Source organism: Algoriphagus chordae, from assembly GCF_003254055.1.
Taxonomy (GTDB): domain Bacteria; phylum Bacteroidota; class Bacteroidia; order Cytophagales; family Cyclobacteriaceae; genus Algoriphagus; species Algoriphagus chordae.
In genome coordinates this window covers 86,472-201,814 of sequence record NZ_QKZT01000006.1, presented here as the reverse complement: position 1 = coordinate 201,814, position 115,343 = coordinate 86,472, and the positions used below count along the sequence as shown (strand labels likewise).

Annotated in this window: 104 protein-coding genes and 1 tRNA gene (1 of these 105 only partly in view); 39 read left to right on the top strand and 66 right to left on the bottom strand. The window is 41.5% G+C overall.

Translation table 11 applies throughout. The features are described from left to right. The 6 genes from dnaJ to LV85_RS08530 all read right to left on the bottom strand — a co-directional run. On the bottom strand, positions 1–347 hold the 5' end (the start) of the coding sequence (dnaJ, locus tag LV85_RS08555; RefSeq protein ID WP_111318312.1) for a molecular chaperone DnaJ. The gene continues 769 nt to the left of window position 1, outside the view; 347 of the gene's 1,116 nt are visible here — the first part of the coding sequence; the start codon lies at positions 345–347; its stop codon lies beyond the left edge, outside the window. 4 nt (positions 348–351) lie between these two features. Further along, the gene (locus tag LV85_RS08550) at positions 352–924 is read right to left on the bottom strand and encodes a nucleotide exchange factor GrpE (RefSeq protein WP_111318310.1); all 573 of its coding nucleotides are present in this window, start codon (positions 922–924) and stop codon (positions 352–354) included. A 77-nt stretch (positions 925–1,001) separates the two neighbouring features. Next, positions 1,002–1,997: a GTPase ObgE gene (obgE, locus tag LV85_RS08545; RefSeq protein ID WP_111318308.1), complete on the bottom strand. Its 996-nt coding sequence runs from the start codon at positions 1,995–1,997 to the stop codon at positions 1,002–1,004. A 75-nt stretch (positions 1,998–2,072) separates the two neighbouring features. Next, complete coding sequence (locus tag LV85_RS08540; protein ID WP_111318306.1) at positions 2,073–2,645, bottom strand: adenylate kinase; 573 nt, start codon at positions 2,643–2,645, stop codon at positions 2,073–2,075. A 15-nt stretch (positions 2,646–2,660) separates the two neighbouring features. Next, the gene (gene hpt, locus LV85_RS08535; protein ID WP_111318304.1) at positions 2,661–3,197 is read right to left on the bottom strand and encodes a hypoxanthine phosphoribosyltransferase; all 537 of its coding nucleotides are present in this window, start codon (positions 3,195–3,197) and stop codon (positions 2,661–2,663) included. A gap of 9 nt (positions 3,198–3,206) precedes the next feature. Continuing rightward, positions 3,207–4,115, bottom strand: a complete 909-nt coding sequence (locus LV85_RS08530) for a zinc-binding metallopeptidase family protein (RefSeq protein WP_111318302.1) — start codon at positions 4,113–4,115, stop codon at positions 3,207–3,209. Between the two features lie 171 nt (positions 4,116–4,286). On the opposite strand from LV85_RS08530, the gene LV85_RS08525 reads away from it, so the two are divergent. Next, positions 4,287–5,570 (top strand): OmpA family protein, encoded by a 1,284-nt coding sequence (locus tag LV85_RS08525; RefSeq protein WP_111318300.1) that lies wholly within the window; start codon positions 4,287–4,289, stop codon positions 5,568–5,570. A gap of 440 nt (positions 5,571–6,010) precedes the next feature. Here the strand turns inward: LV85_RS08525 and LV85_RS08520 are convergent, their stop codons facing one another. Continuing rightward, positions 6,011–6,592, bottom strand: a complete 582-nt coding sequence (locus tag LV85_RS08520; RefSeq protein ID WP_111318298.1) for a DsrE family protein — start codon at positions 6,590–6,592, stop codon at positions 6,011–6,013. A 219-nt stretch (positions 6,593–6,811) separates the two neighbouring features. On the opposite strand from LV85_RS08520, the gene LV85_RS08515 reads away from it, so the two are divergent. The 6 genes from LV85_RS08515 to LV85_RS08490 all read left to right on the top strand — a co-directional run bounded on the left by LV85_RS08515 (position 6,812) and on the right by LV85_RS08490 (position 17,606). Next, positions 6,812–7,768 carry a calcium/sodium antiporter gene (locus LV85_RS08515; protein ID WP_111318447.1) on the top strand — a complete coding sequence of 319 codons (957 nt, stop codon included), beginning with the start codon at positions 6,812–6,814 and terminating at the stop codon, positions 7,766–7,768. A 23-nt stretch (positions 7,769–7,791) separates the two neighbouring features. Further along, complete coding sequence (locus LV85_RS08510; protein ID WP_111318296.1) at positions 7,792–9,939, top strand: cation:proton antiporter; 2,148 nt, start codon at positions 7,792–7,794, stop codon at positions 9,937–9,939. Between the two features lie 168 nt (positions 9,940–10,107). Beyond that, positions 10,108–12,513, top strand: coding sequence for an outer membrane beta-barrel family protein (locus tag LV85_RS08505; RefSeq protein ID WP_245942220.1), 2,406 nt, complete (start codon positions 10,108–10,110; stop codon positions 12,511–12,513). Positions 12,514–12,616: 103 nt separating this feature from the next. Then, positions 12,617–14,794: a DUF5916 domain-containing protein gene (locus tag LV85_RS08500; protein WP_111318294.1), complete on the top strand. Its 2,178-nt coding sequence runs from the start codon at positions 12,617–12,619 to the stop codon at positions 14,792–14,794. A gap of 109 nt (positions 14,795–14,903) precedes the next feature. Beyond that, on the top strand, positions 14,904–17,138 hold the full coding sequence (locus LV85_RS08495; protein ID WP_111318292.1) for a S9 family peptidase: 2,235 nt from the start codon (positions 14,904–14,906) through the stop codon (positions 17,136–17,138). Positions 17,139–17,201: 63 nt separating this feature from the next. Continuing rightward, positions 17,202–17,606, top strand: coding sequence for a carboxypeptidase-like regulatory domain-containing protein (locus tag LV85_RS08490; protein WP_111318290.1), 405 nt, complete (start codon positions 17,202–17,204; stop codon positions 17,604–17,606). 1 nt (position 17,607) lies between these two features. Here the strand turns inward: LV85_RS08490 and LV85_RS08485 are convergent, their stop codons facing one another. Next, entirely contained in the window at positions 17,608–17,790 is a 183-nt protein-coding gene (locus tag LV85_RS08485) for a CPXCG motif-containing cysteine-rich protein (protein WP_111318288.1), read from the bottom strand. A 262-nt stretch (positions 17,791–18,052) separates the two neighbouring features. Continuing rightward, the gene (gene clpB, locus LV85_RS08480; protein ID WP_111318443.1) at positions 18,053–20,671 is read right to left on the bottom strand and encodes an ATP-dependent chaperone ClpB; all 2,619 of its coding nucleotides are present in this window, start codon (positions 20,669–20,671) and stop codon (positions 18,053–18,055) included. Between the two features lie 258 nt (positions 20,672–20,929). Between clpB and LV85_RS22315 the strand changes: the two genes are divergently transcribed. Both LV85_RS22315 and LV85_RS08475 read left to right on the top strand, forming a co-directional pair. Next, positions 20,930–21,073 (top strand): ORF6N domain-containing protein, encoded by a 144-nt coding sequence (locus LV85_RS22315; RefSeq protein WP_245942218.1) that lies wholly within the window; start codon positions 20,930–20,932, stop codon positions 21,071–21,073. Between the two features lie 19 nt (positions 21,074–21,092). Further along, positions 21,093–21,440, top strand: coding sequence for an ORF6N domain-containing protein (locus LV85_RS08475; RefSeq protein ID WP_245942216.1), 348 nt, complete (start codon positions 21,093–21,095; stop codon positions 21,438–21,440). Positions 21,441–21,492: 52 nt separating this feature from the next. Here LV85_RS08475 and LV85_RS08470 read toward each other — a convergent pair whose 3' ends face one another. Continuing rightward, positions 21,493–22,752, bottom strand: coding sequence for a dipeptidase (locus LV85_RS08470; RefSeq protein ID WP_111318441.1), 1,260 nt, complete (start codon positions 22,750–22,752; stop codon positions 21,493–21,495). Positions 22,753–23,129: 377 nt separating this feature from the next. On the opposite strand from LV85_RS08470, the gene LV85_RS08465 reads away from it, so the two are divergent. The 3 genes from LV85_RS08465 to LV85_RS08455 all read left to right on the top strand — a co-directional run bounded on the left by LV85_RS08465 (position 23,130) and on the right by LV85_RS08455 (position 27,024). Then, complete coding sequence (locus tag LV85_RS08465; RefSeq protein ID WP_111318286.1) at positions 23,130–24,014, top strand: SMP-30/gluconolactonase/LRE family protein; 885 nt, start codon at positions 23,130–23,132, stop codon at positions 24,012–24,014. Positions 24,015–24,338: 324 nt separating this feature from the next. Next, positions 24,339–25,340: an acyl-ACP desaturase gene (locus LV85_RS08460; protein WP_111318284.1), complete on the top strand. Its 1,002-nt coding sequence runs from the start codon at positions 24,339–24,341 to the stop codon at positions 25,338–25,340. Between the two features lie 136 nt (positions 25,341–25,476). Further along, positions 25,477–27,024 carry a carbon-nitrogen hydrolase family protein gene (locus LV85_RS08455; RefSeq protein ID WP_111318282.1) on the top strand — a complete coding sequence of 516 codons (1,548 nt, stop codon included), beginning with the start codon at positions 25,477–25,479 and terminating at the stop codon, positions 27,022–27,024. A 33-nt stretch (positions 27,025–27,057) separates the two neighbouring features. Here LV85_RS08455 and LV85_RS08450 read toward each other — a convergent pair whose 3' ends face one another. The 9 genes from LV85_RS08450 to bshC all read right to left on the bottom strand — a co-directional run bounded on the left by LV85_RS08450 (position 27,058) and on the right by bshC (position 42,889). Further along, positions 27,058–27,831, bottom strand: a complete 774-nt coding sequence (locus LV85_RS08450) for a Rossmann-like and DUF2520 domain-containing protein (RefSeq protein ID WP_111318280.1) — start codon at positions 27,829–27,831, stop codon at positions 27,058–27,060. 82 nt (positions 27,832–27,913) lie between these two features. After that, positions 27,914–29,311, bottom strand: coding sequence for a dihydrolipoyl dehydrogenase (gene lpdA, locus LV85_RS08445; protein WP_111318278.1), 1,398 nt, complete (start codon positions 29,309–29,311; stop codon positions 27,914–27,916). 102 nt (positions 29,312–29,413) lie between these two features. Further along, a complete protein-coding gene (gene odhB / locus LV85_RS08440) occupies positions 29,414–30,955 on the bottom strand; it encodes a 2-oxoglutarate dehydrogenase complex dihydrolipoyllysine-residue succinyltransferase (RefSeq protein ID WP_111318276.1) in 1,542 nt (513 codons plus the stop codon). Positions 30,956–31,043: 88 nt separating this feature from the next. Beyond that, complete coding sequence (locus LV85_RS08435) at positions 31,044–33,836, bottom strand: 2-oxoglutarate dehydrogenase E1 component (RefSeq protein WP_111318274.1); 2,793 nt, start codon at positions 33,834–33,836, stop codon at positions 31,044–31,046. Between the two features lie 138 nt (positions 33,837–33,974). After that, positions 33,975–34,922: a hypothetical protein gene (locus LV85_RS08430; RefSeq protein ID WP_111318272.1), complete on the bottom strand. Its 948-nt coding sequence runs from the start codon at positions 34,920–34,922 to the stop codon at positions 33,975–33,977. 19 nt (positions 34,923–34,941) lie between these two features. Further along, on the bottom strand, positions 34,942–36,594 hold the full coding sequence (locus LV85_RS08425; RefSeq protein WP_111318270.1) for a SusD/RagB family nutrient-binding outer membrane lipoprotein: 1,653 nt from the start codon (positions 36,592–36,594) through the stop codon (positions 34,942–34,944). 18 nt (positions 36,595–36,612) lie between these two features. Further along, positions 36,613–39,852: a SusC/RagA family TonB-linked outer membrane protein gene (locus LV85_RS08420; RefSeq protein WP_111318268.1), complete on the bottom strand. Its 3,240-nt coding sequence runs from the start codon at positions 39,850–39,852 to the stop codon at positions 36,613–36,615. A gap of 909 nt (positions 39,853–40,761) precedes the next feature. After that, a complete protein-coding gene (locus tag LV85_RS08415) occupies positions 40,762–41,334 on the bottom strand; it encodes a 5-formyltetrahydrofolate cyclo-ligase (RefSeq protein WP_111318266.1) in 573 nt (190 codons plus the stop codon). After that, positions 41,324–42,889 (bottom strand): bacillithiol biosynthesis cysteine-adding enzyme BshC, encoded by a 1,566-nt coding sequence (bshC, locus tag LV85_RS08410; protein ID WP_111318264.1) that lies wholly within the window; start codon positions 42,887–42,889, stop codon positions 41,324–41,326. The genes LV85_RS08415 and bshC overlap by 11 nt, the downstream gene beginning before the upstream one ends. A gap of 203 nt (positions 42,890–43,092) precedes the next feature. On the opposite strand from bshC, the gene LV85_RS08405 reads away from it, so the two are divergent. The 5 genes from LV85_RS08405 to LV85_RS08385 all read left to right on the top strand — a co-directional run bounded on the left by LV85_RS08405 (position 43,093) and on the right by LV85_RS08385 (position 46,471). Next, the gene (locus LV85_RS08405) at positions 43,093–44,334 is read left to right on the top strand and encodes a M16 family metallopeptidase (RefSeq protein WP_111318262.1); all 1,242 of its coding nucleotides are present in this window, start codon (positions 43,093–43,095) and stop codon (positions 44,332–44,334) included. Further along, a complete protein-coding gene (ispF, locus tag LV85_RS08400; RefSeq protein ID WP_111318260.1) occupies positions 44,331–44,813 on the top strand; it encodes a 2-C-methyl-D-erythritol 2,4-cyclodiphosphate synthase in 483 nt (160 codons plus the stop codon). Before LV85_RS08405 ends, ispF begins: the two co-directional genes overlap by 4 nt. Next, the gene (gene mnmD / locus LV85_RS08395; protein ID WP_111318258.1) at positions 44,810–45,493 is read left to right on the top strand and encodes a tRNA (5-methylaminomethyl-2-thiouridine)(34)-methyltransferase MnmD; all 684 of its coding nucleotides are present in this window, start codon (positions 44,810–44,812) and stop codon (positions 45,491–45,493) included. Before ispF ends, mnmD begins: the two co-directional genes overlap by 4 nt. Before the next feature lie 97 nt (positions 45,494–45,590). Continuing rightward, positions 45,591–46,001 carry a hypothetical protein gene (locus LV85_RS08390; RefSeq protein ID WP_111318256.1) on the top strand — a complete coding sequence of 137 codons (411 nt, stop codon included), beginning with the start codon at positions 45,591–45,593 and terminating at the stop codon, positions 45,999–46,001. Then, complete coding sequence (locus LV85_RS08385; RefSeq protein WP_111318254.1) at positions 45,998–46,471, top strand: Clp protease ClpB; 474 nt, start codon at positions 45,998–46,000, stop codon at positions 46,469–46,471. Before LV85_RS08390 ends, LV85_RS08385 begins: the two co-directional genes overlap by 4 nt. A gap of 55 nt (positions 46,472–46,526) precedes the next feature. Here LV85_RS08385 and LV85_RS08380 read toward each other — a convergent pair whose 3' ends face one another. The 6 genes from LV85_RS08380 to LV85_RS08355 all read right to left on the bottom strand — a co-directional run bounded on the left by LV85_RS08380 (position 46,527) and on the right by LV85_RS08355 (position 51,139). Then, positions 46,527–47,027 carry a hypothetical protein gene (locus tag LV85_RS08380; RefSeq protein ID WP_111318252.1) on the bottom strand — a complete coding sequence of 167 codons (501 nt, stop codon included), beginning with the start codon at positions 47,025–47,027 and terminating at the stop codon, positions 46,527–46,529. A gap of 74 nt (positions 47,028–47,101) precedes the next feature. Continuing rightward, positions 47,102–47,764, bottom strand: coding sequence for a phosphatidylserine decarboxylase family protein (locus LV85_RS08375; RefSeq protein WP_111318250.1), 663 nt, complete (start codon positions 47,762–47,764; stop codon positions 47,102–47,104). Positions 47,765–47,836: 72 nt separating this feature from the next. Continuing rightward, positions 47,837–49,114, bottom strand: coding sequence for a Glu/Leu/Phe/Val family dehydrogenase (locus tag LV85_RS08370; RefSeq protein ID WP_111318248.1), 1,278 nt, complete (start codon positions 49,112–49,114; stop codon positions 47,837–47,839). 70 nt (positions 49,115–49,184) lie between these two features. Next, positions 49,185–50,024, bottom strand: a complete 840-nt coding sequence (locus LV85_RS08365; protein ID WP_111318246.1) for a phosphatidate cytidylyltransferase — start codon at positions 50,022–50,024, stop codon at positions 49,185–49,187. Continuing rightward, positions 50,008–50,214 (bottom strand): putative signal transducing protein, encoded by a 207-nt coding sequence (locus LV85_RS08360; RefSeq protein ID WP_111318244.1) that lies wholly within the window; start codon positions 50,212–50,214, stop codon positions 50,008–50,010. Before LV85_RS08360 ends, LV85_RS08365 begins: the two co-directional genes overlap by 17 nt. Further along, entirely contained in the window at positions 50,189–51,139 is a 951-nt protein-coding gene (locus LV85_RS08355; RefSeq protein ID WP_111318242.1) for a CPBP family intramembrane glutamic endopeptidase, read from the bottom strand. The genes LV85_RS08360 and LV85_RS08355 overlap by 26 nt, the downstream gene beginning before the upstream one ends. A gap of 37 nt (positions 51,140–51,176) precedes the next feature. Here LV85_RS08355 and dusB point away from each other — a divergent pair, with 37 nt between their 5' ends. Together dusB and LV85_RS08345 are read left to right on the top strand one after the other, a co-directional pair. Next, on the top strand, positions 51,177–52,166 hold the full coding sequence (gene dusB, locus LV85_RS08350; RefSeq protein ID WP_111318240.1) for a tRNA dihydrouridine synthase DusB: 990 nt from the start codon (positions 51,177–51,179) through the stop codon (positions 52,164–52,166). A gap of 87 nt (positions 52,167–52,253) precedes the next feature. Then, positions 52,254–53,165: a DMT family transporter gene (locus tag LV85_RS08345; RefSeq protein WP_111318238.1), complete on the top strand. Its 912-nt coding sequence runs from the start codon at positions 52,254–52,256 to the stop codon at positions 53,163–53,165. On the opposite strand, the gene LV85_RS08340 is transcribed toward LV85_RS08345, so the two are convergent. The 5 genes from LV85_RS08340 to LV85_RS08320 form a co-directional block, all read right to left on the bottom strand. Next, positions 53,162–54,235, bottom strand: a complete 1,074-nt coding sequence (locus tag LV85_RS08340; RefSeq protein WP_111318236.1) for a DUF3810 domain-containing protein — start codon at positions 54,233–54,235, stop codon at positions 53,162–53,164. The two genes, LV85_RS08345 and LV85_RS08340, sit on opposite strands and share 4 nt — an antisense overlap. Positions 54,236–54,245: 10 nt before the next feature. Further along, positions 54,246–54,827, bottom strand: coding sequence for a NifU family protein (locus LV85_RS08335; RefSeq protein ID WP_111318234.1), 582 nt, complete (start codon positions 54,825–54,827; stop codon positions 54,246–54,248). Between the two features lie 122 nt (positions 54,828–54,949). Then, positions 54,950–55,684: a ThuA domain-containing protein gene (locus tag LV85_RS08330; protein WP_111318232.1), complete on the bottom strand. Its 735-nt coding sequence runs from the start codon at positions 55,682–55,684 to the stop codon at positions 54,950–54,952. A gap of 58 nt (positions 55,685–55,742) precedes the next feature. After that, the gene (locus LV85_RS08325) at positions 55,743–56,513 is read right to left on the bottom strand and encodes a M15 family metallopeptidase (RefSeq protein WP_111318230.1); all 771 of its coding nucleotides are present in this window, start codon (positions 56,511–56,513) and stop codon (positions 55,743–55,745) included. Further along, positions 56,510–57,268: an SDR family NAD(P)-dependent oxidoreductase gene (locus tag LV85_RS08320; RefSeq protein ID WP_111318228.1), complete on the bottom strand. Its 759-nt coding sequence runs from the start codon at positions 57,266–57,268 to the stop codon at positions 56,510–56,512. Before LV85_RS08320 ends, LV85_RS08325 begins: the two co-directional genes overlap by 4 nt. 192 nt (positions 57,269–57,460) lie before the next feature. Here LV85_RS08320 and LV85_RS08315 point away from each other — a divergent pair, with 192 nt between their 5' ends. After that, positions 57,461–58,612, top strand: coding sequence for a DUF4221 family protein (locus LV85_RS08315; RefSeq protein WP_111318226.1), 1,152 nt, complete (start codon positions 57,461–57,463; stop codon positions 58,610–58,612). Between the two features lie 113 nt (positions 58,613–58,725). Here LV85_RS08315 and porT read toward each other — a convergent pair whose 3' ends face one another. Then, complete coding sequence (gene porT / locus LV85_RS08310; protein ID WP_111318224.1) at positions 58,726–59,538, bottom strand: type IX secretion/gliding motility protein PorT/SprT; 813 nt, start codon at positions 59,536–59,538, stop codon at positions 58,726–58,728. After that, entirely contained in the window at positions 59,487–60,209 is a 723-nt protein-coding gene (gene ubiE, locus LV85_RS08305) for a bifunctional demethylmenaquinone methyltransferase/2-methoxy-6-polyprenyl-1,4-benzoquinol methylase UbiE (protein ID WP_111318439.1), read from the bottom strand. The genes porT and ubiE overlap by 52 nt, the downstream gene beginning before the upstream one ends. Positions 60,210–60,332: 123 nt before the next feature. On the opposite strand from ubiE, the gene yihA reads away from it, so the two are divergent. The 6 genes from yihA (at position 60,333) to LV85_RS08275 (ending at position 64,350) form a co-directional block, all read left to right on the top strand. Next, positions 60,333–60,935, top strand: coding sequence for a ribosome biogenesis GTP-binding protein YihA/YsxC (gene yihA / locus LV85_RS08300; protein ID WP_111318222.1), 603 nt, complete (start codon positions 60,333–60,335; stop codon positions 60,933–60,935). 49 nt (positions 60,936–60,984) lie between these two features. Then, the gene (locus LV85_RS08295; RefSeq protein ID WP_111318220.1) at positions 60,985–61,458 is read left to right on the top strand and encodes a DUF5606 family protein; all 474 of its coding nucleotides are present in this window, start codon (positions 60,985–60,987) and stop codon (positions 61,456–61,458) included. 136 nt (positions 61,459–61,594) lie between these two features. Next, positions 61,595–61,903: a hypothetical protein gene (locus LV85_RS08290; RefSeq protein WP_111318218.1), complete on the top strand. Its 309-nt coding sequence runs from the start codon at positions 61,595–61,597 to the stop codon at positions 61,901–61,903. Between the two features lie 78 nt (positions 61,904–61,981). Beyond that, complete coding sequence (locus LV85_RS08285; RefSeq protein ID WP_111318216.1) at positions 61,982–62,452, top strand: lipocalin-like domain-containing protein; 471 nt, start codon at positions 61,982–61,984, stop codon at positions 62,450–62,452. 103 nt (positions 62,453–62,555) lie between these two features. Next, a complete protein-coding gene (locus LV85_RS08280; RefSeq protein WP_111318214.1) occupies positions 62,556–63,680 on the top strand; it encodes a sugar phosphate isomerase/epimerase family protein in 1,125 nt (374 codons plus the stop codon). Between the two features lie 16 nt (positions 63,681–63,696). Next, a complete protein-coding gene (locus LV85_RS08275) occupies positions 63,697–64,350 on the top strand; it encodes a hypothetical protein (RefSeq protein ID WP_146260451.1) in 654 nt (217 codons plus the stop codon). Between the two features lie 152 nt (positions 64,351–64,502). Here LV85_RS08275 and rnhA read toward each other — a convergent pair whose 3' ends face one another. From rnhA to aroQ, 6 genes are all read right to left on the bottom strand, one after another. Next, on the bottom strand, positions 64,503–64,958 hold the full coding sequence (gene rnhA, locus LV85_RS08270) for a ribonuclease HI (RefSeq protein ID WP_111318210.1): 456 nt from the start codon (positions 64,956–64,958) through the stop codon (positions 64,503–64,505). Positions 64,959–64,994: 36 nt separating this feature from the next. After that, positions 64,995–65,585: a MarC family protein gene (locus LV85_RS08265; RefSeq protein ID WP_111318208.1), complete on the bottom strand. Its 591-nt coding sequence runs from the start codon at positions 65,583–65,585 to the stop codon at positions 64,995–64,997. 190 nt (positions 65,586–65,775) lie between these two features. Then, complete coding sequence (locus LV85_RS08260) at positions 65,776–66,195, bottom strand: putative toxin-antitoxin system toxin component, PIN family (protein WP_111318206.1); 420 nt, start codon at positions 66,193–66,195, stop codon at positions 65,776–65,778. After that, the gene (gene vap15 / locus LV85_RS08255; RefSeq protein WP_111318204.1) at positions 66,164–66,406 is read right to left on the bottom strand and encodes a type II toxin-antitoxin system VapB15 family antitoxin; all 243 of its coding nucleotides are present in this window, start codon (positions 66,404–66,406) and stop codon (positions 66,164–66,166) included. Before vap15 ends, LV85_RS08260 begins: the two co-directional genes overlap by 32 nt. 300 nt (positions 66,407–66,706) lie before the next feature. Beyond that, positions 66,707–67,762, bottom strand: coding sequence for an aminotransferase class V-fold PLP-dependent enzyme (locus LV85_RS08250; protein ID WP_111318437.1), 1,056 nt, complete (start codon positions 67,760–67,762; stop codon positions 66,707–66,709). Between the two features lie 10 nt (positions 67,763–67,772). Then, entirely contained in the window at positions 67,773–68,186 is a 414-nt protein-coding gene (aroQ, locus tag LV85_RS08245) for a type II 3-dehydroquinate dehydratase (RefSeq protein ID WP_111318202.1), read from the bottom strand. 129 nt (positions 68,187–68,315) lie between these two features. Here aroQ and xerD point away from each other — a divergent pair, with 129 nt between their 5' ends. The 4 genes from xerD to LV85_RS08225 all read left to right on the top strand — a co-directional run bounded on the left by xerD (position 68,316) and on the right by LV85_RS08225 (position 70,959). Continuing rightward, entirely contained in the window at positions 68,316–69,221 is a 906-nt protein-coding gene (xerD, locus tag LV85_RS08240; protein WP_111318200.1) for a site-specific tyrosine recombinase XerD, read from the top strand. A 111-nt stretch (positions 69,222–69,332) separates the two neighbouring features. Next, positions 69,333–69,581, top strand: coding sequence for a hypothetical protein (locus tag LV85_RS08235; RefSeq protein ID WP_111318198.1), 249 nt, complete (start codon positions 69,333–69,335; stop codon positions 69,579–69,581). 147 nt (positions 69,582–69,728) lie between these two features. Continuing rightward, a complete protein-coding gene (locus LV85_RS08230) occupies positions 69,729–70,283 on the top strand; it encodes a hypothetical protein (RefSeq protein WP_111318196.1) in 555 nt (184 codons plus the stop codon). Positions 70,284–70,317: 34 nt separating this feature from the next. Further along, positions 70,318–70,959 carry a hypothetical protein gene (locus LV85_RS08225; RefSeq protein WP_146260450.1) on the top strand — a complete coding sequence of 214 codons (642 nt, stop codon included), beginning with the start codon at positions 70,318–70,320 and terminating at the stop codon, positions 70,957–70,959. Between the two features lie 89 nt (positions 70,960–71,048). Here LV85_RS08225 and LV85_RS08220 read toward each other — a convergent pair whose 3' ends face one another. The 6 genes from LV85_RS08220 to LV85_RS08195 form a co-directional block, all read right to left on the bottom strand. Beyond that, the gene (locus tag LV85_RS08220) at positions 71,049–71,723 is read right to left on the bottom strand and encodes a Tat (twin-arginine translocation) pathway signal sequence containing protein (RefSeq protein ID WP_111318192.1); all 675 of its coding nucleotides are present in this window, start codon (positions 71,721–71,723) and stop codon (positions 71,049–71,051) included. A gap of 145 nt (positions 71,724–71,868) precedes the next feature. Then, entirely contained in the window at positions 71,869–72,951 is a 1,083-nt protein-coding gene (locus LV85_RS08215; protein ID WP_158531158.1) for a nickel-binding protein, read from the bottom strand. A gap of 226 nt (positions 72,952–73,177) precedes the next feature. Then, complete coding sequence (locus LV85_RS08210) at positions 73,178–74,314, bottom strand: DUF4249 domain-containing protein (RefSeq protein WP_111318188.1); 1,137 nt, start codon at positions 74,312–74,314, stop codon at positions 73,178–73,180. Continuing rightward, on the bottom strand, positions 74,307–76,724 hold the full coding sequence (locus LV85_RS08205; RefSeq protein WP_111318186.1) for a TonB-dependent receptor: 2,418 nt from the start codon (positions 76,722–76,724) through the stop codon (positions 74,307–74,309). Before LV85_RS08205 ends, LV85_RS08210 begins: the two co-directional genes overlap by 8 nt. 156 nt (positions 76,725–76,880) lie before the next feature. Next, positions 76,881–78,449, bottom strand: coding sequence for a phage tail sheath family protein (locus LV85_RS08200; protein WP_111318184.1), 1,569 nt, complete (start codon positions 78,447–78,449; stop codon positions 76,881–76,883). Between the two features lie 222 nt (positions 78,450–78,671). Then, positions 78,672–81,017 carry a TonB-dependent receptor gene (locus tag LV85_RS08195; protein WP_111318182.1) on the bottom strand — a complete coding sequence of 782 codons (2,346 nt, stop codon included), beginning with the start codon at positions 81,015–81,017 and terminating at the stop codon, positions 78,672–78,674. Between the two features lie 213 nt (positions 81,018–81,230). Here LV85_RS08195 and LV85_RS08190 point away from each other — a divergent pair, with 213 nt between their 5' ends. Further along, positions 81,231–82,790: an SDR family NAD(P)-dependent oxidoreductase gene (locus tag LV85_RS08190; protein ID WP_111318180.1), complete on the top strand. Its 1,560-nt coding sequence runs from the start codon at positions 81,231–81,233 to the stop codon at positions 82,788–82,790. A 380-nt stretch (positions 82,791–83,170) separates the two neighbouring features. Here LV85_RS08190 and LV85_RS08185 read toward each other — a convergent pair whose 3' ends face one another. Next, positions 83,171–83,992: a purine-nucleoside phosphorylase gene (locus tag LV85_RS08185; protein WP_111318178.1), complete on the bottom strand. Its 822-nt coding sequence runs from the start codon at positions 83,990–83,992 to the stop codon at positions 83,171–83,173. A gap of 94 nt (positions 83,993–84,086) precedes the next feature. Here LV85_RS08185 and LV85_RS08180 point away from each other — a divergent pair, with 94 nt between their 5' ends. After that, complete coding sequence (locus tag LV85_RS08180) at positions 84,087–84,611, top strand: NADPH-dependent FMN reductase (RefSeq protein ID WP_111318176.1); 525 nt, start codon at positions 84,087–84,089, stop codon at positions 84,609–84,611. Positions 84,612–84,614: 3 nt separating this feature from the next. Here the strand turns inward: LV85_RS08180 and ftsZ are convergent, their stop codons facing one another. From ftsZ to LV85_RS08095, 17 genes are all read right to left on the bottom strand, one after another. Then, positions 84,615–86,300, bottom strand: coding sequence for a cell division protein FtsZ (ftsZ, locus tag LV85_RS08175; RefSeq protein WP_111318435.1), 1,686 nt, complete (start codon positions 86,298–86,300; stop codon positions 84,615–84,617). Positions 86,301–86,410: 110 nt separating this feature from the next. Continuing rightward, positions 86,411–87,721 (bottom strand): cell division protein FtsA, encoded by a 1,311-nt coding sequence (gene ftsA, locus LV85_RS08170; protein ID WP_111318433.1) that lies wholly within the window; start codon positions 87,719–87,721, stop codon positions 86,411–86,413. 10 nt (positions 87,722–87,731) lie between these two features. Beyond that, a complete protein-coding gene (locus LV85_RS08165; protein ID WP_111318174.1) occupies positions 87,732–88,490 on the bottom strand; it encodes a cell division protein FtsQ/DivIB in 759 nt (252 codons plus the stop codon). Then, positions 88,487–89,899 (bottom strand): UDP-N-acetylmuramate--L-alanine ligase, encoded by a 1,413-nt coding sequence (gene murC, locus LV85_RS08160; protein WP_111318172.1) that lies wholly within the window; start codon positions 89,897–89,899, stop codon positions 88,487–88,489. The genes LV85_RS08165 and murC overlap by 4 nt, the downstream gene beginning before the upstream one ends. Next, positions 89,896–90,978 (bottom strand): undecaprenyldiphospho-muramoylpentapeptide beta-N-acetylglucosaminyltransferase, encoded by a 1,083-nt coding sequence (gene murG, locus LV85_RS08155; RefSeq protein WP_111318170.1) that lies wholly within the window; start codon positions 90,976–90,978, stop codon positions 89,896–89,898. Before murG ends, murC begins: the two co-directional genes overlap by 4 nt. A 29-nt stretch (positions 90,979–91,007) precedes the next feature. Beyond that, on the bottom strand, positions 91,008–92,186 hold the full coding sequence (locus tag LV85_RS08150) for an FtsW/RodA/SpoVE family cell cycle protein (RefSeq protein WP_111318168.1): 1,179 nt from the start codon (positions 92,184–92,186) through the stop codon (positions 91,008–91,010). Further along, positions 92,183–93,535, bottom strand: coding sequence for a UDP-N-acetylmuramoyl-L-alanine--D-glutamate ligase (gene murD / locus LV85_RS08145; protein ID WP_111318166.1), 1,353 nt, complete (start codon positions 93,533–93,535; stop codon positions 92,183–92,185). Before murD ends, LV85_RS08150 begins: the two co-directional genes overlap by 4 nt. Before the next feature lie 5 nt (positions 93,536–93,540). Continuing rightward, entirely contained in the window at positions 93,541–94,752 is a 1,212-nt protein-coding gene (gene mraY, locus LV85_RS08140) for a phospho-N-acetylmuramoyl-pentapeptide-transferase (RefSeq protein ID WP_111318164.1), read from the bottom strand. A 1-nt stretch (position 94,753) separates the two neighbouring features. Continuing rightward, complete coding sequence (locus LV85_RS08135; protein ID WP_111318162.1) at positions 94,754–96,217, bottom strand: UDP-N-acetylmuramoyl-L-alanyl-D-glutamate--2,6-diaminopimelate ligase; 1,464 nt, start codon at positions 96,215–96,217, stop codon at positions 94,754–94,756. Next, complete coding sequence (locus LV85_RS08130) at positions 96,218–98,326, bottom strand: penicillin-binding protein (RefSeq protein WP_111318160.1); 2,109 nt, start codon at positions 98,324–98,326, stop codon at positions 96,218–96,220. Next, complete coding sequence (locus LV85_RS08125) at positions 98,323–98,706, bottom strand: FtsL-like putative cell division protein (RefSeq protein ID WP_111318157.1); 384 nt, start codon at positions 98,704–98,706, stop codon at positions 98,323–98,325. Before LV85_RS08125 ends, LV85_RS08130 begins: the two co-directional genes overlap by 4 nt. Further along, on the bottom strand, positions 98,703–99,614 hold the full coding sequence (gene rsmH / locus LV85_RS08120; protein ID WP_111318154.1) for a 16S rRNA (cytosine(1402)-N(4))-methyltransferase RsmH: 912 nt from the start codon (positions 99,612–99,614) through the stop codon (positions 98,703–98,705). The genes LV85_RS08125 and rsmH overlap by 4 nt, the downstream gene beginning before the upstream one ends. Positions 99,615–99,619: 5 nt before the next feature. Then, complete coding sequence (gene mraZ, locus LV85_RS08115; RefSeq protein ID WP_111318151.1) at positions 99,620–100,054, bottom strand: division/cell wall cluster transcriptional repressor MraZ; 435 nt, start codon at positions 100,052–100,054, stop codon at positions 99,620–99,622. 551 nt (positions 100,055–100,605) lie between these two features. Further along, entirely contained in the window at positions 100,606–100,797 is a 192-nt protein-coding gene (locus LV85_RS08110; protein WP_111318148.1) for a CsbD family protein, read from the bottom strand. Between the two features lie 294 nt (positions 100,798–101,091). After that, the gene (locus tag LV85_RS08105; RefSeq protein ID WP_111318145.1) at positions 101,092–102,318 is read right to left on the bottom strand and encodes a TCR/Tet family MFS transporter; all 1,227 of its coding nucleotides are present in this window, start codon (positions 102,316–102,318) and stop codon (positions 101,092–101,094) included. Positions 102,319–102,481: 163 nt separating this feature from the next. Further along, positions 102,482–104,512: a M56 family metallopeptidase gene (locus LV85_RS08100; RefSeq protein WP_111318142.1), complete on the bottom strand. Its 2,031-nt coding sequence runs from the start codon at positions 104,510–104,512 to the stop codon at positions 102,482–102,484. Continuing rightward, entirely contained in the window at positions 104,509–104,883 is a 375-nt protein-coding gene (locus tag LV85_RS08095) for a BlaI/MecI/CopY family transcriptional regulator (protein WP_111318139.1), read from the bottom strand. The genes LV85_RS08100 and LV85_RS08095 overlap by 4 nt, the downstream gene beginning before the upstream one ends. Before the next feature lie 340 nt (positions 104,884–105,223). Between LV85_RS08095 and LV85_RS08090 the strand changes: the two genes are divergently transcribed. From LV85_RS08090 to LV85_RS08080, 3 genes are read left to right on the top strand one after another with little or no spacing between them, the layout of a single operon-like run. Further along, a complete protein-coding gene (locus LV85_RS08090; protein ID WP_111318136.1) occupies positions 105,224–106,336 on the top strand; it encodes an alkene reductase in 1,113 nt (370 codons plus the stop codon). 45 nt (positions 106,337–106,381) lie between these two features. Beyond that, entirely contained in the window at positions 106,382–107,146 is a 765-nt protein-coding gene (locus tag LV85_RS08085; protein ID WP_111318133.1) for an NRDE family protein, read from the top strand. A gap of 6 nt (positions 107,147–107,152) precedes the next feature. Then, the gene (locus LV85_RS08080) at positions 107,153–108,124 is read left to right on the top strand and encodes a YpdA family putative bacillithiol disulfide reductase (protein WP_111318130.1); all 972 of its coding nucleotides are present in this window, start codon (positions 107,153–107,155) and stop codon (positions 108,122–108,124) included. 161 nt (positions 108,125–108,285) lie between these two features. Here LV85_RS08080 and LV85_RS08075 read toward each other — a convergent pair whose 3' ends face one another. The 4 genes from LV85_RS08075 to LV85_RS08060 all read right to left on the bottom strand — a co-directional run bounded on the left by LV85_RS08075 (position 108,286) and on the right by LV85_RS08060 (position 113,248). Further along, positions 108,286–110,217 (bottom strand): OmpA family protein, encoded by a 1,932-nt coding sequence (locus tag LV85_RS08075; protein WP_111318127.1) that lies wholly within the window; start codon positions 110,215–110,217, stop codon positions 108,286–108,288. A gap of 126 nt (positions 110,218–110,343) precedes the next feature. Then, complete coding sequence (locus LV85_RS08070) at positions 110,344–110,832, bottom strand: hypothetical protein (RefSeq protein ID WP_111318124.1); 489 nt, start codon at positions 110,830–110,832, stop codon at positions 110,344–110,346. Positions 110,833–110,911: 79 nt separating this feature from the next. Continuing rightward, on the bottom strand, positions 110,912–111,703 hold the full coding sequence (locus tag LV85_RS08065) for a (Fe-S)-binding protein (protein ID WP_111318121.1): 792 nt from the start codon (positions 111,701–111,703) through the stop codon (positions 110,912–110,914). 207 nt (positions 111,704–111,910) lie between these two features. Beyond that, positions 111,911–113,248, bottom strand: coding sequence for a 4Fe-4S dicluster domain-containing protein (locus tag LV85_RS08060; RefSeq protein ID WP_111318118.1), 1,338 nt, complete (start codon positions 113,246–113,248; stop codon positions 111,911–111,913). A gap of 103 nt (positions 113,249–113,351) precedes the next feature. Between LV85_RS08060 and LV85_RS08055 the strand changes: the two genes are divergently transcribed. The 4 genes from LV85_RS08055 to LV85_RS08040 all read left to right on the top strand — a co-directional run bounded on the left by LV85_RS08055 (position 113,352) and on the right by LV85_RS08040 (position 115,284). Next, positions 113,352–113,424, top strand: a tRNA-Phe gene (locus LV85_RS08055). A gap of 385 nt (positions 113,425–113,809) precedes the next feature. Next, positions 113,810–114,301, top strand: a complete 492-nt coding sequence (locus LV85_RS08050; RefSeq protein WP_111318115.1) for an RNA polymerase sigma factor — start codon at positions 113,810–113,812, stop codon at positions 114,299–114,301. Further along, the gene (locus LV85_RS08045) at positions 114,298–114,726 is read left to right on the top strand and encodes a hypothetical protein (protein ID WP_111318112.1); all 429 of its coding nucleotides are present in this window, start codon (positions 114,298–114,300) and stop codon (positions 114,724–114,726) included. The genes LV85_RS08050 and LV85_RS08045 overlap by 4 nt, the downstream gene beginning before the upstream one ends. A gap of 3 nt (positions 114,727–114,729) precedes the next feature. Then, on the top strand, positions 114,730–115,284 hold the full coding sequence (locus LV85_RS08040) for a DUF4252 domain-containing protein (protein WP_111318109.1): 555 nt from the start codon (positions 114,730–114,732) through the stop codon (positions 115,282–115,284). The last annotated feature ends 59 nt before the right edge of the window (positions 115,285–115,343 follow it).

The window sequence follows — 115,343 nt, the reverse complement described above, 5'->3', positions numbered from 1 at the left end:
CCACCGCCGCCGCCACCGAAGAAAGACCCAAATCCTCCTCCACCACCACCGCCGAAAATATCGCCGAACTGGGAGAAGATGTCATCCATATTCATTCCACCGCCGCCAAATCCTCCAGCACCGCCTACGCCTTGATGACCAAATTGATCGTATCGTTGTTTTTTCTCAGGATTGCTTAGGACTTCATAAGCCTCTGCTGCCTCCTTAAATTTATCTTCAGCTTCAGGATTGTCTGGATTCTTATCTGGGTGATATTTAATCGCAAGTTTCCTGTATGCTTTTTTTATTTCATCCGCTGCAGCAGACTTCGTCACTCCTAATACTTCGTAATAATCTCTTTTCGCCATAATATTATGCTCCTGTCACCACTTTTGCGTAGCGTACTACTTTATCTCCTAACACGTAACCTTTCTCTATCACATCTACTACTTTCCCTTTCAGCTCTGCACTAGGCGCAGGAATCTGCGTGATAGCCTCCTGTGTCTCTGCATCGAAAGGCTTACCAATCAGGTCTTCCATTGGCTTGAGGCCTTTTGAACCTAAAATTTTTACTAGTTTTTGAAAAATAAGATAATTACCCTCTCTCACTTTTGATACTTCTTCTTCATTCTCACTTGCCTTAAATGCTCGCTCGAAATCATCCACCACTGGAATCAAATCACTTAACACATCTTCAGAGGCAGTGGAAATAAGATCCAATCGCTCCTTAGCAGTTCTTTTTCTATAGTTCTCAAAATCTGAGTAAAGACGAAGGTATTTATCTTTCAGGTCAGCTACTTCGTAGGCCAGTTTTTGATCATCTGAACCTACCTGAGGCTCTTCACCTTCGAAATCCATTTCTGGAGAACTGTTCTCCGTCATTTCTTCGTTTAAATTCTCGTCCTTAAGATTCATTTCTTGATCCACTTGTTCTTTATTACTCATAATTGAAATAGACAATAGTTGGAGATATGGGTTTAACAATATTGTTGCCAGTGCTCATTCTCTGACAAACTGACACCTTAACCTTCGTGAATAGCCTGCCAGATTAGATCCTTGAGCCTGTCAAGATTGTACTGAGAGACTGAAGAAATGAAAACGTGAGGAACACCTTCCGGCACTTCTTTCTCCATTTCCTTTACGAGCTCATCGTCTAGCATGTCAGCTTTGGAGATCGCCAAGAGCCTTCGCTTATCTAGAAGCTCTGGATTATACTTCTCCAGCTCACCCAATAAGATTCTGTATTGCTCCGCGATATCAGCAGCATCAGCAGGCACCATAAAAAGTAATATAGAATTACGCTCAATATGCCTAAGGAATCTAATGCCAAGACCTTTTCCTTCCGCAGCTCCTTCAATAATCCCAGGAATATCGGCCATTACGAAGGATTGATCACCTCGATAGCCAACAACTCCCAAATTGGGAACCAAAGTAGTAAATGGATAATCACCTATCTCTGGTCTCGCTGCAGATATAGAGGACAGCAAAGTAGATTTACCAGCATTAGGAAAACCAACTAGGCCAACATCAGCCAAAAGCTTCAATTCTAAGATGATCCATTCCTCTATCCCTTCTTCGCCGGGTTGTGAATAGTGAGGAGCTTGGTTTGTAGCGCTTTTGAAATGATCATTTCCTAAGCCACCTCTACCCCCTCTTGTCAGAATTACTTCTTGCCCATCTTCGGTGATTTCAAATCTTTTCTCTCCGGTCTCTGCATCTTTCGCAATTGTACCCAGAGGAACTTCCAAAATCATATCCTTTCCATCTGCACCAGTTCTTCGCCCTCCTTCTCCACTTTTGCCGGCATCGGCGATCACATGCTTTTTATATTTCAGGTGAAGCAAAGTCCACACTTGGGTAGTACCCCTTACTATAATGTGTCCACCTCTTCCTCCATCTCCACCATCTGGACCTCCTTTAGGAACATGCTTTTCTCTTCGGAAATGTGTCGATCCTGGTCCACCTGCCCCTGATCTAGAGCAGAACTTAACGTAATCTATGAAATTTGAATCAGCCATTTTTTGATAAAGAAAAAAGGCTAAGCTTAAAAGCCTAGCCAAATATGAATTGCAAAATTAGGAAATTAAAGGCAATCAGTAGCTATCTATTACTGAAGTGATATCAGAGAAGATCTGATCGATCTCACCTACACCATTGATTTTCTGAAGTTTGCCTTGGGAAGCATAGTAGTCAGCCACAGGGAGTGTTTCATCCAAGTACACTTTAATACGCGTGCTGATTTTCTCGTCGTCTTGATCATCTACACGGTTAGAGGTTTTGCCTCTTTCCATGATTCTAGCTCTTAGTACTTCCTCTGGGACTTGTAATGCAATCATTCCATTAATTGCAAGAGAATGGTGAGACAGCATTTCGTCTAATGCCTCCGCTTGTGCTGTTGTCCTTGGAAATCCGTCAAAAATAAAGCCTCGAGCATCTTTCGTTTCATTGATTTTATCCTCAACCATGCCGATCACCACTTCATCAGGAACCAAACGCCCCTCATTCATATATTTTTTGGCAAGCTGACCTAGCTCCGTTCCTTCACCGAGATGCTTTCTGAATAAATCCCCCGTTGACAGGTGAGTAAGTCCGTATCTCTGTATGAGTTTTTCACTTTGAGTGCCTTTGCCTGCACCCGGAGGGCCAAATAATACAATATTATACATTCGTAAGTCTATTATTTAAGGAGTACTGAGTTGATAAATACCGGGCAGATTCCTACCCAAACCATCGTAATCAAGGCCGTAACCGACCACAAATTTATTGGGAATTTCAAAACCGACATAATCCAAAGCATAATTAAACTGAAAAGCCTCAGGTTTATGTAGTAAGGTAACAATGGAAAGTTTAGCTGGATTGAAGGCAGAAAGCGTCTTTAACAAATGATTCATGCTGATTCCAGTATCAACTATATCCTCTACAATAAGCACATTTTTACCTTCAATTTTTTCTTCCAAACCCAACACGGAGCGAACTTTACCTGTAGATTCCGTCCCAGCGTAGCTACTGATCTTAATAAATGTGGCCGTAAGTGGTAAGGCTATATGCCTACACAGATCTGCCATAAATACAAAGGAACCATTCAAAATCCCCAATACTACTAGTTCTTGCTCCGCAAAATCCTGCGTGATGGCTTGCCCAAGCTGGGAATTCCGTTGATTAATTTCCTCAGCGGAGAGGTAAATCTCGAATTCTTTGTCTTTTACTGTTACGTTCATTCCAGTTTTTTAAAGTCTATCCATTAAATATGGATAAATATTTAACATGGCTTCCAAATCTACTAATGATACTTTTTCATCTGGCGTATGCACATTATCCTCCGCAGCACCTATAAAACACCAATCGATCGCATAAGGAGAAAACTGAACCTCACGCCCATCACTACCTCCATACTCCTCTACTTCAAGCTGAAAGGGAATTCCACTTTCTTTAGCCAGCTTAATGATTTTATCAATAAACTTTTTCCTTGGAATATATTTGTCACGTATAGATATCACAACTCCATTATGAAACTGAACACCTTCAGTAATCCAGGTTATATCTGCTATTAGTGCTTGTTTAATGGGAGAGGTCTCTTGTATAAATTTCAGCAAAAACGGCATACTTCCGCCACCATGTTCTTCATAGGTAGAAAAAACAACCCAGCCATCACTGATAGTTTCGCAAAGTTTTAGGGCAGAATACAATCCTAATCTATTATCCAAATAGGCTGCTTGAATAAATTCATCATCAATTCTAATGTTTTGAGAGAAAGAAAGTCGAGTACCAGGATCTATACCTCGTGGAAAATCATGAGATATGTCATGTTCAGTGCCAACCAATTTACACTTCACTTCCCCCATCGAGTCAGATCCTTCTAGATTTGTTCCTGGAATAATCTCTGGCCCTCCTACACTAATCAACTGATTACCATACCGTACCATAAATCCAATGGTGTCCATATGTGCAAAAACAGCAGTTCTAGGCTTTCCAAATTTGAGTAAAATACAATCATGGAAATCCTCTCCAGAATAGATTATTGGCAAAACATTCCAATTATTCTTTCGTTGGTCTATATATTGCAAAAGAAAATCGGACGTTATAGATTCATCACCCGAAACGCCACTTTGTTTGAGGATTTCTAATAAAATTTTCATTTTGGCATAAATTATGTTAATATTTCATTACTAAATTTGAAAAAAGTTAGAAATTATTTTTTTACCGGAATAGGGTTTAAAATAATTCAGCTAGATTTGTAGTAAATAAAAAGTTTATAAATTTGTATTCACATCAATCAACACTTAAAATTTGAACAAAAATTTTTTGTTATGAAAAAACTAATACTATCAACAGTAATTGCAGGCGCTTTGGCATTCGGAGCAAACGCACAGGAATTCGACAAGTTCTCCCTAGAATTGGGCGGAGGTTTTAACAAACCTATGGCACCACTTACTCCGGGATATCTTTCTCCATCCTTAAACCTTGGTCACATCGAAGTAGGCGCTAGGTACATGTTCAACGAAAAATTCGGTTTGAAGCTGGATTACGGTTTTGGCTCTATGAAGGAGGCTGGGCACGATGATGCTGCTACAGGTTCTTTTGACACCAAGTACTTTCGCTTGAATCTACAAGGAGTTGCAAACCTTGGTCGAATCATGAACTTCGAATCATTCTCTAGATCATTTGGCCTATTAGGTCATGCTGGTGCTGGTATCGGAGCTGTGAAACCTCAGGAAAATCTTTACGCTGATTACACTGATGACGTTTATAACTTCATCGTTGGTGTCACGCCGCAGTTGAAGCTAGGTAAAAGTATCGCTTTAGTAGGTGATATTAGTACTGTCATCAACGGTCGTCAGTCTGTAACTTGGGATGGTGCTTCTGCTATCGGACCTAATGATCCTGGATTCTTCGGAGCTAACAGTAATTGGTGGACAGGTTCTATTGGACTTCAATTTTACCTAGGTAAGAATGAGGAGCATGCAGATTGGTTCATCGCAGCTGACAAATATGCTACTAAAGAAGAGCTTGCTACTCAGATCAACGGTATCAAAGATATGTTGAAAGATTCTGATGGCGATGGTGTTCCAGATTACTTGGACAAAGAGCCTAACACTCCAGCTGGAGCAAGAGTTGATTCTCATGGTGGAACTATGGATTCTGACGGTGACGGTACTCCTGATCACATGGATAAGTGTCCATTCCTTCCTGGCCCAGCATCTACTAACGGATGTCCAGTTGAAGAAGTAAAAGAGCAACTTGATTTCTTCAAGAAAGCTATCAATGACGGTTATGTTAACGTTTACTATGCATTCGATAGCGCTAAGCCGCTTGGATACTCTACTAGCGCTGCTAGCTATGTATCTAACTTCTTGAAAAAGAATCCAGGAGTAAGTGTTGAAATCAAAGGATATGCTGATGAATTAGGCCCAGAAGATTACAACATGAAACTTTCTGAGAGAAGAGCTAAGTCTGTATATGATCTAATCGTTGCTTCTGGTGTAGATGCTTCTAGATTATCTTACAAAGGATATGGCGAAGACACTAGCGTAGACAAATCGTCTGCTGATGCTAGACAAATGGCAAGAAGAGCTAGCTTCGAAGTGAAGTAATTAGCCTCCAAACTATACTAAAAGAGCTCGATATTCTATCGAGCTCTTTTTATTTCTAGCCTATTCTACTTAATTATCAATTAGAATTGTCATACGATCCTAAACTGTGAGGATCAATGAGAAACAAACACAGAATACAAATCATGCAGCCACTGAAAAAGTGGCTTTTTTTGTGGACTAACTCCACTCAAGATTATTAAAAAAACATCTAGAGCTAACCATAGCTCATAAGGCTGCCGACCCAAACACATGGCAATCTCATTGGAATTCATAAGGAATAAAGCAGCAGAATGAGGTTTTATACTCCACTAGTAAATGCTTATACCCTCTTCAACTGAAAACATACTGGAGCTATGGCTTATTCCTTCTTCTCTAAAATCCGAATGTTTACTCAGACTATGAAGCCAAAGTATTTGTTAGTCATAAAAAATTCGCCAAAATCAATCCTCACTCACATTGAGATAAGAATACCCCATCTGATCAAGGGTAATAAAAGTGGTCTTGGCAGAAATAGCCATTTTGACCATAGGAGTGATATTCCCAGCATTGAGCGTATAAAAACCCATACTTTGGCCACATACATAAAACTTGACACCAACCTCTTCTAATGCTTTTATCGCTACAATATTTGGGTTACTTAAACCATATTTTTGTTGATAGTCTTCGTCAGTAAGGATTGCTTGTACTAATCCACCATGGATTACTGCTGCCAATTGAATTTTTTCAGCCGGCACTCCATTGGCAATATTCAGATTGTAGGTACGGGCAACCTCCAAAATGGCCGGATGAATAGCTGTAGAATCATTAATTTTCCCATAGAGATCTATTGCTACTTTATAATCCAAGGTCGGATCATAGCGCATTACTGGATCTTCAACAGACATTACTCCTATCCAAGGGTGGAAATCTAGCGCGGGATAAGTGATTCGTTCTTTGATATGAGCAGGCATAGAACCTTGAGCATAAATATTAGTCAAAGTCAGCGTGCTCAAAAGCAATAAGGAAAAGCAAAACAGTTTCATAATATTTTGATTTAAAGAGTATTACGAAAAGTATAACTATTTGTAACAAAACCAAAATCAAATAAAATTTGCTCAAAAATATCGACATAATTCGCTTCAGTTTACCCGAAAATAATTCCACCCTTTGCCGATTTTGGGATGCTTTTTAAGAGTATTTTTGATGGAATACTTAAGAAAAGGAATGCCAGTTTCTCTCAATTTCTAAATCTAATTTTTGAAATGATTCTACCAATTATTCTATTGGTTCTAGGGCTACTAATGCTTGTAAAAGGAGCGGATTGGTTAGTTGATGGAGCGTCAGTTTTGGCAAAAAAACATAATATTTCGGACCTGGCTATTGGACTGACAATAGTCGCATTTGGAACATCTGCACCTGAATTAGTTGTTAATTCGGTGGCTTCCATGGGTGGCTACCCGGATATAGTATTTGGCAATGTAATCGGTTCAAATAATTTCAATCTGTACATTATCTTAGGCATTGCAGGACTGATTATGCCACTTTCAGTACAATCAAGCTCGGTTTGGAAAGAAATCCCACTTTCATTCCTAGCCGTCATTATCTTACTATTACTGACAAATAATTTTTTCCTCCAGGAGTCAACCGGACTTTCAGCAATGGACGGAGCCATTCTCCTTATGTTTTTTGGAGCTTTCCTCTTTTATGTATTTACCCAGCTAAAGTCCGAACCTGACAATAATGATATCATCCTAAAAAAATACAGTACCCCAAAGATCTGGGGTTTGATTTTAACTGGTCTGGCAGGGCTTGTTTTTGGAGGTAAACTAGTGGTAGATACTGCGGTGACAATGGCTCAAACTCTTGGAATTAGTGAGAAAATTATAGGCCTTACCATCGTTGCAGCAGGAACTTCTTTACCTGAATTGGCAACTTCTGTGGTAGCTTCCATAAAAAAGAATAATGATATCGCAATTGGGAATATCATTGGCTCTAACATATTCAATATCTTTCTCATTCTAGGCCTTAGCTCTCTAATCAATCCACTTGAATATACAGTCACGTTCAATACTGATCTTTATATACTTGGGGCAGGAACGATTTTCTTATTCATCGCGATGTTTACTGGTGTACGCAAAAAACTAGATCGTTGGGAAGCTGCGCTACTATTAGTGTTCTATTTGGGCTATACCGCATATTTGGTAAGTAAAGAAATGTGATTTCCAGTACAAATTTATAAACTATGCATCTAGATCAACTTTCTGAATTTGTATTGCCGATCGAGAATCCGGTGAGCAAATTCCTGTTGATTTTATTGATCATTTTATTGGCTCCGATTGCGCTTAACAGACTAAAAATCCCCCCACTTCTTGGCTTAATCATCGCTGGTGCCATCGTAGGCCCGACAGGGCTTAACTTAATTGAACGGGATAGTGGGATCATCCTATCTGGAACGGCTGGGATGCTATACATTATGTTTTTGGCAGGTTTAGAGATTGATCTCGTAGATTTTCGGAAAAACAGTAAGAAAAGCATGGTTTTCGGAATGTATACTTTCCTGATCCCTATGATTTTGGGTATGATTGCGGGATTATATCTTCTGAATATGAGCATGCTTACCTCTACTTTGCTTGCTAGCATGTTTGCTTCCCATACCCTGATTGCCTACCCAATGATCTCTAAGTTGGGTATTTCAAAAAATAGAGCCGTCAACATCACCGTGGGCGGCACACTCATTACAGACACACTCGCTTTACTGGTTCTTGCCATAGTCGTGGAAGTTACTAAAGGGGATGTAAATGCCCTTTTTTGGATGAAACTAGTAGTTTCACTTACGGTATTCACTTGCATCGTATTATTTCTTGTACCCCCAATCGCACGCTGGTTTTTGAAGAAATACGATGATAATGTCTCCCAATATGTATTCTGTCTAGTATTGGTATTCCTGGGAGCGGCTATGGCTGAGCTAGCTGGAGTAGAACCTATCATAGGTGCATTCCTAGTAGGATTGGCTGTAAATCCGCTAATATCTCATGCATCTCCCTTGATGAATAGAATTGAGTTTGTTGGTAATGCGATTTTCATACCTTTTTTCCTGATAGGCGTTGGGATGCTGGTTGATTTCACTGCATTTATCAATGGCTGGGAGACAATAATTGTAGCAATTGTCATGACAGTAGTGGCCACTCTCGCCAAGTATCTCGCAGCTTTGGCCACACAGAAAACATATGGTTTCACCAAAGATGAACGAAAAGTAATTTTCGGTTTGAGCAACGCACAGGCTGCGGCAACTTTGGCAGCGGTGACAGTTGGCTACAAAATTATTCTAGGAACTGACGAAAACGGGGACCCAATACGACTCCTATCGGAATACGTACTCAATGGCACTATCATTATGATTTTGGTAACCTGTACTATTGCATCCATTGAAGCTCAAAAGGCTGCCAAACGGATCTTATTGGCAGATTCACCACTTGATAATGATATGATCGAAGAATCGCCGGAGCGCATACTCATACCCGTGAGAAATCAGGAAACATCTGACGAATTGATTCATCTAAGTATTATGCTGAAATCAGCCCAGAAACAGTCAAACCTATACGCCCTTAGTATTATTAATCCAGAAGAGGAAGATAGCAATGCGGAAATGAAAGCTCAAAAAACCCTTAAACAAGCTAGTAAATCCGCCAGTTCAACCGATCACTTCCTGTATGAGCTCCTTCGATATGATACGAATATCGAGCACGGAATTTCAAATGTAATTCACGAAAACAAAATAACAGATCTAGTCCTCGGACTCCACGAAAAATCAGAGTTAGACGACAGTTTTCTAGGAAATCTTACGGAAGGACTTCTTAGCAAGTGCAATACAACAACCTTCATATATAAGCCACATCAACCTTTTGACACGCATAAACGTCACCTAGTCTTCATTCCGCCTCAGGCAGAAAAGGAGCTTGGATTTCCGTTTTGGCTAGTCAAAGTTTGGAATATTGCCCAAAATTCCGGTGTGAAAATGATCTTTTATACCTCCGAAGAAACCAAAGAATACCTCAGTGAAATTCTTCGAAATAATCCGATTCGTGTAGATTTCAGACCATTCCCAGACTGGGATGAGCTTGATAAGCTGAACTTTATACTCAAGCCTGACGACAATCTAATTATAATCCTCAGTAGACGCGGAGAGGCCTCCTATCACCCTCGTTTTGAGCGAGTTCCTCATTTGATAAACATGTGGTTGAAAAATCACAGCTTTATCCTCATCTATCCAAATCAACCAAAATTGATGGGGATGCCGCCAAGGAATATGCTGCATGGATCTTTGATCGGACCAATTGAGCGATTGGATTGGATAGGCAAAACAGTTTCCAAACTTTTGAAAAGAAAATAGCCTTTCCATCTTCTATAAGATTGTTTTCTATTCGTACGCAAAAATCCACCTTTGATCATTTATTAACTGCTTTTTCGGTGAAATCGAAATATCTTTTCATGATTTTAACCCCAAACAAGATTTGCTTCGGGATTAATTTCCCCAAACCTATAACCTAAGCTACCACTGATGCATATTTTCACCCGAAGCTTTTTCAGCAAGCTTGCTTTCCTACTATTTTTCAGCATGCTTTCCTGCTTTCAGCTTTTAGCTCAGCAATCACCAAGAAAAGGATCATTTGTTACTGGCAATGTCCTCGATATTGGCTCTAATTCTCCACTGCCTTTTGCCTCGATCGGAATTTACACCAGTGCTGACAGCCTTATTTCAGGAGGCCTAACAGATGATGAGGGGAAGTTCCAAATTGATGTCCCTATTGGCCAATTTTATGCTTTGGTGGAATTCATGGGCTATGAACCCTTCCAAACTGATCCATTTACAACTTCCAAAGAAGCTCCTTCCTATGATCTAGGTCAAATCAATATGAAAACCTCTGCAAGTGATTTAGACGAGGTAGTCGTACAAGGTGAAAAAACTATCATGGAGCTTTCGTTGGATAAGAGGATTTTCAACGTGGGAAAAGACCTGGCAAATGCAGGTGGAAATGCAAGTGATATCCTAATGAATCTTCCCTCTATAGCAGTGGATACGGAAGGAAATGTTCGATTACGCGGTTCTGCTAATGTCAGAATTCTTATCGATGGCAAGCCTTCAGGCTTGGTGAGTTTCAAAGGAAGTGCAGGTCTCCGGCAATTGCCCGCCAATATGATCGAGCGTGTAGAAGTAATCACCAATCCATCTGCACGCTATGAGGCGGAAGGGATGGCAGGTGTAATCAATATCATCCTGAAAAAGGATAATAATCAAGGCTTTAATGGCTCTTTTGAAGTAGTGGGCGGAGTTCCTACCAACTTAGGATTTACAGCCAATTTGAATTATAGACACAAGAAAATCAATTGGTTTATCAATTACGGGCTAACACATCGTAGATCTCCAAACGTGAATGAACTCTATCAGGAAACTTATGGAGTAGACACCACATTTATCCTAAACCAAAACAATGAAGGGGAAGTAAAAAGCCTAAACAATAACATTCGCGGTGGTTTAGATTACTACTTCAGTGAAAGTAGCATACTTACGCTATCCTATCTCTGGAGAAGAAGTGACGCACACAGAATTACCGATATTCGCTACGAAGATTCTTATAACACCTCAGACAATCTCCAGAGCTATACCTTGAGGAGACAGGATGAAACAGAGGAGGAGCCAAATTCTGAGATTTCGATGAATTACAAGAAAACATTCGAAAGAGAAGGTCATGAGCTGACAGGCACCTTGACTTACCTGAATTACTGGGAAAATTCTGATCAGCTATTTACCCAGTCAAGTTTTACTCCAGAAGGACAACCCATAGAGGGTTCATCTGTAGTTCAAACTTCACTGAATGACGAATATGAAAATCAGTATTTGGCGATGTTGGATTATGTACAGCCTTTTGGAAAGGAAGGGAAATTTGAATCAGGATTCAGAACTAGTTTCCGTGAGATGAAAAATGACTACCTCGTGATGCAGGAAGATGAGAATGGTGACTTTGATCCAATCCCAGGCCTGGACAACATCTTCCTATATGATGAAAATATACTGGCAGTGTATGGAATAATAGGAAATACTTCCAAAAAATGGAGCTATCAGGGCGGTATTCGCGTGGAATACACGGATGTAAAAACCACATTAGTAGAAACCGACGAAGTCAATCCTAGAAAATACACCAACCTATTCCCTAGCGCTCATTTGACTTATAATATCAGCCAAGAAAATGCTTTTCAGTTAAGTTATAGTAGGCGTGTAAGAAGACCTGTTTACAATGATTTGAGCCCATATGTGACTCTTTCAGATTCAAGAAATTTTTTCTCGGGAAATCCGGATTTGAATCCTGTGTATACCAATGCTTTTGAACTAGGGCACATCAAGTATTTTGACAAAGGAACCCTTTTCACTACTATCTATTATAGGAACACAGTTGACAAAATCGAAAGACTTCGCTCAGTAAATGATGAGGGATTTTCTAGAACATTACCCTATAATTTGAACGGTGAAAATTCATTTGGAGTAGAAATCAGCAGTGATTATCAATTGTACGACTGGTGGAAACTAGACTTTAATGTCAACTTCTTTCATGCAGATATCGATGGGACTAACATCCAGAATGGGTACGAAACGAAGACAACTTCTTGGCTTTTCCGTCAGACTTCCAGATTCACAATAGCAGATGGATTTGATATACAAATACGAGCAAACTACGATGCCAAGCAGAAAACGGTTCAAGGATATAGAAAAGGAATTTTCTACATGGATCTTTCAGCCAGCAAAAGTGTATTATACGACAGAGGTACTTTGGTTTTCAATGTTACAGACATTTTCAATTCACGACGCAATAGATTTATCAATGAAGGTGTAAATTTCTTTACCGAAGGAAACTCCCAATACCAAAGGCGACAGTTTATCCTGACTTTGAGCTACAGATTAAAACAATAAAGTTCTACCAGAACTTTTATTAACTAGCTCAAGGGTTTGTCAATTTTTTATTGAACCTTCTAATTGACAAAGCCTTGCAAAAGTATTTACCTGATGTGGCCCCATGCGTAAACTAACTTTATTTTTTATTCTAACTCTAGTCCACCTGACATCAGTCCATGCTCAGAAAATCAACGATTCATATCGCCTAAATATCCAAAAAGCAAGCTCCGAGATTCTGATTGACGGAGCATTGGATGAGCAAGCCTGGCTGGATGCTGAGGTTGCTACAGATTTTTATATGATTACTCCGATGGATACTAGCTATGCGAAGGTGAGAACAGATGTAAGAATGACCTATGATGAAGAGAATCTTTACTTGCTGGTTGAGAATTTTCATGCTGTCGAAGGCCCTTATATGGTGGAATCACTACGACGGGATTTCAACTTTGGAAAAAATGATAACTTCCTACTTTTCATGGATCCTTTCGATGATCAGACGAATGGGTTTTCCTTTGGTGCCAATGCCGCAGGGGCCCAATGGGACGGCATCATGTACAATGGAGGCAGTGTGGATCTTAGCTGGGATAACAAGTGGACTTCCAAAGTCACCAATTACGATGATCGATGGGTTTTTGAAGCTAAAATTCCTTTTAAATCCATCCGATACAAAAAAGGTATTACTGAATGGGGAATCAATTTTTCCAGACTAGACCTGAAAACTACAGAGAAATCTGGCTGGGCACCCGTGCCTCGTCAATTCCCTTCCGCCTCTTTAGCGTATACAGGAATACTCGTGTGGGATCAAGCTCCTCCACAAACTGGGGCCAACATCTCAGTCATCCCCTATGCACTTGGAGGATTTCGACAAAATAGGTTTGAAGGAGAAGAGCCTATGTATCGAAAAGAAATTGGAGGTGACGTTAAAATCGGTTTAACTTCCTCTTTAAACTTGGATTTAACTGTCAATCCAGATTTTTCTCAAGTGGAAGTGGATCGACAAGTGACAAATCTGGATCGCTTTGAATTGTTTTTCCCAGAGCGCAGACAGTTTTTCCTAGAAAACGGAGACCTATTTGCCAGTTTTGGATATGAAAGGATAAGACCATTCTTTTCCAGAAGAATCGGCTTGAATGCGCCGATTCAATTTGGAGCTAGACTAAGTGGAAAAATCAACAAAAACTGGCGTGTCGGTGCGATGAATATGCAAACCGGAAAAGTGGAAGAAGAGGCACTTCCCTCTCAGAACTTCACTGTCTTGGCAGTCCAGAGGAGAGTAGGCTCCAGATCCAATATCGGTGCCATATTCGTCAATAAACAGGCGCTGAATTATAACCCAGATCCAAATTCTGATAAGCCAATCTATTCACAATTCAATAGAAATCTAGGACTGGAATATAACCTCGCCACATCCAACAACCTATGGACGGGGAAGGTGATGGGTTTGAAAAGCTTTGGTCCGGACAATTCCGATCAAGGCTTCGTCCAGGCGGCAAACCTCAAATACACCTCTGGCAATCTCACCTGGGAATGGCAGCATGAATATGTCTCGGAAAGCTATACTGCTGAAGTGGGTTACGTACCTCGAAATGGTTATTTCAAAATAAATCCAACAATAGGATATCGTTGGTTTCCGAAAAGCGAGAAAATCCTCAGCCATGGCCCCGATATAAGCAGCACTTCCTACTGGAACAAATCTGGGGAATACACCGACAACACGAGCTTCATTGCCTATAATGTAAAGTGGCGAAGCCAAAGTACTTTTCTGCTTTGGACAGCCTATGATTATGTCATGCTGCAGCGTCCATTCGACCCTACGAATTACAGCGGAGAAACCTTACCCGCTGGCTCACAACACAAATGGTTTGCTTGGGGCACAGAATACACGTCCAAACCGCAGAGTATTTTAACCTATGCCTTCTCTACGAGAATGGGTGGATACTACGCCGATGGAGATCGATATAATGTGACTGCTGAGCTCGGCTACAGGTTCCAGCCCTATGTGAGTATCACCATGTCTGCCAATTACAATCGAATCATCCTGCCAGAACCTTGGTACACCAATACCTTTTGGCTTATTGGCCCTAGAGTCGATGTCACGATGACAAACACTTTATTTTTCACAGCTTTTGTCCAATACAATGAGCAAATCGAAAACATCAATCTAAATACTCGCTTTCAGTGGAGATTTAAGCCTGCATCTGATTTGTTTTTGGTTTACACAGACAATTACCTCCCCGCCCCTTTTTACACCAAAAACCGCTCACTAGTATTGAAGTTTACCTATTGGTGGAATCTTTAACGAATCAACTAGGCTGATATTAACCTATCTTACTATTCGTTTGATTTCAAAAGATTAATCTGGATATATTCTTTTATTTTAGAAATCAAATTTGCCAACAATCCGAATTATGCGATCTCCTTTTCGATTACTCTTTTCAATATTACTCTTCACCCTTTTCACAGGAACTCTTCTTGCTCAGGACCTTAGGCTTTTAGATTTGGACAGAATCTATAATTCAAGAGAATTTGTCCAAGAAAGGCTCCAACCAATCCAATGGATCGAAAATGGAGCAGCTTATGTCACCGTAGAAAAAGGTAATGAACTGGCGAGATGGGATTCTAAAACCTTAGAGAAAAGTGTTTTTGTACCTGGGTCTGCTTTGCAAAGTGCTGGTAAAGCCATTTCAATTCAATCATTCTCACTGTCGGACGATGGGACAAAGGTTCTAATTTTCACGAACTCCAGTCGAGTCTGGAGGTCAAACACCAAAGGTGATTATTGGGTTTACGACCTTACCTCCAAAGAACTAAGGCAGCTTGGAAGCAAATTCGAAGCTTCTTCACTGATGTTTGCAAAATTCTCCGCGGATAATGAATATGTAGCCTATGTGCAAAAATTCAATTTGTACAAGGAAAATTTCAAAACTGGAGAAATCACGCAGCTCACATCTGACGGTACAGGCGAGATCATCAATGGAACATTTGACTGGGCTTACGAAGAAGAATTTGGAAAGCGCGACGGTTTTTCGTGGAGCCCAGATGCAGCACACATTGCATTTTGGCAGATCGACGCTTCCAAAATCAGGACTTTCTACATGATCAACTATACGGACTCTGTCTATTCCAGACCTATCCCATTACAATACCCAAAAGTAGGTCAGGAACCCGCTGGAGCCAAAATAGGCCTGATCGACTTGGCTACGCAAAAAACTAACTGGATTCCGATTCCGGGAGGAGAAACTGAAAATTACCTTCCAGGAATGCAGTGGATCAATGCAGATTTACTACTTATCCAACAGATGAATCGTAAGCAAAATCTTTTGACCATCTGGACCTACCAGCCTTCATCTGCTGAGCTGAATAAAATCTATACCGAATCAGAGGAAACCTGGGTGGATTTGGCCTATCCAGATCTTTCCAAAAACGGCTGGAGCGACAACAGCTTACCCTTAGTTGATAATGGAACAGCCTTTTTAAGAATGACCGAAAAGAATGCCTGGAGACATATTTATAAAATTGATATCGCCACAGGCAATAAAACCTTGATTACTCCAGGAGAATTTGATGTAGCATCCTTTGGCGGGGTTACAGACAAGGAAGTGTACTTTATCGCCTCTCCTGATAATGCGACTCAGCGGTACCTCTATGCGATCGACTTGGCAGGAAAAGGAGAACTACGCAGAGTAACACCTGAAGCATTTGAAGGTGTTAATACCTACGATATCGCCCCGAATGGCCAGGTTGCAATCCATACTAATCAAAGCACCAAGAATCCTTCTACAGTGCGACTAATCAGTCTCCCAAAACATACAGTTATCAAAAATCTGGTTGAAAACACTTACTATACTCAAAAGCTAGCTTCACTTAATACACCTGAAATAAAATTTACCACTGTAACTACCCCAGAAGGAGTTACGATGGATGCTCGTGTGATTTACCCAATTGATTTTGATGAATCAAAAAAGTATCCAGTGCTTTTCCATGTATATGGAGAACCTTGGAGTACGGTCAGCACCGACACACAAGTTGGGCTTTACAATATCATGCTGGCGCAAAAAGGCTACTTCATCATCGATATGGATAATCGCGGTACCCCAACTTTGAAGGGAAGCGCTTGGAGAAAAAGCATTTACAGAAAAATCGGTGTTATCAATGCGCAGGATCAGGGTTTGGCGGCAAAGGAATTACTGAAACTACCTTATTTGGATGAAGGCAGAGTAGCTGTCTGGGGCTGGAGTGGTGGTGGTTCGATGACACTAAACCTGATGTTCAAATTCCCTGAAGTCTATCAAACTGGAATGTCTGTAGCTGCAGTATCTAATCAGCTAATCTATGACAACATCTATCAGGAACGCTACATGGGTTTGCCGCAGGAAAATATGGAGGACTTTGTAAAAGGATCCCCTATCACATATGCTAAAAACTTAGAAGGAAACCTATTGATCGTGCATGGCACAGGCGATGACAATGTCCACTACCAAGGTGCCGAAATGCTAATGAATGAACTGATCAAGCACAACAAACAATTTCAGATGATGCCCTACCCAAATCGTTCTCATGGAATCTCTGAAGGTGCTGGCACTAGTCTGCATTTATATACTTTGTTGACAAACTACCTAATGACTCATACTCCAGTGAATTAATTATCAATTAATTAGGAATAACAAACTATTTTATTTTTCTTACTATTAAAAATTAGTAGATCTATGAAAAATACATTGATTGATTCGCACAAACGTAATTTGAGGAGGATAAATATTGGGGTGGTATTTGCCTTTTGTTTATTCCTTGGAGGTTTAGCTTTCTCTATCACAAAGCTTACCGCTGCTCCTGAAACAGTACAACTCGTAGGCGAAAAAACTGTCAAGGGTCTCATTCTTTCTCCAGATAAGAAACCCATTCCAGGCGCTGTCATCCTCGTCAAAGAGACAACCACTGGAACCGTTACTGATATAGAAGGTAATTTTTGGTTGGATTTGGAAAATTTTAATCAAGAGACTATAACCTTAAAAATCTCTATGATTGATTACGAATCCAAGGAGATAATGGTAAACACCAAGAAACTACCCAAGGACTTGGGTAAAATCACCTTAAAAAAGGAAGCTAAATAAGTTATTGTTCAATCGACTTAGCTTCAAATACTATAATTTCTCCTGACTCGATTTCGAAATTAAGTTCAATTGGATTGCAGCATACTTCGCAGTCTTCGATGTACTGCTGGGAAGAAATTGACGGATCAATCAGCATAGATATTTCTGCCAAACAGTATGGACATTGGAAGTAGTGCTCAAGCATTTTTCAAGGTAATCAAATAGACAATATTCTTCAACTGACGGTAGTTGCATTAATTGCGTCATCCTACTGACGGTATTAACGTTAATTCAGTCAGTCTAAAAGCAATTTCCCTCAATCTCAATAGTTGCTATTGCTAAAAATCAGATCTGGATATTTGCGCCCTCTGTGAAGTCCTCCGTGCCCACCGTGGCAAAAAATTTTCCACAAAAAAAACCTCGAAGCACATTCGCTCCGAGGTTTTAACTCTAACCATCAACCTAAATTACACTTCTATTTCTGTCCCTACATTTTTGAAATAAACCTGATTGTCAGCGTCCAGATCTACCATCACTGCAGAATCATTTTTTATATATCCTGATAATATTTGTTTCGAAAGCTCATTCAAAACCAATCGCTGCATAGTACGCTTCAGCGGCCTAGCTCCGAAATTCGCATCAAAGCCAACTTCTCCTAAGTAATCCAAAACCTCTTTACTAGCCTCGATTTCAATCCCGGATTCAGACAATCTATTCTGAATTTCCTTCCACTGGATGTCCACGATCTTACGAATGATCTGCTTGTTGAGCGGCTCAAACATAATCGTCTCGTCAATTCTATTCAAGAATTCAGGTCTTACTGACTTTTTCAAAAGCTCGTAAACTTCCTTCTTGGTTTTATCAAGAATCTCATCTTTGTTCCATTCTTCCATCTCAGCAAAGCGCTCTTGGATCAAATGCGAACCAATATTCGTAGTCAGAATGATAATCGTGTTTTTAAAATTAGCTACACGACCTTTGTTGTCCGTCAATCTACCATCATCCAAGACTTGCAAGAGAATATTGAACACATCAGGATGAGCCTTTTCGATCTCATCCAACAAGATCACAGAGTATGGCTTTCTACGAACTGCTTCTGTCAACTGTCCACCTTCATCATACCCTACATAGCCTGGAGGTGCTCCTACCAAACGACTGACCGCATGTCTCTCCTGATATTCTGACATATCAATTCGAACCATGGAGTTCTCATCATTGAAGAGATATTCTGCCAAAGCTTTCGCCAGCTCGGTTTTACCCACGCCAGTAGTTCCCATGAAGATAAAGCTACCAATCGGACGCTTTGGATCCTGCAATCCAGCTCGACTTCGGCGCACAGCATCGGACAAAGCAGTAATCGCTTCCTTCTGTCCAGCCACTCGATGCCCAAGCTCCAGCTCCAAATGCAGTAACTTTTCACGTTCAGACTGGATCATTTTATTCATCGGTATTCCCGTCCATTTAGACACTACCGCAGCGATATCTTCCTGATCAACTTCCTCTTTCAGCAATGGAGAACCCGCTTGCATCTCTGCCAACTGAGTCTTGAAGGACTCTAAATTCTTCTCCGCTTCAACGATTTTACCATATCTGATTTCAGCTACTTTTCCGAAATCGCCAGCCCGTTCAGCCTGCTCAGCTTCAAGCTTATAATTATCTATCCGCTCTTTTTCACGCTGTATCCCTGTGATCACAGCTTTCTCACTTTCCCATTTGGCTTTTACACTATCTCTCTTTTCAGCAAGTTCTGCCAGCTCTTTGCTTAGAACCGTCTCTTTATCATGGTTCTTCTCTCTTCGAATAGCTTCACGCTCAATCTCCAACTGCATGATTCGACGATTCAATTCATCCAATTCCTGAGGCAGAGAATCTATTTCCATTCTCAATTTTGCACCGGCTTCATCCATCAAATCAATCGCCTTATCTGGCAAGAACCGATCTGAAATGTATCGCTGAGAAAGCTCAACAGCTGCGATTACCGCATCATCCTTGATACGGACACCGTGGTGCAATTCATATTTATCTTTAATTCCTCTCAGGATCGAAATCGCATCCGCTGCATCTGGCTCGTCGACAATTACTGCTTGGAACCTACGCTCAAGCGCCTTGTCTTTTTCAATATATTTCTGGTATTCCTTCAGCGTGGTCGCTCCGATCGCATGCAGTTCTCCTCTTGCCAAAGCAGGTTTCAGTAAGTTTGCCGCATCCATTGCTCCTTCTCCGCCCCCACCAGCGCCAATCAACGTATGTATCTCATCGATAAAGAGTATAATCTCACCTTCCGCATCGGTCACTTCTTTGATAACTGCTTTCAATCGCTCCTCAAACTCACCTTTATATTTGGCTCCTGCGACAAGCAAACCCATATCCAAAGAAATCAAAGTCTTGGTTTTAAGATTTTCCGGAACGTCTCCAGACACAATTCTCTGGGCCAGGCCTTCGACAATTGCGGTCTTACCAACACCTGGTTCGCCAAGTAGAATCGGATTGTTTTTGGTCCTACGTGCTAAGATCTGAAGCACTCGCCTGATCTCCTCATCGCGGCCAATCACAGGGTCTATCTTGCCCTTCTTAGCCATTTCATTCAGGTTCTTAGAGTATTTCTCCAGTGCCTGATATTTACTTTCTGCGTTTGGATCGGTCACTTTATTTCCTTTTCTAAGTTCCTTGATAGCTTCGATCAAAGGCTTTTCAGCAATACCCTGATCTTTCAATAGTTGAGATGTAGCATCACCAGCAGCCAAAATCGCTAGTACCAAATGCTCAATCGCAACGTATTCATCACCAAAAGTCTTAAGATAGTCCTTGGCTTTGGTCAATACCTGATTCGAATAGTTTGACAAATGAGGCTGCTGTCCGCCACTTACTTTTGGCAAGCGCCCCAATTGTTCGTCAAGCTTTTGAGATATGAGTTGCTTATTTGTACCGAGTTTTTTGAACAAAAACTCAGTCACATTTTCATCCTCAGAGATAATTCCTTTCAGCAAATGTGCTGGCTCTATATTCGGCTGTCCTGCCGATGTTGCCAATTCCAAAGCCTTTTGAATCGCCTCCTGAGATTTTATCGTGAATTGTTTAAAGTCCATAGTATGGTTGGTTAATAGTGGTGTCTTAATTCTTCTATTGGAAACGGAGGTTTTAAACTCTTTTCCCATTCTCCACCTTACTATCAAAACTACTTCCACTTACTTTTTTCGGTCATAATGACCGAATAACCTCTATTAATTACGCTAAAGCGGAAAAGTTGACAGAATAATATTCTGATGAGTAAGGTTTTACGACATTTTGCGCATTTGAAATCCCTCGTTTACTTATATTAATCTACACTTTTTAAAACATCTTCTATGAACGAGCTTTTAAATGAAGAGCAGGTACTCCAGCTCATCCACAATATCCGTAACCTGAAAGTAATGTTGGATTCTGATTTGGCAGAAATGTATGGTGTACAGACGAAAGTTTTAAATCAATCCGTCAAAAGAAACCCCTGACAGATTCCCTATAGACTTCATGTTTCAACTTTCTGAAGAAGAGTGGCAAAACTTGAAGTCACAAAATGTGACCTCAAGTTGGGGAGGACGACGAACTCCTCCCTATGTTTTCACAGAGCAAGGAGTAGCGATGTTATCTTCAGTGTTGAATAGTCCGCCAGCTATCCAGGTAAATATCTCTATTATTCGGACTTTCGTCAGGATCAGAGAATGGGCACTTAATTATTCAGAATTACAGGACAAAATCCAGACATTACAAGATGCCGAGTCAAATCAAAACCAGCACATTAATCATATCTATCAAATGATAGAAGAACTATTAAAGCCAAGTCTGGGAGAGAGAGCAAAAATTGGATTTAAAAAATAAACCCTGTTCCACTTTATGAAACAGGGTCTATTTAAAGAGTTATATCAAATGATTATCCCTTTTGGGAAACCGCATAATCCTCTACAGCCTGCCACACTCTGAATACATTTTTGTAACAGATTTTTTCTATCTCTTCTCTACTGTAACCTCTCTTCAATAGCTCTGCAATTAAGTTTGGATACATAGACACATCCTTCAATCCTGTAGGCAAAGAGTCACCAACACCATCAAAATCAGAGCCCAATCCCACATAATCAATCCCTACTAAGTTTTTCACATGATCGATGTGATCTGCTACTCTCTGAACAGTTGGAAATGGATTATTAGCAGCCATATATTCAGAAGCATAAGCTTTGAATGCGGAATCACCACGACTCATATTGTTCTCAGCCATATAGTTCACCAAATGTTCACGAGCTTTCCCAGAACCGGCAGCATAAGCTGAATCAATGAAGGTTCCTCCAAAATTGATCATCATTACACCTCCATTTTTGGCCATAGCCTGAATCAGCTCATCACTCATATTTCTCTCAAAATCTGGAGTGAACTTTCTTACCGAAGAATGTGAAGCAATCACAGGAACTTTGGTGATAGCCAAGGCATCCTTGAAAGTATCATCCGAAACGTGAGACAAATCAACCATGATTCCCACTCGGTTCATCTCAGCTACCACTTTCTCGCCGTACTCACTCAAACCATTGTACAATCTTACTGTATCATAACTACTGTCACCAATCAGATTGGCTTTGCCATGCGTAAGGGTGATATATCGAATACCTCTCTCCTGAAAATAAGCAACATTATTAATATCATCCTCTAAGGCAGATCCATTTTCCATTCCCATAGGAAGTGAAACTTTGCCGGCAGTAAAATTAGTCTCCACATCTGAAGGACTATATGCCATGGCAAATTGATCAGGAAAAGTTTCAGCCAAACGCTCAGTCATCAGAATTAAAGAATCAGCTAAAGCTTTGGAAGAACCAGGCGTCTGCTGAAGACCTGCAGGAATATAGATCGACATAAACGGAGCATCTAATCCGCCTTCCTTGGCTCTAGGGAAATCAAAATTCCCATCAGGAGTGCGAACCGAAACATCCAAAACTTCACGCTGAAGGGTAAATCCGCCTACCTTCATGCGATAAGGTAAATCCACATGTCCATCTACGATGATGGTTTCGTGTGCAATTTCTTTAGCCACCTCCAATCGCTCAGCATCGGAAAGTGTCGTGTAATCTATACTAGCATCTTGCTCTTTTGGTGAGCAGGCTACTGCCAGCGCTGCCAGTAATACCGTATTAAAATATTTTCTCATAAGTTGATGGGTTAAACTAATTCCTAAGATAATTGGATTTTCCTTCTTGGAAGTAAAATAATCCATCAATGGCATTTCTGACAAGAAATTAGCCGATTAATGAAAGATTATAATCCACACAATAAAAAATTTTGACTTACAAAGACAAATCAATTACAATTTTAAACGGCATCACTGGACACTTGCAAAATAAGTGATGGATGTATTTAACAACTCAAATCTGACTTTCATCGCTCAAAACTCTCTCCCTAATCTCTATTTCTTTGACACAAAAGTTCTTTTGTTGTAACTTTTCACATCGAAGAGATATAACAAGCGCAGTAATTATTTACCATCTTCGCTAAAAAACAACCTTTGAAAACCATAAATCTAAACTCATGAACACTAATTTAAAACTTGCTCTTTTTGGCATATCATCCACATTGCTTTTCGCTCAATGTAGTCCGAAAAAAACAGAAGAAACTACCGAAGCGATCACCGTTGAAGAGGTGAAAACACCGACCTTGACTAAAATCTGGGAAACTGACACTACTTTAACCACCAACGAATCGGTATTGTATGATGCCGCTTCAGGCAAACTATATGTTTCAAATATTGAAGGTGATCCTAGAGGAAAAGACGGAAAAGGGTCAATTTCCATTATTGACAAGGATGGCAACGTAGTTAATCAAAACTGGATTACCGGCCTGAATGCGCCTAAAGGTATGGGAATCACCAATGGCAACTTTTATGTAACTGACATCGATCAGCTGGTAGAAGTAAATCTGGAATCAGGGGCAATCAGCAATAAATATCCAATTGAGGGCGCTGGCTTTTTGAATGATCTTGCTACCTATGATGGCAAAGTGTATTTCACAGATATGAATACTGGAAAAGTCCACATGCTTGACGGTGGCAATATCACAACAATAACTGAAGGACATGAATCTATCAATGGTATCGCTATTGCTGAGAATGGAGATCTTTATATGCTAGATAAAGCTGGTCTAAAAATGCTTAACACAGATGGCACATCCAAGATCCTGAACGATAAGGTAACTGGTGGTGATGGCTTGGTCATTCTAGGTGATGGCAATTATGTGGCTTCGCGATGGGCTGGTGAAATCTACTTTGTAAATAGCGATGGAGTAGAAACCTTGCTTTTGGACACCAAAGATGCAGAATCAAATACTGCTGACATTGGTTTCATCCCAGGAGACAACATTGTATTAGTCCCTACTTTTTTCAAAAACAAAGTGGTCGCATACAAATTAGATTATTAGCCCAAGCAACATACAACTTATTCTAAAAGCCTTCTTACGGAGGCTTTTTTTGGCTAATTGAACTGTGAGGACATAAATTTCCTTATATTAATGGACAGGTGATCACCAAAAATTATCAGCTTTCAAAGGTCTCAGGGGGCAAATCTTGATACTTATTGTTAAAAAACTCAACTCTTTGTTCCGCTAAGCAACTGTATGCTGGTTAGTTACGTGAATCTTGAATCATTGATGGGCAGTTTTTATAAGTAATTTGTCCATTTGTGAGTAAATTTGTCCTATCTCAAAACCCTACCGAATTTTTTCAATTCGGGTCTAAATTTATCCATGATGAAATCAGGAGAAATAAATTACGAACTAGAAAAGAACATAGAGGTCATCTCTCAATTGGATGGTCTTGTAAGCGAAGCCGTAGATAATATCCTAGTTGATCCGGACAAATGCTGGCAACCATCAGATTTCCTTCCCGATTTTGGAGATCCCGATATTCATGATCAGATCAAGCAACTTCAGCAAAGATCTGACGGTATCCCAGATACAATATTGACTTCATTAATCGGCAACATGATTACCGAAGAAGCATTACCAAGCTATCAGACATATTTCAATCTCTTGGAAGGAATCAATCCAGAAAGAAGCCTCCTATCTCCTTCAGGATGGGTTAGATGGTCGAAATCTTGGACAGCAGAAGAAAATCGCCACGGAGATCTATTAAATAAGTATTTGTACATGACAGGTAGGGTGGACATGAAAGCTGTAGAGCAGACGATCCACAGATTGCTTATGAATGGATTTGATGCCAATACTGGAGGAGACCCTTATCAGGCGATTGTGTATACTTCCTTTCAGGAGAGAGCTACCAAAGTCTCCCATGTAAATACAGGGAAATTAGCTGATATAGCTGGCGATCCTATTTTAGGAAGAATCTGTAAGCAGATTGCAGGTGATGAAGCCAGGCATGAAAAAGCCTATAAAAGCTTTATGTCAGCCATCTTCGAAATTGATCCAAATGGAGCAATCATTGCTTTTGAAAAGCTTATGAGAAAGCAGATAGTAATGCCTGCAGTTATGATGGGCACTGGAGGTTCTAACCCTTCTTTATTCACCGAATTCTCCGCCATTACTCAAAAAGTAGGAATATATACTGGCTGGGATTATGCCCGAATTATCGAGCATCTAGTTGACCTTTGGAAAATCGAAAGCTTAACTGGACTAAATGACGTCGCAGCTAAAGCACAGGAATACCTAGTAAAACTATCTGATCGATATATGAGATTAGCTGATAGAATGAAAGCTCCTGAAGAGGTGAAATTAGCTTGGCTTAAATAACCCAATACTATATCCATTTCAAATCCTTTCCATCACGGAAAGGATTTTTTGGTTGAACACAATACCCTTATCCTTCGGACATTCTATCTTTATCTAAATTTGTCCCTTCCTATTTAATAAGCCACAAGCCATGCACATGGACAATACTCAATCAGAAAATATATCATTATCCTACCTTCAGCCTTCTGATTACAAAGCTCTCAAGGCTGCCATGATCGAGGCATATAGAAGCATGCCGGGATCATTCTGGGCAGAAAGCCAGATTGAAACCTTGATAACGAAATTTCCAGCAGGCCAGGTTGTTATTAAAATAAATGATCAGCTAGCAGGTTGCGCCCTATCTATAATAGTAGACGATGCTGAACTGGAAGGAGAGCACACTTACAAGGACATCACAACCAACTTCACCTTTGAAAACCACAATGATTCTGGCGACATGCTGTATGGTATTGATGTTTTTATCAAACCGGAATTTCGTGGTCTGAGACTTGGAAGAAGATTATATGATTACCGCAAAGAACTCTGTGAAAAGCTTAATCTAAAGGGAATTGTGTTTGGAGGTAGAATCCCGAATTATCATAAGTATGCTGATCAGATGGGGCCAAAGGAGTATTTGGAAAAGGTGAAGCTCAAGGAAATTTATGATCCAGTATTGAATTTCCAGTTGGCAAATGATTTCCACCCTGCTCGAATTATGAAGAACTATCTGGAAGGAGACTCTGCTTCCAGCGAGTTTGCGGTATTGTTGGAATGGAATAATATTTTCTACGAAAAGCCAAACAAAGAAGCCTCTACCAATAAGACCATTGTTCGCCTTGGATTGATCCAGTGGCAAATGCGTTTGTATGATAATCTGGATGAGCTGATGCAGCAGGCGGAATATTTTATCGATGCTGTTTCTGGCTATCGCTCTGACTTTGCCCTTTTCCCTGAGTTATTCAATGCACCACTGATGGCAGAATTCAATCACCTGAGTGAGGCACAGGCTGTTCGTGGATTGGCAAAATACACCGATGAGATCGTCAAGCGTTTTGGGCAGCTATCAGTTTCGTATAATATCAATATTATCACCGGCTCCATGCCGATGGTCAAAAACGACAAATTGTATAATGTAGGCTATCTATGCAAGCGAGATGGCTCTATTGAATCTTACGAGAAGCTCCATATCTCCCCGCTCGAGGCCAAAGTCTGGGGAATGCAAGGTGGAAATATCCTCAAATCATTCGATACAGATTGCGGCAAAATAGGAATTCTCATCTGCTATGATGTAGAATTCCCTGAACTTAGCAGACTGCTTGCCAATGAAGGAATGGATATTTTGTTTGTCCCATTTCTCACAGATACTCAAAATGGCTATTCCCGTGTCAGAAATTGTGCGATGGCCAGAGCAATCGAAAATGAATGCTATGTCGCCATGGCTGGTTCTGTAGGCAATCTGCCCAAAGTGCATAATATGGATATGCAATACGCACAATCTATGGTGATCACTCCTTGCGATTTCCCCTTCCCAAGTAATGGAATAAAAGCCGAGGCCACTCCAAATAACGAGATGACGTTAATTGCCGACGTGGATATTTCTTTGCTAAGAGAGTTGAATCAATTTGGAAGCGTACAGAACTTGAAAGACCGGAGAACTGACTTATTTGATTTACGGAAAAAGACGACTAGAAAGAAAAAGTCTTAGACGCAGAGAAACATTCAGCGAAAAGCGTATCAATCAGCTATCAATGATATCCTGGGAGACTAATCTATAGATTTCGGCGAAATTCTCGTTGTAGCTTAAAAAGCGATGATGGTCTTCCAGGGTTTCATAATCCTCACGTATAGCTGGGCCAGTTTGCGCGGCTTTAGCTCCTATCTGAAGGCTTTTGGAAATCGTCTCTATAATCAGCGGCTTGAGCATCTCAAAGTCCAATCCCTGCCTACGCATCACCTCCTCAGCAATTCTAATCATATGATTGGAAAAATTACTGGCGAAGACTGCTGCGATATGCATAGCCTTCCTATCCTTTGATCTCACAGTATAAGTCAGCGGCGTCAAACTTTTTGCCAGCTTTTTCAACTTTTGTAAAGTCTCTTCATCGTCAGACTCCAGCAAAAAAGGAACTTCGTCAAATTCAATTTTCCTTCCCTTTGTAAATGATTGCAAAGGATAAAATATGCCCGTGTAAGTCGCTGAACTGTAATTCAAAATATCCAAGGCAACAGACCCCGAAGTATGCACAAGAATACTGTCCTCGGGCAGAATAATCTCATCAGCCACTTCAAGGATTGCCGAATCCTTCACCGCCAAGATAAATATCTCCGCCTCACTCGCCGAAAAGTCCAGATCATCTTTAGGCTCACCTGCGTACACCCGGTCAGTAATATTCTCCGCGCTTTTTAAGGTACGGGCGTAGACTTCCGTAATCACATGACCTGCGTCTTCTAATGCTGGAGCAAGATGCCAAGCGACATTACCTGCACCAATTAAGGCAATTTTAAACTTCATGATGGAAGTAAACTATTTTTCCCCAAAAAGAAAAAGCCACTCGAATCTCTTCGAATGGCCTAAATCAGCAAGGGTACTAATTTTATATATGTAACGCTCTATTATCCGTAGCCGCCAAACAAGCTTCTTTGAAAGCTTCAGTGTAGGTCGGATGCGCATGAGACATTCTTGAGATATCCTCAGCGGATGCTCTGTACTCCATAGCTACCACAGCTTCAGCAATCATATCTGCAGTTCTTGGGCCAATCATGTGCACGCCTAGGATTTCGTCTGTTTCCGCATCTGCTAGTACTTTCACCAATCCATCTGTATCCATGGAAGCTCTCGCACGGCCCGAAGCCATGAACGGGAATTTACCAGTTTTGTATTTGATACCTTTTTCTTTCAGTTGCTCCTCCGTATATCCTACAGCAGCCACTTCTGGCCACGTGTAAACTACACCAGGAATCAGGTTATAATTGATATGTGGCTTTTGACCCAATATAGTCTCAGCAACAAACACACCTTCTTCTTCAGCTTTGTGGGCTAGCATTGCGCCTTTCACCACATCGCCGATTGCATAGATATTTGGCACATTGGTCTGCAAGTGATCATTCACTTCCACTTGACCTCTGTCAGTGATTTTCACACCTGCAGCTTCAGCATTCAAGCCATCCGTGTATGGCTTTCTACCGATAGAAACCAAAACGTAATCGCCTTTCACTTCTATAGTTTCACCTTTGCCGTTTTCAGCTTTGACAGTTACTTCTTTGCCTTTGCTTTCTACAGCGGTCACTTTATGCTTGAGGAAAAATTCAAAACCAATTTTCTTCAAAGACTTCTGAAGTTCTTTGCCCATGGTGCGATCCATAGTAGGAATCAAAGAATCCATAAATTCGATCACAGAAACTTTCGCTCCCAATCTTGCATAGACTGAACCCAACTCCAAACCAATCACTCCACCACCGATTACTACCAAATGCTTCGGAATTTCTTTCAAGTTCAAAGTTTCAGTAGAGGTGATCACACGATCCTTGTCCAGCTTGATAAAAGGCAAAGAAGATGGCTTAGAGCCTGTAGCGATAATGATGTTTTTGCCTTGGATATCTGAAGAAGCACCATCATCCTTAGTGACTTTCACCGTTGTTTTATCCACGAAAGAGCCAACTCCTTGATGAACATCGATCTTGTTCTTTTTCATCAAGTAATTTATCCCGTCAGTATTCTGCTTCACTACATCATCTTTACGGGTAATCATCTGCTTCAAGTCAACTTTCAAATTACTCAACTTAATGCCATGAGTCTCGAAGGTATGCGCAGCATTATGGTAATGCTCTGAGGAATCCAATAATGCCTTAGACGGGATACAACCCACATTCAGGCAAGTCCCTCCAAGGGTAGGGTATTTTTCAACAATGGCGGTTTTCAAGCCAAGCTGCGCACAGCGAATCGCTGCTACATATCCACCTGGGCCAGAACCTATAACTATTACGTCGTACATTTTTTTAGATTTTAGAGTCTAGAACCAAGAGTCAAGACTGTTTAAAATGAGGGCTGAAGTTACTCACCCCCTCGTAAATCGTATATCACAAATCGTAATTCCCTAGACTCCAAACATCAATCGTGTCGGATCTTCAAGCAATTCTTTTACTCTCACTAGGAAGCTTACGGATTCACGACCATCGATGATTCTATGATCATAAGAAAGTGCCAAGTACATCATCGGAAGAATGACAACTTCACCATTCACAGCCATTGGGCGCTGCACGATGTTGTGCATGCCTAGGATAGCTGATTGTGGCGCGTTTATGATTGGGGTTGACATCATTGAACCGAAGATTCCTCCGTTTGTCAATGTAAACGTACCACCAGTCATTTCTTCGATAGAAAGCTTGTTGTCTCTAGCTTTCATTGCCAGTCTAACTACTTCTTTTTCTATCTGATCAAAACTCATTGCTTCAGCATTTCTGATTACCGGAACTACCAATCCTTTCGGAGCAGATACAGCGATAGAAATATCACAGAAATCATTGAAAACCATCTCATTTCCGTCGATTTTAGCATTGACAGATGGCCACTCCTGAAGGGCTACGCAAACTGCTTTGGTGAAGAAAGACATGAAACCAAGTCCTACACCATGCTTTTCTTTGAATTGTTCTTTGAATTTGGATCTCAAGTCCATGATCGGCTTCATGTTCACCTCATTAAATGTGGTCAACATAGCCGTCTCATTTTTCACAGACACCAATCTCCTAGCTACTGTTTTTCTCAAAGAAGACATTTTCTCTCTACGCTCATTTCTAGAACCTGCAACTGGAGCTGGAGCAGCAGCCGCAGCTGGTTTGCTTTCAGCTTTAGCTGGTGCAGGAGCTGATTTCTGAGCTGATTGGGCATCTTCTTTCGTGATTCTACCGTCTTTTCCAGTTCCTTGAACTGACTCTGGAGAAACTCCTTTTTCTGCCAAAATCTTGGAAGCAGCTGGAGAAGCATGCCCAGTAGCATAATTTGAATTTCCTGACGGCGCAGCAGATGCTGGAGCAGTCGAGGATTCAGATGAAGCTGCCGCAGCAGGTTCGCCTTCGGTCACTTCGATCTTACAGATCATTCCACCAATCTCAAGCACATCGCCTTCTTGCGCCACATGACGAAGAATTCCTGATGCTTCTGCAGGCAGTTCAAAAGTGGCTTTATCAGAGTCCACCTCAGCGATGATCTCATCCAACTTCACGTAATCCCCGTCACCTTTCAGCCAATTGGCCAAGGTAACTTCAGTGATCGACTCACCTACGGTAGGAACTACCATATCTTTCACTTCTCCTGTAGCTGTTGCGCCAGAAGATTTTGCTTCAGCAGGTTTCTCCCCATTTTTAGGAGCAACCTCAGCAGCTGGCTCAGACTTGCCTGGAGTTCCAGTTTCGTCAATTTCGCAAATCACAGCTCCGATTTCCAACACATCGCCTTCTTGGGCTTTGATTCTAAGTACACCCGCAGCTTCAGCTGGCAACTCGAAAGTAGCTTTATCGGATTCCAGTTCACATAGGACTTCGTCCATCTGAACTTCATCTCCGTCATTCTTAAACCATTGGCCGATGGTTACTTCCGTGATGGATTCGCCTACAGCTGGGACTTTAATTTCTTTGCTCATAAGTTTTTCTTTTTTTCTCTTTCTAGTCAAAAAGAGAGGAACAAAATGATACGATTATTTTGGATGTCTTTATAAAAAAGAGCTGTGTTTATTTCAATTTAAGGGCTTGAGTAACAATATTCTTTTGCTCTTCCACGTGGACTTTATTGTAACCGGTAGCTGGAGAAGCACTAGCTTTTCGTGCAATCAGCTCCATTGGCAATTCTTTGTAAAGCAATCTCAATATATAATTCCAATAACCCATGTTAGAAGGTTCTTCTTGAACCCAAACAAGTTCGGCTTTTGGATATGCAGCCAAAGCTTCCAGCATTTGCTTTTTAGGGAGTGGATGCAATTGCTCAATTCTAATGATTGCTACATCTTTTACTTTTTCCTTTTCTCTTGCCTCATCTAGATCATAAAAGATTTTGCCTGAACATAGCACCACTCGCTTCACGTCTTTTGCGTTCACCGTAGTATCTGGAAGTACTTCTCTGAATGTACCTGAGGTAAACTCTGAAAGTGGAGAAACAACTTTAGGATGTCTCAAAAGAGACTTAGGCGACATCACGATACATGGCTTTCTGAATTTCCATGCCAACTGTCTTCGCAGCAAATGGAAGAAATTAGAAGGTTCCGTGATGTTTGCCACTATCATATTGTATTCTGCTGAAAGCTGCAAGAAACGCTCCGGACGAGCATTGGAGTGCTCAGGCCCCTGACCTTCGTAGCCATGAGGAAGAAGCATCACCAGGCCATTCATTTTCTGCCACTTGGACTCACCGGAGGAAATAAACTGATCAATCATCGTTTGAGCACCGTTGGCAAAATCACCAAATTGAGCTTCCCAGATGGTCAATGAGTTAGGATTTGCCATCGCATAGCCATATTCAAAACCCAGCACAGCATACTCTGACAATAGCGAATTGTAGATGTAAAAATCACCTTTTCTATCCTTCATTTCCTTTAAGGAATTGTAGGCCTTATTTGTACTGGCATCATGCAATACTGCATGACGGTGAGAGAAGGTGCCTCTCTGCACATCTTGACCAGTTAATCGAACGGTCTTCCCTTCTAATGTCAAGGAACCGTAAGCAAGCAATTCAGCCGCTGCCCAGTTCAAGGTTTTTGACTGGAAGAACATATCCTTACGCTGTTTCAATTGCGCTTCAATCTGCTTAAGTGGTTTAAATCCTTTAGGAATTACCGTAAGCGCTTCTGCTACTTTTTCTATCAGGTCTTGACTAACTCCTGTTTCTGGAGACTGATCAAAATCTTCTGGCTTGGATCTTCTTAAGCTGCTCCACTCCTCTTCGAAGCGTGTTGCCTGATATGGAAGGGGCTTTTCTTTCACTAAATTCAGGCGATCCTGTAGTAGTTGCCTGAACTCCTCATCCATCTGAGAAGCTAATTTCGCCTCGATATCACCACGCTCAGCCAAACGCTTCACGTAGATTTCTCGTGGATTGGGATGCTTAGAAATAATATTATATAATTCTGGCTGAGTGAATTTAGGCTCATCAGATTCGTTGTGCCCATGACGTCTGTAGCAGACCATGTCTACAAAAATATCACGGTTGAATTTCTGTCTGAATTCAGCAGCAAGTTTAGCTGCGAAAACAACGGATTCAGCATTGTCACCATTCACGTGAATTACTGGGGCATCGATGATTTTCGCCACATCAGTACAATAAATTGAGGAACGAGCATCATCAAAATCAGTGGTAAAACCAACCTGGTTATTGATCACAAAGTGAATGGTGCCACCCGTATTGTATCCTTTCAGACCTTCCATCTGAGTCACCTCATAGACGATACCCTGCCCAGCGACAGCTGCGTCTCCGTGAATTAGAATAGGAAGTGCTTTTTTGTAATCTCCTTTATATTCAGAATCAATTTTGGCACGAAGGAAACCTTCTACCACTGGATCCACCGCTTCTAGGTGAGAAGGATTAGGAGCCAATTTCAAGTGAACCTTATTCTCAGAATGTGTAATGATATCACTGGAATAACCCATGTGATATTTCACATCTCCGTCACCCATCGTCAAATCTGGTTTCGCAGTTCCTTCGAATTCAGAGAAAATCTGCTCGTAGGTTTTACCCATGACGTTTGCCAACACGTTCAAACGCCCACGGTGAGCCATTCCGATCATTACTTCTTTTACTCCTAACTCTGAGGAAGTATTGATCACAGCCTCCAAAAAAGGAATAGTGCTCTCGCCACCTTCTAGGGAGAAACGCTTCTGACCAAGGTATTTAGTATGCAAAAAGTTTTCGAAAACCACCGCTTGGTTCAATTTCGAAAGGATTCTCTTTTTCTCTTCGTGTGTAGGGTTAAAAGCTAAAGCTTCTTTCTCCACCTTGGTTTTGAACCAGTCCAGCATCTCTGGATCTCGTATGTATAGATATTCAAATCCAACTGAGCCCTCATATATGGATTTCAGGGAATCCATGATCTTAGACAACTTGGCATTTCCGATTCCAATCTCATTTCCAGCCTGGAAATCAGTATTCATATCCTCTTGGCCCAAACCAAAATCCTGCGGATCAATTAATGCTTTTCTATCTCTACGCTCTCTGACTGGGTTTGTCTTTGACCTCAAGTGAGCCCTAGAGCGATAGGCATGAATCAAAGCCCTTACTTTGATTTCCTTTGGCAATTGCTCCATGTCCATGATGGTACCAGGAGTAGCTAATGCTCCGTTTTTTGCAGGAGTAGTAGCTTTACCATTGGATACGGCAGCATTTTCATCCTCTCCATAATTGGTCAGTGCAAAGTCAAAGCCATCGAAAAATTCTTTCCAGCTTGGGTCGATTGATGCTGGGTCAGACTTGTAAGTAGAGTAAAGCTCATCGATGTAGGACACGTGAGCGTTAGCGATATAAGAAAACTTATCCATAATTGATCCTTAATGAAGAATCAAAGCTAAGGTCTTAAATCTATAATAAAAAATTGCTTATTTGCCTTTCCAAATATACATGTGCGTTAAAAAAAAGCGGCACTTATAGCGCCGCTTTTAAATCATATTAAACTCTTCTTATTTAAGATTGGAAGGCCAAGGTTTATCAGCATTTGATTTGATAGTGGCAGTTCCTGTCTCACCATCAGAATTCAACCAAGTAAGTACAAGATTTGTATCATCTACGCTTACAAGGGTCATGCTATAACTTGCGCCGTATTTATCGGCTCCTGACATAGTCAAGGTACCACAAGCATCATTCAAACGAACATCCCCAGACCCCCATGAATCACCGTAACAATTCCAAAACCCGAAGGTACCGTCAGAAATTCTATATGATCCTGGTGAAGTCGTAATCGGCGCAAAGGTAATCGTACCTGAAATAGTACCTGGACAAGAGCCATAAACACTATCCATATCTGTAGCCGTGTATTCAAATGTACCACCCAAATCAGATGGACAAATCACTGATACAAAATACTGGAAAGGTGAATCATAGAAAGGTGCACCGGCGATGTTGCCAGAAACATTCTCACGATTGAATGTGCGACCGAACTTGTCCGTCAGCACCATGCTGAATTCAAAGACATCACCACCTTCTATATCCGCAGGAGTCAATCCAACAGCTGCAATCGCCTCATCTGCACTAATTTCAAAAGATGATCTAAGAAATCTAGATTCCGTATTCGTTGCAAAATCTGATGCACTAAGAGTTTTGATCAACACTGGTTCAGTTGGAGTATATTCCAAACCTACCCCTGGAATCAATCTTCTATGTTGTACATTGATAGCCACTGTCTCAAGTGTAGCTCCATCTTCCGCATCCACTACCTCAAGTGTTAGCGCAAACTTAGAGTTTGCCAAATCAAAGAAGTTGAATGTAGTACTTGTCCGTGCGATTGTACGTAAATAAGCACCAGTATCAAATTCTGAATATGGAATATTCGGCTCTACGAAGTCTCTACAAGAACTTAGGAAAACCAAAGCACCTAAGAGTAGGCCAAAACTATATTTTAACATTTTCATATTGTTTCAATTTTTTGGTTTAGTAAATCCAAGCGTTACCTGCTGGGTTGGTATCCCAGAACACCTGCGCACTTAAGTCTGGCTTTTGAACCGCAGTATTGTTGGTCACCATATAGTTGTTCGGATATAAGAAAGACCGTGGGAATAGCCCAGGATCCTGTTCTAATCCAGGCTGCATATTCGCAGGCTGTCCAGTTCTTTTGTATAGATTAAGAGCTTCCACTCCATTTCCAAACAAAGACAACCAATACTCTCGACCAATGACGTACATCTTTTTAGAAGCAGAGGCCCCATCATATTCAGTGCTGATATACCCAAGATAATCTTCAACTTCGTCTAAGATATCAATCTCTTTGTCACCAAAGAAACTACTGATAGCACCAGACTCCTGAGAATCATTTCCGTACTTGATCACATAATTCATATGCTTTTCAACACCAGACAGTAAGTAGCTCTTAGCCATTGCTGCATCATCGTTCAAAGTCAATGCAGCTTCCGCAAGCATAAAGTCAACATAAGAAGCTAGCATGATAGGGTAAAGACCGGCTCCCTGAGCACCTAGGGTAGAATTATTGACCGGTGTAGCAGAATCGTTATCGAATCTACCGCCCGCTGGATATAGACCCCAAACTGTTCTAAGCAATCCATCTGGTGGAACTCCATCAGGATCCAAGTGATCACGACCCCAATAACCTCTCTCTCCAGGTAGGCAATAGATAAAGTTACCAACCAAATATTGAGGAGGTGCTATCTGAGTAATACACTCAATCTCATCAGGATTAGTTGAGTTTACCGTTACTTGTCTGTACCAGTAGTATCTCGCTCTAGGATCATCAAATCCTTTAGCTTCAGTCATGTGCCACATGTAATAGGTAGAATGATAAGTTCCACCACCAGAAGTATACGACCCACTAAAACTTGGATGTCTTGAATCTGGATCAGCAGAGTTGGTTCCGAATCTGAAAGCAAAATCATCACCAGTTTTTAGCAAATTATTCTCAGCTACTAATGCATCAATCCCTGCTTTAGAAGCAGCAGGATTTACCAGCTTGGTATTTATGTAGTAACGAAGCTTCATCGTATTCGCCAATCTCACCCATTTGGTGTAGTCACCGCCGTAGAAGTAATCATTTGGCGCACCAGCTGAAGTAGCAGTGAAATGCTCTTTTGCCTCATTCAAACTTTGCAAAGCAGCTTCGTATACAGAAGCTCCAGAATCAGTAGTTGGGAAGAAATTCCCAGGATCCAAGGCCTCAGTATAAGGCACGTCACCGTAGGAATCTACCAAATGGAATAAAACCATTGCTTTGATAGTTTTCGCAATTCCCAAATGTCTCTGGAAGTTAGCCTCAACTGCTAAAGGCTCTAAGAACTGAATATCAGCTAAGATATTAGCATAGGAGTTTGACCAATAACCATTGGTGGATGAAACAGTATATGAACTCTCATACTGTGCACTACCTTGGTTGATGATACGAGTCAATGCCATACCATGATTGCTTACGGTATTGTAGAAATCCTTGTAATCAAGCTGAATGCTGTTAAGAAGGAAATCAGGGGATGCTGTAGAAGCCGTTACAGCATTTGGATTGTCCAGGAGATCAAGATCACCACAGGACGACGCAAATAACATCGTAGAGGCCACTAACAGGCTATATATTTTTCTTTTCATTTTAGTTCAGTTTTGGAATTAGAATGTAAGAGTTACCGTACCACCAATTCTTCTAGAGCTAGGACCAGTCACGAAGTCGAAACCAAGACCGTTGCCTACACCAGTTCCCAACACATCCACATCATAATTCATGTTTGGAGGGAAATTCAAGGCTTTGAACCATAAGTTACTCCCACTTACAGCGATAGAGGCTCTTTTGAATGGAGACTTGGCCATTAGGCCAGTTGGCAATTCATAGGCAAGAGACAATTCACGAAGACGGATCATAGAACCATCGAACACATTCGGCTCATCTGTTCTTCCTTGATAACCAGAGAAGAAATAATCTGATGCAGAAATCTGAATGTCATTCTTGATATAATTGGCCGTACCGTCAGCATTCGTACCGTCTTGTCTTACACCTGGCATAATATAGGTCAATTCCCTATCAGCAACAGGATCTTTAGTCACACCCCTAGCAAGCGTAGCAGTCACAGTATTGGAGAATACATCTCCTTTGTGTCTGTACTCCAGCATTGCAGAAAGGGTAAAGCCTTTGAATGAGAAGGTGTTTATCCATGAGCTATTCCATTTAGGATTAGGATCACCGATGATTTTCAAATTAGGATCAGCCTGATAAATACCATCAGACAATACAATAGGATTGCCATCTGGATCTCTAGCGAAGCCAGTTCCTTTGATAACGTTGAAAGGTTCACCAGGAATAGCGAAGTTACCGAGAGTAGTAAATCCAGCTACCACAACTTCTTCAAGACCGAAGCCTAATTCCATTGTTTGTGATCTGTACATACCCCAGTTGACGATGGAGTTCCAAGTGAAACCAGAAGCTGTTGAGATCGGAGTTACAGTTGCCTGAAATTCCACGCCTCTTGTTCTGATTTTACCGATATTGATCAAGGTGCTGGTAAAACCAGTAGATGGATCAATAGGAGCATTAGTGATCATGTCGTTTGTGTTTTTCTCGTATAAGGACAGATCAAACTTCAATTTGTTATTGAACATCGATGCTTCTATACCTAATTCCAATTCCTCAAGAAGCTCTGGTTTCAAGTTAGGATTTCCTAAACTATTTGATACAGAGTGAGTTTGAGTCACGGAACCATCTCTCACAAATGCTCTGGCACTTTGATCAAGTGTATTTCTTGTACGATATGGAGAAGGGAATCCTGCTGAAGTACCATATCCTAACCTCACTTTCAATTCATTCAAGGTGGAAGAATTCCAGTTGAATGCTGAAGTTGGGATGAAGGAAACAGAAGCACCAGGATAAAGAATTCTTCTATTTTCTTTTTCTACCGTAGAAGTCCAGTCATTTCTCGCAACTAAGTTCAAATACAAGAAGCTTGAATAATCCAATGTCACGTTGGCATATATACCCATTCTTCTTTGCTCTTCCGTTCTATTCATCGTACCTCCAGAATAAGCATCATTAGAAGATGAATTCGTGAAGTTAGAATGACGGAACAAGTTATAAGCCAGCTGACCTTGGGAAGCTACACCATCCTGGATATAAGAATCATATCTGGAGTTACCACCAAGCAAAACACTCATTCCAAACTTATCAGAGAATTCTTTCTTCCAATTGAGGACCAAATCCTGGTTCCAGATAGTATTGACGATATTGATCGTTCTGTAATAACCAGATTGAGTAGCTAAGCTACTAGAAGGTCCTCCTTTGTTATAGCGAAGCTCTTGTTTCTCACCATAGGTATCCAAACCGAATCTATAGGTTATTGAGAAATTATCTGAAACATCATAGATCAATGATGTCGCATTAAAGAATCTCTTCACATCCGAAGTATTCACATAATTATTTACCAACCAGATTGGATTTACAATATCATTACCACCTCGGTAATATACTGAGCTGTTATCTACTGGATTATTCCAAGGAAGACCAGCCAAATCCACAGATCTAGGAGTATACAATACGTGTCCAAATACGGAAGGAATACCACCGGAAGGACCAGAACCAAAAGCAGCATTCACAGGTGGAGACTCCAAATCTGTGATCGCAAAGGTAAAGCTGGAGTTGATAGACAATTTATCAGTTACTGCAGAATTAACACCAAGACCAAAGTTGTATTTGATCAATTCGTTACCTGGAGTAAATCCTTCATCATCTGTGAAGCCAAAGCTAGCGTTGAAACCTGTTCTATCAGAGCCACCAGCCACCTGAACAGAAGTATTACTAACCAATCCTGTTCTAAAGAAAGCTGTAGAAGGATCCTCATAAGACTTATACTCATACGGAGTAGGGGTTCCACCTACGATTCCATCTACCCAATATTCTGGGAAGGCATTTCTGATCGAGGCAAGAGATGATTTTGCAATTGGATTGTCAATAGTCAAACCGTCATTCAATCCCGGACCGAAGTTAGAGAAGAAGAAGCCTGGAGCTTGCTGGAAACCATTACCATATTCAGTACCATAAGTTGGCAAAGAAGCCGCTTTATTGGCAAAGAACGATTGATTGATGGTCACTTCAGCGGCACTTCTTTTAGAAGAACCAGATTTCGTAGTGATCAAAACCACACCATTTCTACCCTGATCACCGTAAAGTACGGTAGCAGATAGACCTTTCAACACTGAGATAGTCTCAATATTGTTTGGGTCAATATCCAAGAAACGAGATGAGGTAGCAGCACCACCAGTAGTAAAACCATTGGTGTTGTTTGTATTCGTATTGAATGGAACACCATCTACTACGAATAAAGGCTGGTTAGAACCGGTAGCTGAGGAGTAACCTCTAATTACCATGTTAGTACCCGAACCAGACATACCATTGGTGGCGGTGATATTCACACCTGGTACTTTTCCTTGCAGTACGCGTGACACGTCTTGCTCAGGACGATTCTCGAGCTGCTCGTCACCTACTGTGCTGACCGCATAACCCAAGGCTTTTTTCTCCCTTTCCACACCGATCGCCGTCACCACCACTTCGGATAGCTGAGCTGCATCTGTTTTCAGGGTGACATTAATAACACTTCTGTTGCCGATAGTTTCTTCTGAAGGCTTCAAACCGACAAAAGTGTAAATCAATACATCAGAACCTGCAGGCACTGTAATGGAGTAATTACCATCTAGATCGGTGGTAGTCCCCACTGTAGTACCTTTCACGAGTACGGTTGCCCCTGGCAAACCGAGCCCGTCTTCCTCGGAAATTACCGTACCGGTAATTACCCGTTGCTGCGCCGACACCTCATAGCTGAGGGTCATGGTGAAAAGCGCAACAACCAAGAGTAAAGCTTTTCTCATAAGGTATTTAGTTTAGTTGATACGTAAATAAAATCCCTTTCAAGTGAATATCAAAATGCCCTATTGTAAAGACTGGGGATAATAAAAGTTATATTTTATAATCAAATAAGAATATTTAGAATACAATTAATTGTTATAGAATAATTTATTTATCAAATAGGTAAATTATAGGAGATTATTTTCAATCAATGGCTAGAATTTTGTTTAAGTGGCTAAAAGAATTGAATATTCGGCACAGATGCGCTCATTAACAAAAATTAACACGAAACATCTGATATCCCCCCAAAGTCAGAATAATATTTTGCAAATGTGCATAATCGCACAAAATGAAAAAATGTTTAAATTTGGGAAAAAAAAGATTATATAGAAGATAAAGGAGCTATTACAGAATATTTTAGAACTAATACCTAAAACCTAGACCTAAACAAAATATAATTTTAATTACGTGGATTATGCAGAACATCATGGATATAAAAATGTATTTTTTGCAATATATGGGTCAAATTTTTGGTAAATCAGTTTAAAATCTTGCGCTATTTTCAATAGTAGGTTTGAAATAATTACAAATTATGCCAAATCATCACCTAAATCGTAAATCATAGATCAATCGACCCCTATTAGCGAGCATAAACACCATAAAATTATATGCTGAATGCATAAAAACATTACAGAAATGGTATTTCTGCGGATATTGTATTCTACCCCTAAAATTGCACCTATCGCATATAATGGATAATACCGATCAATTGGCAAACTAAGAACTGCGGTTTCTAGGCCTTTTGGCCAATTCTAATCAACTCACAAAATCCAGAAATGGACATCCTAATTCTCATTCAGATCAAATCTTCGAATAAGTACAATCCGAGCTACAATAAAGAATTTTAGCTTTCCTGACCTTTTATTAGAAAATCAAAAAATAATGACACTTTCGGTAGTGATGCAATAATCTAGCGGCACATCGTGCAATTCAGAGGGAATACTCACTTCTGGCGAAAAAAAACTTAAGCCGATCTTCAAAACCGAAGGATCTAGACTTGCCAAAAACACATCATAATACCCCTTTCCAAATCCTATCCTATTTCCCTTTTGATCGAATGCTAACAAGGGGACAAAAACCGCTTGAATGGATTCATTGTTCACCAAGTCAAAATCTAATGGAACCGGAATCCCCCAGCTGTCAAACTGAAACTCTGTATCGTGCTTCAGAAACAAGGTTTGTAACGCCAAAGAATCTGACCCCACTCTTGAAGTATATATAGCGCATCCCTTATTCTCAAGATAATTTTTGATTGGATAGGTATTAACCTCTCGTTGTTTGGGTATGGGGAAAAACAGATGAAAATGGGTTAGCTCTTTTCTCTCACTTAAAAATGCAATCACATTATCCCTGATCTCAAGAGATTTTCTCTCCAATTCTTCATCAGTCAAAGCCGCACGAAGGCTTTTATAAAAAGTTCTTAACTGGTTCTTTTCAAGACTCATGGGTCAGCACCATCATTCTGAAATCCAGCGGATCAAAACAACCCAACAACTCTGAGATCAGATCAGGATTACTCAGGTAAAACTGCATCATATTCACCACCCGTTCCTGCGGACTTCCACCTGGCTTCACAAGCTCCTGAATACAACAGGCACGTTCTATTTGAGTATGCAATCTGCGCTCTTCAGCCTTACGGAGTTTCGTAGCCATCTGATCGATAATTTTCAAGGAGCGCACTTTTCCAGCCTCAAAAGCATTTTCTAGACTTTTCTCCAAATGTGCTGCTTCCTTACCCTTGATGTCGTAAATAGCAGAAATAATCTCCTTTTGCTTGGCCAGTTCTATATCCATGCTAGCCTCAGATTTTACGAAAGTCTTTTTCCAATATTCTACATCCACGAAAAGGTCTTCAACATCCCAATTCAACTGCTTCATTTTACGCTGCACTTTCTCGTTGATCAGCAAAGCAAAATTACGAGGCAATAAAACAGGGAAAGGAACCTCAAACTGATCAAACACTCCTTTCAACTGAAGCCAATACACCACTTCAGCTGGACCTCCAAGATAGGCTAGGTTTGGCAGGATCACTTCTTGATACAATGGTCTTAGAACCACATTTGGACTGAAACGCTCTGGATGTTTTTCTACCAAGGCCTTCATTTCCTCATCTGTAAATCGCAATTCGGTATTTACGACTCCAAACCCTGATTCCATTTTTTCAATCCGTTCTCTCACTCCCTTATCCAGGTAAAAGAAATTGACTTCTCGGGGAAATATCTGACTGCTGTAACCCAATTTTTCCAACGCCTCTGTGGCCTCAGTAGCCTTCTCAAACGGACTATGCTCAAACAAATCGGAAAGAATAACTTCTGAAAATTCTCTTTTAAAGCTTGCATCATCACCATCCACGATTATCAACCCCTGATCACCAAACAGCGCGTCTACATATTTCCTTACCGCCTCTGCTAAAGTTTTGGAAGTAGAATAAGCTTCTTGAAAAACCTCCGGAGCGAAAGAAACCGACTTCAGAAATTCCTTGAAACTCTTATCCAACTCAAAATCTCCTACAGCGCCAGTTTGCTCAGAATTCCACTGATACTTTTTCCCATCAAGCTTGAAGTAATTGATCTCGTCAAAATCATGATCCTCCGTCGCCATCCAATACACAGGTATAAACTTATTTTCAGGATAAGTCTCCGCCAATTTCTTGGCAAGATTGATCGTAGAAACGATTTTGTAAATGAAGTATAGCGGTCCTGTGAAGAGATTCAGTTGATGCCCAGTAGTAACTGTAAAAGTACCTTCATTCCCCAGAGCTTTAATATTCGAAGATACAGCATGACTCACTTCCTGATTAGCATATTGGCTATGTAATGCTCCGACCAGCACTTTTCTATTTCCTTCGGAAAAAGTCTTCTGCGCAATTGCCTGTTTGAAGCTTTCCAACTTAGGCTCATGAGTATAAAAAGGAGCTAGTGCCTTTTTTCCTCCGATGTAATCTAAAAAAAATTGTGAAAACTGTCCGGTTTGATGGAGTTCTACGCAATGTTTCTTCATAAGGAATCGGAGCTGAGGGTTGTAAAGGGTAACTAACTTAGGCAATCATTCCAAAGTTCGCTATTTTTTCGAAAAAACACGGAATGCTTACATCAATGGGATTGTTTCTGGTTAAACTGAAGTTTTTGCCCGAAGGTTTATTTAAAATACGGCTTCCCGATTAGCCAAAATTGCCAATTATCTTAGCTTTGCAAGCTACAATTATGCTACCCTACACAAGATTTTTCCTAGAAAACGGACTGGAAGTGATCGTCCACGAAGATCACGGCAGTAAAATCGCTGTTTTCAACCTGCTATATAAAGTCGGATCCCGAAATGAAAAGCTCGGCAAAACCGGACTTGCCCATTTCTTCGAGCACTTGATGTTTGGAAGTTCTGCCAATGTCCCAGTTTTCGATAGAGAACTGGAGCGCGTCGGAGGAGCCTGCAACGCATTCACCAGTCCTGACATTACAAATTATTACATCACCATTCCCGCCGCCAATCTAGAAACGGCTTTTTGGCTGGAATCTGATCGCATGCTGCAGCTGACGCTAAGTGAGAAAACCATCGAAACTCAGCGAAAAGTAGTGATGGAAGAATACAAACAGCGCTACCTCAATCAGCCTTATGGCGATGTATTTCATCATTTGCGGGATTTGGCGTACACTACCCACCCGTATCGCTGGCCTACAATCGGGCAAAATCTGGATGACATCATCAATTACACGCAGGAAGATGTTTGGGCTTTCTACCAGGCAAACTACAGACCTGACAATGCTGTCTTGGTCGTAGCCGGAGCGGTGACTCAAGCTGAAGTTGAGCAATTGGCGAAGAAATGGTTTGAACCTATCCCAAATCTTTCAAAATCAAATCTGCAAATCCCAATTGAGCCAGCCCAACTGACCAAAAGAATCAAAATCGTAGAAGCATCTGTACCCACAGACGCCTTATATAAAGCTTACAAAATGCCAGCAAAATTGGCTGAGGGGTATTTAGAGGCTGACTTGATTACGGACATTATAGGTTTTGGCAAGAGCTCTCTCCTAGAGCAAACTTTGGTGAAGAACGGGAAACTTTTCGCCGCTGTAGGAGCGTATATCTTGGGATCTGTAGATCCTGGCTTATTGATCTTCTCTGGGAAAATGGAATCTGGAGTTTCAGCAGAAGAAGCCGAAAACGCATTGGACGAGGTAGTTTCTAAATTCTTAACTTCAGAAATCTCTGACCTTTCGCTTCAAAAAGTAAAGAATCAAGGTGAAGCAATGAAAACCTATGAATCTATCCAAGTGCTAAATCGAGCCATGAATCTGGCAAATTATGCACAGCTCGGGAGCCCAGACTTGTATTACGAGGAATTCGAAAATAAATCAAAAATAAAAGGAGATGAAATCATGACTTGGGCCAATCGCCTGATCCGTGAAGAAAACTCCTCAGTATTATATTATAAATCTGTACCTGCATGAACAAATTCAGAATAGGTTTCGGTTACGATGTCCATCAACTCAAAGAAGGCTATGACTTCTGGCTGGGTGGGATCAAATTGGAGTATGAGAAAGGCGCTGTCGGTCATTCCGATGCAGATGTGCTGATTCATGTGATCTGCGACGCACTTCTTGGCGCAGCCAATCTACGCGATATCGGACATCACTTTTCAGATCAAGACCCCAAATTCAAAGGAATCGACAGCAAAATCCTGCTTACCGAAGTAATGGTTCTTATTCGTGAAGCTGGCTATGAAGTAGGCAATTTAGACACTACTATTTGCCTTCAGCTGCCTAAAGTCAATCCTCATATCCCAACAATGAAGAAATGTCTTTCTGAAGTGATGAATGTCTCTGAAAATGATATTTCCATCAAAGCTACTACTACTGAGAAACTAGGGTTTGTCGGGAGACAAGAAGGAGTATCTGCATATTGTACAGCATTAATCTATTCGGTATGAGCGAAAACTTGAAAATTGTCACTACAGAAGATGGCTCACATTCTCTTTACAATGAAGAGTTAAAAGAAAGCTACCACAATCTAGGAGGCGCTTTCAAAGAATCTATTCATATATGCATGCTATATGGACTAGACTCCTGGGTAATCAACAATCCAAACAAAACGCCAATCCGGGTTTTTGAAGTTGGATTCGGTACAGGACTTAACGCTTGGCTTACTTTAGTGTGGGCGGAGCAAAATCAGATCCCAGTGCTTTATCATAGCATTGAGCCATTTCCACTAACTGAGGATATTTATTCCCAGTTAAACTACGGCGATATGGACGATGCGATTTTTCATTACAAACCTTATTTGCAAAGAGTGCACAAGGCTGACTGGGACAAAGGCATCATCATGTCTGAATATTTCAATATGAAAAAGGAGAAAACTACCCTTCAAGACGTAGTGCTCTACCCTAGCGATGTGGTCTTCTTTGATGCATTCGCACCGAGCAAACAGCCAGAAATGTGGACAAAAGACATATTAAACAAGGTTTGTTCATCGATTAACCCTGGTGGAATATTCACGACCTACTGCGCCACTGGCCAACTGAGAAGAGACCTGAAAGAATTGGGACTTGAAGTAGAAATCCTGCCTGGACCTCCTGGCAAAAAAGAAATGACGCGAGGCTGGAAAAAATAATTTGTGAAGTGGAATGCAGTTTGGATAAGAAATTTGAAAAACCACCAACCTTCTCGATCGTTTTCGGGATGGCATTCGACAGACAAATTATTTAGATATGAAAACTGCAATCTTTACTTGGCTATTTTTATTACCGATTCAAATTTACGCAAGCAACATCAGCACCTTGGAGAATACAGCTTCACCGACTGCTTTGGAAGAAAGCAAGGTTCAAGCTCTGGAAAGTGACGCGAAAGTTTTGACGAGCACTGACCTAACAGTTAGAAGCGAAAATTTTCAGGCTATTGCAGTTTCCCAGGAAAAAGACATTCAGCGCTTGAAAAGCCAATTAGCACATAAAAACCACGAGATCAACTCTCAACAGCTGGATACATGGAAGGCAAAATCAGCGACCTTAATCTTTTTCGTAGGAATGCTGCTTTTTGCTTTTCTCTATATTAGAACCAAACTCAACGTCGAGCGCCCAGAAATGGCAACGCTTAGCAAGCTATACCCACAAGAAAAATGATCTTCGGACTAGTCCTATTATTCTTAAACTTATTATCACCACAATTCACTGAAGCAGGCCAGGCAAAACTGGAAAAAATGGTTCAGGATCGCGATGCACTTACTCAGCAATGGAAGGAATCCGAAAGTAAGAAATCAGGCATCTTCGGCAATCGCACCAAGAAGGACATGATCGAAACGAATGAATGGCTGGAGCGAATCATCGCAAAGGACAACCTCATTATGGACGAACTCCGGATGATTAGCGATATAGAGACCACCACAGCAACTCAAACTGGCGAAGACTACAAAGCCATTGCCTTCAAGCAGGAGAAGGATGTACAGGCACTAAAAAGAGCTGTAGCAGAACGAGACAAACAACTTGAAGAGAAGCTATCCGAGCGCCGGACTTTTGAGTGGATCAGCTTGATTCTATTCCTGATTAGTCTAGGCCTTGGAATTGTAGTCTATAAAAAAGTCATTAAGGCTTAAAAAAAGGATGTTTTCAGTAGTTGAAAACATCCTTTTTTTATGGAACAATTTGCCTTCAATTCACTCTAACATACTCTATTGGGTTTCTAAGCCCTTCACATCCAAAAGCAGGGTTTTCTGGACAAAGGTCCTGAAATATTAACTTCTCTTTATTTTCTACAAATGTGATCCTTGCAGTTGGTTGATAAAAATAATCCATGATTCCAGCCAATAACTCTTGCTTTGGTACATAAAAAGCCTCTTCTCTATGGTCAATCCAACTAGCCAAGTCTGGAAGATATTTGAATGTCATTCCATCCCATTCATATCTATCATCATAATACATACGATAGCCTAAATCAGGTCCTGTTTCCGAATCTCTAACTGTAGTTCTAAATTGATAGACACTGTCATTTTTAAACTCGAGCGTATTCACCACCCAATAGTCTACAGAATCTACATAATATCGAGCTTCCCAATTACCCACTAATTGGTTCGGAAGCGGATCATCATCTTTGTCGCAGGCAACAAAACTGAAAGCTATTAGGGCAAGAGAAAGTAAGGAAAGATGTTTCATGGCTGAGAAGAAATTTGGTTAACAAAACCTAGAACGACTCTACTAATCAATTCGCTACAAGTAAAGTTAAGAACCTATCCTTTCAACCTTGCGATAGGAGTTCTGCCACCTTTAGTTTTTTCTTCCAACCCAACTAAAACCTCAGCATCCAGTGGAAGGTAAACATCCACACGAGACCCGAATTTGATAAAGCCAAATTCTCCACCCTGAGCTAACTCAGAGCCCGGCTTTACATACCACTTGATTCTTCTTGCTAAAGCTCCAGCAACTTGTCTTACCAGTAGTTTTGTACCATTCTCATGAGTTACCACCATAGTCGTACGCTCATTTTCTGTGCTTGATTTAGGATGCCAAGCTACCAGATATTTTCCTGGGTGATATTGAAAAAACTCTACGATGCCTTTGATGGGAGATCTAGTGATATGCACATTGATCGGAGACATAAATATGGATACCTGTCTGCGATTTTCTTTCAAATACTCCTCTTCAAAAGTTTCCTCGATTACCACTACTTTCCCATCTACTGGAGCGTACACCAAACTTTCGTCAGATGGCAATTGGATGATTGGGCTTCTGAAAAACTGAAGAATAATCAGATAAAGCGCAATACTTCCTAATACAGCTACATTTGAAAGCACTCTAGCATCTGGCATGAAATAGATAATGAGGTAATTGCCGGCTACTAGGATGATTAGCAGCCAAAATAACAAAACTCTTCCTTCTCTGTGTATAGTCATAAGCTTCAAAACTAAAAGGCGTGGAGATTGCTCCACGCCTCAAAGATAAAATATTCTTTCGATAGAAGAGCCTTAGAATCCTCCTCTGTATGTATATGTCTTCGCAACTTTATCAATAGCAACGATATAAGCTGCTATTCTCATAGGCACCTCATACTTCAATGAGGTCTGATAAACTGTATCAAAGGCATCTTTCATGATCCTGTCAGAACGACGATTTACACGATCAGCAGTCCATTTGTAGCCCAGTCTATTTTGAACCCATTCGAAGTAAGATACTGTCACTCCACCAGCATTTGCCAAGATATCCGGCACTGCCATGATTCCTTTTTCGTTGATGATAGCATCCGCTTTTGCAGAAGTTGGGCCATTGGCGCCTTCTACGATCAGCTTAGCTTTGACATCATTTACATTGTGAATCGTGATCACATCTTCTACCGCAGCAGGCACCAGCACATCGACATCCAAGATTAGCAGATCACCTGCATTTTCCATTTTGTCTCCGCCTTTGAAGCCTTCTAGGTTTCCGCCATTTGCATCACGGTATTCTATAGCTTCGACAATATTGATTCCTTTTTCATTGTAAAAAGCTCCTGTGTGATCGGAAATAGCGACAATCTTCAAGCCTCTTTCTTCCAAAAGTCTAGCTGCCCAAGAGCCTACGTTTCCGAAGCCTTGAACTGCACAAGTAGCTTGAAAAGGATTAATTTTTAATTTTTGCATGGCTGCCAAAGCAGAGACCATCACACCACGACCAGTAGCCTCGGTTCGGCCTAAGGAGCCACCCAATACCAAGGGTTTCCCTGTGACTACTGAGTTCACCGTCATTCCACGTGCTTTGGAATACTCATCCATGAGCCAAGCCATTTCTCTAGGACCTGTACCCATATCTGGAGCAGGAATATCCTTATCGGGACCGAACACATCGATCATAGACAAGGTATAGGCCCTGACGAGTCGTTCGATTTCACCCTTCGACATTTCTCTAGGGTTGCATCGTACACCTCCTTTACCTCCACCATAAGGAATGTCCACTACTGCACATTTCCATGTCATCCAAGCCGCCAGCGCACGCACCTCATCGATGTGTACATCGGGGGCAAAGCGGATACCGCCTTTGGCTGGGCCAAGAATGTTGGAGTGGATTACTCGGATACCTTCAAAGACTTGGATTTTTCCATTGTCCATGGTGATAGGAAGGGAAACGATTACTTGTTTGGCAGGATTTTTCAGCACATTGTACACCTCATCAGAGAGGCCTAGCTTTTCAGCTGCAATGTTGAATCTTTCCATCATTGACTCCAAAGGATTCTCTTTATCCTTAATAGGAGCCGGTTCAATGTAAGCCATATTTGGGTTTGATTTAGTTATTCAAATGCGCTGCAATATTAAGCAGATTTTCAATTAACAGGGGCCAGAATTAGAAGATTTTCAAAAAGGCAGTAATAAATGGGGCAGAAAGTAACAATCCGTCAAAACGGTCCATAAATCCACCATGTCCCGGAAGTCCTTTTCCAGAATCCTTGATCTCAATAGATCGCTTAAAAAGCGACTCAATCAGATCTCCATATGTACCGGCAATTATAATAATCCCGGCAATCACTAACCACTTCCAATCATCAATCACATGAAAGTACCTTGTTAAGACAAAAGCCACGCCAATTGCAGAGAATGCTCCTCCCAAAAAGCCTTCCCAGGATTTCTTCGGAGAAACTCGCTCGAATAACTTAGTCTTACCAAATTTTGTTCCCGCAAAATAGGCTCCGGTATCAGAAGCCCAGAGAATCAAAAGACAACCAATAATGATCTGATAATTATATGTGGCATCCACTGAGAATACCGCAAGATTTAGCAAAGAAAAGGGCACTGCAACATAGAAAAGACCCAAAAACGTATAAGCTACGCCAGTGAAAGGTTTTTTATCTGTTTTGCGATAAAGCTTAATAAAAAAGGTAAGTGAGACAATAGGAAAGATCAAAAAGAAGTAATTGCTGGATAGATGCTCCTTCTCTACCAAGAAGGTCAGGCAGAAAATCATCAGCCCAAGAAATGTCCCAAAGCTCTTCAGTGGAAGCATCCCATCAAGTCCACTCAGCTTGTAGAATTCCATCTGAGCAAAGCCCAAAATCCCCGCAAACACCAGAAAATAAGTCCAGTCTGAATAGATACTACCTCCCACAATAATCAGGGCACCAAACAAAGCCGTAATTGCTCTCTGACCTAGATTACTGTAGTTATTTATACTAAAACGTGATCTCATTCTTGATAAGGTTATTCGCCAACATCAAATCTTCACGCTGCACATGTACCTCGTAGTTTCCAAAAATCTGATACACTGTTTCTTTTTTATTCAACACTACAGCCTGTATTTTATGCTCCTCCAAGACGCCTTTGACGATCTCAGCTCTTACCTGCATAGGGGTTTCAAAGACCTTGTTCCAGTTCTCCATTGGGTTTATTTATTTTCTTAAAGTAAAAGATTCCTGCCATAAGAACCAATAAACCAATAATTGCAGCAGGATAAGATACTGTATCCGTGGATTCCATATCAAAATCTATCATCCCTTGTTTGGAAGCATAGACCATTACTATGGTAATAGTATTATTTAGTATATGAGCCAAGATGGGATAAGTAAGACTCCCCGAATAATAATAAAGGTAACCAAACATCCCTCCCAAAAATAATCGAGGCAGAAAACCGTAAAACTGTAAATGAATAGCTGAGAAAATAAAAGCTGTCAACCAAACACCAGCATGACCATTCCCGGTATACAAATGCATTTTGGGCTGAATCAAACCTCTAAAGAACATCTCCTCTCCTATGCCTGCAAGCACCCCTATCACCAAGATCCCCATCAGTAACTCTGGAATAGATTGGAAATCGGTCAGAAACATCGTGAGATCTAGCATTTGCTCCTCCATCTCCTTCATCCAAGTCTCTACTCCCGACAAGAATTCTGGAAGAACCAACTGGGAATTCCAATAAACAAGTAAACCATTGAAGAGCATTCCGCCTAGCGCAATAAGGATAACCAATCCTGCACCCATGGCATTAAATCGCGATAATTGAATATCCCAATGCAGGTTAGCTTTGTCGATGAATCGCATAATGACATATGCCGCTACCCAAAAGCCAATTCCTGATCCTATACCCTGAATAAAAAACATCGCCATTCGTCCATTTTCAGGAGAATAATCTCCAGTCATAAGGCCAAGAATCTCCGCCATCGTGATATCAAATAGAAAAGGTGCAATAGCTAATGCAACTACTTGAAGCACGATCAAAACTCCTAATCCTACTAAAACAATGACTATCAGGGACAAAAGCCAACTCTTCCTCTTGGCAATTTCTGAATCAGTTTCGTATATCTCCATAATTGAAGTAAATTTACGCCCAAATTTAAAATAAGACGTGGTTAAGATAGGAAACTTGGAGTTAGGGGACTTCCCTTTGTTGCTTGCACCGATGGAAGATGTCAGCGATCCGCCGTTCAGAGCAGTGTGCAAACAGAACGGTGCAGACCTGATGTACACGGAATTTATAAGCTCAGAAGGCTTGATTCGTGATGCAGCAAAGAGTGTGGCTAAACTAGATATTTTCGATTACGAGAAGCCTATAGGGATTCAGATTTTCGGAAATGAGATAGCCTCGATGCGGGAGGCGGCAGCGATCGTAGAAGAAGCTCAGCCAGATATTCTGGACATCAATTACGGCTGCCCTGTCAACAAGGTGGCTTGTAAAGGTGCGGGTGCGGGGATTCTCCTAGATATTGATAAGATGGTCTCGATGACTGCCGAAATCGTGAAAGCCGTAAATATCCCCGTGACAGTAAAAACTCGTCTGGGATGGGACAATGATACCATCCGTATCGTGGAAGTGGCAGAGCGCCTTCAAGACGTAGGGATTCAGGCAATCAGCATTCACGCACGTACCAGAAAGCAAATGTACAAGGGCGAAGCTGACTGGAGCTACCTAAACCAGGTGAAAGAAAACCCACGCTTGCATATACCTGTTTTTGGAAACGGAGATATTGATACTCCGGAAAAAGCACAGGAATACAAAAACAAATACAATGTCGATGGCATGATGATCGGCAGAGCGTCCATTGGGTATCCATGGATCTTCAATGAGATTAAGCATTTCCTTGCCACTGGTGAAAAACTTGCTGCTCCTGGCTTAGATGAAAGAATTGCTGTCGCAAAGAAGCATCTGGATTTCTCAGTAGAGTGGAAAGGCCCAAAACTCGGAATTCTGGAAATGAGAAGACATTACACGAATTACTTCCGTGGCATGCCCAATTTCAAGCAGTACCGTTCCGAAATGGTCACTGCCGAAACTTACGAGCATGTATATGAGATTTTAGAAAAAGTCTCTGATGTGTACGCAGATCACGTTTTTTGAGTTGTTGAAAGGTGGTAAAGTTGGAAGGCACAATGCTTAATCACAACTTTACCACTTACCTACCTTACCACTTTTCACCTGTTTTAAATGTCCATATCCACCAACGACAGCAATCTCAAAAACTGGGCTTTGCTTATTCTTTTATCCCTGATTTGGGGTAGTTCATTTATCTTGATCAAAAGAGGACTGGAAGTCTTTTCAGCGGGTGAAGTCGGCGCATATAGGATTGTAGCTGCTGCGACTTTTTTGCTGCCGCTATCCATACCAAGGATTAAGAAACTCGATAAAACTCAGTTTAAAAATCTAATCATCGTGGGCTTTGTTGGTAGTTTTATCCCAGCCTTTCTTTTTGCAAAAGCCCAGACTCAACTCAGCAGTTCACTCACAGGGATGCTGAATGCACTCACTCCACTTTCTGTAGTAGTAATCGGCGCTTTATTCTTCAATTCCAAGATTACCCGAAGAAACGGAATAGGCTTAGCGATTGCATTTATAGGAGTTTTCATCTTGGTGACCATCAAGGAAGGCTCAGGATTCAGTGCTTTTGCAGACATCAACTCTCATGCATTCTATGTGATCTTGGCCTGTGTCTGCTATGGCCTAAACCTGAATATCATTAAATACCGCTTTCAAAAGCTCAAACCTCTAGAAATCACGGCAATATCCCTGACCATGGTCTTGCCAGTGGCCCTGTTTTACCTGATGGCTGGCACACAATTTTCTTATAAAGTAGTGAATATTGAAGGTGCATTACCCGCTTTAGGCTATTTAACCCTTTTGGGAGTATTGGGAACCGCCATTGCATTGATTATTTTCAATATGCTGGTAAAAACTGCCACCCCTGTTTTTGCGGCATCGGTAACTTACATCATCCCTATCGTTGCTATTTTCTGGGGAGTATTGGATGGTGAAGTACTGCTTTTGGGTCACTACATCGGAATTGTAGCGGTGATTCTTGGAGTTTGGTTTGGCAATAGGAAGAAGATTAATACTCCCTAATCTCCATTCATCCGCTCTCTCCAGGCAAATGCTAGTTTCGGCAACTGCTGATAACTATTGATTCCAGCCTTGACGCCTTGGGTTTTCAAGAATACATCATTTGTCTTTCTGCTCAATTCCAGAGAAAAAGCCTCAATCTTATCACTGTTTCGCTTGATTGACATCATGTCATTTTTGATACCTGGATCTAAGTTTTTCAGCCATTCCCTATATTCCTCCGGCGCCATGCGATAATAATCCCTGATTTGATACATCATCAATCTCAGTTGTCCCGAATACCTAAGAAGCGGGTCATCACTATTCGTACAAATCACCCAAGCGATAAAATTTGCTTCTCCTTCATTCGTCACTCCGTAGCTGTGCGCCATCTCATGTGCAATGGTAAATGGCTTCTCTAATGCATGCAAGGTAGGATCGATGTAACTTTCACCCGTAAAAGGGAAATAAATACCAAGAATACCCATTTTCCGCATAAAGCCAGGCGGTGGGAAAAGTTTCGTCCTAGGCCTTCCTGTGAAGTTCAATCCCATCATATCCAGATTGTCAGCGATATTGGAACGAACGAGCTTTTCCAGTTCTGGATAGGGCAAAATCTCCTCGATGGCAGCAGTATCCTGCGTGACTGAATTGCGGTATTGTAGCGCCAATCGCTGTGTTATCAGTACCTCGCGTTTCAACTCCTCCAAATTCATAGCATGTGGACTTAGCCCTAGTTGCTGCACGATGGGTGTTCGCTGGTAATTGAATCCCCAGAGGAAAAGAAAGAAGAATATCAAGGCACCAAGGCCATTGGCTAGCGCTCGAAAAGAGTAGAGAACTCTATTTTTCCAGCCATTTTTTTTGCGAAGCCTATAAAAATAAAGACCAATGAGCAGGATTACTGAAAGGATAAACAAATAAACGCTGGGAAAAGGCAATCTTCCCAGCGTCATATCTATTACGTTCCGGATTCCCGGAAAGAAAATTCTAGAATAAATTTCATCAGTAGCTTCAGGATTGAGAGCTGCCAAATAACGAATCCCCAAAGCAATAACTCCAAGAATCGCCCAAGACCAATCTCTCTTCCCCATAAAGAACTACTTAAACTCCTTCTGCTACCACTTCCTTCACTTCAGGAAGCATTCTGGTAAGCAGGTTTTGAATACCGGCTTTCAAGGTCACTGTACTCGAAGGACAGCCGGAACAAGCCCCTTGCAACTGAACTTTGACCACTCCGTCGTGGAAAGAATGAAACACGATAGCTCCACCATCTTGCTCCACTGCTGGACGGATATACTCGTCCAATATTCCTTTGATTTTTTTCACTACTTCCGAATCATTTTCATCAAAAAGAGGATCCTTATCAAATCCAACAGGAACTGGAGCTTTGCCAGCTTCTAGATACTGCTTGATATGATCACGAACGACACCTTGAATCTCTGACCAGTCCACACTTTCAGTCTTGGTAACTGTCACAAAATTAGATGCGATAAAAACACGCTCTACTGCAGCAAAATTGAATAGTTCCAGCGCCAATGGGCTGATCTTAGCACCTTCAGCATCTGGAAAATCAAAACTTACGCCCTCATCAACCAACATAAAATTGGCTACAAATTTCAGGGAATTTGGATTAGGATTGGCCTCCATATAGAGGTGTACAGGTCTTGCTTGTGCTTGTAGCATGGTATTCTTGATTTTTGTTTAGAAAACCGATTTGCTGGCATTAAGTTCCAGCAAATCAGTATTTCATTTTTATTCCTGGCTTTGAAGCTGATCAAAACCATTTTTCAACGGAAATCTATTTATTATTTAAAAGGATGTCCAGTAGCTGCGTACCAGATTCCACCTGAAATATGCTTTAAGAAATCGGCTTCTACCCAGGCAGACTCCACATGACCCAGCGCGGTATAGAACACTCTTCCACCATCAAACTCATGATACCAAGCCATAGGGTGATTGTCTCCATTTCCTTTGGCAGGCTTGTAGGTACTTTCATCTGCTTTTACTAAGACCTTGATATCAGGGTTGATATCTCTGAACTCATACAATTCATCGTACCATAGCCAGTTTTTAGCCAAATGCCAAGTGGCTGGGTGATTCTGATCTACCACTTCCAATCTTAAGGTTTGCTGTGCCGGATGCGTAAGGAAATATGCTCCAATCATCTTGTTATACCAAGGCCATTCGTATTCTGTATCAGTTGCAGAGTGAATCCCAACAACGCCCTTTCCACTTTGAACAAACTTCTGGAAAGCAGCTTTCTGCTCATCATTGAAAATCGTCCCCGTCGTAGATGCCAAAATCACCACATCGTATTTCGCAAGATTTTCATCATTAAAAGCACCTGCATCTTCAGTAGTATAAACACCGAATCCTTGAGTTTTGCCAAGTTGCTTAATCGCTGCTACCGCTTCGGGGATAGACTGGTGACGGAAGCCGGCGGTTTTACTAAAAACTAAGGCTCTGAATTGCTGAGCTTGGGTGGTAAGCGCGACACTGAAAATCAGTGTAAGAGCGAGAATCGTACGTTTTAAGGTCATAGGGTTTGAGTTGTTAGGTTATTATATAGTACTATTTGAACATTGAATTTGATAATTGTTACTTGATTAATTCAAACTTTTCTCCAGCTTCTTTTCTGGAAAAAGCATTGAAATGCCACCATTCCGAACCGATTCCCGAGAAGCCATTTGCTGTCATCACTTTTCGAAGAATGTCTCGATTTGCTATTTGAAACTCGGTAAGCTTACCTTCATCAAGCATTTGTTTTTCACGATCAGGATAGGCTGGATAGCCAAAGTAATCATAGCCAGTGCCCATATCCAAAGTTGAATCTGCTTTGGTGTCAAAAATAGTCAGATCTACCGCAACTCCGAAGTTGTGCAAACTACCTTTTTTCGGATCTGCGACATAAAGTGGTTTCAAAGAATCTGGTTTGTCTAGATTATCCCAAAGGATCTGCTGCACAGAGGAAGGACGGACCCCATCATAGACCAACAAGGTATAATCTGGGTACTCAGTTGTTAGCATTTCTTGAGCTTTCTTCAATTGCGCTGCCACTTCTGGCTGGAGAAAAGCTTTGGTCAGATCCCCATATACATCCTGCTTAAAAAAATTATCTGTAGTAGAATATTTCAACTCCACTTTAATCGCTGGAATCAGCTCTTGTATATCTACTAAGCCCTGTGCTACTAATTGGCTTTCCAGCTCCGGTATTTTTATCTCCTTCTTTGGATCATCCTCTTCTAGGGCATGTCCCAATTCATCTACAAACTCAACTTCATCGTCAAGAACAGTAACTTCACTGGGAGAACAGCTCCAGATAAGTATGATAAGTATAGTAAGTGGAAAAGAGAATCTCAATGGTTTCATTTGTTTCTATTGACTATTGTGGCCGAGGCCTGCGCTGTGGGCAATACCACCACATCGGCAATCGTCACATGAGAAGGTCTAGTTACAGCAAATTCTACAATATCCGCAATATCCTGAGCGACCAGAGGTTCAATTCCCTGATAGACAGCATCCGATTTGTCTTCATCCCCCTTGAATCTTACCAAGGAAAACTCAGTTTCCACCAATCCGGGATGTATCGCGACCACACGAATCCCAAATTGATTCAGATCAATTCGCATCCCTTTAGTGATCGCATCGACCGCATGCTTGCTCCCACAATAGACGCTACCATTGGGATAAACTTCCTTCCCAGCGATGGATCCAATATTGATAATCATTCCTGATTTCCGTGATGTCATTCCTGGAATTATTGCTCTGGAAACATACAGCAATCCTTTTACATTGATATCCATCATCGCATCCCAATCGTCGAGGTTGGCAGTTTGTACTGGATCGATACCATGGGCATTCCCGGCATTATTGATCAACACATCAATTGATTTCCATTTTTCGGGCAGATTCTCAAGGATTTCCATCACCTTTTCCCGATCACGCACATCGAATATCAAAGGCAAAAAATCAATTCCTTCGGGTAATTCAGACTTCAATTCCTCCAGACGGTTTCCACGTCTTCCTGTAGCAATGATATCATAACCAATCTTAGCAAGGCTGATAGCAGCAGCTTTACCGATTCCGGAAGTTGCTCCTGTAACTAGGGCAATTTTGTTTTTCATAGAGGCAAGTTAAAAAAATTATCCATGACCAATTCTCAATAATCAAGTCCCAAAACAAAAAATCAACTAATAGCCATTTAAGAAGAAAAAAACACCGTCCCTGTAATTGGAGATTCAGTTAAGAATTAAGGTTTTTAGTTTATACCTATGTTTAACCAATAACACTAACCACATTTTTCTTAAACAGTACCAATGCGAATTGCAAAACTTGTAGTCATACTCCTCCTTAGTGCATCCTGTAATCAAAAACAGAAAGATTTATCACTAGCAGATTTTCTTATTAATACAGAATCTTTCTCTATCGATCAACATATTAGTCCTAGCACTTTTCGAATGCAATACATTGATGGGAGCTTATTTTGGTGGAATAGAGATCACAGTTCTATCACCGAAATTGATTTAACAGATAAAGTCTCTAGACCATTTTTAAAATATCAGTTTGAGGGGCCAAATGGAATCGGAAGCCCATCCGGATTTTATATGGTATCGAGGGATAGTATTTTCTTCCCGTCCAAACTTTCAAAAATTTTCCTGGTCAATAACAATTCTGAAGTGCTAAATTCATTTGACTATTTATCCCTAGGTGACCATAAGTATTCCGCCAGTTCATTTACTCGCTATACCCGTCCATTTCATTTTTATGCAAATCAATTATTCTTTGAAGTAGGTCCACAATTAGTTCCTACAGAATTTATATCTGAAGATTTCTTGAAGTCCTACTCTCCCTTTGTGACTTTGAACTTAAATCAGGGAACTTTTGAGGAATTGCCGATGAGATTCACTTCATCAGCTCATTTCAAATTTGGCCCGAATACGCTAAACATGGTTTTTGCTGCATCAGAAGAAAAATACCTTATCATAGGTACACGTACTGATATGCTTTACTACTATGATCTTTCTACTCAAGAGATTGAAGAGATTCAACTAGAGTCACAGCTATTAACCAGATTCTCCAACGCCTATTTTGAAGCAGATAGAATGGGAAATACTATCGAAGAAAACATGAGGCTTTTGTACAAGGACAGCCAAAACATAGGCTTGCTAGTGGATCAACATCGGAAATTACTTTATCGAATTGGTTTTGCCGGGGAAGAGGTATCTGCAGATTTGGACGCGATGAAATATTCGGAGTTCCTACCAACTTTCACTATTAGTATCTATGATATTGAAGACGAATTTTCCCTATTGTCAGAGTTTTCCCTTCTTCGAAACACCTACCTCGCCCATCACTACTTCGTAGATGAAAAAGGCCTGAATCTATTCCCCATGCATCCCGAGAATCCCGAGTTTAACGAAGACGAAATGGTGATCCATACCTTTGATTTTGGGAGTTTGAAAAAATGAGCAATGGGCAATGCTCAATTATCAAGGAAGACGCTTGAAATTTTTACTGCTCCTCGCAATTTGCAATTGCGAGGATATATCATAGGATTTGCAATCCGTCAATCTTCTGACCTCTACTGAAAATTCAAGTAAATAGTAATTGACTTTTTCTTAATAGAGGATATTGCATCCCGAAGTTCTGGGCGGGTGTTTTCAGCTTGGTAGAGATTATTCAACCCATGTGAAAAGCGGATCTCTGGAGCAAACTTGAAGTACTTGAAATAAATCTCAAAACCCATTCCAGCTTCTAGGGAAAAATCCTGTCCAGTCAATACAATATCATCCACATTGGCTTCATCCTGACTCTTGGTACGGAATTGATAACTCGCGCCACCCAGCCAGTACATCCGCGTATTATTGAATCGTACCGAGCGATATTTAAACAAAAGCGGAAGCTCTACTACAGTTTCCTCAGATGCGTATTCTGTCACGTAAGTTTCACCTTCAGGGAAAGATGCCACATTCGAATTAGTATTAGCTGGATCTATAGGGGAATAAAAATAAGTGACATCCGTCTTGTATTCGTAGAACCCAACTTTAGGAGTAAACAACAATGACATCTGATCGTGAAATCTCAAAATTCCGATGAAACCAAGCGAAAATCCTGGTGAAAACTTTGGCTCAATACTTCTTACCGAAGCAAAAAGATTAGTCTCATTCGCTTGCTGATTTAAGAAGGCATCAGAATACTTCAGTCTGAGCGTGCTCGTATGTGCTGCAAGAAAGAATCCGTATGAAAGGGTCCTATTATCCGAACCAGAAGTCGAGGTCATGCCAAACATCCCTTGCCCAAAGGTGGGAAGCACTGCCAAGAAAAATACTAAACCTAATAGGACTACTTTGTTCCTACGTAGATTGAGCTTATTCCAAATGTGAGTGGTTTGCATAGGTTGCTTGTGAATCCAACGTTATTCATAATTCTCAGGAAATCCATTCCGTATGGAAAGGCCTGTACTGACTCAGGTAGATAAGTATATGCAGAATTGTCTTTGGATACAATTTTGCCTATTTGTGGAAGAATAGCCTTTGAATAAAATGCATAGGCCTGCTTCATTGGAGCTTTGGTAGGCTTGCTAAATTCCAAGATTACCACTTTCCCTCCTGGCTTGAGTACCCGATACATATCAGACAATCCCTTCTCCAGGTTTTCAAAATTCCTAACACCAAAAGAAACGATGACTGCATCAAACTTATTATCTTCAAAAAGTAAGCCTTCAGAATCACCCAGCTGTAGCTCGATTTTATCCTCAAGACCTTTTTTCTTCATTTTTTTGCGACCTTCCTCTAGCATTCCTTCGGAAATATCTACTCCGATGATCTTATCTGGGTTCAAAGAAAGTGCTTCGATCGCAAAATCTCCCGTGCCAGTAGCGATATCCAGGATCAACTTCGGCTGATCTTCTTTCAGATATTTAATTGCTTTTTTTCTCCAAGTGATGTCAATTCCCATGCTGAGCACGTGATTGAGCAAATCATATTTGCCCGAAATGTTGTTGAACATCTCAGCTACCTGATCTTTTTTGGAATCTTGCTTGTCTTTGTAAGGAACTACGGCCATCAGAATTCTGTCTTTGAAAGGACAATAATAGGCAAGAAACACGAGGAAAGGAAAAATGTTACACTTCGGTTTCATCCTTCCCTTTTCGGATAATGTCGTACTTTTGCATTCAAATACCAGCAGATGATCCAGACAGCCTCTTTTGTAATCAGTAATTCGAACCCCGGAAATTGTCCCAAGCCTGACCGTGCTGAGATTGCTTTTATCGGCAGATCCAATGTGGGCAAAAGCTCATTGATCAATATGCTAGTCAACCAAAAAGGCTTGGCAAAGACTTCTCAAAAACCAGGTAAAACCCAGTTGATCAACCACTTCCTCGTCAATGACAAGTGGTATCTAGTCGATCTTCCTGGCTATGGTTTCGCCAAAGTAAACCTGAAAGTGAAGCAGGGCTGGGAAAGTATGATTACTACCTATCTTACGAAGCGGGAAAATTTATGCGGCGTGTTTGTCCTGATAGACAGCAGATTAGAACCACAGCAGATTGATTTAGAATTCTTGCTTTGGTGCGGCACTCAGGAAGTCCCTACTGCCTTGGTATTTACCAAAGCAGACAAGCAGTCTAAGTCGAAAACTAATCAGAACATCCAGAAGTTTCTGAAGAAAACCAGAGAAATGTTCGGAGAGAATCCGGACTACTTCGTCACCAGTGCAGAAGCTAGCACCGGTAAAGTGGAGTTAACAAAGTTTATGGAAGAACTAGTAACTGAATATGAAGCCAGGTGAATCATTTAATTGATAATCCTATATTTGCATCCTCGAAAAAATAAACCAAATGAATTTTAAAGATCTTGCCACCGTAGCCGGTAAACCCGGCTTGTTCAAAGTTTTGAAGCCTTCACGCACAGGAGTTATCCTCGAAAGCATGGATGCTAAGAAAACTAAACTCGTTGCAGGCATGTCCCAGCGTGTATCTATTTTAAGCGATATTTCTATTTATACCTTGACAGAAGAGGGTGCTGAGCCCTTGGAATCTGTAATGCAAAAGATTGAAGCTGAATTCCAAGGTGATTTGGGTTTGGATGCCAATCCTGATGACACGGAACTTAGAGCTTTCATGAAGCATATACTTCCTGCAGTGGATGAATCGAGAGTTTATACTTCGGATATCAAAAAACTGATCACCTGGTACAAGTTACTACGCGTTCAAGCTCCTGAAGTATTGGAAAAAGTTGGAGAAGAAAAACCAGAAGAAGCCGAAGTTCCAAAAGAAAAAGAGCCTGATGCTGATAAAAAATCAGACAAATAAATCATAGGCTGTCTCCAGAGACATTCTGATGACAGCCTGAGCGGAGTCGAAGGCCAATTGCTATGAATACAAATGCATTTCGACTTCGCTCAATGTGACAAAGGCTTTATTAAACAGCCACTTTTTGGACATCAACATGAGTAAATCCTTATCTGAAGAAACTTTTTCCCTGCTCCGAAAGGACTTTGACTTTCCAGAAAATATAGCGGAATTTGATGAGGAAAAGGCCATTGATACGCTTACGAAAGTCATCGCATATATGCTAGATAGAGAATTTGAGCGTTTGCTTCAGATTTGCTACCGAATCGACCTTGGAGAAGAAAAACTCAAAAAAATCCTTCATGAATCCGAGCCTGACCAAGTTGCACCGGATTTGGCTCTTGCACTTTGGGAAAGGCAAAAACAAAAAATTGAAATCAGACGAAGGTATTCAGCAAATGATTAAGCTTCAGCATTTATATTAAAAGGAGATTTTAGGCAATTCTCCCTATTTTAGACTTTCTAAATCATACTGTTTTTCCTTATGAAAACTTTTCACAAGCTCTCTTATCTACTTTCCCTTGTCTGTATCGTTTCCTTTAGCTCCTGTCACCAAGATGAGGACAAAGATCCGGTAAAGTCAGACGCAGAACTGATTGGTTCGGGCATAGCCTGGAAGTTCAGTACAGTCACTGCCAGCGGACTTGATGCAAGCTCCTTTATTGACGAATGCCTGCTTGACAATCTGATTACCTTTACATACTCAAGCAAAACCGGAGTCGTTGATGCTGGGCCAATAAAATGCGATGAATCTGACCCTCAGACTGAAGAATTCACTTGGAGATATAATGATTCGACCAAAATTCTATCATTTGATAGTGACGTGATCGATATTCCTGGCGCAGCCAGCGATCTAAAGGTAATTAGCGTCACTAGCGCAGAGTTGGTGCTTTCTCAAAATGTAGCCCTACCAGGCTTTGGTACTCAAGAAGTAATAGTCACCTTAATTCACTGATCTCAAATTCACATCTTTAATATTCTAAATCAGGAAATAGCCATTGCACTTGTGAGCGCATGGTTTATTTCCTTTTTTTGTTTTCAACCCAAACTATCAAACCATGGCAAATCCTATCTGGATCATGACCTCTGCTTTTGACCAACTCAATCTGGATCAAACGGTAGAAAAAGCGTTAGAAATCGGTTCTCAAGGTCTTGACCTTTGTGTATTCCGCAAGGATGGAACGCGTGATGACTTTGTGGCTACCCACTTGGATTATGAAATCTTTGGGCCAGAGGATGCCAAGCAACTCCTAGAGAAATTCAATGGTGCCAAACTCCGACTTTCCATAGGCGCTTTTGACAATCTCATCGGTGGTGATCCAGCTGAGCGTATCAAGAATCAAAATCATCTACTAAGATTGATCCGAATGGCATACCTACTCGGTGGGGATGAAAATGATGTGAAGGTCGGAACCTTCGTGGGTTACAATCACGAGTTCGGAAACCAAGAAGGTGGCTTTGAGAAAAACCTGCTGGAATATCAGCGAATATTTGGGCCGATTATCCGCTACTCAAATAGCCTAGGAGTGACTGTTCTCTATGAAAACTGCCCGATGGAAGGCTGGAGAAGCTCAGGTCACTTTGGTACGTTCAATAACCTGACGGGAGTCTTGGCGGCTAGAAAAATCATGTATGAGCTTGTTCCAGAAGTCAATCATGGAGAAATCTACGATCCCTCTCACGATATCTGGCAGCACACAGATCCAGTGGAAGTCATCAAAAATACAGACATGAATCGCCTGAAGAGAATCCACGTCAAATCCACCCGAAATAATCCTGACCCCTTCTGGGGAAATATGTATCCCATGCAGGAAGTTCGAGCTGAATGGGCTAAAAAAGCCGGTATTCCTTCCAGCACGAACCCTTGGGATAGGCATCATTACGAAGCTACCCTTCCTGGTTTTGGATTGGGTGACTCGATGGATTGGCGGGCTTTTGTGAATATTCTCAAGGAGCGCAATTTTTCCGGACCTTTTGAGATCGAGAACGAGGCTTTTCTCTCCAAGCAAACAGGAAATATGGGTGCCATCGTCCAAGGCTGCAAAGCCGCGGTGCAGAATTTGGCGCCTTTACTTTATGAGTTGGGAGAAAATGGCTGGCAATATCCTGAGTCAGCATACAAACCTCTTTCAGAAATGAATAGAGCTGATATTCCCTTAATGACGATGGAGAGATTAAGTTAAAAGTATAGTTTATAACATGAAGCAAACACTTTATATATTATTTGCAATATTGATTTCGCAAGCTCTCCACTCTTGCAAATCACAATATTCGATGGTGGAATTAAATAGAAATTTCACAACTGAACAGATAGCTGATTTGAATAAGATTACAGAATTTTTCAGATCAGAAATGTGCTTAAGTATGGAAAGTGATTTCAAAACTTGTTATGAACGAATCCCACACGAATATTTAGAGGCTACAGGCAGTCAGTTTTGGACAAAAATAGACTTCGAAGACCAGAAGAAATTGTATGAACAAATTTCAGAATCAACTTTCAATGAGATTTGGTCCTATTGCGAAAGTAAATACTATCCTAGTGAAACAGTAGCAGAAAGCCTTTGTGCAAACCCAAAAGGTAAATACCAAGGTTTTTTAACGGAATTAGGAAAAACTAATCTATTCATTGCTAAATATGCGAAAAGAATCAGGGCATATGGCAGCTTTAACACATTGGATATTCAATACTTTGATGTGCTTGGTGATAAAAAATCTTTGGACCTAAACGACCCTAACATTCAATTGATTTTAGCCATACACTATTTATCACTGAATGACCAAACCACTAGAAATGCAGCTTTAAGTTCAAAAGGCAAAATAATTAATGCACCACCAATCCTTGATAGCAATTAAATGGGGCTGTAATTAACATTGATCAATACCGTAGTATCATATGGTGAAAATTCATTCACGAAATGTTTTTAGGGAACGAGATAACACTATTAATTCAATTTTGCAGGGTTTGAAACACTTTACTCAGATTTCAGACTTTAGATCTTTTACTTTTACCTCTGGCTTTCTTCGTATCCTGTATCTGCTTTCAGATCAAATCCTTCTGCTGCCTGCACCGCAAGCACATCACAGCGCTCATTCTCGATGTTGCCTGCATGACCTTTTACCCAGATGAATTTCGGTTTGTATTTCAGGTGGAGCGGAATGTAGCGTAACCAGAGATCCGGGTTTTTCTTGTCTTTGAAGCCTTTTTTCTGCCAGCCCCAAATCCAGCCTTTCTCTACAGAATCAACTACATATTTACTATCCGAATAAATCTGTACAGGAAATTCTGTTGTATTGATCGCCTGAAGCGCACGGATTACCGCTAGCAATTCCATGCGGTTGTTGGTAGTCAATCGAAAGCCTTCTGATAGCTCTTTGCGGTGTTTTCCGAATTTCAGCACGGCACCATAACCTCCCGGGCCTGGATTTCCTTTGGCAGCGCCATCAGTATAAATGGTAATCATGCAACAAAGAAAAGAAAAATGAAATGAAGAATTGGGCTAAATCCCAGATTCTACTCCAATAGGAAAGGCATTTGTTTTGAAAATCTTCACAGCGATGGAAAGCAAAATAATTCCAAAAATTCGTCTCAGGACATCCAAACCAGTTTTACCGATTTTACGCTCCAGCCAACCCGTACTTTTCAACACAATGTATACCAATATCAGATTCAACAGTATCCCAATAGCAATATTGATTTGAGCAAACTCCGCTTTCAACGTCAAAATCGTAGTAAGAGTACCTGCCCCTGCGATCAAAGGAAAAGCGATAGGGACAATAGAAGCACTGTCTTTGGCATCAGGATCAGATTTGAAAAGCTCGATTCCCAAGATCATCTCAGCACCAATCGCAAAAATGATCAGCGCACCCGCAATCGCAAAATCCTCTACTCCTATACCGAAAAGGCTTAAAATCGATTTGCCGGCAAAAAGAAACAGAATCATCAGCACACCCGCAGCCAAGGTGGCTTTTTCGGACTGAATATGACCAACCTTCTGTCTTAGATTGACTATGATCGGGATAGAACCGAGGATATCAATCACAGAAAAAAGGATCAGGGAAACCGATAGAATTTCTTTCAAATCAAACATTCCGCGAAATTAGACATTTAACCTTTGAGGTTTCAAAAACCTCGAAGGTTTTTAGATTATGAAATGGTGAAGAAAAAAGTCACTGTGAAATTCTGTACGAGCTCAATAGCTACACTGTGAAAACTATAAAGGTCCAAGCCTATCTTATAGTAGGCAGGAAGTAGTACTCAAACATGCAGTAATTGGATTTCTACCTTTCTAAGATTATTTCAAAATTGGTAGGAGTTACTATTTGAGCAATTTTGAATGGGTTGAGTTCTATAAGATCCTTATCTCCTGTTACCAAAAAATCAGCTTTAGAAAAATCTATCAAATCTAACAGGAAACTATCCTTGGGGTCTCTATTGACAAAGTGCGTTGGGCTAATCTCAACCTTTTCAGCGATCGTTTCCAAAAGTTCTATTAGCTCATTTACTGAGTCTTGGGGGAAGTATTTCTTGAGTTTTTCCCTATTAGTTACTTCTTTGATTTCCAGGAGAAGTTGATCTGTAATAACAAGCAACACATCTCCATTTGAAATATAGTGTTTCAGCTTTGCTAACCTTTTACCTATAAGAAAGCTAATCCAAACATTAGTATCAAATATGACTCTGATCTTTTTGCCTTTCATAGATTGCTTGCCTTACATTTTCAATTTCTCCGTCAAGCACCTCATTGTCAAGCTCATCGGATTTAAATGACTTTAAAAGCTGAGTAAGCTTCGAGTCAATCACTTCTTTCTCTAGCTCTTTGGATAGGAGCAACTTTTGTTCTCTTGGCAACTGCTTTACAATGGAGAGAATTTTTTTAAACGATAGATCAACTTGCAATTCAGTTTTCATCTTTTGTTTGTTTATCTAGAATCAATTTACGATAATTTTCAATGTATAGTTAGAATTCACCGACTAACCTATAGCTCCACTTTTCGTTTGGTCAAACTAAAAAATCAAAATCCTGAGTTCTCACACTAGTGAAATAATCAAATCCCCCTAGCCCACTTTAAGGACTTTTTGTTCCACAATAAGTATGCAGTCTATGGGGGAATTGACATGCAATTATTCATCAGCTTACGATTAAAAAATGTGCTCTATGAAGTTAAAAACAAAAGACCTTCGGGGTTTTGAAAACCCCAAAGGTCAAATTCAATACTTCGATAAAAAACCAATCAACTTATCCATCTCTGCATTGGTGATGGCTGGGAAATTAGCAATCCGGAAACTTGTAGGTTTGTGAGGACCATAGCCAGAACCCAGCTGCATACCTTCTTTTTCGGCATCCTTTTTCACCGAAGCGATCAAATCCTCTGTTCCTGTTACAGCCAAAACTGTTGTGCTTCTTGTCTCGGCATTATCCACTAGCATTCGAAGTGATTTGGATTGCGCTATAGCATTTTCTAGCTTTTGCATTCGCTCACGAAGATTGGCATCAATATGCTGGATTTCTTCAAGGTCTTTCAAAACTCGATTGAGCAGGTAGATTCCCAATACATTTGGCGTATAATGTGTCTGATAGCCAGCTGCATTCTCTAGCATAAAACTCAAGGAATTGTATCGCCCTTTCTCTCCTTTACTCTCGCATTTTTCTATGGCTTTTGGAGAAAGGATCAAAATCCCCAAACCTGCTGGAAGTCCGAAGCATTTCTGCACAGAAGCATACCAAATATCCGCCAAACTGAAATCCAGTTCGATTCCAGACATAGACGAAGTGGTATCTACCGCGATCATTTTCTCAGGATACTTCTCCTTGATCGCATCAATTACTGACATCGCAACCTGCGTAGCATTTGCAGTTTCATTTTGCGTCAGCGCGATCACATCGAAGTCCTCAGAGATCTCCAAACTCGCCACATCGATAGCTTCATTTGCTTCGATTTTGAGTCCGTCAGTTGCCGGATTGATATGCTTTGCGAAGCCAATCCACTTTTTCCCAAATGATCCTGAGTAAATATGAAAACTCGCTTGTTGCACGATGGATTGGGTGATAATCTCCCAATTTTCGGTAGCACTTGAAGTGAAAAGCAACTTGTAATCATCCGGCATGTGGAGCTTTTCACGCATCAACTGCTCAGTTTCCTGATACAAATGCATGAAGGCATTGCTGCGGTGATTGGCACTCAGAATGCCAGCGGTGTAGGCATCTTGCAAATAAGTAGGAAGGGCATCGTAAACTTTAGATGGCCCAGGTGCAAATGTGAGCATAGGTTTGTGTTTAAAGAAAATAGCGGATTCCAAGTTCATAGCCTTTCAGGCCAAGTCCGGAGATCATTCCGACGCAGGATTTGGAAATAATGCTTTTGTGGCGGAATTCTTCCCGCTTGTAGATATTTGAAATGTGTATTTCTAGCGTAGGTGTAGTCACCCCCGCAATGGCATCAGAGATTGCTACGGAAGTGTGGGTGTATCCTCCGGCATTCAATAATATGGCATCAAAAGTAAAGCCTACTTCGTGGATTTTATTGATCAGCTCACCTTCCACATTACTTTGGTAATAATGAAGATCAACATCAGGAAAAGCCACTTTCATCCCCTCAAAATATTCTTCAAAAGAAGTGCTTCCATAGACTTCCGGCTCTCTTTTTCCAAGAAGGTTAAGATTTGGCCCGTTTATAATCAGGATTTTCAAAACAAAATTCGGTTTGATGGTTTCAAATCAAAGGTAATTGGTTTCTGATTGGAAAGTTAAAACCTTTCAACATTTGAACCTTCCAACTTTCCAACCTAATTTTCCAATATTTCAATTTTTAATCTTCCAATGAGCAATCTCTGGCAAAACCATATCAAGCAATTCCGTCATTACCTCAAGCTAGAGCGATCCCTAAGCGGGAATTCCATCGAGGCTTATACCCGTGACATGGAAAAGTTAGCGGCCTATTCAGAGACCAATTTCCCAGGGAAAAGCCCATTAACCTTAGAATTAGAGCACTTGAGGAAGTTTGTGAATGACTTAGCCAAATTGGAAATATCAGATTACACGCAGGCTAGAATTATATCGGGCATCAAAGCTTTCTACAAATACCTGATGTATGAGGATAGGATTTCAGAAGATCCGGCACAACTCTTAGAAGCTCCGAAACTCGGCCGTAAACTCCCTGACACCTTGAGTTATCAGGAAATCGTCCAGCTTTTGGAGTCAATTCCTCTTGGCGAACCTGAAGGTCATCGCAATCGCGCGATGCTTGAGATGTTGTATAGCTCTGGATTGCGTGTGTCCGAATTGATAGAGCTGAAAAAGGGTCAAGTTTTCGAAGATGTAGGTTTTTTGAAAGTAGTGGGAAAAGGAAATAAAGAACGCTTGGTGCCCATCGGAAAAGACGCGCTGAAATATCTGAATATCTATAAAGATGAAGTTCGTGTGCATCAAAGCATTGCCAAAGGCCATGAGGAATTTGTCTTCTTAAATCGTCGTGGCAAGAAGCTGACTCGTGTCATGATTTTCCTGATTATCAAAAAGACGGCTGAGCAAGCTGGAATTGAGAAAAATGTAAGTCCACATACGTTCCGCCATTCCTTCGCCACGCATCTCATCGAAGGCGGCGCTGACCTACGTGCTGTGCAGGAAATGCTCGGTCATGAAAGCATTACTACTACAGAGATTTACACGCATTTAGATCGGGATTATCTGAGGCAGGTGCTGACGGATTTTCATCCGAGGAAATAGATTTTTGTACCAAATACTAAGTACAATGTAACCAGCAACTTAGTAGAAACGAAGACTACATTATTTCAAGTGGATCGTCATTTAATTAAAGTATTCAACTAAATTACCTACATGATTAACCTTCTGTACAAACTATTTCCAGTTCTAAATAATCTCACTAAACGTCAGAAATTATTTTTTCGCCTTTTGCTTCTCAGTGTGAGTGCAGCCTTTTTTGGAGCCTATTTCAAGATCAATGACCTTCCAAATGCTGATCTAATCCTTGGCTCCGCTATGATTCTTCAAGTCATATCTATTGCCGGTTTGCTTAGCAAATGGGGTAAGAAAAGAACAAAATCTGAAGTCTCAAGTATCAATTAATTCACTTTGTTCAGGTTTCATGAGCCATTAAACAGCGATTGCTGATGGATTTTCTTTCAAAGAAATTTGTCGGTTGTCGGTTGTCGGTTGTCGGTTGTCGGTTATCAAAAAAAGAATAGTTTTGTGCAAATTAATTTTATAGTCTGTATGAAAAGGCTTCTTGCTCTACTTCTTCTTATTTTTTCAACCTCCCTCGCGAATGCCCAAGAAGCACCTGTAACCACCAATCCGGTAGAAATTCATACTGGACTCTTAGGAATTTGGCTGAACAAGGAATATAAGATATCTAATAAATTTGTCATCAGAGTCGAGGTAGGTTTGGATGGTGATTTATGGACTGGAACTTATTCTTCGGGATTTCTTCTAATCCCAGTATTTACAGCAGAACCGAGATGGTATTACAATCTTGAAAAGCGAAATAAAAAGAATAAAACCACCAAAGGAAACTTTGGGAATTTCTTCTCATTAAAGACCAGCTATAGTCCTGATCTCTTTGTTATTTCTAATTATTATAATGATATAATTCCTTTTTTGACAATTGTTCCAACTTGGGGTATTCGCCGACCTATTGGCAAAAATTTCGTGTTCGAAACAGGTATTGGTATTGGATACTTACACAATTTTTACAAGTCCAAAGGCTATACTTCCGATGATGGTGAGTTAACGGCAAATATTCATTTACGCTTTGGATATAGATTTTAATTGGTAATAAAACATTTACAAGATTAGATATATTTTGAAAAAGGGAATTTTACTGCTATTTATTCTAATAGCCAAATCAGCTTGTACCTCCACAAAAATCTACACACGGTTAAAATGCCATATCTGCCTTTCGCAGTCAAATGGGGTTTTGCTTTTGCCTTTACCTTGGGATGCAGGATTCAGCAGACTTTCTCCAGGTGAGCAAGCTGATATTGAATTGCAGGTGTTGAACCTCCTTCGAGATAAGGGTTTTACGAAAGTTGAACTCTATGATCGACTGGAACACGAACTTTTTTCCGCAGGTATAAATGATCCAAACGATCCCGAACAGCGCTCAAAAGTGAATTCTATCTTAGGGTATCCATACTTTTTGGGAATAACGCTGGGAGAAACCCGGAATTCGGATGAATGGGATTATAGAACGAAGCAGGAACTTTACGATATGAATCCGCCCCCTCCGGATATGGAAATATCAGCTACGATCCGTGTTGCACTGATAGAAACTGCCACAGGAAATATCGTATCGGATAATGCGATTATCACAGAAATCAGCGATTGGGGAACACCTGATGAAGACGGCGGAGTAAACTTCTGGAACTTTGGATCTGTGAGCCAAGCTATCCGCAAAGCAACCGACAAAGGAGTTGCAAATATGGTTAAGGATTGCAGCTGTTAATATTAAAAACAGTTAGGACAGCACAAACAATAAGGGTTCAAGTCAGAAACCTGTCTTCAGGAAGACTTGAACCTATAACATTTTATCCTCTAATTACCCGCAAAAATATACCCGCATCCATGCTCTTGAGCTCTTCCAAGTGCCCAAACACCTGAGGGAACTACTTGTATACCTGGAAGCACTCCACTTTTCCAGTCCTCATAGACTGTCTTAGGATCCGCTCCAATTTGCTGTGCCTTGGCGCCACTATATACATTCAATGCCAAATCACAAACACAAAACATCGCTCCTCGAGCCTGAAGATCTTTGATACCCTGTACAATCGGAACAGGAAAATCTCCTTCCTGCGGCTCGAAATATGGATTTCTTAAGGAAGGCTTTTGAGTTTTTTGATCATTGATTCCAAATAATTCTCCCAAATTATATTTCTCCCAGAGCTCAGATTTCAGCGCAAATGGAATAGCATTATGTCTTAAAACTGACATAGCAGTAATATCAGAATCAGCTGAACCGGTCTGATTATTTGACAAGTAAAAAGCCCAATTCCAGAGGATTGCGAATCCGTCATGAGGTGTAGATCCATCATAAACTATACGATGAGACCCCTTTACATTTTTAAACCACTCGTCGGCTTCGTGGATGAGCTTAGTCCCATGATCATGAGATTCTTCAGCCATCACGGCAGTTCCCAAACTCGAAAGGCTTGCAGTTGCAGCCAGAGCTCCAAGGAATTTTCTTCTTGAGTTTACATTAGTGTGTTCCATAGTTGAAAGGATTTAAATGATAACTTACTATTACTCACTGATAAACAGCTAGCTACTATTCAAATCTAGACAGGCAGAAAAGAAAGAACCACCACACACAATTCAAAAAATAGCAATATCTGTTCAAGTTGGCTTTTGATTAGTTTTAAGACAAAGAAGGAAGAAACCCGAATTTTTCAGTGTAACACTTGGTGAAATAGGAAGGATTAGAATATCCAACTTCCATAGCTACCTGTGTCACATTACCGGATTTTTGCTGTAATAGGACCCTAGCTTTTTCGAGTCTTAAATCCCTCAAAAAATAAACTGGAGACCTACCTGTAATCGCTGTGATCTTTCTATAAAATTGGGACCTACTCATTCCAATAGATTTGCAAAGACAAGCCATATTAAAATTCATATCAGACAGGTTGTTTTCTGTAATATTGAATAAATCTGACAATAGCTGTTCTTCAGTAGGCACCATCACCCTATTTTTCATTGTGGATGCTTGAATATCGATATTGGCAAGCTTAGCGATCAAGGCCGAGACTAAAAGTTGATTATCATTCGCAGAATTGCACAATCGATGAGATAGCTTAAATACCTTGTCAAAGAAATCTCCGTCCTCCGTTACGGGAAGACCTGCACTTAGCCCCATTTTAAAAATTATCTTAGGAGACATATCAGGCTTGCTGCTCAACTGTTCCTGGATGCTGTTGGCGCATTTATAGGATTGTTTGGCATCATTGAATATAGCTATCAAACTATCGTCATCTCCCCATTCTATCTCTCTCCCCCCAAATTCTACAAATTTCTCCATCACTAGCTCCTTTGCCCAGGTAGGTAGCAATAGACTTTTTACATCCTTGGAGTCTCTGGCTAAGGTGATAGCTCTGACAGATACCACCAAAACACTTCGATAGGCTACGTCTATTTCACCACTTGTAAATGTGGCTACTCCTCCTTTGGATTTGACAGTATTTCCCATGGCCACCTGATAAAATCCTTGCTGGATTTCAGTAATGGCACAGGCTACATTACCGTGGGCTAGATGATGCACAAGTTCACAGGTTTCTGTGTCCGGCCCTTCCATGAGACAAAAAACAGTCCCAGCTTCTTCATTCACCCAAAACTGATGGTATTTCACCCCATATTCATCTTGAATTTTCAAATCTGCAATATGAGCAGTCTTGACTTCGTCGATAGTAACCTTATCAAACTGATGAAAATCTATAAAAAGTGGCATAATTGTATTTTTTTGACTTCTTAATATAAGAAATTCTAGATTATTATCAGCTAAATCAGTGAAACACAGCATTATGAAAAAAGACAAACCACTTCAAATGGAGGCATCACAAAGTATTCTGACCAAGTCATTTTCTGGGGATTTAAGCTCTAGAGACTATGCATTACCATTGGTCCAATTGGGGAGATATGAACCAGGAGAAGAAAAAAAAATATGTTGCTAGAAGCTATTGATCAAACCACCAATGAGGAGTAGCATTGGTGCTACTTGGGAATTCGCTGCATCTCAGACAGGTTTTAGGGTAATCCTCATAAGGCCGTTGGGGATCATAGGTACAAACTTCTTCTTCAAAAAAAGGCACATCTGCACGAGTCGTATAGATCCGCTTTTGACTCACGCGAGCTATTTCAAAATTCCCTAAAACTACTTCATCGGGCCTGTTGACATTCTGAATGTTTCCATAGATTGGAGCTGGGGGAGTATCGAAAACCGATCCTGAATTATTGACTAATTCTCTCACCTTTCTCCAATATTCAAATGCTGACTTATTCAAACTCGTCAATCTCACATTAAAATAATGTCTACTTAAAAATGAATCATCAAGTATTCGCTCAGCAACCAGTTGAGTGGATTTTCCACCAGGAGAATTAATCAAATCACCATTCAATAGACTGATCCTTTGAGGGTCGGGGAAGCCAAATACATAGCAATCCGGCGGAGGTTGATTAAAGGGGTTTGGAAAAAAGGTCAAGTCCCAATAATAGACTTCGTCTACGTCCCAGCGGAAATAATACCCTCCTTTTTGTGAAGGCAAAGTGGTAGTAGTGTGTATCGAAATAAACGCAGTTTCTGGCTGATCCTGAATAATATCCCTGGAAAAAGTATAGCTCAACTCATCCTCTCCAACCTGCTCGGGCAAAGACTCAGGTATCGACTGGTATCGCTCCCCTTGTACCACTATATCCAAATAATAAGCTACTCCATTTAGTATTTCCACACTTGCTTCGAGTTGGTATTTACCAGGTTCAATCTCCGTGAAATTGGACTGGCTTCCATCTTCTCCAACAAGGGTTAGTTCGGCTTCAGACACTGGATTTGGCAGGTCATTCAGCACATAATAATTACCCGAAAACACAGGCTTCCGATCCTTTGAAGTCGTTTCTGAAAGGAACACAAATCGATTTTCCTGGAGGTTCGAAACCTGACCTGACACCACTAGTTTAGCCAGTCCTTTATTAAGTGGAAATTCAATTTTCTCCACGCAGGAACCAATAAGCATACTGATCAAAACTACTAGCAGCCAGCTACTCCGGTTTTTGGATAGGGTAATCTGTCCAGCCATTTCTATTTTTTGCCTATTCATTTTTCCCTCCCCCAAAGTCTATACTATATGTAATAGAAGGAAATATCGCTCCTAAAATCGCTAATCTAAATGGCCTCAATTGCTGAGAATCCCCATCTTTTTTCCAGAAAATCGAATACGCATTCTTCCTTCCCAGCAGATTGTAAATGCTTAGGTTCAAACTATCTCCCTTTTTAGAAAACACTTTTTCCAAAGTATAGGATAGATCCACACGGAAGTAATCCGGTATTCTATATTCATTTCTCTGACTATAATCCGGAACGATCAAGCCTCCCAATTTATAACTTGCATTCACCGCATTGATGGGTCTTCCTGTTGCGTAATTGACACTGAGACTTAGTAGCCCACGAGGATACATCTTCCGAGTAAGGATCAAGTTTATCTCATGAGGTTTGTCATAATTTGAAGGAAACCAATCTCCATCATTGATCTGCTCAGCTGGATACTCGCTGGTAGTTCTCACAAAAGAGCGAGAATAGGTATAAGCCAGCCATCCAGTGACTACCCCTAGATTTTTCTTGATCATCAGTTCTGTTCCATAGGCTTTGCCTTCACCAAATACCAGTTCCGTTTCTAAATGTGGGTTTTGGAAGATCTGTGCAAAATCCCTGTATTCTACTTGATTTTGGCTAAGTCTATAGAATGCATCTACGGAAAACTCCCAACTATTACTCTTGGTATTTTTAAAAAAGCCTAAAGCAAAACTGTCAGATTGTTGCGGCGGAATGTATGAAGTACTAAGCTGCCATAGATCAATCGGAGTAGGTCCGAAGGTATTCGAGATAGATTGAATGTATTGAAATAGACGTGAGTAGTTTAACTTGACAGATGCCGTTTGTCCAAGGTTTTGACGAAATGAAAACCTTGGTTCTAGTCCTGAATAACTTTGTATACCTCCATTGCCAGAATACTCTTTTCCCGAAATCCGATCTTCGGCGATAGGGCCATTTGGAAGATATTGGTATACCGAATCAGGCCCCAGCTGATTGTAGGTAGAATACCTCAAACCTATCACAATTCCCATAGTAGAAGTTGGCTCCCATTCTAAACTGGCAAAGCCAGAGAACTCTACCCCTTGCTGCTTGTCTACAGTATTTGACTCAACTTCTGAGGCGTCCCCGTAAGGCAAAAACTGCTCAGGTTTGGCCTTATAGTATATCGCCTCTAAACCTGTTTGGAGTGCAAGTTTATCATTCGCCCAGGTCCCAGACACTTTTGCCTGCTGGTAATTCATTCCATTTTTCACTTCTGCCGCATCTACACCTTCGGGTTCGAAAAAAGCATTGTTAAAGTTTCCATCAGCCAATATGGCGGATACAGAAAAGTTTTCTCCTAAAATGCCTTTATACCTTAAGGAACTTACCCGATTACTCCAGTCATAGCCAAATTCTTCTGAAAATTTCAGGTAATCACTGGTCATCAAATTGATGAATTCTAGATGATGCCCACTAGCTACCTCCCAGGCCAAGCCAGCATAAATATCATAGAAATTCAACTTGCTATTGTTGATATCGTAATCCCTAGCTTGCTTCAATAGCCAATTGGTATTAGAAATACGGCCACCTATAATTACAGACAGCTTATCTTTCATCAAAGGCCCATTCACCAACAACCTTGCATTGGAGGTCCCAACACCCAATTGCCCTCCCCAATTTTCCATATCCCCTTCACGCATCTGAATATCCAAAGCGGAACCAGCTCTTCCTCCATAGTTAGCCGGAACGTTACCCTTATATAAGGTAAAAGTCTCCGTGACATCGGTATTAAATGGTGACAGAAAACCCAAAGCATGATTGGAACTGAGCACTAAGGCCTCATTCATCAGCAGCAAGTTTTGATCAGTTTTTGCTCCTCTCACATTGATTCCCGAAGTGCCCTCACCAATTGCACTCACGCCAGAAAGCAACTGCAATCCTTTGAATATATCTGCCTCTCCTAAAAAAGCCGGAATAGCTTTCAGCTCTCTTGTAGTCAACTTGCTGACTCCTGAAATGGGATTTCGAACATTCCTATCAGGCTCCTCGGACATAACAACTACCCCTTCCAACTCGTAACTTTTATCTTCCAATTCCAGATTGACCACTCCATTTGCATAGGAAGTGACCTTAATTGTAAGCGGAATTTTGGTCATATGCCTAAAAGTAACTTTATGGACCCCTGGGCTCACTTCAAGATGATAGGTTCCAAATCGATCGGATCGTGTAATCGTCGTAACTCCGTCCACATGAATACTGACTCCTTCTAATGGGGTTTTAGTATTAGTATCTTGCAACTTCCCCGTAAGAATATACCTTTTGGCATGCATCCCTTCCTTATCCCCAAATGAAAAAGACAGTGAATCTGTCTGAGCAAGAGTCAAACTTGCACTTAAAAAAAATATGACCAGAAAGAGAAAATGGAATTTTCGCATACCTATTCAATATAGGAAGCCTTCTATAAATAGTCCAATTTCAATGACAAACGGTGCTAATTAGTTTTGGTGACGTTTGCTAATTGGGTAAGAATACCAAATAATGTAGGTATGTAGGAATCGGGAACACTAATAGGGCATAGTATCGGTCATTACCTAAGCCGATTTGGTCATCTGCTGCTGGATAGTAATCACCACAAATTCTGCAGGACGGGTTAAGGCCACCTTGATCGATAGAACTATCCTTCCTTCCAGTATATCTACTGCGGACATGGTGATTCCTAGCCCACATTCCACTTGGAATGCATCTTGAGCAGAAGCGCCAGCCAAGCCTCCTTGTTTCCAAAGATCAATCAAAAAACTGCTAATTATAGAGTTCAGCGCAGTCCAAGTCCTCTGATTATTGGGTTCAAATGCATAGGTCTTTACAGCAATTTTGCAGGACTGCTCTAAATATATAAGCATCCTCCTAACGTTGATATATTTTAAGTCCAGACTATTTCCATCCAGTGTTCTGGCTCCCCAAACTAGAACTCCTACACCTGGAAAAGTACGAATGGCATTGATAGATTTGCCACTGAAGGCATCTACATTAAGGGTGCTTTGTTGCGCATCATTTAGCGAGACAGGTACGCCTCGCACACTAGCAATGCTAACATTAGCTGGAGAATACCAAACCCCCTTCATCATATCATTTGTGCTGATTACACCTGCCATCCCTCCACTTGGAGGCAGCAAATTTGCCAAGTCTAGCAGCTTAGAATAAATTATTGTATAAAATTCACTTGATCTAAGAAGTCCATGATTAAGCTGGTCTACAGCCATTGACTGATCTTTATTGCCTTTGATCATGTCAAAAACATTCTTCAGAGCCGGATCACTATCCTTAGGATTTAATAATGCTTCAAGTTGCTCTATATCTCCAGCGAATAGATTAGTATAATCCAAGTCCCCGATCTGAAGAAGATTGGTGTATAAAAAGGGAAAATAAGCAGCACCATAACTCAACCCATTGTTTCCTGTCCTGCTTCTAAAATCTTCAATTGCTCGTGCATAGTCCAATTGATCAGGACTTCCTCCACATGGCACATCTAGAATACTAATAGCTGTCCCAAGCTCTTCACACTGGCGCAGCATAGCCTGCGTGAGTTTGGCATATTCACTTGCTGAGAGCAAGGTAGCTTCGGGAAAAATATACATCGTCGGCTCAGTCTCTTTCTTAAGCAAGTAGAGCCCTTGTAGCAAGTCATTAAGCGAAACGTTTGAATTGACAAGAGGATCAGTATGCTTAAGTGCTTTACCTGATGGCTCCCCATAGTTTCCCACCGATACAATATAGGCATCGCCTCCACCATTTTGGTAGAATAGCATGACACTCAAATAGAGGTAATATATAGTACTGGGATCAGGGCTAATAACATAATCTCGTTGCGCAAAACTTAGCTGATTTTTCGCTGCGATATCGCCTTTTGTACTGTTTACAAAGTAATTTGGACTGTACTGCTGAGGCTGACTTTTGCCTTTTTGAGGATAACAGAAAAAAGCTAAAAACTCAATCCAGGATCTAATTTTGATGGGTTTATTCAGATAAGACTCCCCCTGATATTCAGCTTGAGGAGTATAGCCCACAAAGGCTGGTATAGCTGTAGCAACTGGCGCCACCGAATTTGGAAAGGCATTTACCTCTGTGAGATAAACTCCAGGTGTTTTATATTTTGCTGCCATGGTATGATGTTAGAAAATAGAAGGCTTAGAATTGAAAAAAGAAAAAGTAATTGTCTAAGAAAGTGATTTTTGGCGAGAATTTCGAAGATCCTCTGCGAATCCGAGACCTAGTGCAGCTTACTAGTCAGCTAAGCCCATAACATTCACTTCATACCGATAAAACGAGCTAGCATCTCTCCAGATGCTAGCCCATGCAAACTGCATCATTTCTGAACTTGGCTTTTAGAATTCCACCCTATAACTGAGTATTGGGATAATCGATGTTTGGTAGGAGGTTTTGATTTCCCCACTCATGGGTTCAAAATAGCTTCCGTAGACATTTTGACGGTTGGTGGCGTTTTGAATATCCAGCGCCCAAGTACGAGTGGATTTGGGTTTGTTTTTCTTTAGACTAAAGCGAAGATCTGTTCTGAAATAAGCAGGGTTCTGATCAGTATAGGCCAAATTATCCTCATATACTCCCTCTCCTTTAGCGATGGATTCATCCAAGTTTATAGGCGTAGTTCGTAGACCTCCAGCGTAAATAGTACGAATGTTCAAGCCGAGTACACGCTCTTTTTTGAGTTTATACTCTTTGCCAGCTGTCAGCGTCACATTGAAATTCCCATTGTAAGCTGTATTTCTCCAGACATCTTCATTCGTTTTATACTTGGAGGAGTACAGTGAGGTGGAAAGAAGAAAATACAGGTCATTGTGCGTAAACTGCTCCAGGGTCAGTTCCAGGCCATAATTTCTACCGTATCCTTCATTCACAAGTGGATCGGTGGCAAAAGTCCACTGCTGATTGATGATAGAATAGGTCTCTTCAGCACCACTTTTTATTGGAACGTTATACAAATGTTGGTAATAGGTCTCCATTTTCATGCGTAGAAATGGCGTAAGCGAACGATCGTAGCCGAGTACAAAATGATGAGATTTGCTCAGACCTAGGTCTTTGTTTGGTAACACGATTTGACCATCTATTTCTTGCTCTACAAAGTAGGTCCCTAGTGGCTGCACCTGAGAATGCAGGCCATAACCGAAACTCAGACGCTGCTTTTCATCGAGCGCATAGGAAGCACTGAGCCTAGGTTCTATAGACCTCGAATTATTCAGCAAAAGTTGTAAGTAATGTAAGCCGACATTGAAGGTGAGTCTTTCGTTGGCTCGGTAGTTCAGTTGGGAGAAAGCCTGAATGCTCTGCGTATTCCCTTTGGAATTGATATTGGTCTGCATACTTTTCGACTCTTCATCGAAGCTATCTTCATGGAGATTGTAGTACAATTGATTTATATAAAATCCAGATCTCAAAGTTGCTTTTGCAGAAAATTTGGTGTTCAAGACAGAGCTAAGTGTAATTTTAGAATTGCTATAATTCTCATAAAATCGCTCCTGAAACTGAAGGTTATCATCCAATCTGTTTTCCGTAGTTCCTAGTGCATTTCCAGAAGCGAGAACAGTGGTTTGGAGGAAATTCGCATCGTTCAATATGTAAGAATGCTTAATCCCAACTGCTCCAGTATTGGAGAAAAATGTTCCTCCATAGCGATCCCCTTCAGACTCCCAGTCAAGGGAATCCGTCAAGGCATCACCGTCTTGATCACTTAGTCCACCGAAGCCAAAGATTGTAATCGTGCTTTTCGGGCCAGTTGGCAGATAAACATTAAAAGATAAATCCTGAAAATTAGTCACAAAATCACCCAAAGGAAGACCGAATTTGGAAAGCATAGAAAGTGTAGAATACCGGTAATTGACCAGGTAAGATCCTTTGTAGTTTTTGGCAATTGGCCCTTCTGCTGCTACATCCAAACCTAGAAATCCTGCCTGAACTGTGAATTCTTGGTTTTCATTATTGCCTTTTCGCAGGCTCAAATCAAAGACTCCGGAAAGTGCATTACCATATTCCGCAGGAAAAGCTCCTGTCAGGAAATCAGAATTGGCCAGCAACTGTGAACTCAAGATAGACACACCACCACCTGAAGTGCCAGGATTGACGAAGTGGTTGGGATTTGGAATATCTATCCCTTCCATTCTCCAAAGCAAGCCATTAGGACTATTGCCGCGAATAGAGATATTATTGTTGCCATCGTCTGTACTGCTGACGCCGGAAAAAGAGGCAGCCATTCGCCCTGGATCATTTACTGCCGCAGCAAATTTTCTAGCCTCCTCCACGGAGAAGGTACGACCACTAACCTGAATCATGTCGTTGACTGTCCTGTCTTTATCACTGGCAGTTACAACAAATTCATCGATTTGGGTGATGTCCTCCTCTAGAGGAATTATCAAAACCACTTCCTTACCCGAGTTGAGCTGGATATTTGGGAAAACAATTTCTTTGAAGCCGATAAAACTTGCTTTGAGAGAATAGGTGCCCAGCGGCAAATCAGCAAGTTTGAAATCTCCATCCACATCTGTAGTAGTTCCGATAAGAGGATCTGAACCCAAAACCACTACTGTTGCACCTGGCATAGGGGCTTTGGTAATTTGGTCGATCACAGTACCACGGATCGTTTGAGTGAGATGTTGAGCTTGCAGGGAATTGATTGCCATGAAAAATATCAGCCCAAGAACTTTAGTAAACGAATTCATATTAATTGGTTTAGTTTGATTCTATGACAAGGGAAATTGGAAATACCCTTAGTGGAGGATGAATTTTCTCACAGGAGATTTATTTCTCTCGCAGTGGCGCGATAATGCTGCTTTGTTTTCCCGCTCCCAATCCTCTCGCTATTCCATTTTGCAAAGCCACCTACATTTCCATTTTTTAAATCTTTACTTTTGCCCCTTTGAAAGCATACTACCATGAAAGAGGAATCAGAATCTGTAAATCCAGTGAAAATCAGCCCAGCGCAAATCGCACAGTGTATAGCTGTGCTTGAAGGCTTGAATGCGGATACAGATCAGATTTTTGACATTCCCAAAGAGAGTAGACTTGCGCTTCTGATCGCTGCAGGACAATTCTCAAGACCAAGTAAGGAGGAACTTGCCGAGCGTAAAAAAGGAGCTAAAAAGATCCACCGTAAGAAAATCGCCGCCAAAGATAAATCTGCCCGAAAAACCACTGGCATCCGTTCTGCCCGGGAAGCTTCGATTTTCATAGCACCAAGTATGCTTGCTTTGACGGGCAAGGAAGCCGATGAAGCCATCCAGTTGGAATCACCTCGGGAATGCTATGTCTGCAAGGAATCCTTTGACAGATTGCATCATTTCTATGACACCATGTGCATTAGCTGTGGGGATTTTAATTATGCCAAGCGTTTCCAGACAGCAGAGCTCAATGGTCAGGTAGCTTTGGTGACAGGATCTCGATTGAAAATTGGATACCACATCACACTAATGATACTTCGAGCAGGGGCTACTGTGATAGCGACGACTAGATTTCCGGTGGATTCTGCATTACGCTACGCCAAAGAACCCGATTTTAATGAATGGGGAGATAGACTTCACATCCACGGCTTGGACTTGAGGCATATTCCAAGTGTGGAGATTTTTTGCAATTACATCGAGCAGCAATATGATCGCCTAGATGTTCTGATCAATAATGCCGCACAAACAGTGCGCCGTCCATCGGGTTTTTACCAGCACCTGATAGAAAATGAAGCGTTGTCATGGACCGATCTTACTTCAGCTTCGCGAAAATTACTATCCGATCATCATGCTTGCCTGCAAGAAATACGAATACTCAGCCAGGAATTTGCCGACGGAGAAAATAAAAACCTGCCTGTTTCCTGGCATGGAAAGCAACTTGGAATCGGACTTACCTCTTCTGCTCAGCTGACGCAAATCCCTTATTCCATCGATGATTCCTTGAGTTCGGAAGAGATTTTCCCTATTGGGAAACTCGATGCAGACCTGCAGCAAGTAGATCTGCGAAAGACGAATAGCTGGAGACTGAAGCTTGGTGAAATCCACACCAACGAAATGCTAGAAGTGCAGCTAGTCAACTCTGTGGCTCCTTTTGTCCTGTGCAACCGTCTAGTGAACATCATGAAGAAGGATAACACTGGCAAAAAGCACATCATCAATGTGTCTGCCATGGAAGGCAAGTTCCATCAGTTTCACAAGGAAGCTAGGCATCCACATACCAATATGGCAAAGGCTGCACTGAATATGATGACGCTTACCTCTGCAGCTGAATTACCAAAATTCGGGATCTACACCAACGCGGTAGATACAGGCTGGGTGACAGATGAGGACCCAGCAGAGCTGGCGAAACAAAAGCAAGACTTGCATGACTTCCAGCCTCCTCTGGATATCGTAGATGGAGCTGCTCGTGTGATGGATCCGCTATTCGATGGGATCAACACAGGAAAGCATTGGAACGGGAAGTTTTTGAAGGATTATAAACCGACTAGCTGGTAATTATCTCTCGAGGCGGCACGGCCTTAGAGTTGTAAACCTTTGAGGTTTTTTTTGAACCTCGAAGGTTTTATTGTTGTGAATCCTCCCGACAAGACCCAAAGGCGCAGTTTTTTTGAGTGAAAATTAACCTTCCTGATCCCAGTTATGACTGCGAAAAGCCGGTTAATTAGTCAATTCAAGTTAAAAAAAGGGCTAAAAGCCCGAAACAACCTAACCCAACCTGTAGCGTCAGCCTGAGCGAAGTCGAAGGCTCTTTTCAATTTAAGTAAAATTATTATCCTCGATCCCGATAACTATACGGGACGCTCGGACTAACACAATTTGCTGAGTAAAACCATACGGTCCTGCTTCTGGAGAGGCAGGGCAACGGAGAGAAAATCTCAATCCATCTGCCGCACCACTTCTTTGATGATCTCAGCCATCACAGGCTCGGCTTTGGCTGCAGCTGCGAGAACTTCTGCTAATGTTACTGGCTGGATTTTTCCTTCAACACCCAAATCTGTAATTGCAGAAAGACCAAAAACCTCAATTCCCATTTGCCTAGCGACAATCACCTCTGGCACCGTACTCATCCCCACAGCATCTGCCCCTATGCTTCTAATGTATTTGTATTCTGCAGGTGTCTCAAGATTTGGGCCCTGCACGCCGGCATAAACTCCAGTGTGTACTCGAAAATTATTTGCCTTGGCAAAGCCCAGGGCAATGGCAATCAGATCGGCAGAATAGGCATCACTCATATCAGGAAACCTCGGCCCAAATTCATCATAGTGCTTTCCGCGTAATGGGCTCTCTGGAAACAAATCAATTTGATCTCGAATCAGCATCACATCTCCCACTTCCTGATCTGGATTGAGTCCTCCGCAAGCATTAGAAACGAGCAGCCTTTTCACACCCAGCTTTTTCATGACGCGTACTGGGAAGGTTACTTCCTGCATGGAATAGCCTTCATAGTAATGAAAGCGTCCTCTCATTGCCATAACCTTTTTGCCAGACAGCTCTCCAAAAATCAATTTCCCAGAATGACTCTCTACTGTAGAGAGGGGGAAATTGGGGATATCAGCATAGTTTATTTCCTTTTCAATGGTAATTTGATCACCCAAATGTCCCAGACCTGTGCCTAGAATGATCGCAATTGAGACATCACTAGTATATTGTGAGCGAATAAAAGAAGCTGCTTCAGAGATTTGACTTAGGTAGTTCATAAGGAGTAATTTGCCAGTCCTAAATATATTAATTACCTCGCAGCTTCAAACTTTTGCTTTGGCAAGATTGTAATCCTTTCAGAAAAACCAGAAAATGATCAAGATAATTGTAGGAACAAACCGTAAGAATTCTGTCTCCAAAATCATTGCTGAACTATATCAAAGCATCTTAAAAGAGAAAGGGGAACATTCCGAAATCCTTGAGTTGGAAAACGTACCTAGTGATTTTATCGAGAATGCATTGTATGAAAATAATGGCAAGCATGAGCTATACAATGAGTTCCACGATCAATTGGTAGGAGGGAAAAAGTTTGTTTTCATTGTGCCAGAATACAACGGATCCTTCCCAGGAATCCTAAAAACCTTCATCGACGGGATGACCTACCCCAATACTTTCAGGGGCAAAAAATGTGCTTTGGTGGGTATTTCATCTGGAATAGGCGGCGGTGGCATCGCAATGAGCCACCTTACCGACATCTTCCATTATCTGGGTATGCATGTCCTCGCTCTCAAGCCAAAACTGGCTACAATAGAGCAAAACATGTCAGATAACCTGCTCACCAACAGGCTGTACATGGACTTGTTGCAAACCCAGGCAGACATGCTGCTTGACTTTTAGGACTTAGTCCACATTATCATGCAGGAATCTATTATTACCTAGAATCTCATTATCATCGCTCAAGTTGTACTTGCTGATGCTTGGTTCTGAGCTATGCTGAGGTTCGTTCAATTGAACATTCTTACGCTGATAAGCTGGCACATCCATTTTCTCCTTCAATTCATCTGGAGTTGGATTGAATGCACGGTTACCCTTTAGCTTTTCGAAACGCTCATGCGCTCTCTGAATCGCCTTCTGCTTCATTTGCTCATAGTAATCATTTGCAAAAGCTGGAGTAGCAGGCTCTTCTTTCTTAGGCTCTTCTACATTCTTATTTTCTTTTTCTTCCTCTCCTTCGAAAAGATCGTGTACGATTTTCTCTTGGGCAGGCTTAGGCGCTTCAGCTTTCACTTCTTCCTTAGGCTTCATGAAAGAGAATATACCTTCTTTCTTTGGAGCTGGCTTAGGAGCTTCGATTGGCTCTTCTCTCTTAGGTGTTTCTGCTACTGGCGTCTCCTCTGGAGCTGGTGTAGGAGTTGGCATTTTTGGGGTAGTGAACACAAAAGTAGATCCTCCTGGAATTGAATCTTCTTTCACTTTCTCAGACTTACCAGAGTCCAAATTGATCAAGGTCTTTTCTTCTTCTACTTCTTGCACTGGACTGCTTACTACTGCTGGTGTTGGTGCTGGAATCTCTATAGTTTTTGGAGCTTCCACCTTCTTGGTAGAGCCTTGAAGTCTGTCCATTTCAAATCCTGTAGCAATAACTGTCACACGGATAGCCTTGCCTAATTCAGGATCAATACCTTGACCGAAGATAACCTCAGCATTGTCACCAGCTTTCTCCTGGATATACTCAGTGATTTCGCTCAATTCGTCCATTGACAATTCCTCATCTTCACCAGACATAATAGAAAGCAAGATTTTCTCAGCTCCTTTGATGTCCACGTTGTTCAATAATGGAGAAGAAATCGCTGCACCGGCAGCACGGATCGCACGTCCTTCTCCTTCCTCAGTGGAAGAACCCATCACAGCAGCACCGGCATCTTTCATTACAGTTTTCACATCTTCAAAATCCACGTTGACATCCTGATGAACAGTGATGATCTCCGCGATAGATCTTGCTGCAGTAGATAGAATATCATCTGCTTTGCTGAAAGCAGTTCTGATGGCAAGATTACCATAGATCTCTCTCAATTTGTCATTCAAAATAACCAGTACCGTATCACAGTTCTCGCGAAGAGATTCTATACCCGCCTGAGCTACATTCATTTTCTTCTTTCCTTCGAACATGAATGGAGCGGTCACAATACCCACAGTCAGGATATTCAGTTCTTTCGCAATTCTAGCTACCACAGGAGCTGCACCTGTACCGGTACCTCCGCCCATTCCAGCCGTGATAAATACCATTTTGGTGTTATCAGCCAATAGCTCACGGATCTCATCCTCTGATTCTATGGCTGCATTCTTTCCTTGCTCAGGATTTGCTCCTGCACCTAGACCTTCGGTCAAATTGGCACCTAATTGCAATCTAAGTGGAACCGGGCTAGACTTAAGCGCTTGAGCATCGGTATTGACTACCACAAACTCAACGTCTTTAATACCTAGACCAAACATGTGGTTTACGGCATTAGAACCGCCTCCACCTACGCCGATCACTTTTATAATCGACTTTGGGTTTTTGTGTAAATCAAATCTGTAATCTTTCATGTTATCTGACATATTTATTGTTATTGGTGAAATTTTCTATGGTTGTTCTTAGTGGAATTTTAAATAGGGAGATTGGCAGCAAAACCAGCAACCTCCCCCAATCATAAGCCCTAGTAATTTGAATCGTCACCGATATCATCACTGAGAATCCCTTTCAGTCTTCCCGCGATCTTATCGAATATATCTTTTGGATTGATGTCCATACTTTTCACTTTTTTGGTAGGCTTCCCGTTTGCTGTGCGGTTTGTATAGCCTTGTTCTCTGTCATCAAGTGCTTTGAATCCTGCCAATACCAGGCCCACAGAGGTAGCATACATTGGGCTTTTCACTTCCTCTACTACCGACTTACCCAAGTGTTCATTTGGATAGCCGATTCTAGTATCTAAGCCAGTCATGTATTCAAATAGCTGAGAGACAAATTGCAATTGGGAACCACCACCAGTCAGCACTATACCGCCAGCTAGTTTTTTGTAATGGCCACTTTGCATAATCTCATTCTGCACGATCTCAATGATTTCTTCCATTCTCGCTTGAATGATAGAAGCCAAGTTTCGGATAGATATTTCCTTTGGCGCTCTATTTCTCAAGCCAGGAATTGACACGATCTCGTTTGGATTTGCTTCTTCAGTAATGGCCTTACCAAACTTTGTCTTCAGAAGCTCTGCCTGATTTTGCATTACCATACAGCCTTCTTTGATATCCTTAGTGATGATATTTCCACCCAAAGGAATCACAGCTGTGTGACGAATAATATTTTCGTAGAAAATGGCGATGTCTGTCGTTCCGCCTCCTATATCTATTAGGCAAACGCCAGCTTCTTTCTCGTCATCACTCAATACAGAAAGTGAACTCGCCAGTGGCTCAAGAATTAATTGCTTGGAAATTAATTCAGCGCGGCGAACGCATCTGTTGATATTGTTGATAGCGGTGGTCTGGGCAGTGATGATATGGAAATCAGCCTCTAGACGCGTACCAGACATCCCTACTGGATCTTTGATACCACCTTCGTAATCCACGGTGTAATCCTGTGGCATGACATGAATAATCGTGTTCCCCGGAGGAATCAGGATGTTTTCCATTTCGCTGGAAAGTCTCCTTACATCTTCGATAGTGATCTCATCATCCGTCGGCTGACGCATAATACTACCACTCTGAATCTTACTCTGGATATGCTGACCTGCAATTCCTACAATGACATCCACGATGTCCACATTCGCCATCTCGGAGGCTTCTTCTACAGCTTTTTCGATCGCATGGACGGTCTTATCGATATTGGTCACTACACCACGATCAACACCGTCAGAAACGGCTTTGCCCATGCCTAGCACCTCGAGTTTGCCATACTCGTTTTTGCGTCCTACGATGACACAGATCTTGGTTGTCCCAATATCCAGTCCTACTATTAATTCTTTGTTTTCCATATCCAAGCTATTATTCACAGACGATTTGATCCTTAAATTTTACACTTACCCGATCGTAAGCATTCCAACCCTTGCGAGGCAATATTTCCTTATAAAAGACCGCTATTCGGTCAAACTTATTTGCTATATCATGCGCATCTCCAAACTCGATGACCTGTCTTCCTACTTGTTGATAAAGACGTATATGATCCCTGGAATTGACTTCCAATTCGGTGATCTGCGCATTCCAAAATTCATCTTCAGTGATGTATCTGATCAAGTCCATCAGCTCCGGCATATCTGCTGTGATATCCCCTTTGTCCATCAGCATTTCTGCATAATCACCCTCCAAAATCAGAACACGGGAAGTGTACGAAGTAGAGGTAGGAATCACTTTCCCCTCAGTGGTGATGTATCCATCGGCTGCCAGCGGCTGCGCAATTCTTGCTATCGGCTGGTGCTGGCTAATTTTCAAATTCAAAATGCCTTTCTGACCAAGCATGGCTTGTACCGACTTCACAAATGGATGTCCCAATAGCCTAGCCTCGATTGCTTTCATCGGAACTTCTTCCAGCATCAATCCAACTTTCAAGTCAGGAAATGCTTCATTTAGGATTTTGTTGATTTCATCATCCTCCACAAAATAGACCCCACTGACTCCTTCAATATGTATTTCAGTCCCTTGGAAAGTTTTATATAGCGTCTGCTTTTCCACAAAGCCTATAAATCCTACCAGCACTAGACTGAGCACTACAAAAGCGATTATCTTTTTTAAGTTTGCCTTGATCATAATGCATATCGGTTAAGTCCCTCTTTCATCCAAGAAGCTATTTCTGGAACCAAGCGATCAATATCTCCCGCTCCTAGCGTCACCAATACTTCTGGAGACGCCTGATCCAAATAGCTCATCAAATCCTCTTTCGCCACCAATTCCTTATGGTTCGTATTGATTCCTTCCAACAACATGGCTGAAGTCACCCCTGCGATTGGCAGCTCTCTTGCAGCATAGATATCCAGCAAAACCACCGAGTCTGCCAGCGATAAACTTTCAGAGAATCCTTCTGCAAAATCTCTGGTTCTTGAGTACAAATGCGGTTGAAAAATCACCGTCAACTTCTTCGCAGGGAACATGGCTCGTACAGAACTCAAGCAAGCCTTGATCTCCTCAGGATGATGCGCATAGTCATCGATAAACACCTGATTACCTTCGTTTACATGAATCTCAAACCTTCTTTTTACTCCTTTGAATGAGCTAATTCCTTTTCTAATCTGTTCTACAGAAATCTGATGATCCAGTGAAATAGCAATTGCCGCCAAGGCATTTTCCACATTATGGAAGCCAGGGATAAACAACTCTAAACCTTTGATCTCATTCTTGCCATCCAAGTAATCAAATACAAATGAGCCCGGTCTCGCCTGAATATTCTCAGCGCTAATTCCAGAGGATCTCAGTCCATATTCGCGCTTGGCGACTTTTGGAAGCTTAGCTTCTCCAAGTCTTTGAGCAGCGTGCTGCTGTATGTATAATCTTCCTTTTCTATCTACCAGATTGACAAACTCCAAGAAACCATTGAGGATCTGTTGCTCTTCACCATAAATATCCAAATGATCTGGATCGGCACTTGTCAGCACTACTTCATTGGGATGTAGTCTCAGGAAGGAGCGGTCAAACTCATCTGCCTCCACTACTACCAAAGGCTGATCTTTGCCCTTTTTCTCTCCAAGAATCAGATTGCTCTGATAGTTTTGAGTGATTCCTCCAAGGAATGCTATCACCGGCTTTCCAGCAGATTTCAACATATGCGCTACCATAGAAGAGGTAGTTGTCTTACCATGTGTCCCTGCTACTGCGATGGTGTAGTAAGTACTCGTCACTATACCCAGCACTTCAGACCTCTTCTTAAGTTGGTAGCCGCCTTCCCGAAAGAAATTCAGCTGAATAGAGTCCTTAGGCATCGCTGGCGTCCAGATAATCAACACCTTCTCAGTGCTGCTTCTGATCTCAGTTGGAATAGTATCCAATTGGTCCTCGAAGGAAATCTGCATTCCTTCAGAAATCAATTGATCCGTCAATTGCGAAGGCGTACGGTCATAGCCGGACACAGCATATCCTTCATGACGGAACCATCGAGCTAAGGCACTCATGCCTATGCCGCCGATACCGAGCAAATGGACGCTATTTATTCCTTCGAAACTCATGAAATCAATTGTTCTACTTCTTCCACTATGGCATTTGCCGCATTCGGCTTAGCCAGATTCTTTATGTTTTTTCCTAATTCCTCAGACAGCTTATCGTCCTTCATTAGTTGAGTTACTTTTTGTTCCAAAGCTCCTACTGCTTCCGAGTCCTTCAGCAGCAAAGCCGCATCATGATTGACATAAGCCATTGCATTTTTGGTCTGATGGTCTTCCGCCACATTTGGTGATGGGATGAAAATCACCGGTTTGCCTACAAGCGAGAGTTCCGAAACTGACAATGCTCCTGCTCTAGACACAATCAGGTCCGCAGCGGCATAAGCCAAATCCATTTCGCGGATAAATTCATTCAGATGGATAGACTTCAATCCTGAGTCAGCAAGCTTGGTTTTCATTTCTTGGAAATAAAACTTGCCACATTGCCATAGCAGCTGATAACCTTCGGACTCCAGTTTTTGCATATCCTTCAGCACTGCCTGATTAAGCGTTCTTGCTCCTAGAGACCCTCCCAAAACCAAGAGTGTTTTCTTAGCTGGATCCAATCCAAAATGCACCAATGCCTTTTCTCTTTTCCCAGATAAATCCAAAATATCCTTGCGAACAGGATTACCTGTGTAGGAAATTTTATCAGCCGGGAAAAAACGATCCATCTCTGGATAGGCAACACAGATTTTATTGGCCCTTTTAGCCAAAATTTTATTAGTCAAACCAGCATAGGAATTTTGCTCCTGCACCAGCGTGGGAATACCTTTTCTTTGCGCAGCATATAGCACAGGCCCGCTAGCATAGCCACCTACTCCTACCACAGCATCCGGATTAAAGTCCTTGATGATTTGCGAAGCTTGAGTCAGACTTTTCAATAGCTTGAAAGGAAACTTGAGGTTTTCAAGAGACAGGCTTCTTTGCAACCCAGCTACTGGAAGACCTTTGATTTTGTAACCAGCCTCAGGCACTTTCTGCATTTCCATTTTGCCCAAAGCACCCACAAACAAGATCTCGCTAGTAGGATGTTTTTCCTTCCAAGCATTGGCGATAGCGATAGCTGGGTAGATATGTCCACCGGTACCTCCACCTGAGATCAAAATGCGATATGTGCGTTGTGCGTTAATAATTATGCGGTTTTAAGTCTTGTTCTATTTCTAAAAGCAGGGCTACTAGCCGAACTTGTCTGAGATTCATCCTGATGATCACCACGGCTTACTGAGAGAATTATCCCCAAGGAAATTCCCGTGAAAACCAAAGAGGTCCCCCCCATACTTAGTAGCGGAAGTGGTAATCCTGTGATCGGACCTAAGCCTACAGCCACAGCCATATTTACCAATGCTTGGATCACCAGAGCGAAACTCAGTCCCGCTGACAGCAATCCTCCAAAGGCTTTATTTGAATTTGCCACGATTCGCATCCCTCTGTACAGAAGCGCGAGGTATAGGAACAGCACAGAGAATCCTCCGATCAGTCCATATTCCTCGATGATTATGGCGTAGATAAAATCTGAATACGGGTGTGGAAGTGAATTTCTCTGCTCAGAATTCCCCGGTCCTTTTCCCCCTATACCACCCGTGGCAATCGCGATATTTGACTGTTCGGCTTGGAAAGGGATTTCTGTATCGTCAAAGAATGCCGTGACCCTCGATACTAAGGTGGCTCCACGCTGACCAGCAAAACCAGCCGCCGTCAATCCCAAAAGCCCCACCAATAATACTATCCCTAAATATTTCACCGGTACCCGACCGATGAACATGATTAGCAGACAGGTGATCAGGAGTAGAATTGCTGTGGAAAAGTTTGCCATGGCGATCAATCCACAGATCAATCCTACCGCAATGATAATCGGCACAAAGGTGCTCTTGAAGTCTTTGATATTGCTTTGGCGTCTAGCCAGCATACCGGCAATCGCTGTGATCAAGGCAAGTTTTGCCAAATCTGAAGGCTGGAAAGCTTGGTTGATAACAGGAATAGTAATCCAGCGATTAGCCTCGTTGATATTGGAACCAAACAGGTAAGTCACCAGCAAAAGTGGGATGGAAATAATCACTCCCAATCGGGCATAGACTGCATACTTTCTATAAGGGATCTTGTGGGCAATCCACATCACCACCAGCGACACTAAGATCAACATCGAATGTCTAATCAGATAGATTTCGGTATTGCCGCCTGCATACTTATAAGCCAAGGATCCCGTAGCAGAATACACTACCAGGATACTGAAAACAGACAATAGAATGACAATGGCCCAAATAATTGGGTCTCCTTTGAAATTCCTATCTATCCATGCCTTAAACTGCATCATGAAACGGTTTTCGAGGTTAACTTTTCTACTGCGCCACGGAATTTTATTCCGCGATCTTCATAATTTTTGAACAAGTCGAAACTTGCACAGGCTGGTGATAGCAAAACCACATCTCCTGATTCTCCGAGCATTTGCCCCCAGCTTACAGCCTCCGTGATATCTTGAGTTTCTCGGATATCAGCTATCTCGGTTGCAAAAGCCGTTTTTAGCTTTTCATTGTCTTTGCCTAAGCAGATCAATGACTTCACTTTTTCATTGGCCAAGGACAGAAGTACTGCGTAATCGTTTCCTTTATCTACACCACCAGCAATCCATATCAATGGATTATCATAGCTCGCCAAAGCATAAGCCGTAGCTTCCACATTGGTTCCTTTGCTGTCATTGATATACTTCACTCCATCCACTTCTCTGATTAGCTCCATTCTGTGCGGAGCATTCTTGAACGTCTGGAAACCCAGCATCAAATCCACATCACTTACACCAGCGATCATGGCCGCCGTCCCTGCACAAAGTGCATTGAGTAGATTATGCTTTCCTTTAAGAGAAACTGTATCCACAGGAACGCGAACAGACTCTCCAGCCACTGCATAAGTCAACATCTCTCCATCAGTCCAAGCACCAGCTTTCTGTACTTCCAGAGCTGAGACCCAAAGCGTAGAAGTGCTTAATTTATTCGACTTCAGACCTTGCTTGGTAAAAGCATCTTCCGCAAAAAGAATTGCTTGATCTTCTGAAGTCATGTTTTTGAAAATCCCAAACTTGGAATCTATGTAATTCTCTATTTTGTACTCATATCGATCCAAGTGATCAGGAGTAATATTGCAAAGGATCGCTACTGATGGTTTGAAATCCACCATCCCGTCAATCTGGTAACTGCTGCATTCGATCACCCACCATTCGTGGTCTTCTTGGATCAATTGTCCAGCCCAGCTTTTACCTACATTTCCAGCCAATCCCACATCCAAACCTGCTTCTTTCATCAAGTGATAAGTCAGCAGTGTCGTGGTGGTTTTGCCATTCGTTCCAGTGATCGCGATCACTTTCCCTTTGCTGTAACCAAATGCAAATTCTAACTCATCGATAATTGGAATACCAGCCTGAGAAGCTTGAGCTACCAGTTCAGTCTTAGGAGAAATCCCTGGACTTTTGATAATCAGGTCAGCATTTAGGATTTTCTCTTCCGAATGATGTCCTTCTTCAAAAGCAATTTCTAATCGCTCCATGTCGGCCTTTCTAGCTGTTGAAATCTGTCCTGCATCCGAAACGAAAACGGCATAGCCCTTCTGCTTGGCAAGCATCGCTGCTCCCAATCCGCTTTCTCCCGCACCCAGAATGGCCAATCGTTTCATTTCTATTATCTCAGTTTTAATGTTGCCAAAGTGATCACTGCCAACAAAATCCCCACAATCCAGAATCGAGTTACGATCTTGGCTTCAGGAATATTTTTCTTTTGGTAATGGTGATGAAGTGGAGACATCAAGAATATTCTTCTGCCTTCACCGTATTTTTTTCTAGAGTATTTGAAATAGCCCACTTGGAGCATTACGCTTACATTTTCGACTACAAAAACGCCACACATCACTGGAATCAGTAATTCTTTGCGAAGCGTCAAAGCCAACACAGCGATCACGCCACCCAGCATCAAACTTCCGGTATCTCCCATAAAAACCTGAGCCGGATAGGCATTGTACCATAGAAATCCCACGCATGCACCTACAAAAGCAGAAGCAAAAATCACCAGCTCGCCGGAGTTGGGTATGTACATGATATTGAGGTATTGGGAGAAAATGGCATTACCGCTGAGGTAAGCAAAAATGGCTATGGTAATCCCGATAATAGCGGATGTTCCCGCTGCGAGACCATCTATACCATCCGTGATATTTGCACCGTTAGAAACAGCCGTGATGATAAAAATCACGACGAAAATATAAAGAACAGGAGTCATCGCCTCGCCCATAAAGCCAAGCATTGTCTCGTAATTCAACTCGTTATTTTTGGTGAAAGGAATGGTGGTTTTTGCCACTTTCACATCTCTGAAAGCCGAGGTTTCTACCACTCCTTCTTCTATAGAAACTGGATTTTGAAATTCACGAATTACTACGCTCTCATTGAAATAAAGCGTGGAACCCACGATAATACCGATCCCGATCTGTCCGATGATTTTGAATTTACCAGCAAGCCCTTCCTTATTTTTCTTGAAAACCTTGATGTAATCATCTATAAAACCAATCGTCCCAAGCCAAACCGTGGTAATCAGCAAAAGGATGATGTATATATTATTGAGATCTGCGAAAAGCAAAGTCGGAATCAATATCGCAGCCATGATCATCAGGCCGCCCATAGTAGGTGTACCCTTTTTCTCCTGCTGTCCTTCCAGGCCAAGATCTCTTACGGTCTCACCGATCTGCTTATTTCGGATCCAAGCGATGATTTTGTGACCGAAAGAGATGGTGATGATTAATGAAAAAAGCGATGCCATTCCCGCACGAAACGAGATGTATCTAAACACCCCTGTTCCGGGGATATCAAGCACTTTGTCCAAATAATCAAAAAGTGGATATAACATCTCAGCTTTGCGTCAATTGTTGTAAAAACTCGGTTACTACTTCAGTATCATCAAAGTGATGTTTTACCCCTTTGACTTCCTGATAATCCTCATGGCCTTTGCCAGCGATGAGGATGATATCTCCTTTTTGGGAAAGCATACAAGCTGTCTTAATAGCCTCTCTGCGATCCACAATTGTTAGTGTTTTTCTGATTTCAGAAGGGCCTACGCCTGTTTGCATATCCTTCAATATTTCCTCTGGCTGCTCGAAACGAGGATTGTCAGAAGTAAGAATTGCTTTATCACTTTCCTGAACAGCGATTTTTGCCATTACAGGTCTCTTAGTCTTATCTCTATTTCCACCACAACCAACGACTGTAATCAATTGCTCTCCACCAGTTCTCGCGCCGTTGATTGTCTTCAGCACATTATCCAATGCGTCTGGTGTATGTGCATAATCCACGATAGCCGTAATTCCAGCGATGGAAATCCTATCAAAACGGCCTTTGGCTCCACGGATTCCAGATAGCTCACGGAGAACTTCATCTTCCTCTTCCCCAAGTAGAACTGTAACTCCCAACACCGCCAAGAGATTGTAAGCATTGAATGCTCCGATCATTCTGAACCAGATCAACTTGCCGTTGATTTCTAGCTCAAGACCTTCTAGGGTATTGGAAATGATTTTGGCTTTAAAGTCTGCTGGAGATTTCAGCGCAAAATATTGATGAGAAGCTTTGCAATTCTGAAGCATCACCGCTCCACGCTTGTCGTCACCGTTTACCAGTGCAAATGCATCTTTTGGAAGCTCATCAAATAGCTTCTTCTTGGCCTTGATGTAGGCATCGAAAGTCCCATGATAATCGAGATGATCATGAGAAATATTAGTAAAAACAGCTCCCGCTAGTTTCAATCCAGCGACTCTCTCCTGCACTATCGCATGCGAGCTTGCTTCCATAAAGCAATGGGTGCAGCCTTCTGCTACCATTTTGCGAAGCAAAGCCTGTACACTTACTGCATCTGGCGTAGTATGCGTCGCGTGAATTACTGTTTCGTTTATCTTATTCTCTACCGTGGAAAGCAAACCCGTGCTATAGCCCATTCGCATAAATAACTGATGCAAAAGAGTCGCCGTGGTCGTCTTGCCATTGGTTCCAGTAATCGCTACTACTTTGATTTGCTCGGAAGGATTGTCATAGAAATTACTTGCCATGATGCCCAGTGCAGAAGCAGAGTTCACAACTTCCACGTAGGTAATTCCATCGATCAATTTCTCTGGCAACTGCTCGCAAACAATACTTTGAGCTCCACGCCCAATAGCTTTCTCTATAAACTCATGTCCATCTACCTGCGTACCCTTGATGGCCACAAATACAGATCCCTCAGTCACCTGACGACTGTCAAAGACAATAGCATTCAGCCCCAACTCCATGTCTCCGGTAGTAGAGGTAAGCGATACCTTATATAATATGTCTTTCAGTACTTTCATTTATCCTAGCACCAGGTTAATAGTTGCATTTGGTGTTAATTCTGTTCCGGGTGAAATCGATTGATTTTTCACTCGACCTTTCCCAGTGTAATTGACTTTCATTCCCTTATTTTCCAGAATGAAAAGTGCATCTCGAAGCGGAAGCCCAGACACATCCGGAACAAGCGATTGATCCGTGTCATTGACGCTCATTTCCACTGAGGCTTCATGAGAAACCGTCTTTACCCATTCCTCTGGATTGGCAGCAGAAGCTTTCAGTCCCAATTCTTGGAAAATCCCCTGTAACTCTTCCGCCTTACCAGCTCTCACATAAGGCAATTGACTGCCTGTAGCTTCGGCTCTTAGGATTTCTTGTTGATTGTCAGGATTCAACTCTATATCAAGCGCATAGATTTTGTCGGCGATTTCCTTAAAAACTGGAGCGGAAACATCTCCTCCGTAGGCGAAAATGCCTTTTGGGCTATCGATCACTACGACCATGGAATACTTAGGATGATCTGCAGGAAAGTAACCTGCGAAACTTGTGTAGTAATTCTTGGTATAAGCTCCGTTTTTGAGCTTCTGAGCGGTACCAGTTTTACCTGCGATTTTATAATCAGCATTGGCGATATTTCTAGCAGTTCCACGCACTACCACGCCTTCCAACAAACCCTGAAGGAGTTCGATGTTTTTATCAGACGCGATTTGCTTGCGCACTACTTCTGGCTCATATCGTTGCTCAATAATATTCCCTCGGGAAATAGATTTCACGATATAGGGCTTCATCATTTTCCCACCATTCGCTACAGCATTATATAAGGCCAGTGTATGAAGTGGATTTAGCTTTACTTCATAGCCAATCGAAATCCAAGGAAGCGAAGTGCCATACCAGTCTTTATCAGTTGGTTTTTTGAAAAAAGGCTTTCCTTCACCGATCAATTGAAAACCAAAAGGCTCTCTCAATCCCACCTTATCTATATAAGACATGAACTTTGTAGGACTTGCCCCGAAGTGTTCATCGACCAATTTGGAGATACCGACATTGGAAGATTTTTCGAATGCCTCCCGAATGGTCAAGGTGCCATAGCCACCGTTCTTTGCATCACGCATCACCTGGTTATAGAATTTGTAAGAACCATTCCCAGTTTCTACAGTTTCTTCCAGTGAAATTTTATTTTCTTCCAAAAGTGCCAGCATGGAAAGCAGCTTGAAAGTAGATCCTGGCTCTGTATTTCCTTGATCGCCTATCGCATAGTTATAGTTTTCACCGTAGCCAGATCCTTTGGTATTGCGCTGCAAATTGGTGATTGCCTTGATCTGACCAGTCTTTACCTCCATCACGATCACCGAACCAAAATCTGCATCCCGATCGATCAACTGACGTCGAAGTGCAGTTTCTGCTACATCCTGCATATTTACATCCAGGGTAGTAGTGACATCATAGCCATTCTCTGGCTTCACATCCTCAGCATCAAAAACCGGTTTCCAGCTCCCTCCAGCTAAGCGCTGAAAAAGCGCCTTGCCATCCTGTCCACGTAGATAATTGTTGAAAGAATACTCGATCCCTGCACCGTAGTCATCCTCATTCAAAAAGCCAACTGTACGGCTGGCGAGGGAATTAAACGGTCTATATCTTTTCTCTACTTTCTCGAAAATCACTCCACCTCCTAGTCTTCCATTTCTGAAAATCGGCCAAGTAGACATTTCCTGCATACCTTGATAGCCAATCTGCTTTCTGTTCAGCACCAAATAACGCTTCTTGTCAAGCCTAGCATCATTGATCATTCGCTTGTAAGAAGTGGCTGATTTGTCCTTATAATATGCGGATAGCATTTTTGCCAAGGAATCAAGACCAGACTCGTAGACATCCTTCTTTGCGATGGTAGGATCTAGCGCTACCCTATAGAAAGGTAAACTTGTCGCTAGTAATGATCCGTCACTCGCGTAGATATTGCCACGAGTAGCTGCCACCTCTCTGTATTGGAAATTGATTGTTTCAGCTTTTTCACGCCATACATCTCCCTCCGCCATCTGAAGCTTGACCACCTTATAAGGTATCGCCGCTGCACATAGCGCAATAAGGATGAACACCACCCTCACTCGGATCAATATGGATCGCTTAAAATTCACTTTTCTACCTCGATTTTTATCGGTGGTTGATTGAGTTCAAATATTCCTTGCTCAGCTACACGCTTCGCTACTTCTGATTGCATACTGCTCAACATATACTCTGCTTCCAGGGTAGTGACATCTGCACGAAGGTCTTCTACCTCCTGCTGAGCTTTTTCAATCTTGCGCACCATGTTCTCAGCGCGGTGATTGCCCCAGATATAGATCAAAGCCAGTATGGCTACAAAACCAACTGGCGGAACCAGCTGTACAGGCACTCCTTCGCCTAAGATTCCGGTGATATCCAGTTTTTCCTCTATCCAACTAAAGATGGACTTGCGAGGCCCGCCCTTAGGCTTATTCCCCGACTTTAATTTTTTTCTAAATGTGTTATTGCTCATGCCTCTACCTTCTTCGCTATTCTGAGTTTTGCACTTCTAGCTCTTGGATTAGATGCGATTTCCTCCGCATCTGCCACCACAGCACCCCGGCTGATAGGCTCCAGAGGTCGAATGAGATTTCCGTAAAAATCCTTTTCCACCTCACCTTGAAACTTGCCCTTGATCATCAGACTCTTCACCAAGCGATCTTCCAAACTATGGTAGCTCATCACTACCAATCTGCCTTCGGGCTTTAGCACTTCCACCGCTTCCAGCAGCATTTCTTCCAAAGCGCCCATTTCATCGTTTACTTCTATTCTCAAAGCCTGGAAGACCTGAGCGTAATATTTAAAGTCTTTGCCCCGAGGAGCGTATCTTTTCAAAAAGGAGGTAAATCCCTCTGTAGTCTCAAATGGTTGCGAACTTCTTTCAGAGACGATCGCTTGTGCCAAGGTTTTGGCATTTTTCACCTCACCATACATACCGAGTATCTTGTGAAGTCTGCCCTCGTCATAAGTATTGAGAACCTCTTTGGCAGAAACATCAGCGGACTGATTCATTCTCATATCTAGATCTCCACTGAATCTGGTAGAAAAACCTCTACTTGGCTCATCAATCTGATGGGATGAAATACCCAAATCAGCCAAGATGCCATCTACTTTTTTTACTCCATGAAGTCTCAGGTATCTTTTCAAATCCCTGAAATTGGCAGCTACAAAAGTGAAATTGTCGCTAGCAGGAATATTTGCCTCAGCATCTACATCTTGGTCAAACCCATATAAATGCCCTTTATCTAAATGCTTCAGAATCTCCCGGGAATGCCCTCCTCCACCAAAAGTCACATCTACATAGATCCCGTTAGGATCAATAGACAAGCCTTCAGTGCATTTGGCTAGCATCACTGGGATATGGTAAATAGACTCTGTCATGAGATTTAAGAGAGATGCTTTTCCATTAGACTAGATATGTCCGCAGGATCAACTATGATATTCTTGCTATAATTTTCTTGATTCCAGAACTCGATTCGACCTCCGTTCCCTATCACGATTACATCTTTTTCAAGACCCGCATAGGCTTGGTAAGCTTTTGGAATCAACAAACGACCTGCACTGTCCAACTCCACATCGACGACAGAATTGAAAAAGGAACGCTGCAACATTCTTTGCTCTGGGTTATGAATGGAAAGAGACTTAATTTGATTCTCAAGTTTCTTGTATTCCACCATGGGATAAAGAGCCAAACACCTATCTTCAGCCATTCGAAGCATAAGCGTAGCGCCGTTAGCCTCTGGTATCGCAGCCTTGATTTTGGCTGGCAATACCAGACGCCCCTTGGTGTCTAGCTTGCAATCGTATTGACTGTTGAACATAATTTCTTGAACCCTTTAGAATGATGCGTATGAGGTAAAGACAAAAGTAATAAAATGACTCTCACTTTCTACCACTTCCCCCCACAAATTCCCACTTTGACTTAAAAGTAGGCAAATCTTTATTCCATCCCAATTATTAATTAAAAAAATCAAGGTTTTTTTTAGAGGTATAGTATTGATTAGAAAGAGGTTAGAGATTCCCCAAAATGGGGCAAAACAGAGCGTATTGCAGGTTTATGAGAGTCAAAAAAGAATATGATGGCGATAGATTACCATCCTCCCGAAGAAAAGTGGGTTGATTTCCCATGAATAAACTCTTTTTGCATGCTCGAGTGGGGAAAAATCCCACAGGTTTTTCAAATCAAAAATGTAACTGTTGAATTTTTATTGAAAAAAGTTCGTCTCGATAGAAATTAGAACTGCATCAATTGGAGAAATAGAAAAATATCCTGAGATCTAAATCCTAAAGAATCGTAACTCTGGATTTTTGACAATAAAAAAAAACGTTCTCAAATTGAGAACGCTTGGTGATTGTGCCTAGATATATTGACTTACAGATTGTTAATAAAAGACTTAACTTCATCTTTAGTCTTGCCAGTTTTCTTCTGGATTTTACCTAGCAACTCATCAGATTTTCCTTCTTCATACATCAAATCATCATCGGTCAAGTCACCGTATTCTTGCTTCAACTTACCTTTGATCTGATTCCAGTTTCCTTTTACTTTATCTTCAAATGCGCTCATGATTATTGAGTTTAGTGGTTATAGTTTTCTTTAATTGTATACTGAAATATCCATAATTGATGCCAAGCTAAGGCAAGCCTATAAAACAGCCTCCAATTGCTTTAAAGACCATTTTTTGAAAAAATAAAATAAAAAACTATCCTTTTAACTAAGCAAGTTGGGGAATCATATTCAAGATTTGAGGATAAGAAGTTCTTGACTTCAAAAATGATTTGTGCTTAATTCATTCAGCGATTTCCTTCATCGCTTTTTAAAACAAGTTCACCATTTAATGAGGCAGCTAAGCACAAGTTTTTACAGAGTTTTGACCAGCCTTGTAGAGAGAACACGATAGGCAAAAATCAAGGCGAATACCATCAAGACAGATGCTAGGTAAAAGGAAGCTCCCGGCAAGTATATCGGAGCTTCTTCAGATGTGAAATAAGAAAATAGACTGTTCATCATCACGGGACCTATAATCGCCGTCAAACTTACCAAGCTGGTCAATGCTCCTTGAAGTTCGCCTTGCTCGCTGTCTGAAACTTGGCTGGAAATTATTCCTTGCAAGGCTGGCGCTGAGATCCCACCCAAACAATAGGGAATTAGGAAAACAAAAAGCATCCAACTCATCGAGGCAATACCGAAGCAAAACAAGCCAATAGCCTGGAGTGCGATACCTATATAAACAGAATTTGCCTGACCGAATTTTGGAATTACCACCCGAATCAAGCCTCCTTGAACTATCGCTACCAACAAACCAACAACGCCTAAGGAATAACCTACCATCGCTTCGTCCCAATCGAATTTGAACATGGTGAAATAGGACCAATTACTCTGAACGGCATGTCCAGCCAGGTAAATCAAAACCATCGAAACTACTAAACCTGAAATCACCGGATACTTTCTCAACCTCATCAGCGAACCTATTGGATTAGCTCTTTTCCATTCAAAAGATCTTCGCTTTTCCTTCTCCAGCGATTCAGGAAGGAAGAAAATTCCATAAATCACATTTAAAAGTGATAATGCCGCAGCTACCAAAAAAGGAGCTCTTGGCCCATATTCAGCTCCAGCCAAACCTCCGATCACAGGTCCTATGATAAAGCCCAAGCCAAAAGCAGCTCCGATCAACCCGAAGTTTTGAGACCTCTTCTCAGGCGTACTGATATCAGCGATATAGGCCGTCGCAGTGGTGAAACTTGCCCCAAACATCCCGGCAATTAATCTGCCGACAAACAACCAAAACAGGGTAGGTGCAAAGGCATGAAAGATGTAATCTATCCCCAAACCGAAAAGCGAGAAGAGTAATACAGGCCTTCTCCCGAATCGATCTGATAGGCCTCCCATAATGGGTGAAAACAGAAACTGCATAGCAGCAAAAGAAAATATCAGCCATCCACCATAACGTGAAGCTACACTGAGCCCTTCTCCGGTAAGCTCTTCGATCAAACTCGGCACCACAGGTATGATTATCCCTAGGCCAATCACATCTACCAGAATGGTGATGAAAATAAAAAGTAAGGCACGTTTAGGCTTGGAATTCATGGGTTTTTTTCGAGCCTGCTATATTAAGGACTTTTAGAAAAAAAATTACCTTCTTAGCAAATTTGAATAACATACTCGTCTTCAACAGAAACCAAAAAAGACCTGCCCAACGGACAGGTCTTTTTTGAAGTATCAACACACAATTACCTTTTCGAGAAAGAGACTATTTATTGTCATCTTTCTTCTTAAATGCTTCTTCAAGTTTTTTCTGGTACTCTTCTATTTTGGAAGCATTCTCTTTTTGCCAAACCTCCATTTTACGCTCGTATTCTTCCAATTTAGGCTTCATCTCTTTTTCCCATGCTTTCATCTTCGCCTCATATTCCTTCATTCTTGGCTCATTGGATTCTTGCCAAGCCTGCATTTTGGCTTCAAATTCTTTCATTTTTGGTTCCTGAGATTTTTGCCAAGCTTCCATCTTCTTCTCAAACTCCTTCATCTTTGGCTCCATTTCCTTTTGCCAAGCTTTCATTTTCTCCTCAAAGCCAGCGTTATTCTTTTCCCATTCAGCGGCCCATTCTTCAGCTTTCATTGCCATTTCATTGGCCCTGGTCTTCATCTCAATGGTCCATTTCTCCTTTTCAGCCTTGGTCATTCCTATAGTGTCCTGAGACTGAAATTCAAAAACAGTACCTCCTTCAAAATCGAAAACCATCGGGCTTCCAGCAAATTCAAAAGCCATCACCGGCATAGAATCCATATCAAAACTTGGTACTGGAGCCATCTCGAATTCCATGACAGGCGTCGGAGCCATTGCGAAGTCCATTGCTGGAGCCATCGCTTCAGCAGGAAAAGGCGGCATAGGAGCAAGCTCCAATTCTGGCATATCCTCAAGAACTACTGTTTTTCCATTATGCTTATATACATAAGAACTTTTCTTGCTGTTTTTTACAATAACCGTGTCCCCTTTTGTAATGATTGTATCTCCTTTTACATGAAATACTGCAGGTTTCGCAGCCTCAATTTCAATTACTTCATTATTGGAATTAACCCAAACAGAATTTTCCTCAACCACATTTACTGTGCTCACTACCTGATCGACGATTGGGTCAACGGCGACCACGGTCTTTGGTGATTGAACAAGCTGCGCCACTGCATTCGCTTCGGCATTGACAGGTAATGTTGCAATAGGTTTTCCTTTCTCGACGGGAGCAGATACGTCCTGCTGTGCAGTTGCCATAAGGCCGGCACTTAATAAGAGTGTTAGTAGCATGGGGATAGAAATAATAGGGTTTTGTGGATAAGTCTGAGCTGGATGGCCCAGTATTCTTTTGATTCTCTGCAGCGTAGGGTTTCTTTTCTTCGCAGCTGCCAGAGCTAGTTCAGGAGGGTTTTGCTTCGCAAAGTTCAATACTTCAGCCAAGCTATAAGCCAGTTCCTGTGGGGCAATTCCGGCCTTTACAGCCAGATCATCTGCCGCATTTTCTCTCAATTCTTTGACCGTCTGGTTCATCCACCAATAGCATGGGTGGTAGAAGAAAAGTACCTCCAGTGAAGACTGAAATATATTTTCGAGGTAATCATTTCGCTTGACATGCGCCAGTTCATGAGCGATGATTGCTTCCAATTGAGTTGGAGAAAGCTGGAAAATAAGCCCTGCGGGAATAAGTATAATAGGTTTGAAATAGCCGAAAGTGATAGGTGAAAGCCCATAAGATGTAAGTCGGATCTCTACCTTTTTGGAAATATTCATTTTACCCATCAGACGATAAAGCTTTTTCTCCAACTCAAAATCATTTGGCTCTGAGGAAGACTTTCGCAGCGTCTTAACTTCTGACAGGCTATTAAATAATCGGAATAGAAAGAGTAATGCGCCAACAAACCAGACATTAACCAGTAGCGGCAACTGAAGTTCGATCCAAGAAATAATCATAGCAATAAGGCTCTCAAGTCCAATAGATGTGGAGGCTTGAAATACCTGAGGTGTAGCAGATGCTAAAGTGAGTCTTTCGAGCAAAGGCGTAGGAGCAAAATTGGAAACTTCATATATAAAGGTGCCGAAAGCCGTAATCAGCGCCAGAGAGAGGGCGCCCAATCCTAGTTTGTATTTGAAAGCAGGACTGCTTTTTCTAACTACTTTCATTAGCAGCCAAAGTGCAGCGCTAATAATCACCAGTTGCCAAAGTGAATGCACTAGCGTCCAGCCCATGGCATAGAGTAAACTTTCGGGAACCCAGTCGTTTAAAAGATTCATGATTTCTTATTTTCTAGTTGGTCTAAAAATGCTCGAATTTCTTCAACTTCCTCCTTGGAGGGATTTTCTTCTCCCAAAGCCTGGAGCACCAATTTCTGCGCTGAACCACCAAATGCAGTGGAAACGAGATTCCTGAGCAAAGACTTCTGCGTATCCTTTTGATTAGTAGCTGGACTATAAATATGAGTTCGTTGTGTCTCATTTCTACTGACCATTTGCTTGGCATGCATATTTTGCATCGTCTTCAGTGTGGTCGTGTAGCCAGTATCTTTTGTCTCTGCGAGACGCTCATGGATCTGACGAACACTTGCCTGCTTCATTTCCCACAATAGGGAAAGTATTTCTAATTCTGATTCGGTTGGCTTACTCATGGGAGTTTATACGATAACTTTCGTACCAAAGATATACGATGAGAATCGTAAGTTCAAAACATCTACGAAAATAATCGTATTAAAATATGTTAAAATACTGCTTTACAGATTCTTACAATAATTAAAAATGATATGTAGTGAAAATTAAGATCCATCAAGAAATGGTATTTTTTAGCATAAAATTGTTCGATTATGAACTTTGGAAGGGTTTTGAATACATATAAAGAAGTCTGTACCACAAACACCCCTAGCGAATAGCCAGCTCTAAGTTCACCTGAACTTTCCCTCCTCGACATTAGTTGTATAGACATTGAATTTTTGATAACAAACCAACTATACCATGAATACCGAACAAGCATTACTAAAGCCGATAACCTTAGCCGCTGGATTAGAACTGAAAAATAGAGTTTGGATGGCTCCCATGACGAGAAGTCGTGCTGACAATCCTTCAAATAAGCCTTCTGAAATCCATGAAAAATATTACGCACAGCGTGCTTCTTCAGGACTTATCATTACCGAAGGCTCACAAGTTTCTAAGCAGGCAGTAGGTTACATTAACACACCAGGCATCTTTTCCGACGTACAAGTAGAAGGTTGGAAAGGCGTAACCAGAGCCGTACACAAGAAAGGTGGACACATCTTCATTCAACTTTGGCATGTAGGCAGGATCTCTCACCCAGATTTTCATAACGGTGATTTACCTTTGGCCCCATCAGCTATTAATCCGCACGAAAAATCTTTTACCCCTGAAGGTTTCAAAGAAACTGTCACTCCAAAAGAGATGAGTCGTGCAGAAATCAAGCAGACAATCCAGGATTTTAAGAATGCTGGTAAAAATGCAATGGAAGCTGGCTTTGACGGAATAGAAATTCACAGTTCCAACGGCTACCTGCTTCATCAATTTTTCAACGCTACCAGTAATACAAGAAGGGATGAATATGGTGGATCAATAGAAAATAGAGCCAAAATTCTTTTTGAAATCATCGATGCGCTCAAAGAAGTAATGCCCGAGCAAAAAATCGGTTTGAGGCTAAACCCATCACTCAATGGAGTATTTGGTATGGAGGCGGACGAGGAGACTATTCCAACTTTTGAGTACATCGTCAAGAAGTTAAATGATTACGACTTAGCCTATTTACACCTTTCTGAGCCATTTACTGACGTATCAGAGATACCCTATCTCGTGAGTCATATTGCAAAACATTTCCGTCCATTATACAAAGGCACTTTAGTGATCAACGCAGGTTTTGACCAAGAAAAAGGGAATAAAGTAATCGAAGAAGGTGACGCGGATGCTGTTGCCTACGGAACATTATATATTTCCAATCCAGATCTTGTGGAGCGTTTTGAGCAACATGCTGAGCTGGCAAGTCCAGACAAGGACACGTTCTACACTCCAGGGAAAAAAGGGTATATTGATTACCCAAAACTTGAGGAAGAAAAAGTTGGATAATCACTCTAAAGGCCGGAATTTCCGGCCTTTTCTTTATTTTTAGCCATGTGTCTAGTTGCTTTTTCCTGGAAATCTAATCCAGCCTACCCCTTAATCATCTCCACCAATCGAGATGAGTTATTTAATCGTCCTACCCAAGAAATGCATCAATGGGATGCTGGATTTTACGCAGGGAAAGATCTCAAAAGTGGTGGAACATGGATGGGATTTCACCCAAACGGTCGCTGGTCTTTACTGACTAACTATCGGGATTTTGAAAATCCTAGATCAGCACAAATAAGCAGAGGTAAACTTGTCCAAAACTGGTTAGAAAGCGAAGCTTCCCCAGTAGAATATCTAAAAGAAATCCAACAAAATCAGGATAAATATGATGGATTCAATCTCTTGGTATGCGACGGTGAAAAGCTATTTTATCTGAGCAATTATTCTCCTGATATACAGGAAGTCCAACAGGGAATTTACGGGTTGAGCAATGGCTTACTCGATGATCCCTGGCCAAAAGTAGAACTGGCAAAACAACAGCTTGAGAAAGTGAGCAGTTCTGATTTTTCCACAAACGATCTGCTAGATATCCTAAAATCCAAAGAGACTTATCCACCAGAAAAACTCCCAAAAACTGGTATCCCATTAGCAATGGAAACTTCTCTTTCAGCACAATTAATACGAATGTCGGGAAATTATGGAACGGTTTCAGCCGCTGCAGTGGTTCAAGACACAACCGGTTTAGTTCGGCTCAAACAACGGACTTATCAATGGGAAGAAGAGCAGTACGTAGACCGGGATTTTCAATTTCAACTCGATCAAACCTAAGACCTAATGTCAAATAAAACATACGATTTGCTGATCATCGGCGGTGGACCTATTGGTCTTGCCTGCGGTGTGGAAGCAGAAAAAGCTGGATTGGATTACGTAATCGTCGAAAAAGGCGCGCTGACCAATTCAATCTTCAATTATCCGATTAACATGACTTTTTTCTCCACCTCAGATCGTCTGGAGATGGCAGATATTCCATTTATGTCTATTGGAAATAAACCCAATCGTACTGAGGCGCTAGAATATTACCGCAGGGTTTTCTCCCATTTCAATCTGAATGTAAAGCTGTATGAAGCCGTGCAAAGTCTTGAGAAAAAAGATGAGCTATTTCAAGTCAAAACCTCCAAAGGATCTTATCTCTCCAAGAACCTAGTTCTGGCTACTGGCTTCTATGATTTGCCAAATCTGATGAATATCCCTGGTGAGGACTTACCAAAGGTGCAGCACTACTACAAAGAACCTTGGCCTTTTATCAATCAAAAGATAGTAGTGGTAGGTGGAGCAAATTCGGCCGTAGATGCAGCGCTTGAATGCTGGAGGAAAGGCGCCGAAGTAAGCATGGTTTTACTTGAAGATGAAGTCGATCAGGCCGTAAAGTATTGGGTCCGCCCAGACATCGTCAACCGCATCAAAGAGGGATCTATCAAAGCCTTCACCAATTCTAGACTCAAGGAAATCCGTGAGCATGAAGTTGTAATCACAACTCCAGACGGAGATGTAACTATAGAAAATGACTTCGTGCTCGCCATGACAGGCTACAAACCAAACTTTGGATTGCTGAATCAACTAGGAGTAAAACTGAGTGATGATGAGAAATGCCAACCTCAGTACGATGAAGAAAGCCACGAATCCAATGTTCCTGGAGTTTACCTTGCCGGTGTAGTTTGCGGCGGATTAAATACCCGTGAGTTCTTTATCGAAAACAGCGTTGTGCATGCTGGGATGATCGTGAAGGACATTGTGGGGAAGTTGTAAGTTGTAAGTAAAAGGTGGTGGGTAGAAAGTGGCATGTGGCTGTGCCATTGCGAATGAGGCACGAATGAGGCAATCTCTATCCCCTGTTAAATGGTATTTCCTTCCTCTTCTAGATCACACCTGACACTTTTTACTTCTGACCACTTACATAGATACGCCACCTACTCCTTTATCTCAATCACCTTAAACTCAGTTCTTCTGTTTGTCTGATGTTCTTCTTCGGTAGTTGCATCCTCAACGATCAACTGACTTTTACCATATCCTTTGGCCACCAATCGATCAGCAGATATTCCTTGGGAAACAATGTAATCCACCGCTGATTGTGCTCTACGCTGAGACAAATCTTGATTATATGCATCGCCCGAACGGGAATCCGTGTGAGAGCTCAACTCTATTCTAATGGCAGGATTATCCTTTAGGATCTGTACCAATTTATCCAGTTCTAGCGCTGCATCAGGTCTAATGTCGGCTTTATCCAAATCGTAATAGATATTCTCAAGCACGATAGAACGATCCAGTACAAGCTGATCCAAGACAATCGTAGTGTCCAAGGTAATATTCGTCACATCTTGCACAAGCGTGGAGATATCCGGAGTCTTTCCTTTGGTGGTATAAGGGATCGATTTGGAGAAATAACCAGACTTGGAAGCTATGATTGAAAAATCCGCGTCTGGTGTCAGCGTAAATCTTACGCGCCCATTGGTATTGGAGAAATCACCACCTGCTTGCTTGCTGAGACTATCGTATAGCACTACCCTCGCTTGCTCTAGCACTGCATCATCAGCACCAGCCACGCGTTGTTTGGTATACACATTCAACAATACATTGATGATCTTTGGCTTCGGTGTTTTGTCCTCAAAGAAGTAAATATCATCATCTCCCACACCTCCATCGCGATTGGATGCGATAAATCCAGCTTTAGGATATTCTGTGAAGAAAAGTGAGAAATCATCATTGATACTATTGAAATTCTCTCCTAGATTTTTGACCACCTGAGCACCTGCAGCATCTTTTTCAGCTACAAAAAGATCAAGTTTGCCATAACCTGGATGTCCATCTGAAGAAAAGAAAAACTTTCCATCAGCCATAGGTCTTGGAAAAAGCTCATTGCCAGGAGTATTTATATTTGGACCCAGATTCACTGGATTACCAAAGTCAGAATTAGCTAATCTAGTTGCCTTATAGAGGTCAATTCCACCAAAACCTCCCGGTCTATTGGATGCAAAGTACAATTCAGATCCATCTTCAGAAAAAGCCGGCGTAGAATTCCACCAGGTCTCATCTTCATTTACTGGCATCCAAATAGGCTGTGTAAATCCACCTCCACGGAAGTAAGAAACAAAAAGTGCTGTTTCCGGAAGATCTTTATCCGAGGTAGAATTTCCTCTTGCATAAATTATCGTATTCCCATCAGGGCTAATTGCAATTGCCGCCTGATTAAGTCCTTCTTCATTTTTGAATTCAGGGAGTGCCTGAGCTCCTGTCACATCCACTCGAAGACCTTCCGCTCTAGCACGAAACAGCTTGGTATACGGAGAACCATCTGCAGGATAAAGTCCAGATGCCTGACGCCCTGAGGTGAAGTATATAAAGTTTTCTGAAATCACTGGAGCATAATCAGGCCCAGCCGTATTGAGATCTTTGTAATTGCTGAGCACATGATTTGGCCAGTAATCGGCTATTCCCTCTGACAGCTTGATCGCTTCTAACTGTCGTTGCGTCTCTGCCAAGAATGCTTCATCCTGGGTATAACCTTTTGCTTTCTCGAAAGCCTCCTTCGCCTCATCGTTTTTGTCCTGAGCCTTCAAACTCAAACCTAGTCGATAGTAGCTTTCAAAAGTAGGGTCTTCTTCAGTTAGCTTTTGATAATATGGACCTGCATCCTCTATACGATTGGACAATCTATAGCTTTCCGCAATAACCTGATTGGCTTCTTTGTTTTCAGGATCATCAGCCAAAATCTGAGAAAAAGAATTGATGGCATACTGGTATTGACCAGAAAGAAACTGGTCATTTCCTTTTTCCTGAAGGCTTTTGCATGAGCTTACCCCGATAAGGAGTATAAGACAAATCCAAAAAAAATGGTTTTTCATGTGTTTAAATTTGATTTTATATGGCCACATGGAATCTCACATGGTTACCCTCTCATTATGTGACGCTAGAATCATGTTCGATTTCATCTGAAAGGTGATTGATGATCTATTCTGAATATTACTAAATTAATTTGGAAAGTATCGGTTCAGCCAGCTATTCCCTGCCAAAATCCATACACTTTCTAGGTCTTTTTTGCTTTGTACCTGTGGATTGATCACTAGGGTCTGCGAATCGATCTCTCCAGATGTCACTTTTGACTTGATTCCTAAAGCAGAAGCTACGTTGATTTCACCCGAATTGGATTTAAATGTCACCTTGCCTTGATCAGTGATATTGTTCTCGATTTCACTTTCTAGCTCGCGCAAAGTTCTCACGGAACTATCGATAGAGCAACCGCTTGCTCCCAAGCCAGATTCATCTACAGCCAAAACCAAAATCTGATCATCCAAGACCTCGAATGAAGTCGGCATTCTGTTACCGTGCGTATTCCAGCCATCACAAAATGCGGATAGTCTGGAATTGATTAAGTCTTTTTCCTGCTCTGAAAATTTGCGTGCAGCCTGGTAAACCCAAACCCGCGAATCTTCCGGCATATTTTTAAATTCAACGTACATAATTGCTTGTTTTCTAATGGCAAAGAAAAACCCTTTCTACCTAACGGCAAAAAGGGTCAAATTGATTCATTGAATATTTTTAGATCCCCATATCTTTTGCGATCATTTCTGCCAAGTCATAAACTTTAACCTCAGCTTCTTTTTCCTTGTTCTTTACGCCATCGGTCATCATAGTCAGACAGAAAGGGCATCCCACCGCAATGGCACTAGCTCCAGTTGCCAGAGCTTCCTCGGTTCTCTCTACGTTAATATCTTTTCTACCTGGCTCGGGTTCTTTGAACATCTGTGCTCCGCCAGCTCCACAGCAAAGCCCCTTGGTTTTGCAGCGCTTCATCTCTACCAATTCTACATCTAGCGCCTTGATGACCTCTCTAGGTGCTTCATAGACATTGTTGCCACGTCCTAGATAGCATGAATCGTGGAAAGTGATTTTCTTCCCTTTGAACTCTCCTCCGCCTTTCAGTGCTACTTTACCCTCATTGATGAGTTGCTGGAGAAACTGAGAGTGGTGAATCACTTCGTAATTTCCTCCCAAAGCAGGATATTCGTTTTTGATGGTATTGAAGCAATGTGGACAGGCAGTGACTACCTTTTTTATATTGTAGCCATTCATCACTTGGATATTTGCTACGGCTTGCATTTGGAAAAGAAACTCATTTCCGGCACGTCTAGCTGGATCTCCGGTACAGGCTTCTTCTGGCCCAAGGACGGCAAAGCTCACCCCAACCTTATTTAGAATTTTTACGAATGCCTGTGTTACGGCCTTGTATCTATCATCAAAGGAACCGGCACAGCCTACCCAGAATAGCACTTCTGGACTTTCTCCTTTACCGGCCATCTCGGCCATAGTTGGTACTTTATATGTTGACATGGTTATACGTTTTATGTTTGACCAAGAATATGCCATTAAGCTTACCCTCTTTGGTATATAGGCTGGAAGACCGATGACGGATGACCGAAGTAGCCTCTTTGCCAGTTTTAGCCTAATTCTTTGTTGCTTTTTACTTCAATGAAACTGGTGTATAAAACAAAAAGCCTTAGAAATAACTAATTTTTCAATTTTCATATCTTCCAATTTTTAATTTGGAATTTCTTCCTCTTTCACCTTCTCAGCCCAATTGAATCTATCCTGAGGACTGAATTTCCAAGGAGCGAAGCTGGTTTCCATGTTTTGGAACATCGCATTCCACTGAGGAGGTGTTCCGGACTCTTCCATCGCTACATAGCGTCGCATTTCCAAAATGATTGCTAGCGGATCTATATTCACCGGGCAAGCCTCCACACAAGCATTACAACTCGTACAGGCATTCAATTCTTCCTTGCTGATGTAATCTCCCAAAAGAGATTTCCCATCTTCAAAGCCTTTCCCTCCCGTATCCAAGCTTTTCCCCACTTCCTCAGCACGATCTCGCACATCCATCATGATTTTACGAGGGGAAAGTTTCTTACCCGTCAAGTTTGCTGGACATTCTGAAGTACATCTGCCACATTCTGTGCAGGAATAGGCATTCATCACATTGATCCAACTCAGGTCATTGATGTCTTTGGCTCCAAATCTGCCGATCTCTGCTGGTGGGTCAGCTGGAGCATCCGTAGGAATTCCAAGCATCATATTCACCTCATTGGTTACGACTGGCATATTTTCCATTTCACCCTTAGGATTCAAATTTGAATACCAGGTATTTGGGAAGGCTAGGAAAATATGTAAATGCTTCGAATAGGTCACATAAATAGCAAAGGCTAAAATCCCAACAATATGGAACCACCAGGCTGCTCTCTCCACGAAAATCAAGAACGATGAACTCATATTCTCAAAAATCGGATGGAGCAAACCGCTAAAGAACAGATTCCCCACTACTACATAATGCTCCACTCCTCTCGAAGCTAAGATCTGATCAGCAGCATTCATTTTCAAAATCGCCATCATCAAGACGATCTCAATACAAAGAATCAAGTTACCATCCAATGCTGGCCAGCCTTTCATCTCTGGCTTAGTGAAGCGAGGTACTTTGACCACATTTCTTCGGATCAAAAAGATCAGGCAAGAGATCAGAACCATCACCGCTAGAAATTCAAAGAAGTTCATCGCCGCCACATATGCCCCACCGAGATAAGGAGCGAATAATCTATGGGTACCGAAAATGCCATCTAGGACAAACTCCAGCACTTCTAGATTGATTACCAAGAATCCCACATAGACGAAGAGGTGAAGAAAGGCTGGGATAAAGCGCTTAAACATTTTTTGCTGTCCAAAAGCAACCAGCAGCATGGTTTTCCAGCGCTTCTCAGGCTGATCATTCCTGATCTCTGCTGTGCCCAGAAGTATGTTTCTCCGGAGGAACTTGACTCGTTTGATCAAGAAGAAGCCCGAAGCTATCAAAATGATCAAAAATATTATTTGAGGTAAAAAGCTCATAGTGACAATATTAGCGTGTTTTTTGGGTTTTAATCTATATTTTTTCCTTAAATGACTTGCTTCAAATACTGAAATATCTACCTTTGCATCACTTTACAAACAAGGTGATATAGCTCAGTTGGTAGAGCATCGGACTGAAAATCCGTGAGTCGATGGTTCGAGTCCATTTATCACCACAAGCCCTGAAGCAATTCAGGGCTTTTTTTATGGATTCCTTTTCAACCACAGAGTACGCAATTGTAAAATCACCCCCGAAGCTGAAGTCGACCATTTTACTACCACTACCGTTTTTGAAATTCCAATTCATGATTGTTTTATGGGTTTTTCCACCAGCTGATGACTCTTTATTATTGGTTGAACTGTAAGCAAATTAAGAAATAGTAGGCATGCATACTATTTCCTACTCTAATTTAGAAACAATTTAGTCTAGATAGCGATCTCAGCCAAACCCTAAACTGTTGAGCAGCTTTCAGTCAGCATTTTTCTCGTATGTTTAAAAAAACTTTTACTTTTTTTCATCACAACTGTAACATTCGCCTTTTCCATGCATTACCCTATTAAATGAAGTCATTTTTTGAAGCACATATCTGGCCGCAAAGAGGCAGGCTCTACCGGCTGGGCTATCTCTGGGTAAGGGATCAATCCCTCGCAGAGGATATGCTTCAGAATGTCTTCGAGAAATCTTTTACACGGGAAGATGAACTTCGTAGCCATCCAAATCTGATGGGCTGGTTGGTAAGAAGCTTGAAAAATGAGGTTTTGATGCACTTTCGCCAAAACAAGAAACTGGACTCACTGGATGGATTGGAAGATTTGAAAGTGGAGGAGACAGTTTCTGAGGACACAAAAGATTCGGTGAGAAAAGTAATGATCCTTGTAAAAGGTTTGCCTTTGCGACAGCAGGAGATTTTTCACCTGAGAGAGGTGGAAGGTTTGAGTTACGAGGAAATTACCGAGCACCTAGATATAAGCCTGGAACAAGTGAAAGTAAACCTTCACCGAGCCAGAAAAAGCATTCGTGAGCGGATGCTCAACCAAAAATCAACCAAATGAGACAGCGAATAGATGAATTACTCGATAAGTATTGGGAAGCTGAAACTAGCCTCGCAGAAGAAAAGGAGCTAAAGAACTTACTTCAAAATGCTGAAGGATATCCTGAAGAGAAGGCCTTATTTCTAGGCATAAGTGAGATATCCAACCTAGAGCCTAATTTGAAAATGCCAACGAAAGTGGTACCAATCAAATCTAGAAACTGGATGAATTGGGCTGCATCAGTGGCTATCCTGATTGGATCAGTCTGGGGATGGACAGTTTACGAGCAAAAGCAAGCTGAGCAAGAGGCATACATGGAAGTGATGCAGGCTTTTGCGCTAATCCAAACCAATCTCTCCAAAGGTCAGGAGCAAATGCACCTGATGAATGATTTGAAATACTTGAATACCACCAACCAACTATTCGGCAACCCTATAAGTAAATAAGCCATGCGAAAATTTCTACTAATCCCCTTACTGCTGTTTGCCTTTATCCTGAAGGCACAGGCCCAGGATGATGCTATTCAGCGCTTCTTCTCCAAATACATGGATGATGACAGATTCTCTAGGGTGTATATCAGCCCAAAGATGATGCAGATGGCTGGAGGATTCCTGAAAAGCAATGCTGGGACGGATCAAGACTCGGAAGACCTTGGTGTTCTAATTCAGAAAGTAAAGGGCATCCGAATTCTTTCTTCAGATGAGGTAGATGGATTGACATTCTATAAAGAAGCCATGGGAACTCTTACACGAAATAAATACGAGGACCTGATGGTAGTTGAAGACAAGGGAAGTAGCCTGAAATTCATGGTTCGAGAAGAAGGCGGTTTAGTCAAGGAATTGATGATGATCTCAGGAGAAGATGGTGACTTTACGCTACTATCAATGCTTGGCAATTTTACCTATGAGGATCTAAACTTGCTTGCCGAGAAGACGGATATCCCAGGCATGGACTTATATGGAAAAGGAAGCAAGGGACCAAAGGGACCTAAAGGAGTTAAATAAGTAATAGGTAGCAGGTAGCAGGTAGCAGGTAGCAGGTAGCAGGTAGCAGGTAGCAGGTA

Excerpts from the sequence above, each read along its gene's own strand:
- mnmD (WP_111318258.1), top strand. The coding sequence starts at position 44,810 with ATGAGCGAAAACTTGAAAATTGTCACTACAGAAGATGGCTCACATTCT.
- LV85_RS08490 (WP_111318290.1), top strand. The coding sequence starts at position 17,202 with ATGAAAAATACATTGATTGATTCGCACAAACGTAATTTGAGGAGGATA.
- obgE (WP_111318308.1), bottom strand. The coding sequence starts at position 1,997 with ATGGCTGATTCAAATTTCATAGATTACGTTAAGTTCTGCTCTAGATCA.
- LV85_RS22315 (WP_245942218.1), top strand. The coding sequence starts at position 20,930 with ATGAACGAGCTTTTAAATGAAGAGCAGGTACTCCAGCTCATCCACAAT.
- LV85_RS08250 (WP_111318437.1), bottom strand. The coding sequence starts at position 67,762 with ATGCTCACATTTGCACCTGGGCCATCTAAAGTTTACGATGCCCTTCCT.
- LV85_RS08195 (WP_111318182.1), bottom strand. The coding sequence starts at position 81,017 with ATGAATTCGTTTACTAAAGTTCTTGGGCTGATATTTTTCATGGCAATC.
- LV85_RS08530 (WP_111318302.1), bottom strand. The coding sequence starts at position 4,115 with ATGAAAATTTTATTAGAAATCCTCAAACAAAGTGGCGTTTCGGGTGAT.
- LV85_RS08065 (WP_111318121.1), bottom strand. The coding sequence starts at position 111,703 with ATGTCAACATATAAAGTACCAACTATGGCCGAGATGGCCGGTAAAGGA.
- LV85_RS08335 (WP_111318234.1), bottom strand. The coding sequence starts at position 54,827 with ATGCTACAAGCACAAGCAAGACCTGTACACCTCTATATGGAGGCCAAT.
- LV85_RS08405 (WP_111318262.1), top strand. The coding sequence starts at position 43,093 with ATGCTACCCTACACAAGATTTTTCCTAGAAAACGGACTGGAAGTGATC.
- LV85_RS08425 (WP_111318270.1), bottom strand. The coding sequence starts at position 36,594 with ATGAAAAGAAAAATATATAGCCTGTTAGTGGCCTCTACGATGTTATTT.
- mraZ (WP_111318151.1), bottom strand. The coding sequence starts at position 100,054 with ATGTTCAACAGTCAATACGATTGCAAGCTAGACACCAAGGGGCGTCTG.
- xerD (WP_111318200.1), top strand. The coding sequence starts at position 68,316 with ATGAGCAATCTCTGGCAAAACCATATCAAGCAATTCCGTCATTACCTC.
- LV85_RS08230 (WP_111318196.1), top strand. The coding sequence starts at position 69,729 with ATGAAAAGGCTTCTTGCTCTACTTCTTCTTATTTTTTCAACCTCCCTC.
- LV85_RS08370 (WP_111318248.1), bottom strand. The coding sequence starts at position 49,114 with ATGGCTTACATTGAACCGGCTCCTATTAAGGATAAAGAGAATCCTTTG.
- LV85_RS08345 (WP_111318238.1), top strand. The coding sequence starts at position 52,254 with ATGTCCATATCCACCAACGACAGCAATCTCAAAAACTGGGCTTTGCTT.
- LV85_RS08315 (WP_111318226.1), top strand. The coding sequence starts at position 57,461 with ATGCGAATTGCAAAACTTGTAGTCATACTCCTCCTTAGTGCATCCTGT.
- LV85_RS08365 (WP_111318246.1), bottom strand. The coding sequence starts at position 50,024 with ATGAGATCACGTTTTAGTATAAATAACTACAGTAATCTAGGTCAGAGA.
- LV85_RS08040 (WP_111318109.1), top strand. The coding sequence starts at position 114,730 with ATGCGAAAATTTCTACTAATCCCCTTACTGCTGTTTGCCTTTATCCTG.
- rnhA (WP_111318210.1), bottom strand. The coding sequence starts at position 64,958 with ATGATTACCATTTATACTGATGGCGCTGCCAAAGGAAATCCAGGCCCG.
- LV85_RS08525 (WP_111318300.1), top strand. The coding sequence starts at position 4,287 with ATGAAAAAACTAATACTATCAACAGTAATTGCAGGCGCTTTGGCATTC.
- LV85_RS08465 (WP_111318286.1), top strand. The coding sequence starts at position 23,130 with ATGAACACTAATTTAAAACTTGCTCTTTTTGGCATATCATCCACATTG.
- odhB (WP_111318276.1), bottom strand. The coding sequence starts at position 30,955 with ATGAGCAAAGAAATTAAAGTCCCAGCTGTAGGCGAATCCATCACGGAA.
- LV85_RS08295 (WP_111318220.1), top strand. The coding sequence starts at position 60,985 with ATGAATTTTAAAGATCTTGCCACCGTAGCCGGTAAACCCGGCTTGTTC.
- LV85_RS08290 (WP_111318218.1), top strand. The coding sequence starts at position 61,595 with ATGAGTAAATCCTTATCTGAAGAAACTTTTTCCCTGCTCCGAAAGGAC.
- LV85_RS08510 (WP_111318296.1), top strand. The coding sequence starts at position 7,792 with ATGCATCTAGATCAACTTTCTGAATTTGTATTGCCGATCGAGAATCCG.
- LV85_RS08165 (WP_111318174.1), bottom strand. The coding sequence starts at position 88,490 with ATGATCAAGGCAAACTTAAAAAAGATAATCGCTTTTGTAGTGCTCAGT.
- LV85_RS08450 (WP_111318280.1), bottom strand. The coding sequence starts at position 27,831 with ATGAAGTTTAAAATTGCCTTAATTGGTGCAGGTAATGTCGCTTGGCAT.
- mraY (WP_111318164.1), bottom strand. The coding sequence starts at position 94,752 with ATGTTATATCCACTTTTTGATTATTTGGACAAAGTGCTTGATATCCCC.
- LV85_RS08205 (WP_111318186.1), bottom strand. The coding sequence starts at position 76,724 with ATGCGAAAATTCCATTTTCTCTTTCTGGTCATATTTTTTTTAAGTGCA.
- LV85_RS08420 (WP_111318268.1), bottom strand. The coding sequence starts at position 39,852 with ATGAGAAAAGCTTTACTCTTGGTTGTTGCGCTTTTCACCATGACCCTC.
- LV85_RS08060 (WP_111318118.1), bottom strand. The coding sequence starts at position 113,248 with ATGAGCTTTTTACCTCAAATAATATTTTTGATCATTTTGATAGCTTCG.
- LV85_RS08375 (WP_111318250.1), bottom strand. The coding sequence starts at position 47,764 with ATGACTATACACAGAGAAGGAAGAGTTTTGTTATTTTGGCTGCTAATC.
- LV85_RS08075 (WP_111318127.1), bottom strand. The coding sequence starts at position 110,217 with ATGAAAAACCATTTTTTTTGGATTTGTCTTATACTCCTTATCGGGGTA.
- LV85_RS08340 (WP_111318236.1), bottom strand. The coding sequence starts at position 54,235 with ATGGGGAAGAGAGATTGGTCTTGGGCGATTCTTGGAGTTATTGCTTTG.
- LV85_RS08495 (WP_111318292.1), top strand. The coding sequence starts at position 14,904 with ATGCGATCTCCTTTTCGATTACTCTTTTCAATATTACTCTTCACCCTT.
- LV85_RS08485 (WP_111318288.1), bottom strand. The coding sequence starts at position 17,790 with ATGCTTGAGCACTACTTCCAATGTCCATACTGTTTGGCAGAAATATCT.
- LV85_RS08095 (WP_111318139.1), bottom strand. The coding sequence starts at position 104,883 with ATGAGTAAGCCAACCGAATCAGAATTAGAAATACTTTCCCTATTGTGG.
- LV85_RS08455 (WP_111318282.1), top strand. The coding sequence starts at position 25,477 with ATGGACAATACTCAATCAGAAAATATATCATTATCCTACCTTCAGCCT.
- LV85_RS08550 (WP_111318310.1), bottom strand. The coding sequence starts at position 924 with ATGAGTAATAAAGAACAAGTGGATCAAGAAATGAATCTTAAGGACGAG.
- porT (WP_111318224.1), bottom strand. The coding sequence starts at position 59,538 with ATGCAAACCACTCACATTTGGAATAAGCTCAATCTACGTAGGAACAAA.
- LV85_RS08280 (WP_111318214.1), top strand. The coding sequence starts at position 62,556 with ATGGCAAATCCTATCTGGATCATGACCTCTGCTTTTGACCAACTCAAT.
- LV85_RS08105 (WP_111318145.1), bottom strand. The coding sequence starts at position 102,318 with ATGAATTCCAAGCCTAAACGTGCCTTACTTTTTATTTTCATCACCATT.
- LV85_RS08150 (WP_111318168.1), bottom strand. The coding sequence starts at position 92,186 with ATGATGCAGTTTAAGGCATGGATAGATAGGAATTTCAAAGGAGACCCA.
- LV85_RS08050 (WP_111318115.1), top strand. The coding sequence starts at position 113,810 with ATGAAGTCATTTTTTGAAGCACATATCTGGCCGCAAAGAGGCAGGCTC.
- LV85_RS08475 (WP_245942216.1), top strand. The coding sequence starts at position 21,093 with ATGTTTCAACTTTCTGAAGAAGAGTGGCAAAACTTGAAGTCACAAAAT.
- LV85_RS08330 (WP_111318232.1), bottom strand. The coding sequence starts at position 55,684 with ATGACCTTAAAACGTACGATTCTCGCTCTTACACTGATTTTCAGTGTC.
- LV85_RS08285 (WP_111318216.1), top strand. The coding sequence starts at position 61,982 with ATGAAAACTTTTCACAAGCTCTCTTATCTACTTTCCCTTGTCTGTATC.
- LV85_RS08540 (WP_111318306.1), bottom strand. The coding sequence starts at position 2,645 with ATGTATAATATTGTATTATTTGGCCCTCCGGGTGCAGGCAAAGGCACT.
- LV85_RS08520 (WP_111318298.1), bottom strand. The coding sequence starts at position 6,592 with ATGAAACTGTTTTGCTTTTCCTTATTGCTTTTGAGCACGCTGACTTTG.
- LV85_RS08500 (WP_111318294.1), top strand. The coding sequence starts at position 12,617 with ATGCGTAAACTAACTTTATTTTTTATTCTAACTCTAGTCCACCTGACA.
- LV85_RS08380 (WP_111318252.1), bottom strand. The coding sequence starts at position 47,027 with ATGAAACATCTTTCCTTACTTTCTCTTGCCCTAATAGCTTTCAGTTTT.
- LV85_RS08070 (WP_111318124.1), bottom strand. The coding sequence starts at position 110,832 with ATGTACGTTGAATTTAAAAATATGCCGGAAGATTCGCGGGTTTGGGTT.
- ispF (WP_111318260.1), top strand. The coding sequence starts at position 44,331 with ATGAACAAATTCAGAATAGGTTTCGGTTACGATGTCCATCAACTCAAA.
- LV85_RS08505 (WP_245942220.1), top strand. The coding sequence starts at position 10,108 with ATGCATATTTTCACCCGAAGCTTTTTCAGCAAGCTTGCTTTCCTACTA.
- rsmH (WP_111318154.1), bottom strand. The coding sequence starts at position 99,614 with ATGACAGAGTCTATTTACCATATCCCAGTGATGCTAGCCAAATGCACT.
- clpB (WP_111318443.1), bottom strand. The coding sequence starts at position 20,671 with ATGGACTTTAAACAATTCACGATAAAATCTCAGGAGGCGATTCAAAAG.
- LV85_RS08360 (WP_111318244.1), bottom strand. The coding sequence starts at position 50,214 with ATGGAGAACTGGAACAAGGTCTTTGAAACCCCTATGCAGGTAAGAGCT.
- LV85_RS08470 (WP_111318441.1), bottom strand. The coding sequence starts at position 22,752 with ATGAGAAAATATTTTAATACGGTATTACTGGCAGCGCTGGCAGTAGCC.
- LV85_RS08215 (WP_158531158.1), bottom strand. The coding sequence starts at position 72,951 with ATGCCACTTTTTATAGATTTTCATCAGTTTGATAAGGTTACTATCGAC.
- LV85_RS08390 (WP_111318256.1), top strand. The coding sequence starts at position 45,591 with ATGAAAACTGCAATCTTTACTTGGCTATTTTTATTACCGATTCAAATT.
- LV85_RS08355 (WP_111318242.1), bottom strand. The coding sequence starts at position 51,139 with ATGGAGATATACGAAACTGATTCAGAAATTGCCAAGAGGAAGAGTTGG.
- LV85_RS08265 (WP_111318208.1), bottom strand. The coding sequence starts at position 65,585 with ATGTTTGATTTGAAAGAAATTCTATCGGTTTCCCTGATCCTTTTTTCT.
- ftsZ (WP_111318435.1), bottom strand. The coding sequence starts at position 86,300 with ATGAAAGATTACAGATTTGATTTACACAAAAACCCAAAGTCGATTATA.
- LV85_RS08090 (WP_111318136.1), top strand. The coding sequence starts at position 105,224 with ATGAATACCGAACAAGCATTACTAAAGCCGATAACCTTAGCCGCTGGA.
- yihA (WP_111318222.1), top strand. The coding sequence starts at position 60,333 with ATGATCCAGACAGCCTCTTTTGTAATCAGTAATTCGAACCCCGGAAAT.
- LV85_RS08320 (WP_111318228.1), bottom strand. The coding sequence starts at position 57,268 with ATGAAAAACAAAATTGCCCTAGTTACAGGAGCAACTTCCGGAATCGGT.
- LV85_RS08110 (WP_111318148.1), bottom strand. The coding sequence starts at position 100,797 with ATGAGCGCATTTGAAGATAAAGTAAAAGGAAACTGGAATCAGATCAAA.
- hpt (WP_111318304.1), bottom strand. The coding sequence starts at position 3,197 with ATGAACGTAACAGTAAAAGACAAAGAATTCGAGATTTACCTCTCCGCT.
- LV85_RS08430 (WP_111318272.1), bottom strand. The coding sequence starts at position 34,922 with ATGAAAATGTTAAAATATAGTTTTGGCCTACTCTTAGGTGCTTTGGTT.
- LV85_RS08210 (WP_111318188.1), bottom strand. The coding sequence starts at position 74,314 with ATGAATAGGCAAAAAATAGAAATGGCTGGACAGATTACCCTATCCAAA.
- LV85_RS08200 (WP_111318184.1), bottom strand. The coding sequence starts at position 78,449 with ATGGCAGCAAAATATAAAACACCTGGAGTTTATCTCACAGAGGTAAAT.
- LV85_RS08460 (WP_111318284.1), top strand. The coding sequence starts at position 24,339 with ATGATGAAATCAGGAGAAATAAATTACGAACTAGAAAAGAACATAGAG.
- vap15 (WP_111318204.1), bottom strand. The coding sequence starts at position 66,406 with ATGAAAACTGAATTGCAAGTTGATCTATCGTTTAAAAAAATTCTCTCC.
- murC (WP_111318172.1), bottom strand. The coding sequence starts at position 89,899 with ATGAGTTTCGAAGGAATAAATAGCGTCCATTTGCTCGGTATCGGCGGC.
- LV85_RS08515 (WP_111318447.1), top strand. The coding sequence starts at position 6,812 with ATGATTCTACCAATTATTCTATTGGTTCTAGGGCTACTAATGCTTGTA.
- murD (WP_111318166.1), bottom strand. The coding sequence starts at position 93,535 with ATGAAACGATTGGCCATTCTGGGTGCGGGAGAAAGCGGATTGGGAGCA.
- LV85_RS08085 (WP_111318133.1), top strand. The coding sequence starts at position 106,382 with ATGTGTCTAGTTGCTTTTTCCTGGAAATCTAATCCAGCCTACCCCTTA.
- LV85_RS08180 (WP_111318176.1), top strand. The coding sequence starts at position 84,087 with ATGATCAAGATAATTGTAGGAACAAACCGTAAGAATTCTGTCTCCAAA.
- bshC (WP_111318264.1), bottom strand. The coding sequence starts at position 42,889 with ATGAAGAAACATTGCGTAGAACTCCATCAAACCGGACAGTTTTCACAA.
- LV85_RS08260 (WP_111318206.1), bottom strand. The coding sequence starts at position 66,195 with ATGAAAGGCAAAAAGATCAGAGTCATATTTGATACTAATGTTTGGATT.
- LV85_RS08385 (WP_111318254.1), top strand. The coding sequence starts at position 45,998 with ATGATCTTCGGACTAGTCCTATTATTCTTAAACTTATTATCACCACAA.
- LV85_RS08080 (WP_111318130.1), top strand. The coding sequence starts at position 107,153 with ATGTCAAATAAAACATACGATTTGCTGATCATCGGCGGTGGACCTATT.
- LV85_RS08220 (WP_111318192.1), bottom strand. The coding sequence starts at position 71,723 with ATGGAACACACTAATGTAAACTCAAGAAGAAAATTCCTTGGAGCTCTG.
- LV85_RS08045 (WP_111318112.1), top strand. The coding sequence starts at position 114,298 with ATGAGACAGCGAATAGATGAATTACTCGATAAGTATTGGGAAGCTGAA.
- LV85_RS08100 (WP_111318142.1), bottom strand. The coding sequence starts at position 104,512 with ATGAATCTTTTAAACGACTGGGTTCCCGAAAGTTTACTCTATGCCATG.
- LV85_RS08415 (WP_111318266.1), bottom strand. The coding sequence starts at position 41,334 with ATGAGTCTTGAAAAGAACCAGTTAAGAACTTTTTATAAAAGCCTTCGT.
- LV85_RS08275 (WP_146260451.1), top strand. The coding sequence starts at position 63,697 with ATGAAGCAAACACTTTATATATTATTTGCAATATTGATTTCGCAAGCT.
- LV85_RS08435 (WP_111318274.1), bottom strand. The coding sequence starts at position 33,836 with ATGGATAAGTTTTCTTATATCGCTAACGCTCACGTGTCCTACATCGAT.
- ubiE (WP_111318439.1), bottom strand. The coding sequence starts at position 60,209 with ATGGCCGTAGTTCCTTACAAAGACAAGCAAGATTCCAAAAAAGATCAG.
- LV85_RS08135 (WP_111318162.1), bottom strand. The coding sequence starts at position 96,217 with ATGAAAGTACTGAAAGACATATTATATAAGGTATCGCTTACCTCTACT.
- ftsA (WP_111318433.1), bottom strand. The coding sequence starts at position 87,721 with ATGGAAAACAAAGAATTAATAGTAGGACTGGATATTGGGACAACCAAG.
- LV85_RS08235 (WP_111318198.1), top strand. The coding sequence starts at position 69,333 with ATGATTAACCTTCTGTACAAACTATTTCCAGTTCTAAATAATCTCACT.
- LV85_RS08185 (WP_111318178.1), bottom strand. The coding sequence starts at position 83,992 with ATGAACTACCTAAGTCAAATCTCTGAAGCAGCTTCTTTTATTCGCTCA.
- LV85_RS08190 (WP_111318180.1), top strand. The coding sequence starts at position 81,231 with ATGAAAGAGGAATCAGAATCTGTAAATCCAGTGAAAATCAGCCCAGCG.
- LV85_RS08125 (WP_111318157.1), bottom strand. The coding sequence starts at position 98,706 with ATGAGCAATAACACATTTAGAAAAAAATTAAAGTCGGGGAATAAGCCT.
- LV85_RS08325 (WP_111318230.1), bottom strand. The coding sequence starts at position 56,513 with ATGAAACCATTGAGATTCTCTTTTCCACTTACTATACTTATCATACTT.
- lpdA (WP_111318278.1), bottom strand. The coding sequence starts at position 29,311 with ATGTACGACGTAATAGTTATAGGTTCTGGCCCAGGTGGATATGTAGCA.